Below are 110,770 nucleotides of genomic sequence, written 5' to 3'. Positions count from 1 at the left end.
AGCCGGGCCTGCCCGGGCCAGAGGTACGCCCCGATGGTCAGCGCCATCGCCGCGCAGCTCGCCGTCTTGCCGACCACGAATCCCCAGCCGGCCAGGAAGCCGGCGAACGGGTTCAGCCGCTCCCGCCCGTAGACGTACGTGCCGCCCGACTCGGGATAGCGCGCGGCCAGCCGGGCCGAGCTGGTCGCGTTGCAGAAGGCGATGAAGCCGGCCAGCGCCAGCGCGACCAGCAGCCCGGCGCCGCCGGCCGCGGCGGCGGCCGGGGCGAAGACCACGAAGACGCCCGCGCCGAGCATCGACCCCAGCCCGATCACCACCGCGTCGGGTACGCCCAGCCGGCGCCTCAGTCGCTCCACCGGCAGCAGACTAGGTGATCGAGGTGAACGGACGGTCCCAGGCGCGCAACCGGCCGGGAAGGGGCAGGTCGTCCCAGGGCACCCGGTGCAGCAGCCGGTCCAGCAGCAGCCCGAGCAGCAGCCCGGCCACCGAGTCGGTCAGCCAGTGCCAGCCCAGGTAGGTGGTGGTGGTCAGCACCACCAGCGGCGGCACCACCCGGACGACGGTGACCAGCCAGGTCGGCAGCCGCCGGCCGAAGGTGCGCAGCAGCGGCGCGATCAGCAGCGCCAGCACGCCGTACCAGACGATCGCGTTGGCGACGTGGCCCGACGGGTAGGACTGCGCGTAGGTCACCGGCAGGTCGTGCTGGAACAGCGGCAGGGTTCGGTCGGGCGGCAGGAAGGGCTCCTTGGCGCTCGCGCTGGGGGCGGGGCGGGCGGTCCACACCTTCAGTGGCCCGATTGTCAGGGTGGTCAGCGCGAAGGCGGCCACCGGGGGCAGCACCGGGCGGACCGAACGCAGCCGGACCGCCAGCAGCACGCCCAGCCCGGCGGCGAGGAGCGTCAACGGGGTGCCCTGGCCGAGGAAGTTGAACACCCGGGCCACCCAGTACGCCGCCGCCGGCCGGTGCTCCCCGGCCCAGTCGGCCACCGCCCGGTCGATGCCGAAGAAATGGTCGGTGGCGAGCGCCACGGTCAGCCCGACCAGCCCGGCCAGCAACAGGGCGTCCCACCACCAGCCGGCGGGGCGTACCCGCGGTGGTCGGGACGCGCCGCGTACCGTCGTGGTCTCCCGCACGCGATCACGCTACCGGCCGCGGGCGGCGACCGGCCGGCGCGGGCCGTGGCGGCTGTGTGCCGAGCCACGAAGGGAAGCGTTGGGCGGGGCGACCCTTCACACTTGTCCCCGTGCGGATCACCTCGGCCCTCGTCGACCCGGCGCTGCTCGATCTTCCCTGGTCGACGCCGCTGGAGCAGTGGCCTGCCCAGCACCTGGTGGCGCTGCCCCAGGGCATCTCCCGGCACATCGTCCGGTTCGTCCGGCTCGGTGACTACGTGTACGCGTTCAAGGAGACCCGCGAGCGGATCGCCGAACGGGAGTACGACCTGCTCCGTGCCCTGGAGCGGATCGACTTCCCGTCGGTCGAGGCGGTGGCGATCGTCGCCGACCGGCAGACCGAGGACGGGGAACCTCTGGAGTCGGTGCTGATCACCCGGCACCTGCAGTTCTCGCTGCCCTACCGGGCGCTCTTCTCGCACACCCTGCGACCGGAGACGATGGGCCGGCTGCTCGACGCGCTCGCCGCGCTGCTGGTCCGGATGCACCTGACCGGCTTCTTCTGGGGCGACTGCTCGCTGTCGAACACCCTGTTCCGCCGGGACGCCGGCGCGTTCGCCGCCTACCTGGTCGACGCCGAGACCGGTGCCCTGCACAGCTCGCTCTCCAACGGCCAGCGCGGCGAGGACCTGGAGATCGCCCGGGTCAACATCTTCGGCGAGGCGCTCGACCTCCAGGCCGCCGGGCTGCTGCACGAGTCCATCGACCCGGAGGTGGTCTGCGAGGAGGTCGTGCAGCGCTACGAGCGGCTCTGGCACGAGATCACCTACGAGCAGCAGGTCGAGCGGGAGGCCCGGCACGACATCGAGGGGCGGATCCGCCGCCTCAACGAGCTGGGCTTCGACGTGGCCGAGGTGGCCCTGTCGACGGTCGACAACGGCCGGTACCTGGTCCGCCCGAAGGTGGTCGACGCCGGCTACCACACCCGGCGGCTGCTCCGGCTGACCGGCCTGGACGCCGAGGAGAACCAGGCCCGCCGGCTGCTCAACGACCTGGACGCGTACCGGGTGGAGAGCGACCTGACCGACGAGCAGCAGGCGGCCCACCGCTGGCTGACCGAGGTCTTCGAGCCGGTGGTCCGGGCGGTGCCGGCGCACCTGCGCCGCAAGCTGGAGCCGCAGGAGCTCTTCGCGCAGATCATCGAGCACAAGTGGCTGCTCTCCGAGCAGGCCGGCCGGGACGTCGGCATGGGCCCGGCGGTGCAGTCGTACCTGGCCGACGTGCTGGTGCACCGCCCGGACGAGCAGGCGGTGCTGGGCGTCGAGGTCCCCACCGCGGGCTGACGCCACGGCCCCTGCCCGCCCGGTTCGATTCGCGCCCGAGGCTGTTCCGTGGCTGCTCCGTGCCTGCTCCGTGGCGTCGGCTCGGACCGGGCGGCGCGTGTGGTGCCGCGTCCTTTGGAGCTGATGTCGTAAACGATTCGCGCCGGCTGCCCGGCCGCGTCTGTCCACTGCGTCTCGCCGGTGTGGCGGTGTCCGGGGCCGGGGGATGGCGCCACCTTGGCGAAACGGAGTGAATCACCGAGGGATGACCGGTGATTCGTCTACGACATCAGCTCCAAAGGGAGTCGACGGGGCATGCCGCCCCCACGGAGGGGCTCACTCCAGCCAGGAGCCGCCGCGCATCACCCGAACCACGTTCAGCTCGTCGTCGAGCACGACGAGGTCGGCGCGGAGTCCGACCTGGAGCGCGCCGAGCCGGTCGCCGAGGCCGATCGCGCGGGCCGGCGTGGTGGCCACCATCCGGACGGCGTCGGCGATCGGGATGCCGGCGTCCACGGCGTGCCGCAGCGCGGCGTCCATGGTCAGGGTGCTGCCGGCGATCGCGCCGTCGCGGGCGAGCCGGGCCACCCCGTCGGCCACGGTGACCGCCTGGCCGCCCAGCTCGTACTCGCCGTCGGGCATCCCGGCCGCAGCCATCGCGTCGGTGATCAGCGCGACCCGCTCCGGGCCGGCGGTCGCGGTGGTGAAGGTGAGGATCCCGTCGTGCAGGTGCACGCCGTCGGCGACCAGCTCGCAGACCACGTTCGGGGCGTCGAGCAGGGCGACGATCGGGCCGGGCTCGCGGTGGTGCAGCGGCCGCATGCCGTTGAACAGGTGGGTGGCGACGCTCGCGCCCGCCGCCACGGCGGCCCGGGTCTCGTCGTACGTGGCGTCGGTGTGCCCCACCGCGGCGACCACGGCGTGCGAGGTGAGCAGCTTGATGGCCTCCAGCGCGCCGGCCCGCTCCGGGGCCAGCGTCACCATCCGCACCGCGCCCGCGCCCAGCTCGATCAGCTCGGCCAACTCGTCGGTGGAGGGGTCGCGCAGGTAATCCGGGTTCTGCGCGCCGCACCGCGTCGCCGACAGGTACGGCCCCTCGAAGTGGACGCCGGCCAGCACCCCCTCGCTGACCAGCGGGGCGAACGCGGCGGTCGCGTCCCGCATCAGCGCGAACGGGGAGCTGACCAGGCTGGCCAGCAGGGTGGTGGTGCCGTGCCGCAGGTGGAAGGCGGCCGCCGCGCGGGCGGCGTCGGCGTCGCCGGTGGTGAAGGTGTGCCCGCCGCCGCCGTGGGTGTGCATGTCCACGAACCCGGGCACGATCCAGTGCCCGTCGCGCTTCGCCGGGTACTCGGCGACCGCGGTGATCCGGTCGCCGCTGATCTCCACACACCCCTGCCGGATCACACCGGTCGGGGTCACCACCTTGCCGTTCACCCGCAGGGCCATCACTACTCCAGTCTGTCGAGGGCGAGCAGGGCGGCGCCGAGGCAGCCGGCCTCGTCGCCGAGGGCCGCCGCGACCAGGCGCGGCTCCCGGTGGAAGGTCATCCGTTCCCGCAGCGCCGCCCGCAGCGGGTCGAACAGCAGCGCGCCGGCCCGGGCCAACCCGCCGCCGATCACCATGGTCTCCACGTCGTAGAGCGCCTGGGCGGTGGCGAGCCCGTCGGCGAGCGCCTCGACGGCCTCCCGCCAGACCTGCCCGGCCAGCTCGTCACCGGCCGCCGCCCGGTCGGCCACCTCGGCGGCGGTCAGCGGGGTGCCGGCCAGCTCGGTGTACCGGCGGCCGACGGCCGAGGCCGAGGCGACCGCCTCCAGGCAGCCGGGCCGCCCGCAGCCGCAGCGCGGGCCGTCGGGGCGTACCTGGATGTGGCCCAGCTCGCCGGCGGCGCCGTGCGCCCCGGCGGCGGCCGAACCGCCGACCACGTGGGCGGTCGCGATGCCGGTGCCGACGGCGACGAAGAGGACGTGGCCGACGCCCCGGCCGGCGCCGAGCCGGCTCTCGGCGAGGCCACCGACGCGCACGTCGTGGCCGAGCGCCGTGGGCAGTCCGAGCCGCGTGGCGGCCAGCTCCCGCAGGGGTACGTCCCGGAAGCCGATGTTGGACGACCAGACCGCCACCCCGGCGGCCTCGTCCACCAGCCCCGGCACCCCGATGCCGCAGGCGACCGGGGTCAGGCCCTCGGCGCGGGCCTTGCCGGCCAGCCCTTCCGCCACGTCCAGGATGGTGTCGACCACGGCGGCGGGGCCGCGCTCGGCGCCGGTGGGGTGCCGTTCGGCGTGCACCACGGCGCCGTCCGGGCGGACCAGCGCGCACTTCATCCCGGTGCCGCCGACGTCCAGTGCGACGACGACGGGGGCACCGTCGGGGGCGTCGGTCACGCGAGGACCACGGAGCGGCTCAGGTGCCGGGGCGCGTCCGGGTCGAGGCCGCGACTGGTGGCCAGGGCGACCGCGAAGCGCTGGGCCAGGATCAGGTCGGCCATCGGGTCGACCGGGGTACGCCCCGCCGCCCAGCTGCCCAGCACGGTACGGCAGCCGTGGTGGCGGCTGTGCACGAACGCCGCGCCCGTGGCCGCCACGTCCTCGGGCAGCCCCTCGGGCAGCTCGCCGAACGCCCAGACCAGCCGGCCCGGTGCGGCGATCGAGATCGGGCCGTGCCGGTAGTCCATCGCCGGGTACGCCTCGGCCCAGAAGGTGGCCGCCTCCCGGCACTTCAGCGCGGCCTCCTGGGCCAGCCCGACCGTCCAGCCCCGGCCGAGGAAGGTGGCCTGCTCGATGCGGGCCGGGTCGATCGGCAGCGGGGCCCGGACGGTGACCTCGGCGTCGGCGGCGAGTGCCTCGACGTTGTCGCCGAGGTGGGCGCGGAGCAGCGCCAGGGCGGTGGTCGCGAAGCGGGTCTGCACCACCGACCGCTCGTCGGCGAAGGGCATGGTCACCGCCGCGTCGGCCAGCCCGGTGGCGGGCGAGGCGGGGTCGCCGACGAGGACCGTGGTGGGGGTCTGCCCGCGGAGCGCGGCGAGCAGGTCGAGCACCTCGGTGGTGGTGCCGGAGCGGGTGATCGCGATCAGCCGGTCGTAGCGGCGGCCGGTGGGAAACTCGCTGGCCTGGAAGGCGTCGGTCTCGCCGTGGCCGGCGCGCTCGCGCAGCCCGGCGTACGCCGACGCCATGAACCAGGAGGTGCCGCACCCGACGACGGCGACCCGCTCGCCGGGGCGCGGCAGGTCGGCGGCGACGGTGCCGGCGAGCTGTGCCGCCTCCCGCCAGCAGTCGGGCTGGCTCGCGATCTCCGCGTCGACGTACGCCATGAGAACTCCTCGCACAGGGGCGGCGGTGCGCAATACGGCTCATTACAGCCGCCTTTCGCGCGTCATTCTGCGCGAACCCGGGCGGCCGTGGCAACCAGCTCCCAGATCGCGCAGGTGGTGGTTTTGCGCCCTCGTAGTTTCGCGCACTACTGTGCACGCAATCAATCACCGTTCGTGCAGAGTCAACGGAGGCCCCCGCGGTGGACCGGTACGCCAGATGGAACGCTCTGCTCGAGATGCTGACCGACAGTGGTCGGGTCAGCGTCGAGGCGGCGGCCGAGCGGCTGGACGTCTCGCAGGCCACGATCCGCCGTGACTTCGACCAGCTCGCCCAGCAGCAGATGATCACCCGGACCCGGGGCGGCGCGGTCGCCAACGGCGTCTCGTACGACCTGCCGCTGCGCTACAAGACCGCGAAGCACTCCGCCGAGAAGCAGCGGATCGGCGCGGCCGCCGCCGCCCTGGTCACCCCGGGCACCGTGGTCGGGCTCAACGGCGGCACCACCAGCACCGAGGTCGCCCGCGCCCTGGCCGTCCGCCCCGACCTGAACACCAGCGCCGAGGGCGCCCAGTTGACCGTGGTGACGAACGCCCTGAACATCGCCAACGAACTGCTGGTCCGCTCCCGGATGAAGGTCGTGGTCGCCGGCGGGGTGGTGCGCCCGAAGTCGTTCGAGCTCGTCGGCCCGCTGGGCGGGGCGCTGCTGCGCGAGGTCACCCTGGACGTCGCCCTGCTCGGCGTGGACGCCGTCGACCCGCAGCTCGGCGCCGCCGCCCACCACGAGGGCGAGGCGGCGATGAACAACCTGATGGTGGCCCGGGCCAAGCGCGTCGTGATCATCGCGGACTCGTCCAAGCTCGGCGGGCACGCCTTCGCCCGGATCTGCCCGGTGGACCGGGTGGAGACGCTGGTGACCGACTCCGGGGCGTCCACCGAGGTGGTGGAGGCGTTCCGCGCCGCCGGGGTCAACGTCATCTGCGCCTGAGTGTCTCGTTGATACACGGTCGGTAGCGACTCGACGCCCCGATGCATACCGGGTATTGCCCTGCGGAGCATACCGAGTATGGTGACCGCTGTCATAAGCCAACCATCGGGGGAGGCGCAGCTTGTCGGCTGTCCTGGAGATCGAAGGTCTACGTAAGACGTACAAGAGCCGCCGGCGGGGCACCCGCAACGCGCTGGACGGCTTCGACATGCGGGTCGAGGCGGGCCAGGTGCACGGCTTCCTCGGCCCCAACGGGTCGGGCAAGACCACCACCCTGCGTACCCTGCTCGGCCTCATCCGGCCCGACGGCGGCCGGATGACCATCCTCGGGCACGAGGTGCCCGCGGCGCTGCCGACCGTGGCCGGTCAGGTGGGCGCGATCGTCGAGAGCCCGCAGTTCTTCCCGCACTTCACCGCGCGCGACACCCTGTCGCTGCTCGCCGGCGCCGGCGAGGTGCCGATCAGCCGGGTCGACGAGGTGCTGGAGCTGGTCGGCCTGCGCGACCGGGCCGGTGAGCGGGTCAGGACCTACTCGCTCGGCATGAAGCAGCGGCTCGCGGTCGCCTCGGCCCTGCTCAAGAACCCGAGGTTGCTGATCCTCGACGAGCCGGCCAACGGCCTCGACCCCGGCGGCATCCGGGAGATGCGCACCCTGATGCGCACCCTCGCCGAATCCGGGATGACCGTGGTGCTCTCCAGCCACATCCTCGGCGAGATCCAGCTCATCTGCGACTCGGTCACCATCATCTCGCTGGGCCGGCGGGTCGCCTTCGGCCCGGTCGACCAGGTGCTCGCCGCGCACTCGCACGGCGGGGTCCGGGTCCGGCTGGAGGCGGCCGAGGACCTCGCCGCCGCCGCCGACCTGCTGGACCGTTCCGGCGTGTCGGTGACCCGGCACCCCGACCACCTGATGCTGGCCGGCGTGGACAAGCCCGCCTCGGTCAGCCGGCTCCTCGCCGAGCAGCACCTGTACGTCAGCGAACTGGCCCCGGTCGCGGTGGACCTGGAGAGCGTCTTCCTGGAGCTGACCGCGACCGCGCCGGTGCCCGGTCAGCACCGCCAGGTCGACCAGTCCACGAAGGTCGGTGGGTCGGAGCAGGCCGGCGCCGCCGGAGGAGGTTGGGGAGCATGAGTCTCTACCGTACGGAGCTGCGCCGGCTGACCAAGCGGCGCCTGACCCGCTGGTCGGCCCTGCTGGGACTGCTGGTCCTGACCGCCGTGGTGGTGGGGGTCTTCTTCACCAACCAGAAGATCGACGCGAGTACGCGGGCCACGGCCGAGCGTGCCGCCGAGCAGCAGTGGCAGCAGGACGTCCGCAGCAACGAGCAGTACCGCGCCGAGTGCGAGAAGGCGAAGACCAGCGGCACTGCCCAGGCCGGCCAGTTCCCCGATGACTGCTCGATGATCCAGCCGCCGCCTCGGGAGGCGATCCAGGCGGAGTGGTTCCTGCCCTCCACCTTCGACTTCCGCACCAACTTCGGCGACACCCTGCTGCCACTCGCGGCCATCCTGGCGATGGTCGGGTTCGTGGTGGGGGCCTCATTCGTCGGTGCGGAGTGGAGCACCGGCGGGATGATGAATCTGCTGCTGTGGCGGCCGAAGCGGTTGACCGTACTCCTGACCAAGCTGGCGGCGCTGCTCACCGGCCTGCTCGCGGTGGCGGTGCCCACGACGGTGCTCTGGTTCGGCAGCTTCTGGCTGGTGGCCAACCTGCGCGGGAGCACCGCGAAGATGACCTCCGGCGCCTGGCAGTCGTTCGCTCTCGGCGGGCTGCGCGGGGTGGTGCTGGCCCTGGTGACCGCGACCATCGGCTTCGCCCTCGCGTCCCTGGGACGGCACACCGCGATGGCCCTGGGCGGGGTGATCGCCCTGATGGTGGTCGGCCAGTTCGGCCTCGGGATCCTCTTGGAAATGGCGGGTGTGCGCTTCGCCGCGGCGTGGCTGCTGCCCACGTATGCGCTGGCCTGGATGCAGAAGAAGGTCACCCTGGAGGACTGGGACTCCTGCCAGGCCACCTACTTCGGGGAGTGCAAGCCGGACACCCTCACCATCACCTGGCAGCAGTCCTCGGTGCTGCTGGCGGTGGGGCTGACGGTGATCCTCGGCGCGGCCCTCTGGACGATGCGGCGGCGCGACATCTCCTGACCCGCCGGCCGGGCTCCGCGCCACCGCGCGGGGCCCGGCGCGCGTCGGGTGCGTCGGGCAGCGGCCCTGGTTACGCTGGGGGTCCCCCCGGTCGGCGCTCGGAGTTGCCGGCCGTCCGCGCTGTGTGAGGAGCGACCATGCCCGCCGACGCGTCCGCCGCCGCCAGCGACCGGCCGGAGCCGTCCGGGCAGGCCGTCACCGACCAGCGGCCCGGGGCCGTCGTCCCCCCGCCGCGCAGCGCACCGCCGGTCGAGGACACCCCGGAGCCCGTCGACGCCGCTGCCGTCCTCGCCGCCATGGCGGACGACGCGCCGGAGGTCGAGGGGTTGCCGGCTGAACCGGTGCCCGCGCAGCGCGGACCGGGCACGGCGGACACCCTGACCGAGCGGGAGCAGTGGATTCTCGCCTTCGAGCAGCAGTGGTGGAAGCACGCCGGGGCCAAGGAACAGGCCATCCGGGACACCTTCGGCCTCTCCGCCACCCGCTACTACCAACTGCTCAACGCCCTGCTGGACCGGCCCGCCGCGCTCGCCGCCGAGCCGGTGCTGGTCGGGCGGCTGCGCCGGCTGCGCTCCTCGCGGGCCCGTAACCGCCGGCGCTGATCACTTCTCGTAGGTGCGCAGGCCGTTGCCGATGGCGAAGAAGGTCGGCGCCCACTCCCCGATGAAGATGCCCCAGCGGTCCGCGCGGGCCACGCCCGCCCGCTCCAGATGCTTGGATAGGAACCAACTGGTGAAGGAGAGCCCGATGCTGGCGAACCCCGCCAGGTACGCGTGCTCGGCCTTCAGCCCCGCCTCGTGCAGCCGCTCCAACATGGCGATCCCCCTGTCGCGTCGGTCGGGTCGGTCGGGTCGCCCGGCACGGGCCGGGTTCACGCCGAGCCGGCCCCGGTGCCGACCGGGAGGCCGACCCTGCTGACGCTACCGTCGGTAACCGGCTCGTACCGCCGGGTTCAGCCGATCCCGGCGGTGCCGGGCATGGGCATGGGGTGGGCCGGGCCGGGTAGCCGGGCTCTCGGGACGACGGCGAGGGGAGCGGGCTGATGGTGGGACCGGAGGCGCGGCACCCGGCGGGGCACACGGTGCGGACCGTCGGCGAGGCGTACGCGATGCGGGTGCGGTCCGCCTCGGTGGCGGCGCCCGGCCGCCCGGAGAACGAGGACGCGGTGTTTCGGTTCGGTCCGCTGGTGGGCGTCCTCGACGGGGCGACCGTGCCGGAGGGCTTCGACACCGGGTGCGTGCACGGGCCCGCCTGGTTCGTCCGCCACCTGGCCGCCCGGATCGGGCTGGCCGTCGCCGCCCGGCCGGCGGCGACCCTGGTGAGCAGCCTCGCCGCAGCACTGCTGGCGGTCCGCGCCGACCACGGGGACGCCTGCGACCTGGACCATCCGGGGACCCCGTCGGCGACCGTCTGCCTGCTCCGGGAGGGCGGCGACGAGATCGACTACCTGGTGCTCTGCGACAGCCCGCTGGTCCTCGACGTCGGCGGCCGGGTCGAGGTGATCTCCGACGACCGGCTGGACGACGCGCTGGCCGACCTGCGCCGGATCGCGGCGGGACTGCCGGCCGGGGAGGTCGACGCGGAAACCCGGTTCCGGCAGGCGGTGCAGGTGCAGCGGGAGCGGATGAACCGCACCCACGGCTACTGGGTGGCCGCGACGGACCCGGACGCCGCGTACCACGCGGTCACCGGAACCCTGCCGCTGCGCGGGCCGAACGCGGTCCGCCGGGCGGTGCTGCTCTCCGACGGCGCGTCCAGTGCCGTGGAGCAGTTCGGCCTGTTCGACTGGGCCGGACTGCTCGACCTGGTGACCACGCAGGGGCCCGGGGCGCTCATCGACCGGGTACGCGCCGCGGAGCGCGACCATCCCGAACTGCTGCGCCGGCACAAGCGCGCCGACGACGCCTCGGCGGTGCTCTGCGAGTTCCCGTCCCGCACCTGAGCCGCGCGGCCCGGCCGGTGCCGGCGCTGGCCGCCGACAGCGGAGCGTGACGCGGAACACCCCGATGGGACGACCGGCCGGTACCTCCGACCGGAGGGTCATTCGCGGCCCAAAGGGCTGGACGACCGGCGGCGGTACCGGCAGACTGCGGCACTGTGACGGGTGCGGTACGACTGGAGCCACTGGACGAGCGGAACCTGGAGCCGTTGCTCTCCGTAGCGGTGGCCGAGGCGGAGGCGGGTGACGTGATGCCCCCGGTCGAGGCACCCGCCGGCTGGTCGCTGGCCCGTCGGGAGGCGTTCCGGGAGTTCCACCGGGCCAACTTCGCCGGGCTCGACGGTCCCACCCGCACCCGCATGTACGCGATCGTCGCCGGTGGCGAGGTGGTCGGCATGGTGCGGATGAGCCGCTGCGAGGAGCCCGGCGTGGTGGAGACCGGGATGTGGCTCGGGCGTTCGGCGCGCGGCCAGGGCCTCGGCGTCGGCGCCCTGCGCGAGTTGCTCAACGAGGCCGCCGCGGCCGGCATGCACGCCGTGGTAGCGGACACCACCCGGGACAACATCGGGGCCGTCCAGGTGCTGAAGAAATGCGGCGCGAAACTGCTCGAAAATGGCGAGAAAGTCCACGCCGAAATCTGCCTCGACGCCACTCCGCCGGCATTTTGACAATTCTTCGCGAGGTTTGATCCATCTCGCGTCCTTCCTGGTCGACCCGCTCTGACTGTCCGGTTTGCGGCCTTGATCGTCGACTGGACGACTCCTTCCCCTCCTTGTGGTAATGCGACCGGGAATTGCCGGGAAATGTTTTGTGCCGGGCCGGGCGGGTACTGCCGGCCGGGTCCGTAACAACGGGACGTCCCGACGCAGGACCGCCGTGCGCATTTCCCCGGTGCTGGTTTCCGGCCCTCGGTGGAGACGGGTCGTCCCGACCACCGGGGAGTGAAGGAGAACCGATGAAGAGCGGAATGCGGGTCGGCCTCGCGGTCGGCCTCGGATACGTCCTCGGCCGGCGGAAGAAGCTGCGTACCGCCCTCACCCTGGCCGCCGCCGTCGCCGCCGGGCGGGCCAGCCGTGATCCCCACCTGCTCAAGCGCGGTACAGACCTGTTGACCTCGGCCCCCCACCTGGCGGGCCTCGGCAAGCTGGGCAGCCCACTCGCCTCGGCCGGCAAGGCCGCCGCGACCGCCGCCGCCGGCAGCGGCATCGACGCCATCAGCGGCAAGCTGCGCGGCAGCGCGGACGCCCTGCGCCGCAGGTCCGGCGGGGGTGGGGGCGACGACGGGCAGCGGTCCGCGCCCGACGAGGAGCAGGAGCTGGGCGACCAGCCGCAGCCGGGTGAGGGCGGCACCGACCCGGCGACGTCGAAGCGGGGGCGATGACCATGGTGGCCAACGATCCCGGCGCCCTGGCCAACCGGGCGAAGGAGCAGCTCGGCGCCGACCTGCGGGACCTGGCGTCCGCGATCGGCGAGCGGGCCGTCTCGGTGGTCACCGAGCGGATCACCGGCGCCACCGGCCGGCTCAGCGAGTACGCGAAACAGGGCGGCGGCCCCGGCCTGATCGCGGCCGCCACCGGCGCGCAGCAGCTCGCCGAGGGCAAATCCCCCATGAAGGCCATGTTCCGGGCCGGCCTGGCCGGCGGTAAGGAGAAGGTGATGTCGGCGTTCGGTCGTGGCGGCGGCAAGGGTGGCAAGGGCGGCGGCAAGAAGCTCAAGGTCACCAACATCGTCGAGACGATCGAGGTCGGCGTGCCGGTCCGGGTCGCGTACAACCAGTGGACCCAGTTCGGCGACTTCCCGAGCTTCATGAAGAAGGTCGAACAGGCCGACTGCGAGTCCGACGAGAAGATGACCTGGAAGGCGCAGGTCTTCTGGTCGCACCGGAGCTGGGAGTCGACCATCGTCCGGCAGATCCCGGACCGGCTCATCCACTGGCGGTCCAAGGGTGAGAAGGGTTCGGTGGACGGCACCGTCAGCTTCCACGAGGTGACCCCCGACCTGACCCGCATCCTGGTGGTCCTGGAGTACCACCCGCAGGGGCTCTTCGAGCACACCGGCAATCTCTGGCGCGCCCAGGGCCGACGGGTCCGGCTGGAGCTGAAGCACTTCGTCCGGCACGTGATGACCAACACCGTGCTCGACCCGGACTCCGTCGAGGGCTGGCGGGGCGAGATCGAGGACTCCCAGGTGGTCAAGGACCACGAGACCGCGCTGCGCGAGGAGCAGGAGGCCCGCGAGGAGCAGGAGCAGCGGGGCCGGGCCGAGGAGGCCGAGGAGCAGCCGGAGGAGCCCGAGGAGGAGCGCCGGCCCGCCGAGCGCGGCCGCCGTCGACCGCCGGAGCGCCGCCGGCCACCGGCGGACGAGTACGACGCGTACGACGAGGGCGAGGACTACGACGAGGGGTACGACGAGGCGGAACCCGAGGAGGAGCCGCCGCCCCCGCCACGCCGGCGACCCGAACGGGCCCGCCGGCCCCAGCCTGCGCGCGAGGAGCCGGAGCGCCCCCGCCCGGCGGCCCGACGTGCCCCGGAGCCCCCGCGTCGCCCGGTGGTCCGCCGCCGGCGTGAGGAGCGTGGCGAGTGACGATCGCGACGACCGGCGGACAGGCCGGCGGCGCCCTGGAACGTGGCGGAGGCGGTGCCGGCGGGAGCAACCTCGCCGACGTGGTGGAGACGGTGCTGGACAAGGGCGTGGTGATCGACGCCCAGGTCTCGGTCGCCGTGGTCGGCATCCAGTTGTTGGAGATCAACGCCCGGATCGTGATCGCCAGCGTCGAGACGTACCTGCGGTTCGCCGAGGCGGTCGACCGGCTGAGCATCACCCCGAAAAACCAGAAGGGCCTGCCGGACCTGGTGGGGGACGCGGCCGGTGCGGCGACCAAAGGGAAGGCGATCTCCGGCCTCGGCAAGGCGGCCCAGGAGATCAGCGGCGCGGTGGCGGACTCGCTGAGCGACCGCGGCCGGGACCGGCAGCGGGAACGGCCACGCCGGCGCCGGGACGAGGAGCGGTGAGATGACCGAAGAGCAGACTCAGCCGGGCGGCGAACTCGGGCTGTTCATCTACGGCATCGTGCCGTCCGACGTGGAGCCGACCCCGGACGCGGAAGGGGTCGGCGACCCGCCGGGCGAGGTGGCCGCGATCCGGCACGGCGAGCTGGCCGCGCTGGTCAGCGAGGTCGGGTTGGCGGAGCCGCTGGGCCGCCCTGCCGACCTGACCGCGTACCAGACGCTGCTGGACGGGACGGCGGCCGTCGCGCCGGTGCTGCCGGTCCGGTTCGGCACGGTGGTGACCGGGCCGGACGCGGTCGAGGACCTGCTGGAGGCCCACCACGACCGGTTCGCCGCGGCCCTCGACGAGTTTGAGGACCGGGTGCAGTACACCGTGCACGGCCGCTTCGACGAGGAGGAGATGATCAGCGACTTCCTAACCGAGAACCCCTCCGCCGCCGCGCTCGCCGATCAGGTGCGCGGCCGGCCGGAGGCGGAGAGCCGGGAGGAGCGGATCCGGCTGGGCGAGATGATCAGCCAAGGGGTGGAACTGCGCCGGGAGGCGGAGAACCGGGCGCTGATCGACACGCTCACCCCGTACGCGGTGGCGCACGCACCGCGCCTGCCGAGCAGCGAGCTGGACGCGATGAACGTCGCCTTCCTGGTCGACGCCGACGGCGAGGAGGAGTTCGTCCGGGTGCTGGAGGAGTTCGCCGAGCAGCGTCGGGACCTGATCCGGATGCGGCTGCTCGGGCCGCTCGCCCCGTACGACTTCGTCAGCGCGCACCAGCTGGTGGAGTGACCGGTGGACATCCTCTGGACGCTGCTGACCCTGCCGTACGCCCCGGTGCGGGGGCTCACCTCGGTGGTCAAGGTGATCGCCCGGGAGGCGGAGTCGCGGCAGTACGACCCGGCCAACATCCGGCGCGAGCTGGAGGAGCTGGACCGGGCGGCGGACGCCGGCGACATCACCCCGGAAGAACGGGACCGGGGACAGCAGCGGGTCCTGGACCGGTTGACCAGTGCGGGCGACGCCGGGGCGGACACCGCCGCCACGCCGGCCCGCCCGCCCCGGCGGCGGCCCGCCCGCCGCCGGGCGGCGGGTCAGGCACGGCGAGTGGACCGGCGGGACGACCCCGAACGACGGCGAGGGAGGTGAGCGGGATGGCCCCAGGACGTGCCCGGGGAGACGGCGACCGCGAGCGCCGGCAGGAGCCGGTGCGGCAGGACGACCGGTACGACGACGAGGACTACGAGCCGGTCTCGGCCGCCGAGGCGGCCCGCGAGGGGCTGCGCCAGCTCGTCGGCCTGACCGGCAAGGACCCGCTCGGCGTCACCTCGATCCAGCCCACCGACGACGGCTGGCTGGTCGGGGTGGAGGTGGTGGAGGACCACCGCATCCCGGCCTCCACCGACCTGCTCGGCCTCTACGAGGTCGAACTCGACATGGCGGGTGGCCTGCTGGGCTACCGGCGGACGCGCCGCTACCAGCGGGGCAAGGGCGACGGGGGTTGAGATGACCAGTCCGCGGCCAGCGGTGGTGCAGAACACCGGCCAGGTGATGGGCGCCGGGCACGAGCCGGCCAACCTCGGCGACATCCTCGAACGGGTGCTCGACCGGGGCATCGTGATCGCCGGCGACATCCGGGTCAGCCTGCTCGACATCGAGCTGCTGACGTTGAAGCTGCGGCTGGTCATCGCCTCGGTGGACACCGCGCGGCAGATTGGCATCGACTGGTGGGAGCACGATCCGTGGCTCAGCTCGAAGGCCCGCCCGCCGGTCGAGCCGGGTCCGCGCGACCCGGAGCAGGTGGAGGCGGAACGCCGGCCCCGGGTGGCCCGGCGGGCGGCCGCACGGGAGGGGTGGAATGAGTACGGCACTTGATCCGGCGGTCACCGTCGGCGCCTGGCTGCACGGTGTGGTCCGCGACCCGGACCCGGCCGCGCTGGCCGCGGTCCCCGGCATGGACGGTGGGCCGGTGCGGGCCGTCCGGGCCGCCGGCCTGGCGGCGGTGGTCAGCGGCGCGCCGCTGACCGAGTACGGCGAGGAGGCGCTGCGCCGCAACCTGGAGGACCTGGCCTGGCTGGAGCGCGCGGCGCGGGCGCACCACGCGGTGGTGGACGCGCTCAGCCGGGCCGGCGCGGTGGTGCCGGCCCGGCTGGCCACCGTGCACCACGACGACACCCGGGTCGCCGCCATGCTCGCCGAGCGGCAGGCCGAGCTGGCCGCGACGCTGCACCGGCTGACCGGCCGCGGCGAGTGGGGCGTCAAGGGGTACGTGGTGCCGGGCGCCCTGCCCCGCACCGAGGCGGCCGACGGCGGGGGCGGGGCGGGCGCGGCGTACCTGCGGCGGCGCCGAGCCGAGCTGACCGCCCGCGACGAGGGGCAGCGGATCGCCGGGGAGGCCGCCGCGGCGGTGCACGCCGCCCTCGCCGGGTACGCCGCCGTCGCGCGCCGGCACGCTCCCCAGGACCGGCGGCTCTCCGGCGCCCCGACCGCCATGGTGCTCAACGGCGCGTACCTGGTGGAGACCGCCGGGGTGGCGGGCTTCGCCGCGCTGGTCCGGGAACTCGCCGACCGGTATCCGGAGATCCGGCTGGAGCTGACCGGCCCGTGGCCGCCGTACTCCTTCGTGGCGGACGGTCCGGAGGAGCCGGCGCACACCGTGCGGGAGCCGGCGTGGTGACCACCTCGCTCGCCCCGAGCAGTGCCGACGACCCGTTGGCCTACCGCCCGGTGGCGTTGGTCGACCTGCTCGACCGAGTGCTCGCCACCGGTGTGGTGATCTCCGGCGACATCACCCTGGCCATCGCTGACATCGACCTGGTCCGCATCTCGCTGCGCGCGCTGGTCGCGTCGGTCGGCGCGCTCACCCCGCCCGAGCTGCCCGACCCGCTCGGGGAGGCGCCGCCCGGTGCGGTCGGGTCGCCCGGTGTCGTGGTGCTGCCGGGGGAGGTCGGGTGACCGGGCCGGGGCCGCGCCGGGACGAGGCCGCCGACCTGGCCGCGGCGCTCGGCGAGACGGCCGCCTGGCAGGCCCCCCGGGTGACGCCGCTGGACCGGCGGCTCGCCGTCGACCGGGACTCCGTCGAGCGGGGGCTGGCCAGCCTCGTGCTCACCGTGATCGAGCTGCTGCGTCAGCTGATGGAACGGCAGGCGCTGCGCCGGGTCGACCTCGGCGACCTCACCGAGGAGCAGATCGAACGCGTGGGCGCCACGCTGATGGCGCTGGAGGAGCAGATGACCGAGCTGCGCCAGTACTTCGGCCTCGCCCCCGAGGACCTCAACCTCGACCTCGGCCCGCTGGGCCCGCTGCTGCCCACCGACTGAAGCCCCCGGCGGCCACCGCCACCCGCCAGGGCAGCGTCCGGCGGCGGACACCACCGTGAGCGTGATACCTCAGAGTCATCCTGATACCTCTGAGGTATCCCGCTCGTGAGGGGTGCGGTCCGCAGCGGAGCCGCGCGTCAGCGTGCCGCCTGCTTCTCCGCGTACGCGGCCAGCCAGGCCACCTGCGCCGGGTCGAGTGAGGGGCGCACCCGCCGCCGCGCGGTGGCCACGTGCGCGGCGGTGACCGTGGACGCGGCCAGCGACTCGCGCATCGCGGCCAGCGCGGCCTCCCGGACCAGCGCGGCGCAGTCCGCCGCCGAGAAGCCGTCCAGTTCCCCGCCGAGCGCGGCGAGGTCCACGTCCGGGGCGAGCGGCACGGTCCGGGACGCGGCGCGCAGGATCTCCGCCCGGGCGGGACCGTCCGGCGGCGGCACGTAGACCAGCCGTTCCAGCCGGCCGGGGCGCAACAGTGCGGGGTCGACCAGGTCCGGCCGGTTGGTCGCGGCGACCACCACCACGTTGCGCAGCGCCTCCACCCCGTCCAGCTCGGTGAGGAGCGCGGCGACCACCCGGTCGGTCGTACCCCCGTCGCTGGCCTGGCCGCGCACCGGGGCCAGCGCGTCCACCTCGTCGAGGAAGACCAGCGTGGGCGCGGCCTCGCGGGCCCGGCGGAACAGCTCCCGGACGGCGCGTTCGCTCTCGCCGACCCACTTGGAGAGCAGTTCCGCTCCCTTCACCGACAGCACGTTCGCCCGGCCCGACCCGGCCAGCGCGGTCACCAGGTAGGTCTTGCCGCACCCGGGCGGCCCGTAGAGCAGCACCCCTCGGGGCGGCTGCACGCCCAGCCGGGCGAAGGTGTCCGGATAGGTCAACGGCCACAGCACCGACTCGGTGAGGGTCTGCTTCACCTCGACCAGGTCGCCGACGTCGTCCAGGGTGACCGAGGCCAACTCCAGGGTGGACGCGGCCATGGTGGTCGGCCGGACCACCTCCAGCGCCGCCGTGAAATCGGCCATCGCCACCGTCGGCCGCTCGACGGCCTTCTGCCGCAGGGCCGCGCGGACCCCGGCCTCGCGCACCAGCGCGGCCAGGTCGGCGGCGACGAACCCGGGGGTACGACCGGCGACCTCGTCCAGCCGGACGTCCTCGGCCAGTGGCACCTGCCGGGTCAGCACGGTGAGCTGCTCGCGGCGCAGCGCCGGATCGGGCAGCGGGACGGTGATCCGCAGGGAGAGCAGGTCCGGGGCGCGCAGCGCCGGGTCGACCGCCTCGGGGCGGGAGGTGGTGCAGACCACCGCCGCCCCGGCGCGGACGGTCTCGACGATCGCCTGGCGGAACACGGTGGCCAGTGGACCGGGCTCCTCGGCCGGGGCCAGCGCCTCCACGTCGGTGACCAGGAGCACGGCCGGCCCGCCGGCGCGTACCTCGGTGGCGGCCTCGCGGAGCCGGCGGGCCGCCGCGTCGTTGCTCAGCGCGGCCAGCTCGGGCGCCCAGAGCGGGCGCACCCGTGCGCCGACGGCGGCGGCGACCGCCCGGACCAGCGCCGACTTGCCCGAGCCGGCCGGCCCGCTGAGCAGCACGCCGAGCGAGACGGTGGTGCCGAGCCGGCCCAGCACCTCGCGGTGGTGGAAGCCGAGGTCGAGCAGCTCGGTCAACTCCTCGGCCTGGGTACGCAGCCCGGGCAGCTCGTCCACGTGCGGCGCCTCGTCCGCCGCGACCGTCCCGCTCGGGGCCTGGGCCGTGCCCTTCCGGCCGGTCCCGGTGGTGGGGTGGGCGCCCGATCCCGAGCCGGGCGCGAGGCGGGCGGTGGTGGGGCGGGCCGGTCCCGGCGAGCCATGGGTGGCCGGGCCGTGCTCCCAGCCGACCACGGTGTCCATCGTGACCAGCGCGCCCGCATCCGGCTCGGCGTCCACGACGGTGAGCAGGGTGCTGGTCCAGGCGTAGCCGACGGTGTTGGCGAGGCTGCGCCGCGCGGCCTCGACCAGGCTGCGCACCGAGGCGTCCGGGAGCACGTCCTGCGGCAGCAGGGAGACGTCGTCGCCGGGGGTGACCATCTTGCCCAGCAGGGCGAGCCGCAGCATCTCCGGCGACACCGCGGCCACCACCGCCACCGGGCCGCTCAGCGTCACCCGGCGGGCGGGGACCACCGCCGCCGGCCCGATCGTCACCCGGCCACCGTCGCGCAGCCCGAGGTTGCCCAGTACCAGATCGTCGGCGTACAGCAGGGTGGCGCTCGCGGTCGGCTCGGCGGGCGCCACGATGCCGGCGGTCACCCGCCGGCCGGCCAGCCGCACCGGGTCGCCGGGGCGCAGCGCCAGCGCGGTCAGCACCTCCGGGTGCAGCCGTACGATGCCCCGTCGGGCGTCCAGCGCGGCAGGCCGCAGGCTCGCGGTGAGGGTCAGGTCCGGTTCGGCCACCGCCCGACAGTAGCGGCCCCCGACACGGCCCGCCCGGCCGTCACGGTCACCGGTCGTCGGCGAGCAGCGACGGGTCCCGGCGGACCATCTCGGCCAGCCGGGCCGCCTGGTCGGCGCCCGTCCCGTCCCGGCCCGCCGACCACACCGGCCCGGTGTTGACCGGCCTCGGCCAGGGCGGCGGGGGCGTGGCCGTGTTCTCCGCGGCGACCGTCACCGCCGTGTCCGCCCAGTCGACGCGCAGCGGGTACGTCCGGCCCTCGTGCTCCACCCGCACGACGACCGACAACCCGGGGTGCTCGGCCACCACCCGGCGGACCGCCTCGGCGACCTCCTCCACCGGGTCGCGCCCGTCGACGGCCGACCGTCCCACCCCGGTCCGCGCCACCTCCGGCCGGCCGGCCCCGTCCCACCCCGGGCCGTCCGACCGCCCGGGGTGGCCGGTCGCCTCGAAGGCGACGGTCGACGCCCCGGTCTCCTCGCCCGGCTCGCCCGCCCGGCGCCGCAGCGCCTCCTCCCGGCGGGCCAGCCGGGCCAGCGTCTCGTCCAGACCACCTCTCATCACGTCCCCCTTCTCCTGATGAACGGGTCATACCGGCGAGCGGTTCACGTTCCCCTCTCCCGGGTGGCCCGGTCCAGCGCGCTGTCCAGGACGACCAGCAGCGCGTCCCGCACCGAGAGCCGCTCCCGGGCGTCGAACCGCACCAGCGGCACGTGGTCGCCGATCGCCAGCGCCCACCGGATCGCCCCCAGGTCGTGCGTCAGCCGTCCGTCGAAGGCGTTCACCCCGACGACGAACGGCAGCCCGGCCCGCTCGAAGAAGTCGATGGCCGGGTAGCAGTCGTCCAGCCGCGCGCTGTCCACCACCACCAGCGCGCCGAGCGCGCCCCGGGCCAGGTCCTCCCACATGAACCCGAACCGGGCCTGCCCTGGCGTGCCGAACAGATAGAGCTTGAGGCTGCGGTCGATGGTGACGCAGCCGAAGTCCATCGCCACCGTGGTGGTGGTCTTCGCGCTCCGTACGCCCGGATCGTCCACGCCGATGCCCGCGCTGGTCATCGACGCCTCGGTGGTCAGCGGGGCGATCTCGGAGATCGCGCCGACCGTGGTGGTCTTGCCGACGCCGAAGCCCCCGGCGATCAGGATCTTCACCGGGATCGGCGGCCGGCCATTCGGCGCGGTCCGGGCCGCCCCGCCCGCGGCGGTCGGCGGCCGGTACGGCGGCGGCGGGGCCGCGGGCGGTACGGCCTGCTCACCGCCCGCCGGACTGCCGTAGCGGGTGGAGGCGCTGTTCGAGGAGACCCCGCCCAGCGGGGCGACCGGCCATTCAGGAGATCGCACGGAGTCCATCAATCACTCGCAGGATGATGTCGGGGTCGAGGGCGTCGTCGACGTCCCCGACGTGCACGTCGAGGTGGCCGGCGGCCCGCAGGTCGCCGACCAGGACGCAGGCCACGCCGAAGTGCATCCGCATCCGGGCGGAGATCTCGGCGACCGAGATCGGTTCACCGCAGAGCGCGATGATCGCCTGCAACTCCGGGGCGAGCCGGGCCGCCGGGGTGGTCGTCCACGGGCCGCCGTCCGGTCGCGCGGTCACCTGGGTCTCCAGACCGATCGCCGGGTCGGTGCCGGTGACCCGCCCGGCGGTGAGTACGAACGGTCGCGGGCCGGCCGGTTGCTCAGGCTGCGGATCGGGCCCGGGCGCCGGCCTCGTCGCCGGTACGCCCCCGCCGGTCGGTGCCGGCGTCCGCAGGTAGGGACGGATCCGGACCATCGGGTCCGGGTCCGGTTCCTCGCCGGCGGCCTGCGGGGTCATTGCTGAACGGCGTTCTTCAGCTCGGCGATGAGGGTCGGGCTGAGGGCGCCGCCGGCCCGCCCGGCGAAGAGGGTCATCTCGTACGCCACGGTGCCCAGGTTGGCCGACCGGTCGGCGACGACGCCGAGCACCGAGCCGCTGCTGATCGCGCTGATCAGCAGGTAGCCGTCGGCCATGTCCACGATCACCCGGTTCAGGCCGCCGAGGGCGTACCAGCTCGCCGCGCCGCCGGCCAGACTCGTCATGCCGGAGACGACGGCGGCGAGTCGCTCGGCGTTGGACCGGTCCTTGATGGCCGACATGGCCATCAGCAGCCCGTCCGAGGAGACGGCGATCGCCTCCAGGACACCAGCCGTGCTCGACGTGAACGAGTCCAGCAGCCAGTTGAAGGTGCGCGCCTCCGGGCTGAGGTCGGGCCCGGTGTGGGTCGGGTGGTCGACGTTGTCGTGCAGGAAGGGGCTGGTCACCGTGATGATTCCTCTTCGTCGTGGCGGTGGTCGGTGTTGACTTCACGCAGAGCACGGTCGACGCCCGCCTCGAACTGGCTGATCAGCTCCCGGACCTCGGTCGGGTCCTGCGGCGGCTGGCTCACCTGGGCCTGCTGCGGCGGGGTGACCGCCAGGTTGGCCCCGGGCACCCGTCGGCTCAGCCGTGGCCGGCCCGGGGTGGCGCCGAGGTCGGCCCAGCCGGACTGCTCGGCCCGGCGTACCCCAGACTGGACCTGCTCGACCAGTGCCCGGGCGGCGTCCGGGTCCGCGCCGGTGGCGTCCACCGGGCCGACCGCCGGCTCGGCCGGTGGCAGGGTCGCCCCCGGCACCCGCTGCCGGACGGTCGGCGTCCCGGCCCCGCCGGGCGGTGGCCAGGACGGCGGGGCGGCCGGCGCGAACAGCGACGGCGCGGGCGCCGCCGGGACGGGCGGCGCCTCCGCCCACGGTGGGTCGGCCGCCGGCGCGAAGAGCGACGGCGCGAGCGACATCTCCACCGACTGCGGCGCGGGGGCCGGCGGCCGGCCGGCGACCGGCACGTCCGCACCGGTCGGCGCGGGCCGGCCGGCGACCTGGTCGGGCCGGCGCCGTCGCGGCAACCCGCCGGGGGTGGCCGGGTCCTCCGCGGCGTCCGGGTCGGGCTGCCGGATCTTCAGGAACGCGGTGCCCCCGGTCGGGGCCGCCCCGGCGCCGAACGCGTCCCAGGATCCGCCGGCCGCCATCGTGCGGGTGGCCCGGCTCAGCAGCGCGGGATCGAAGGTGGCGGCCGGGCTGTCGGCCGGCGCCGTGGTGAGCGCGCGCCCCGACCGGGCCGGGTCGATCGCGGCGGCCGGCGACCGCCGGTCCCGAGCCGGTACGGCGGCCCGCGCCACGGTCGCGCCGGCCGGATCGGCCGGCCGTACCACCAGCAGCGCGTGCGGCACGTCCAGCCGGGCGGTGACCCCGCCGCCGGCGGTCGGGGCGAGGCGCACCGTCCAGCCGTGCCGGCGGGCCAGCCGGCCCACCACGAAGAGGCCGAGCACCTCGGTGGGGGCCAGGTCCAGCCGCTCCCGGCGGGTCAGCCGGGCGTTCTCCTCGGCCAGCCGGTCCTCGGTCATGCCGATGCCCCGGTCCACCAGGCAGATCCGGGCGCCGATCTCGGTCAGCTCGCCGGAGACCACCACCCGGGTGTGCGGCGGCGAGAAGACGGTGGCGTTCTCCATCAGCTCGGCCAGCGCCAGCACCAGGTCGCCGGCGATGGCGGGCGCGGCGGAAATCTCGGCCGCCACCCGCACGTCGACCCGGGTGTAGTCCTCGATCTCGCCCAGCGCCAGCCGTACCACGTCGGCCAGCGGCACCGGGGCGACGTGCCCGTCGCTGCCGGTCGCGCCGGAGAGCACCACCAGGCTGCCCGCGTTGCGGCGCAGCCGGCTGGAGATGTGGTCCAGCCGGTACAGGTGCGCCAGCCGGCCCGGGTCGGTCTCCTGCCGCTCCAGCCGGTCGATCAGCGCGATCTGCCGGCCAACCAGGTTCTGGGTACGCCGTCCGACGTGGCCGAACATCTGCGCCACGTTGCGCCGGCCGGCCACCTGGCGCTCGACCAGCCGGGCGGCGGTGCTCTGCACCCGCTCGAAGGCGCGGGCCAGGTCGCCGATCTCGTCCCGGGCCCGGACGTCGACCGGGTCGAGGCGTACCGGGGGGCCGCTGTCGGACTCGTCGTCGGCGACCCGCACCAGCTCGGCCTCGGCGACCCGGGCCACCCGGTCGGCGGAGCGGGTGAGTCGGGTCAGCGGCCGGGCGACCGTACGGGCCACCGCGACGCTGAGCAGCATCACGGTCAGCAGGACCAGGCCGGCCGCCCCGGCCACCAGCCAGGCCGCGGTGAGCGCCCAGCGCTTGTCGGCGGTGGTCTGGGCGATGACGTCGGCGACGATCTTCTTCTCCACGAACTGGCCGAGGGTGATCATCGAGCGGACCGACGGGAAGAGCGCGTCCAGCGGGACGTCCCGGATCGCCGCGATCGGGTCCTGGACACTGTCGACGAGGAAGGTCGGGCTGGTCCGGGCGGCCACCGCCGCGTCGTCCAGCAGCGCGAGCTGGTACTGCTCCGGGGTGATCAGGCTGCGGAACCGCAGGTTGTCCACCTGGAGCGCGGCCATGCAGGCGATGTAGGAGGCGGACACCCGCGGGTTGCTGGTCGCCTTGACCAGCACGATCAGGGTGGCGCAGGCGCCCAGCCCCTCGTCGGCCCGCAGCAGCGCGTCGAGCGCCAGCACCTGCCGCCCGGCGGGGACGGTGGTGTCCACCTTCGACGGCAGCTGCAACGAATCGATCAGGGCCATGTCGATCGGCCCGTACGCCTCCATCACCTGGCTCGGGGTGGCGGCGCGGGCGAGCACCAGGGTGCGCAGCTCGGCGAGTTCGTGCACCCCGTCCAGGGCGGCGGTGGTCTCGGCGGAGAGCCGGCCGGCGTAGTCGGCGCGCAGGTCGGCGACCCGGTCGTCCACCGTGGTCGCCTTCTGGATCAGCTCGCTGCGCTGCACCCGGCCGAGCAACAGCCCCACCGACATGACGCGTTCCTGCTGGAGGTCCTGGACCAGGCTGCCGATCCGGCTGGCGAGCCGCACGGTGTCGGCGGTCTCGCCGGCCCGCTGGGCGGCGGCGACCCGGTCGAGCACCACCGGTACGGCCAGCCCGACCGTGCTGAGCAGCGGGATGAAGACCAGCAGGACGAGCTTTCCCCGGATCCGGAGCCTACCGAGCAGCATCGAAGGGCCCCCAGCGTTCGGATCCGCCGTCGCGGCCCGAGCCGGCCGGCTGGAGCAGCCGGTGGTCCTCCGGGCGGATGCTCCGCTCCGCCGCCGGCGGCGCCCGGCGCTGCGGCTCGGGCACCGTGCCGGTGCCGCCGTCGCCCGCGCGCCGGGCCTCGGCGGCGTGCCGCCGCGCCCGCCGGTACGCGGCGATCAGCACGCCGGCGAGGACCAGCACGAGCAGCACCGCCGTGGCGGCGGCCCCGGCGGCCAGCCGGCGGTCCCGGTCGTACGACTCGATCCGTTCCTTCAACAGCGCGTCGAGCTGGTCGAGGATAACCGGCTGGAGCTGCCGGGCGGCGGACTGCGCGTTGAGCCGGGCGGCGGCGACCTGGCCGGGGTCGGCGAGCCCGGTCTTCGATCCGGCGCTCGGCACGGAGAAGGCGGCGAGCGCCTCGACGGCACGCTGGTAGGTGTCCAGCGGGGTGAGCACGTTGGGACCGAGGTCGGTGCTCTCCGAGCTGTCCACCGCCTCGCGCAGGTCGGCGACCAGGTCGGTGGCGGAGGCGAGCGCGCCGACCCGCAGCTCGGCCAGTTCGCCCTGGGTGCGGGCGCGTTCGGCGGCCGGCCGGGTGGCGCCGAGCGCGCTCAGGTCGGCGAGCCGGCCGGCGGCGACCATCGCGGTCGGCAGGTCCAGGCCGATGCTGTCCTGGAGGAAGAAGGAGTCCTGCCGGGGGTCGCGGACCAGACCGGAGCTCTCCCGCACCTTGCGGTGCAGGGCCAGCAGCAGGTCGGTGATCTCCCCGTACGCGACGAAGGCGGCCTCCGGGTCGGTGAGCGGCCGCTCCGGCAGCGCCTCCAGCTTGGCGCGCAGGCCGGCCCACCGCTCGTGGCTGCGCAGCTCGTCGCCGATGCGCACATCGACGCCGGCGGCGTCCCGGACGGCCCGGTCCAGCGCGTCGCGGCCGGCGGGGCGGCCGGCCACCGCGGCGGACTGGGCGTCCACCAGCGCCTCGGTCACCGGGCCGAGCGCGCGCAGGTACTCGACGCCGAGTCGTTCCCGGACCGCCAGGTTCCGGTCGTCGCCGGTGAGCCGGTGGTGCTGCGCGAAGAGGAAGGCCACCGGCGCCAGCATCGCCACGACGAGCAGCAGCGGCAGCACGCGGCCGGAGGGCCGTCGACGGACCCGCTGCGCGGGGACGGTCATGGGTCTGTCTCCTCCGGCGACGGCGGGGGATCTCCTCCGGGTGTCGGGGGTCGCCGAGGGAGTCCCGTACACCGGACCGGAAAACTAACCGACCCGGCCCTGGCTCATGCCGTGGTTGTTCAGTCAGTTTCGCGTCACTACGAGCGATGTCACATACCGTTCATCGATCGCCACGGAAAGTGTCGCCGGGGTGGCGTCATGGTCTGATCCGAGTCGATTTCGGAGCTAAGATCGGAATTCACGTGATCCGAAGTCGTCCCCCCGCTAATGGTCTGGACGGCGCGCGCTCGATCGACCCCGCTCGTCGATCGGACGAACCGGACGGACGTACGGAGGATCCCAGCCAACGCTCAGGAACCGGGCCGTACCGTGAGCCACATGAGATCACCGCTGTCGGCCGCGTGGCTGCGGCGCGTCCTGGCCAGCCGTCGCCGGGTCGCGGTCGCGTCGGTGGTCGTCGTGCTGCTGGTCGCCGCCGCCGTCTGGGCGGCCCGACCGGACCGGCCCGGCTTCCGCACCGAGTCCGCCCTGGTCACCGTCCGATCCGGACCGGCCGGCGACCAGCCGGTCGAACTGGACACCACGCTCTGGCTGCCCGACGACGCCTCGGCCGACCGCAGGGTGCCGGCGGTGCTGCTGGCGCACGGCTTCGGCGGTACGAAGGACTCGGTCCGGTCCGACGCGGAGGACCTGGTCACCCGCGGCTACGCCGTGCTGACCTGGACCGCGCGTGGCTTCGGTCGCAGCGGCGGCGAGATCCACCTGGACCACCCCGACTACGAGATCCGGGACGCCCAGCGGCTGCTGGACCGGCTCGCGGAGCGGCCGGAGATCCGCACCGACGCCGCCGGCGACCCCCGGGTGGGCGTGGTCGGCGGCTCGTACGGCGGCGGCCTGGCCCTGCTGCTGGCCGCCCAGGACCAGCGGGTCGACGCGATCGTCCCGATGATCACCTGGAACGACCTCTCCCGGGCCTTCCTCCCGGAGAGCACCGGCCGACCGGCGACCGACGGGGTGTTCAAGAGGGGCTGGGCCGGGATCTTCTTCGGCGGCGGCGGCAACGCGGGCTCCGGGCCGGCCGGGCTCTCCGGCACCTCGGCCGCCCAGCCGGAGGGCGCTCCCGCTTCCGCCGGACCGGCCAGCCCGGCGCCGGGCGCGGGGCCGGGCACCGGTCCGGGGCCCGGTCCCGCGCCGGCCGCCGACCCGTCCTGCGGCCGGTTCGCCGCCGACGTCTGCGCCGCGTACCTGCGGATCGCCACCACCGGGCGGGCCGACCAGGCGGCGGTGGACCTGCTGCGCCGCTCCTCCCCGGCCGGCGTCCTCGACCGGATCAAGGCGCCGACCCTGCTGGTGCAGGGCGAGGCGGACAGCCTCTTCCCGCTGACCGAGGCGGACGCCAACGCGCGCGGCATCGCCGCCGCCGGCACCCCGGTGCGGGTGGCCTGGTTCACCGGCGGCCACGACGGCGGCACCGGGCCGACCAGCGACTCCGACCGGGTGAAGTTCCTGACCGCGCAGTGGCTCGACCACTACGTCAGGGGCGAGGGGGCGGCTCCCGGCGACGGCTTCACCTTCTCCCGGATCGCCGGCTTCGACGCCCTCGACCGGGGGCTGGTGGCCACCGGCTACCGCACCGCCGACTACCCGGGCGTCGCCGGGGACGCGCGGCGCGAGGTCGCCGTCACCGGCCCGGCCCAGCCGATCGCCAACCCGCCGAACGGCAACCCGGCGGCGATCTCCTCGGTGCCCTTCGCCGGCGCGCTCGGCTCGCTGCTCGGCGGGGTGGCCGGCGACGTTCCCGGCCAGCACGCCCGGTTCGAGTCGGCGCCGCTGGCCGACGCGGTGGACGTCGCCGGGTCACCCACCTTCGCGCTCCGGGCGGCCTCGCCGACCGGTGAGGCGGTGCTCTTCGTCAAGCTCTACGACGTCGACCCGAACGGCGCCGCGACGCTCCCCGACGGCCTGGTCGCCCCGGTGCGGCTGACCGGCCTGCCGAAGAGCCTCGACGGCGCGCGGCCGGTCACCGTCACGCTGCCGGCGATCGTCCGCCGGATCGAGGCCGGGCACCGGCTGCGGGTCGTGGTCGCCACCTCCGACCAGGCGTACACCACGCCCGCCGAGCCGACCGTCTACACGGTGGGCACCGGCGACGCCCCGGTGAGCCTGCCGACGGTCGACGCCGAGCCGATCCCCACCACCGCCACCGTCTGGCGCTGGGTGCTGGTCGGGCTGCTCGCCGCCATCGCGGTCGGGCTCGCCGTGGTCGTCGCCGTCGCCCGCCGCCGGCACCGCCGCCAGGACAGCTCGGTCCACCCGGAGTACGCGGGCGTCCCGCTCGCCGTCCGCCAGCTCCGCAAGGAGTACGCCGACGGCTTCGTCGCCGTCACATGCGTGGACTTCGAGGTGCACCCCGGGCAGGTGGTCGGCCTGCTCGGGCCGAACGGCGCGGGCAAGACCACCACCCTGCGGGTGCTGATGGGGCTGACCCAGCCCACCGCCGGGGAGATCTACGTCTTCGGGCACCGGCTGGTGCCGGGCTCGCCGGTGCTGTCCCGGATCGGCGCGCTGGTCGAGGGGCCCGGCTTCCTGCCGCACCTGTCCGGGCTGGAGAACCTGAGGGCGTACTGGCGGGCCACCGGGCGGCCGGCTGCCGACGCGCACTTCGACGAGGCGCTGGAGATCGCCGGACTGGGCGACTCGGTGCACCGGCGGATCAAGAACTACAGCCACGGCATGAAGCAGCGGCTGGCCATCGCGCAGGCCATGCTCGGCCTGCCGGAGCTGCTGGTGCTGGACGAGCCGACCGACGGGCTCGACCCGCCGCAGATCGCCGAGATGCGCCGGGTGCTCCAGCGGTACGCCACCGACGGCCGGGCGGTGCTGGTCTCCAGCCACCTGCTCGCCGAGGTGGAGCAGACCTGCACCCACGCGGTGGTGGTCAACAAGGGCCGGATCGTCGCCTCCGGTCCGGTCGAGGAGATCGTCGGCGATTCGCCGAGCGTGCTCTTCGACGTGACCGACCCGGCCGCCGCGCGGGTCGTGCTGGACCGCCTGAAGGGGGTCCGGGTGCTGCCCGACGGTGACGGCGGCCTGGTGGTCGACACCAACGGCACCGCACGCAGCGAGGTGGTGGCGGAGCTGGTCCGGGCCGGGATCGGGGTGGACCGGGTGGTGCCGCGGCGCCGCCTGGAGGACGCGTTCCTCGCCCTGGTGGGCGAGAACTCTCGGGGAAGCGGGGACCGGTGATGGCGGGCTCATCCATCGACACGGCGGGTCCGGCCGACGCCGGCCGGGTCGGACCGGGCGGGGCGGCCGCCGGCTACCGGCCGTCGGCGACCCTGCCGTTCGCGGCCGAGTTCCGCCGGCAGGCGTCGCGGCGGCGTACCCAGCTCGCGCTGGCGTTCATGGTGCTGCTGCCGCTGATCATCCTGATCGCCTTCCAGTTCGACTCCGGCGACGACGACGACAACGGGCGCAACGAGTTCGGCAGCCTGGTCGAGCTGGCCACCTCGGGCGGGCTCAACTTCACCCTCTTCTCGATCTTCGTCTCGGCGTCGTTCCTGCTGGTCGTGGTGGTGGCCCTGTTCTGCGGGGACACCGTGGCCAGCGAGGCGAGCTGGGGCAGCCTGCGCTACCTGCTGGCGGTGCCGGTGCCCCGGTCCCGGCTGCTCGCGGTGAAGCTGCTGGTCGCGCTCGCGTACTCGGCGCTGGCCCTGCTGCTGCTGGCCGGCACCGCCCTGCTCGCCGGCACCCTGCGGTACGGCTGGGAGCCGCTGCGCAGCCAGGTCGCGGCGGAACTGGCGCCGACCGACGGGCTGCTGCGGCTGCTGGCGGTGCTCGGCTACCTGGCGGTCGTCCTGCTGGTGGTGGCCGGGTTGGCCTTCCTGCTGTCGGTGACCACGGACGCCGCGCTCGGCGCGGTCGGTGGCGCGGTGCTGCTCTGGATCCTCTCCAGCATCCTGGACCAGATCACCGCCCTCGGCGGGCTGCGCAACTTCCTGCCGACGCACTACAGCACCGCCTGGCTCGGCCTGCTCTCCACTCCGGTGCAGACCGACGACGTGGTGCGGGGTGCGATCTCGGCGGTGAGCTACGCGACGCTCTTCTGGGGGCTGGCCTTCTGGCGGTTCACCCGAAAGGATGTCACGAGCTGACGGCGGGGGCGATCTGAGCGTTACCTCCCACGGACGACGCGTTCGTTAACAGAAAATTCATAAGGTCGGATATTTCCTGGCTGATCCTGGGTGCACCGTTCCACTCACCCGGAGGTAGCGAGATGAATCTCGACCGGTTCAACGGACCCGCCCTGTCCCTCTTCCGCATGGTCATCGGCCTGCTGTTCCTCTGCCACGGCCTGTCGTCGCTCTTCGGCGTGCTCGGTGGCGCCCGCGGCACAGGCGAGTCGCTGCCCGTGGGGCAGTGGCCGGGTTGGTGGGCGGCGTTGATCCAGGCGGTGTGCGGTGCGCTGGTGCTGGTCGGGCTCCTCACCCGGCCCGCCGCGCTGCTCGCCTCCGGCTCGATGGCGTACGCCTACTTCGTGGTGCATCAGCCGGACGGGCTGTTGCCGATACACAACAACGGCGAGCTAGCCGCCCTGTTCTGCTGGGCGTTCGCCCTGGTGGTCGTGCTCGGGCCGGGCAGTTGGGCGCTCGACCGCCTGATCGGTCGACGCCGCGCCGGCGTGGCCACCCCCGCGCCGGCGGGCCGGAACTCCGTACCCGCCTGACCCGCCGGCCGCCCGCCGCCGGAGCCGTTCCGCGCGGCTCCGGCCGCAGGCGGTCAGGGCGAGTACGGCGCGTCGGTGTGGCCCACCTCGGCCAACGTCGTGCCCGAGAGCTGGTACGTCGACGTGCGCCTGATGTCCAGCTCGGCCATGCTCCTGCCGTCGCTGCGGGTCCGCCAGACGACGGTGGCCTGCTGCCCGGCCACCTTGACCGACAGGACCGGGGTGCGGTCGCCGAGATCGGCCAGCGCCCGGAAGGCCGGCTTGCCACCGCTGTTGCGCCAGACGAGCACGGTGAAGAAGGTGCCGCTGCCCCCGCCGTTCAACGCGACCACGCCGACCGCGTCGGCCGCCCCGTCCCCGTCGAGGTCGCCGATCCCGCACGGCTTCTGCAACAGCACGGTCGCGCCGTCCTCGCCGGACCACCGGCCCTCGGTCAGCGGCAGGTGGTCCGGGTAGCCGTTGTAGGGCACCTTGGCGCTGCCGACGTGCGCACCGGCGAGCTGCTTGCAGGTCAGCGCCGGGGCGGCGGGCGGCTTCGGCTTCGCCGTCAGGGTCTCCGCCGGAGCGGGCGCGGCCGGCGCCGCCGTGGTCGGCGTGGCGCTGGGGGCGATGGCGGCCGGAGCCGCGGCGGTGGACGCGTCCACCGACGGGGTGACGGTGGTGGACCCCCCGCCACCCACGGCCTCAGCTCACAGCGTGGGAACCGGGGTCGGGTTCGGGCCGCGGAACTCCTAGACTCGGTGGCACAACTGCATACCTCATCCAGAGGGGCTGAGGGATACGGCCCGACGACGCCCCGGCAACCACCCGCACGCTCGATGACGAGCAGGCGCGGGCAGGTGCCAATTCCGTCCCCGCCGCAGGGTGCGATGCGGGGAAAGATGAGAGGACTCTCGACATGACGTCGACGCTTCCCGCCGCCCCCGGCATCGACACCACCGCCAGCCCGGCCCGCGCCCTGGTCTGCCGCGCCTGTTCCGCGCGCTACCCGCTCGCCGCCCAGCACGCCTGCTACGAGTGTTTCGGGCCGCTGGAGGTCGACTACGACACCGCCGCCCTGGCCGCCGTCACCCGGGAGCGGATCGAGGCCGGCCCGCAGAACATCTGGCGGTACGCCGCACTGCTCCCCGCCGGCCAGGACCCGGCCACCCGGGTGACGCTCGACCCGGGGCTGACCCCGCTGGTCGCCGCCCCGCACCTGGCCGCCGAGCTGGGCATCACCGCGCCGCTCTGGGTCAAGGACGACAGCGCCAACCCGACCCACTCGTTCAAGGACCGGGTGGTCTCGGTGGCGCTGACCGCCGCCCGGGCGCTCGGCTTCACCCGGTTCGCCTGCGCCTCCACCGGCAACCTGGCCAACTCGGTGGCCGCCCACGCGGCCCGGGCCGGCGTGCCCTCGGTGGTCTTCATCCCCGGTGACCTGGAGCAGGGCAAGGTGGTCACCACCGCCGTCTACGGCGGCGAGCTGGTCGCCATCGACGGGTCGTACGACGACGTGAACCGGCTCTGCGGCGAGCTGGTGGAGACCGACGAGTTCGAGGACACCGCGTTCGTCAACGTCAACGTCCGCCCGTACTACGCGGAGGGTTCCAAGACCCTCGGCTACGAGGTGGCCGAGCAGCTCGGCTGGCGGATCCCCGCCCAGGTGGTCATCCCGATGGCCAGCGGCGAGCTGCTCACCAAGATCGACAAGGCGTTCTCCGAGCTGGTCGAGATCGGCCTGGTCGAGGCGCCGGCCGGTGGCTGGAAGGTCTTCGGCGCCCAGTCCGCCGGCTGCAACCCGATCGCGGTCGCGCTGCACGGCGACAGCGACACCATCGTCCCGGTCAAGCCGACCGGCATCGCCAAGTCGCTCAACATCGGCGACCCGGCCGCCGGCCTCTACGCCCTGGAGGCCGTGCGCCGCACCGGCGGCTGGATGGAGTACGTGGACGACGAGGAGATCCGGGCCGGCATCCGGCTGCTCGCCCGGACCACCGGGGTGTTCGCCGAGACGGCCGGCGGGGTGACGGTGGCGGTGCTGCGCAAGCTGGTCGAGTCCGGCCGGCTCGACCCGACCGCGGAGACCGTCGTGTTCAACACCGGCGAGGGCCTGAAGACCATCGACGCGGTCGCCGGCCAGGTCGGCCCGACCCACCGGATCAAGCCCTCGCTGCGCGCCGCCCGCGACGCCGGCCTCCTCGCCTGACGCCCGCTTGATCGACCCCCGTCTGCGGCGTGTCGCGCCCTCCTGCCGCCGGGACACCGCGACCCGCCGCAAACGGGGGCAATGGTGGGCACCGGCGTAGCCGGAGCGGGGCGGGGGCCGGCCGGGCGGGGGATGGGCGGATCGCCCGGACGGGGGATCGGGTCGATCCGCCGGGTAACTGGCTTTTCGCTGTGAGTGTGGAAAACCCGCCGACAAGGACTTGACGACAGGAACCGGACGGCGCAAGATGCTCCGTGCGGGAGGGCGATCCGCCGGAGACTTTGAGTTCTTACGACCCAACGCCGGAGGCGTTGTGTGGACGTCCCTCCCGACCAACGTCCGAACGGGCCAGCGAGAAAATCGCTGGCCCGTTCGCTTTGCGGTGCCGCAGGCTCACCGGCATGGGCATCTCCATCACGCCGCTGGAGCCGAACGACCAGACCGCCGTCGACGCGGCGTACCGGATCGGGGCGGCGGTCACCGACGCGGACGCGCCGGACCTCCCGCCCTACTGCCGGCGGCGCTTCGAGGCGCTGGTCCGGTACCCGATGCCGGGCCTCGTCGTGCACTGGGCGCTGGCCCGGCTCGACGGGGTCCCGGCCGGCTGGCTCCGCCTCGAGCTTCCGCAACTGGACAACACCGACAACGCCGTCGCCGAGCTGATGGTGCATCCGGCGTACCGGCGGCACGGCGTCGGCCGGGCCCTGCACGAGCACGGGGTGCGGCTGCTGCGCGACGCGGGGCGCAAGCGGGTGGCGGGGGCGGTCGCCTCGGCTCTGCCCGGCGGCCCGGCGCGCGACCCCGCCGGAGCGGCCTTCGCCGCCGTGGTCGGCGCCCGTCCCGCGCTGGCGGCGGTACGCCGCCGGCTGGACACCACCGCGCTCGACCGGGCCGCCTTGGACACCCTGCTGGCCGGTGCCCGGAGCGCGGCCGCCGGGTACCGCGCGGTCCGCTGGCACCAGTCCACCCCCGAGGAGTACGTCGACGACGTCGCCTACCTGGAGGGCCGGCTGATGACCGACGCGCCCCTGGGCGACCTGGAGTGGGAGCAGGAGCGGGTCGACGCGGACCGGATCCGGGGCGTCGAGCGGGCGCTCGACCTCCGGGGCAGCCGCCGCTACCACGTCGCGGCGGTCGACGAGCGCTCCGGCCGGCTGGTCGCCTGGAGCATGCTCAGCCTCGGCGCCAGCGCGGACTGGCACGCCTGGCAGCAGATCACCATCGTCGACCCGGCCCACCGCGGCCACCGGCTCGGTCTGCTCACCAAGATCGAGAACCTCGGGCACGCCCTGGCGTACGAGCCGGCGCTGCGCGCGATCGACACCTTCAACGCGGCGGAGAACGAGCACATGATCCGGATCAACGAGCAGCTCGGCTTCCGGCCGGTCGACGCCTCGACGGAGTGGCAGCTGGCGCTCTGACGGGTGACGATCCCACTTGTGACACTGCTCTACTGATCTGGGGCCTACCTGTTGCATGATGGCGGGCATGACGGAGACCCCGCACCCCCTGTACGACAGGCACGCCGACACCCTGAACCGTGCGCTGACCGCCATCACGGAGCGGGGATACTGGTCCGCCTATCCCGAGTCACCCAGCCCCCGGGTGTACGGCGAGACCGCCGCCGCCGACGGCAAGGCCGCCTTCGAGGCGTACCTGAACGGCGACTTCCCCCTCGACCAGCCCGGCTCGGGCGACCGGGTCGCCACCGAGACCAGCCCCTTCGGGCTGGAGCTGAACGTGCGCTACCCGCACGCCGGCGCCGACGAGCTGGTCGCCGCCGCCTCGGCCGCCCTGCCGGCCTGGCGCGACGCCGGCCCGCAGACCCGGGTGGGCGTCTGCCTGGAGATCCTCGACCGGCTGCACAAGCACATCTTCGAGCTCGCCAACGCGGTGCAGTTCACCAGCGGCCAGGCGTTCGTGATGGCCTTCCAGGCCGGCGGCGCGCATGCGCTGGACCGCGCGCTGGAGGCGCTCGCCTACGCGTACGCCGAGATGACCCGGCACCCGGGGACGGCCGGCTGGGAGAAGGCGGCCGGCAAGGGCGACCCGCTGCGGATGACCAAGACGTTCCACGTGGTGCCCCGGGGCGTGGCGCTGGTGATCGGCTGCAACACCTTCCCCACCTGGAACTCGTACCCGGGTCTCTTCGCCTCGCTGGTCACCGGCAACCCGGTGGTCGTCAAGCCGCACCCGCGCGCGGTGCTGCCGCTGGCCATCACCGTCCGGTACGCCCGCGAGGTGCTGGCCGAGGCCGGGTTCGACCCCAACCTGGTGCTGCTCGCCCCCGAGGGGCCGGGCGAGAAGCTCGCCTCCACCCTGGCGCTGCACCCCGCCGTGAAGATCGTCGACTTCACCGGCTCCACCGAGTACGGCGACTGGCTGGAGGCGAACGCCCGGCAGGCGGCCGTCTACACCGAGAAGGCCGGCCTGAACACGGTGGTGGTCGACTCCACCGACGACTTCGCCGGGTTGTGCCGCAACCTCGGCTTCACGCTGACCCTGTACAGCGGCCAGATGTGCACCACCTCGCAGAACATCCTCATCCCGGCCGGCGGCATCGAGACCGACCAGGGGCACAAGAGCTTCGACGAGGTGGCCGCCGGCATCGCCGGCGCGGTCGGCAAGCTCACCGCCGACCCGGCGCGCGGGGTCGAGCTGACCGGCGCCATCGTCAACGACGGGGTGCTGGAGCGGCTCGACGAGGTGACCAAGGTCGGCGAGCCGGTGCTGGAGTCGCGTACCGTCGAGCACCCGGCGCTGCCCGGCGCGGTGGTGCGGACGCCGGCCATCGTGAAGCTGGCCGCCGACGACACCGCGACCTACGGCCGGGAGTGGTTCGGGCCGATCTCCTTCGTCATCGCCACCGATTCCACCGCGCACAGCCTGGAGATCATGCGCGCGACGGTGGGGGAGAAGGGCGCGCTGACCGCCGCCGTCTACTCCACCGACGAGGCCGTGCTGGACGCGACCGAGGCCGCCGCGGTCGACGTCGGTGTGCACCTGTCCTGCAACCTGACTGGCGGGGTCTTCGTGAACCAGTCGGCCGCGTTCTCGGACTTCCACGGCAGCGGCGCCAACCCGGCCGCGAACGCCGCGCTGACCGACGGCGCGTACGTGGCGAACCGGTTCCGGATCGTGCAGAGCCGGCGGCACGTGTAGGCCTTCGCCTCGGGGCTAAGCCTTCGCCCCGGGTCCAGGTCGGGGTTTCCGGGGGAGCCCGCCCGCTCCAGGCGGTCAGGCTTGATCCTTCCGCGGGCGGGCTCCCCCGGAAACCCGTGCGGCGTGCGCTTCGGGCGTCGCTGCCGGGACCGGGGGTGTGGATCATCGGGGTGCTGCCCTGCTTTGTGTCCTTTGTCCCTGGGGCGGGCCGGGCACTGCCTCCAGCGGGTGTGGCTCGTTGGGGTGCTGCCCTGCGTGAGGGCCCTGTTTTCGGGGTCAGGCGGGGCGGCGCATCTGGAGTTCGCGCATGGCGGGGACGGTGGGGTGCGGCACGCGTACGCCGGTGTCGGTGAAGCCCAGCCGCTGGTAGGCGCGGTAGGCGCGGTCGTTGCCGACCACCACCTCCAGCAGGAGTTCCGGGCGGCCGGCGGCGCGGGACCAGGCGGCCACCCCGTCGATCAGGTCGGCGAGCAGGCCGCTGCCCCGCCAGGTGGGGGTCACGTAGACGGCGTAGACGACGGTCAGGCCCGGCTCGTCGGGGGAGGCGGTGCCGCCGGCGTGGCCGACCAGCCGGCCGCCGGGGTCGGCGACGAACTGCGCGGTGTGGTCGCCCCGGGAGACGTACGCGATCCGGGCCGCGTAGTCGGCGTGCGGGCGGGCGGCAGCCTGGGCGACGGTCTCCAGGAACGCCAGCGGCGCGTCCGCGAGCATCTCCAGCCGCAGCGCCCGCATCCGGGCGGCGTCCTCGGGGCGTACCCGGCGGACGGTGGCTCTCCGGGCTTCCGGCGGGGCCGGGGCAGGTGTCATGTCCGCATGCATACCGCAGCGACCACCGCCGATGGGCGGACGGTCGGCGGAGCCCTGGAATATGCCCGATTCGTGGTCGTGCGCGGCCGTCACGCCTCGTGTAGCGTGCGATTTCGGTCACCGATTCAGCGGCCCTCACCGATCGCCGAAGCGGTGGTCCTCCGGTGCCGGTCCGCCGGCCCCGGGGTCGTGGAACGCCGCGCAGAGTGAGGAAGTGCACCGTGGCACAGGGCACCGTGAAGTGGTTCAACGCCGAGAAGGGCTACGGCTTCATCGCCGTCGACGGCGGCCAGGACGTCTTCGTCCACTTCTCCGCCATCGAGATGGACGGCTACAAGGCGCTGGACGACGGGCAGCGGGTGGAGTTCGACATCGCCCAGGGCCAGAAGGGCCCGCAGGCCGAGCGGGTGCGCGTCATCGCCTGAGTCGCGTCCGGTTCCGCTCGTCGGCCGGCCCCCCACGGGGCAGCGGCGCGGGCGGGCACCAGGGAAGATCGTGGGCCGATCCAGCCGTCGCTGAGGAGTGCTCATGTCGGACCAGTCCCCGTCGGGTCCGCCCGGACCCGATCCCGTGGACCCGCCCGCGCCGGGCGGCCCGGTCGGGCCCGCCGGCCCGTACCAGGGTTGGGTCTTCCCGCCCACCGGCGGCTACCCGCCCGGCGCCGACCCGTACGCCGGCTTCCCGCCGGGCTACCCGCCGTACGCCGGCCACCTCCCGTACGGCTGGCCGGCCGCCGGCGGCTGGGACCCGGCCGACCCGCTGGTGAACCCGCCGTACGCCGGCGTCGACGGCTGGTTCACCCGGTGTGCCGGCGCGCTGCGCCGGGGTTGGCGCACGCTGCTGCCGCTCATGCTGCTCACCCAGGCGCTTCCCGCCGCGGTGGTCTCGATCATCACCCTCGGGTTGGAGCCGTCCTCGCGGTTGCCGGCCGACGGTTCGCTGCCCCCGGGTTACCTGGGTGACTTCCTGACCTTCGGGGGCGCCACGCTGGTCGCCGCCCTGCTGCTCTACCTGCTGCAGAGCGTGGGCTGGGCGGCCGGCACCTGGGTGGTCACCCGGCAGGCGGCCGGCGAGCCGGCCGACCTCGGCGGCGCGCTGCGCTACGGCCTGCGCCGGGCACCCGGGCTGTACGGCTGGACCCTGCTGGTCGGCGTGATCGTCACGGCCGGTATCTGCTTCTGCGTGCTGCCCGGCGTCTACCTCGCGTTCGCCCTCGCCCTGGCCGGGCCGGTCTACCTCTTCGAGCGGCAGAACCCGATCGGCCGCTCGTTCCGCTTCTTCCACGACCGGCTCGGCATGGTGCTGGGCCGGGTCGGGCTGGTGGCGGTGGCGGTCGTCCTCGGCGGCGTGCTGGGCGCGGTGCTGGAGGCCGTCGGCACGGCGCCGCTGGGCACCGACCCGTTCGCGGCGCCGGCCACCGCGGTGGGCGCCGTCGCGGTGGTCGCGCTGGTCGCGGTGCTGGTCGTCCCGGTCTACCTGGTCCAGCTGGTCGGGCTGGTCGTGGCGTACGCCGAGCAGCGGGCCCACGAGGGGCCGGTGAATGCCGCGCGACTGGCGGCGGAACTCGGCTGACCGGCCCGATCGTGCTTGCACTCGGCAGGGGAGAGTGCTAAACAAGTCATTGGCACTCGCATACCGTGAGTGCCAATGGTCGGGACGGTGGGGCCAAGGTTCCAGCGGCGTTGGAGACGCCGATGGGGCACACGGCCGGTCGTCGCGGGCTATCCGGCCCGGCCGAAGGACGTCGTCGTCGCCAGGTGGCGACGTCCCAAGGTGCGTACACCAGGCGGCCCATCCGGGGCACAAATACTCGGGTGGCCCGTGAGTGTCCAGGAGGACAACGCCGTATGGCCAAGATGATCGCGTTCGACGAAGAGGCGCGCCGCGGCCTCGAGCGGGGCATGAACCAGCTCGCCGACGCCGTGAAGGTGACGCTCGGCCCCAAGGGCCGCAACGTCGTGCTCGAGAAGAAGTGGGGTGCCCCCACCATCACCAACGATGGTGTGAGCATCGCCAAGGAGATCGAGCTCGAGGACCCGTACGAGAAGATCGGCGCCGAGCTGGTCAAGGAGGTCGCCAAGAAGACCGACGACGTCGCCGGTGACGGCACGACGACGGCGACCGTCCTGGCCCAGGCCCTGGTCCGCGAGGGCCTGCGCAACGTGGCCGCCGGCGCCAACCCGATCGCCCTGAAGCGGGGCATCGAGGCCGCCGTGGCCAGCGTCTCGGAGGAGCTGCTCAAGCTCGCCAAGGACGTCGAGACCAAGGAGCAGATCGCCTCCACCGCCTCCATCTCCGCCGGTGACAACACCGTCGGCGAGATCATCGCCGAGGCGATGGACAAGGTCGGCAAGGAAGGCGTCATCACCGTCGAGGAGAGCAACACCTTCGGCCTGGAGCTCGAGCTCACCGAGGGCATGCGCTTCGACAAGGGGTACATCTCCGCGTACTTCATGACCGACCCGGAGCGTATGGAGGCCGTCTTCGACGACCCCTACCTCCTGATCGTCAACAGCAAGATCTCGTCGGTCAAGGACCTGCTCCCGATCCTGGAGAAGGTCATGCAGTCGGGCAAGCCGCTGCTGATCATCTCCGAGGACATCGAGGGCGAGGCCCTGGCGACCCTGGTCGTCAACAAGGTCCGGGGCACCTTCAAGTCGGTCGCCGTCAAGGCGCCGGGCTTCGGTGACCGCCGCAAGGCCATGCTGGCCGACATCGCCATCCTCACCGGTGGCCAGGTCATCAGCGAGGAGGTCGGCCTCAAGCTGGACGCCGTCGGCCTCGACATGCTGGGCCGCGCCCGCAAGGTCGTGGTGACCAAGGACGAGACCACCATCGTCGACGGTGCCGGCGACGCCGAGCAGATCCAGGGCCGGGTCAACCAGATCCGGGCCGAGATCGACCGGAGCGACTCCGACTACGACCGGGAGAAGCTGCAGGAGCGCCTGGCCAAGCTGGCCGGCGGTGTTGCGGTGATCAAGGTCGGCGCGGCCACCGAGGTCGAGCTCAAGGAGCGCAAGCACCGCATCGAGGACGCCGTCCGCAACGCGAAGGCCGCTGTCGAGGAGGGCATCGTCCCGGGTGGTGGCGTCGCGCTGGTGCAGGCCGGCAAGACCGCCTTCGACAAGCTGGACCTGGCCGGCGACGAGGCGACCGGCGCGCAGATCGTCAAGATCGCGCTCGACGCCCCGCTGCGGCAGATCGCCGTCAACGCCGGCCTCGAGGGTGGCGTGGTCGTCGAGCACGTCCGCAACCTCGAGCCGGGTCACGGCCTCAACGCCGCCAACGGTGAGTACGTCGACCTGCTGGCCGCGGGCATCATCGACCCGGCCAAGGTGACCCGCTCGGCGCTGCAGAACGCCGCGTCGATCGCGGCGCTCTTCCTCACCACCGAGGCCGTCGTGGCGGACAAGCCGGAGAAGACCCCGGCCGCCCCGGCTGGTCCGGGTGGCGGGGACATGGACTTCTGAGTCCAGCTCCACCAACGCCGAAAGGGGCGGGCCGCGCGAGCGGTCCGCCCCTTTCCGTCTCCTCAGGGCAGGCTGCGCTGGTTACGCCGCTTCTGCGCCCGGTCGTAGGGCGGGCGGATGGCGACCGGCTCGTCCACCACGGTCACCAGCTCCTCGGCCTCCGGCTCGTCGACGCCGGTCATCTCGGCGAGCTGCTCCGCGTCGCCGTAGTCCCGCCGGTCGAACGGCACCGCGATGGGCGGGTCGCCGACCGGAGCCCAGGTGCGGGGCACCGGATCGTCGGTCTGTTCGTCGTCCGTGGTCATGGGTCGCCTCCTCTACCGAAACGGTAGGGGGCGGCCATCGCACATGCGGGCGAATGGCATTATCAGGGTCTATATCCCATTCGCCCGTTTATCGATATCTCGCGGTCTTTCCCGGGGCCGCGCGCCGCGTCCGTCCGGGCGTCCGGGCGGTCAGAGCGGGCGGCGGTACAGGAAGAAGACCCGCTCGATCCGGGCGCCCGCGCTGCCGGAGTAGAACGGCACCGGGCCCACCCAGCCGATCTGCGCCGCGCCGATCCCGGCCTCGTGCTGGTCGCGCAGGCAGCGGCGCAGCAGCACCCCGCCGATGCCCGAGCCCGCCGCCGCCGGCGCGGTGCCCATCGGCCCGAACCAGCTCGGCCGCGACGAGCCCCAGGCCGCGAAGCCGAGGATCTCGCCGTCCCGCTCCGCGAGGTGGCAGCCTGCGTCGGCACGGCCGACCGAGCCGGCCAGCTCGCCGTCCCAGGCGCCGCCGAAGGTGGAGCGGGCGAACGCGGCCAGCGCCGGCAGGTCCGCGGGCTCCGCCCGGCGTACCGACACGCCCTGGCCGGCCAGCCGCGCCTCCGCCGGCTCCGTCGTGCGCAGCGCCGGCGACCCGTCGTACGACAGGTCGGCGGTCATGTTCCAGGCCGTACGGTCCTGCCGGTAGCCGAGCGCCAGCGCCAGGCAGACCGCCGGGGTGTACCGCACGTCAATGCCCGGCCAGGCGTAGTACGGCGGGTTCCCGGCCAGCAGCAGCTCGGCCGCGCCGAGGTCGGCGAGCCGCCGTTCCGCCTCGGCCACCAGCGCCCGGCCGACCCCCCGGCGCCGCCGCTGCGGCGCGACGGCCAGCAGGTCCACGTGCCCGAGGCGCTCCTCGGCCGCCGAGACCGATCCGATCAGCACCCCGATGAGTTCGTCCCCCGCGTACGCCCCGACCGCCAGCACCGTCCGGTCGGCCGCGGCCCGGGGCCAGAGGGCGGTGACCACGGACTCCGCCTCGGCGGCGTCCTCGGGCAGGTCGAGCGCGCGTCCGCAGAGCGCGACGACGGCGGGGACCCGGTCGGCGGGCAGGTCGGCGAGGGTGAACTCCATGGTGGCCGACCCTAGATCAACCACCACGGGTGGGCGCAAGGCCCGATCAGCCGGCCCGGGCCGCCCGCACCGCCGCGTACGCGTCGACGAGGCCCGCGCCGGTGATGTTCGCGTCCCCGCCGCAGGCGTCCTGCGGCGCGCGGGAGCGGTAGCTCGGCTGCGCGGGCTTCGCCGTCTCCCGCAGGATCCGGCGGGTGCGCTCCAGGTCGCCGACGAGCGCCGGGTTCGCCGACCACATCAGCGCCACCACGCCCGCCACCTGCGGGGTCGCCATCGAGGTGCCGTCCAGGGTGGCGTAGCCGCCGCCCGGCATCGCGGAGAGCACGCCCGCGCCCGGGGCGAGCACGTCCGGCTTGGCAGCGCCGCCCGGGGCCGGTCCGCGACTGGAGAAGAGGGTCACCCGACGGTTCCGGTCCACCGCGCCCACGGTCAACACGTCCGGGTACGGCGCGGGCGGGTCGGCGATCGAGCCGCAGTACGGGCCGGTGTTGCCGGCCGCCGCGACCACCAGGATGCCGGCGGCGGCCAGCGCGTCGGCGGCGGGCCGGAGCGCCCGCGGGTCGCAGCCCTCGATCGGCGGGCAGCCCCAGGAGTTGGTCAGCACGTCGGGGGCGCGCGCCGGACGGCCGTCGGTGAACGGGTCCCCGCCGGACGGGAAGGGGGCCAGCATGAACTGGAGGCAGTCCAGGTAGTGCGCGGGGCTGCCGAGGTTGCGGTCGAGGTTGACGCAGCCCACCCAGCGCGCGCCCGGGGCCACCCCGATGCCGTCCCGACCCACCGCGCTGCCCACCGTGTGGGTGCCGTGCCCGCCCGCGTCGTTCGGGGAGCGGGTGCGGTCCCACGGGTCGTACCAGGAGTCGTCGCCGCCCCGGAAGCCGTCGGCCAGCGCCGGGTGGCGGCCGTCCACGCCCGAGTCGGAGCTACCGACCACCACGCCCGAACCGGTCACCCCCAGCTCCGACCAGACCCGGTCGGCGCCGAGCAGCCGGATGTTCCAGGCGGGGCCGGCCGGCGCCGGCGCGTCGCCGGAGCTGGTCGGGGCGGGGGCGGGCAGCGGCCGTACCCGCTGGCTGAGCAGCACGCGGGAGACCTCGGGACGGCCCGACAGCCAGGCCCGCACCGCCGGACCGCCGTCGATCTCGATCGCGTTGACCAGGTAGTACGGCCTCGGGCTCAGGCGCAGCCGGGACAGCTCCCGGCGCAGGTCGCCCTGGGTCCGCTCGGCGGTGGCGACCAGCCGGCGGTACACCTCGGCGGCGCGCGCGTCCCGACCGGCCCGGCCCGGCGTACCGGCCGGGATGCCGGTCAGGTCGGCCTGCTCGCGCAGCACCACCAGCAGCCGCTCGCCGTGCAGCCCGGGCTGCCCGGGGACCACGGCGACCACCCCGACCGCCACCAGCAGCACGCCGGCGGCCAGCACGGCCACCCGCCGGCTGGGCGTGACCGCCCGGGGGCGGGCCAGCAGGACGCCGTACCCGACGGCGAGCAGGACCGCGACGGCGAGCCCGGCGACCGCGGCGGCGGCCACCCAGAACGGCACGTCGCGGGTGGTGGCCAGGAGGACCGAGACCTCCTCCGGGTCGGCCAGGGCGAGCGGGCCGAACAGCGCCAGGCCGACCAGCCAGCGGACCGGTGCCACGGCCCGGATGCCGGCCCGGCGGGTGGCCGCGTACAGGGCGGCCAGCGTGAAGGCGACCGGCGGCACGGCGAGCAGGGCGGGCAGTTGGGCCCCGGACTGCCCGGTGCCGGCGGCCAGCAGCAGCAGGGTGACCCCGCCGACCAGCCCGCCGAGGAACACCAGCCGGGCGGGCCGGGGTGGCTCGCCGCCCCCGAGCCGGCACCAGAACCGCCCGTCGAGCAGCACCCCGGCCAGCGCGCCGAGCGCCGCCGCGGCCAGTGCGGCGAGCACGGTCTCCAGCAGTCCGCCCAGCGCGCCGAGCCAGACCCAGGGGAGCAGCAGGGCGAGCCCGGCGGCCACCGCGAGCAGGGTGACCGGATCGGGCCGTCGGCCGCCTGCCCCGCCGGTGGCGCTCGCTCGCCGCCCGGTGTGACCCGCGCCGTCCGGTGCATCGGGAGTGGTCGCCGGCCCGGGCTCGCCGTCCGGTGCATCGGGGGTGGTCGCCGGCTCCGGCTCGCCCGCTGGCGCAGCGGGGCTGGTCGGCCCGGCCTCGCCCGCCGATCCGTCGGGCAGGGCGCGGCGTCGGGCCGGCAGCCGGCCGGCGACCAGGGCCAGCCCGGCGGCGGTGGCGGCCAGCGCCGCCAGGTAGACCTCGTGGTGCACCGGCGGGAGGGCACGCAGCGCCCCGAGCGCGCCGAGCGCCAGCGCTCCGGCCAGCCAGGCCCGGCCGGTGCCCCGCAGCGCCGGGGACCGGGGGAGCAGCGCCAGCAGCAGGGCCGGCAGGCCGACCAGCAGGACGCCGGCCAGGGAGACCACCGGCCAGAGCCACGGCCACCGGTCCAGCCCGCTGGCGAGGCGTACCTGGTCGACGGACCAGCCGGCGACCTGGAGCAGCACGGTGGTCGCCACCGTCCAGCCGCCCGCCAGCACGGCCGCCACCACCGCCCAGGGGTTGGCGGACCCGGCGGTCCCGTCGCTTCCGGTGGGAGGTGGCTCGGGCCGCATCCGGAAACAGTACGACGCCCGACCCGCCCCCGGACGTCCGTGCCGTCCCGGCGTGCCCGGATCGCGCGATCCCCGTCGCGCGGTGGTGATCAATGCCTCTCCCTGCCCCTGGCGGGGGACAGGGCCTGCTGCCCGGGGCCCCGGGCGGTTACGGTGGACTCGTGCGCGACCCCAACGTGACCCGATCCGCCGCCGGCCAGCTCTCCCCGGAGCGCCGCGCCGCGGACCTGCGCCGCCTCCGGTCCGAACGGTTCGACGTGCTGGTCATCGGTGGTGGGGTGACCGGGGCGGGCGCCGCGCTGGACGCCGCCTCCCGGGGGCTCAAGGTGGCCCTGGTGGAGGCCCGCGACTACGCCGCCGGCACCTCCAGCCGGTCCAGCAAGTTGATCCACGGCGGCCTGCGCTATCTGGAGCAGTTGGAGTTCCACCTGGTCCACGAGGCGCTCACCGAGCGCGGCCTGCTCGCCACCCGGCTCGCCCCGCACCTGGTCCGGCCGGTGCCGTTCCTGGTGCCGCTGCCCGCCGGCCGTGGCCTGCGGGACCTGCCGGCCCGGGCGTTCCGCCGCTCCTACTACGGCGCCGGAGTGGCCGCGTACGACGCCTTCGCCGGGGTCTTCGGCGGTGGGCGGGGGATGCCGCTGCACCGGCACCTGACCCGCGAGGGCGCCCGCCGGATCTTCCCCAGCCTGCGGGCCGACTCGCTGGCCGGCGCCATCCGCTACTACGACGGCCAGGTCGACGACGCCCGGCTGGTGGTGACCCTGGCCCGCACCGCGGCCAGCCTCGGCGCGACCGTGGTGAGCAGCGCCCGCGCGGTCGGGCTGATCCGGCAGGCACGCGAGGTGACCGGGGTCCGGGTCCGCGACCTGGAGGCGCCCGCCGGTTCGCCGGACGCCGAGTTCGAGGTACGCGCGCGCACCGTCATCGGGGCCACCGGCGTGTGGAGCGACGACATGTCGCGGATGCTCAACGACGTCGGACTGCGCCCCGGCATCCGGGTGCGGGCCTCCAAGGGCGTGCACCTGGTCGTCCCCCGTTCGGCGATCACCGGCGAGACCGGGCTGATCCTGCGGACGGCCACCAGCGTGCTCTTCGTCATCCCGTGGGGCGGGCACTGGATCATCGGCACCACGGACACCGACTGGCGGCTGGACCGGTCCCACCCGTCCGCCTCCGCCCGCGACATCCAGTACCTGCTCGACCAGGTCAACGCCGTGCTCGACCGGCCGCTGTCCACGGCGGACATCGAGGGCGTCTACGCCGGGCTGCGCCCGCTGCTCGCCGGTGAGGCGGACTCCACCTCCAAGCTCTCCCGCGAGCACGCCGTCTTCGAGCCGATGCTGGGGCTGCTCCTGGTCGCGGGCGGCAAGTACACGACGTACCGGGTGATGGCCTCCGACGTGGTGGACCGGGCGGTCCGCCGGCTCGGCGGCGGCCGCCCCTCGCGCACCGCCGACCTGCCACTGCTCGGCGCGGACGGCTATCAGGCCATGTGGCGGGACCGGGCCGACCTGGCCCGCCGGCACGGGGTGCCGGTCGGCGTCGTCGAGCACCTGCTGGAGCGGTACGGCACGCTGACCCGGGAGCTGCTGGCCCTGGTCGACGCCGACCCGCTGCTCGCCTCGCCGCTGGCCGGCGCACCGGAGTACCTGGCCGCCGAGGTGACGTACGCGGCCCGCGCCGAGGGGGCGCTGCACCTGGAGGACGTGCTGACCCGGCGTACCCGGATCTCCTTCGAGACCACCCACCGCGGCCTGGAGTCGGCCGGGCACACCGCGGAGCTGATGGGCGCGGTGCTCGGCTGGGACGCGGCCACCCGCGAGCGCGAGATCACCCACTACCGGGCCCGGGTCGAGGCGGAGCGGGAGTCCCAGCTGATGCCGGACGACGCCACCGCCGACGCGGCCCGGCTCGGTGCGCCGGACGTGCGGGGATTCGCCGCCGACCGGGGCGTCGACGGGGACAGCGCCGGGCTGCCCACCTCGTCCCGCTGACCGACCGTTACACCCATCGATGCCCGTCCGGTCGGCGGGTACCGGTCGCTACCTACGGTGGGGTAAGTTGCGGCGCGTGATTCCCAACCAGTGGTCACGCGCGCTCATGGTCTGCGCCGGTGCCGTCCTGACGATCGCCCTCACCGCCTGCTCGGTGTTCGACCGGGGCGCGGAATCCACACCGGACAAGGCCGCGGCGGCGACGGCCTCCCCCGGCGCTGGCGCGGCCAACCGGGTCAGCCTGGTGCAGAAGCTCGGTCAGGACGGTCCGCTCCGGTCGCTCAACGTCGAGCCGGACGGCCACTGGGAGTGCGACGACTGCGCCGGCGACGGGGTGACCTCGACGGGCAGCCTCGACCCCGAGCAGGCGAAGCGGCTGCACGACCTGCTCGCCGACCCGCGCCTGCGTCAGGAGACCGACGAGGCCCGCCGCTACCGGGTCAGCTGCATCGACGCGCTGACCTCCAGCCTGCTCACCTCGGCCGGCCTGATCACCTCGCAGGACTGCCCGGGCGAGGATCGGCCGCCGGTGGCCAACGAGATCCTGCTGCTGCTCACCCAGGCCACCCCCGCCGAGCCCACCGCCTGACGCGCCCGGGCGGTGGCCGGGCGGCGCCTCAGAGCACCTTGCCCGGGTTGAGCAGCCCGGCCGGGTCGAGCGCCGCCTTGATCGCGTGGTGCACCCGCACCCCGACCGGACCGATCTCCCGGGCCAGCCAGTCCCGCTTGAGCAGCCCGACGCCGTGCTCGCCGGTGCAGGTGCCGCCGAGGTCCAGGCCCAGCCGCATGATCTCGTCGAAGGCGCGCCGACCCCGCTCCAGGCTGGCCGGGTCCGCCCGGTCCACCACGATGTTCGGGTGCATGTTGCCGTCCCCGGCGTGCCCGACGACGCCGATCGGCACGTCGCACTCCTCGGCGATCCGCGCCACCCCGTCCAGCAACGCCGCGAGCGAGCCGCGCGGCACCGCCACGTCGTCGATCACCAGACCGCCGTTGCCGCCGGGGAAGGCGTCCGCGGCGAACTTCTCCATCGCCGGGTGGGCCAGCCGGCGGGCCTGGAGCAGCGCCGCCGCCTCGACCGCGTCGGTGGCCGCGTACACCTCCTCGGCGCCGGCGGCCTCGCAGACCTCGGCCAGCCGGGCCAGGTCGTCCGCCGCCCGCGCGCCGGTGTCCGCGGCGGCCAGCAGCAGCGCCTGCGCGTCGGTCCGCAACCCCATCGGCCGGTACGCCTCGATCGCCGCCAGGTGGGTCCGGTCGAGCAGTTCCAGCAGGCTGGGGGTGAGCCCCCGGGCGGCGATCTGGGCCACCGCCGTGCCCGCCTCGGCGGTCGAGCCGAAGACCGCCACCATGGTCAGCGACTCCTCCGGCGCCGGGCGCAGCGACACGGTGATCTCGGTGAGCACCCCGAGGGTGCCCTCGGAGCCGACGAAGAGCCGGGTCAGGTCGTAGCCGGCGACGCCCTTGGCGGTGCGCCGGCCGGTGCGCAGCACCTCGCCGGAGGCGAGCACCACCTCCAGGCCGAGCACGTACTCGGTGGTGACGCCGTACTTGACGCAGCACATGCCGCCGGCGTTGGTGGAGACGTTGCCGCCGATGGTGGAGGACTCCCAGGAGCCCGGGTCCGGCGGGTAGTAGAGGCCGTGCTCGGCCACCGCCGCCGCCAGCCGCGCGTTGACCACGCCGGGCTGCACCACGGCGATCCGGCTCACCGGGTCGATCTCCAGGATGGCGTCCATCGCCACCGTGCTGAGCACCACCGCGCCGTCGATCGCGTTCGCGGCGCCGGCCAGGCCGGTCCGGGCGCCCTGCGGCACCACCGGTACGCCGTGCCGGGCGGCGGCCCGGACCACCGCGGCCACCTGCCCGGTGTCGCGCGGGCGGGTCACCACCAGCGGCGTACCGGCCGGGCACAGGTCCGCCTCGTCGCGCTGGTGCATCCGGAGCAGATCGGGGTCGGTGAGGACGGCGTCGTCGCCGAGCGCCGCACGCAGGTCGTCGAGGAGGGGGGATCCGGCCATGCGGGAGAGGCTAACCGGCGGCTAGATTGGCCGCCATGCTGTACCTGGACCGGCCCGCCTGGCCGTCGCGGGGACGGCTCTGGTCCCATTTGATCAGCGACGTCTCCCTCGCGGAGCTGCACGCCTTCGCCGAGGCGCTGGGCGCACCCCGGCGCGGCTTCGACCGCGACCACTACGACATCCCCGCCGAGCGCTTCGCCATGGCCGTCTGGCTCGGGGCCCGGGTGGTCCCGAGCCGGGAGCTGGTCCGCCTGCTCCGCGACGCGGGCCTGCGCCGCCCCAAACACCTGACCCGGCCCGCCCGCTGACCCCCGTCGCCCCGGCCCGGCGCCGTCACGCTTTGCGGCCGGTCGCGGTGTCCGGCCGCGCGGAGGCCGCGTCACGGCGCAAACGGGTAGCGGATCATGCGGCCGGGTGGCCCAGCCTCACAGTCAGGTGAGGGTGGCGAGTTCGCGGGTGAGGTTGGCGCGGGCCGGGTCGGTCCAGCGGGCCGCGAGCGGGGGGAGCCGGTAGAGGGCGGGGAGCGCGAGCAGGGCGGTCAGCACGCGGGCCCGGCCGGCCCGGAAGTCGGGCTCCGGCACGTGCGCGTACTCCGCGCGGATCGCGGCGGCGTACGTGTCGTACTCCTGCCGGGGCGCGGCGAGGATCGCCAGGTCGGCGTCGCAGAGCAGGGCGCCGTCCCGGTCGCCGGCGGTGGTGGCGTGCCCGGCGGTGAGCAGCACCAGCCGGCGCACCTCGGCCACCGCGGCGGCCGGCAGCCCCAGCGCGGTCAGCAGCGTGCCGGCGAGCGCGGCGCTGTCCCGCTCGTTGGCCTCGCCGGCCGCGTGGGGGTCGTAGACCGCGTCGTGGCACCAGGCGGCCAGCCGGACCAGGTCCGGCCGGTCGGCCAGCTCCGCGTACCCGTCGACCACGTCGAGCACGGCGGTCAGGTGCCGCACGGTGTGGTAGCGCCGCTGCGGTTCCTGCCACCGGGCCAGCAACTCCTCCCCGGCCCGGACCAGCGCCGGCCCGTCCGGGGCGCCGGCGTCCCGCGCGGCCGTCCGCCAGCGGTCGATCAGCTCCGTCACCCCGCCGAGTCTGCCCGAGCGGGCGGGGATGAACCGCGCCGGTACGGGTAGTACCGGCCATGGCCGTGGCCCGGGACCGACGACTACCGCTGTGGCGTCGGCTCGGCCGGCGCGACGGTGAGTCCGACGTCGACTCGGTGCGCATCGCCGACGCGGTGGAGGAGCTGCGGCACCGCAGCCGCGCCACCCTGCACGACCGGTTGCACCGGGTCCGGATGGCCCTGGGCCTCGCTCTCCAGGCCGGGGTCGCCGCGGCGCTGGCCTGGGTCGTCGCCCACGAGTTCCTGAACAATCCGCAGCCGGTCTTCGCGCCGATCTCGGCGGTCGGCACCCTGGCCGCCTCGGTCGGTCAGCGGCTGCGCCGCACGGTGGAGCTGATCATCGGGGTCGCGGTCGGGGTCTTCCTCGGCGACGTCCTGATCTACTTCCTCGGTACCGGGGGATGGCAGCTCGGCCTGGTGGTGACCTCGGCGATCCTGCTGACCATCTTCTTCGGCGCCAGCGTCGCCATCGTCATCCAGGCCGCGGCGACCGCGGTGCTGATCGTCACGCTCAGCCCCTCCACCCAGGACCTGGAGATACCCCGCTTCGTCGACGCGTTCATCGGCGGCGGCATCGCGCTGCTGGTGACGGCGATCCTGCTGCCGCTGAACCCGCTACGCGTGATCAACCGGGCCGCCCGGCCGGCGCTGGACCTGCTCGCCGCCCAGCTCGACATCACCGCCGAGGCGCTGCGCAACCGGGACCGCGCCAGCGCCCAGCGGGCCCTGGAACGGCTCCGCGAGAACAAGGAGGAGTTGGCCAATTTCACCGAGGCGATCGAGGGCGCGAAGGAGACCAGCGCCCTCTCACCGGCCCGGTGGCACCGGCGCAGCGAGCTGACCCACTACGCGGAGGCCGCCGACCCGATCGACCGGGCCATGCGCAACAGCGGCACCCTGATCCGGCGCGCCGTCACGATGATCGAGGACGAGGAGCCGGTGCCGGATCCGCTGCCGGACGCGATGGCCCACCTCGCCGAGGCGGTGCGCCTGCTCCGGCACGAGTTCGCCGTCGGTGCGGAACCGGAGAAGGCCCGGGAGCGCTCGTTGCGCGCGGTCAGCGAGGCCGGCCGGGCCTACGCGGAGGGCGTCGGCTTCTCCGGCAGCGTGGTGGTCGCCCAGGTGCGTACCACCGCCAGCGACCTCCTGGTCGCCTCCGGCATCGACCAGGAGGAGGCGAACCGGCTGGTCCGGAGGTCCTTCGGCGACCAGGAGAAGCCGGCCGGCGAGCCGGCGGAGCGGCAGGGCACCCCGAGGCCCCCCACCGCCCCGCCGATCGGCTGAACCCCGCCCGCACCGGTCCCGCCTGAGCGCCGGCGGGTCAGCTCCCGCGCGCTTGGGCTCAGTGCAGGGCGGCCAGCGCGGCCAGCAGCCGGTCCACGTCCGCCACGGTGCTGCCCAGCCCGAGGCTGGCCCGCAGCGCGGTCGGCGGCAGGTCGTCCCGCCCGGCGCGCGCCGCCGCCTCGGCGAGCAGCCGCCGGGCCAGCGGGTGCGCGCAGAACAGGCCGTCGCGCACCCCGATGTCGTGCTCCCGGGCCAGGTACCCGGCCACCTCGGCGGAGTCCCGGCCGGCCAGCACGAACGAGACGATGCCCACCCGGGGTGCGTCGGGGGAGAAGGTGCGCAGCTCGACGGCGGCCGGCAGCGCGGCGAGCCCGTCGCGCAGGCGGTCCACCAGCCGCTGCTCGTGGGCGTGCAGCGCCGCCCGGTCCGCCCCGGCCAGCGCCGCGCAGACGGCGGCCAGGGCGACCGCGCCGAGCAGGTTGGGCGTACCGCCCTCGTGTCGGGCCGGGCCGGTCGTCCAGCGCACCTCGTGGGTGGCCGCGCCGACGTGGCTGGTCGCGCCGCCCCCGGCCAGGTACGGCGGGGCGGCGTCCAGCCAGTCCGCCCGGCCGAGCAGGATCCCCGCGCCGAACGGGGCGTACAGCTTGTGCCCGGAGACGGCCAGGTAGTCCACGGCCAGCGCGGCGACGTCCACCGGCGCGTGCGGGGCGAGCTGGGCGGCGTCCACCACGATCCGGGCGGCGTGCCGGCGGGCCACCCGGGCCAGCTCGGCCACCGGCCACCGTTCGCCGGTCACGTTGCTCGCCCCGGTCACCGCGACCAGCACCGGCAGCCCGGACGTGGCGCCCCGGCGCAGCTCGGCCAGCGCGGCGTCCAGCGCCCGGACCGCCCCGGCGGGACTCTCCGGCACCGGCAGGCGGACCGAGCCGCGCGGCCAGGGCAGCAGGTTGGCGTGGTGCTCCCCGGCGAAGGTGACCACCGTGGTGCCCGGGGGCAGCGCCCTGGCCAGCAGGTTGAGCGCGTCGGTGGTGTTGCGGGTGAACACCACGTGGTCGTCGGGGCGGGCGCCGAAGAAGTCGCCGACCGTCTGCCGGGCCCGCTCGTAGGCCAGGGTGCAGCGCCGCGACAGCGCCCCGGCGCCGCGGTGCACGCTGGCGTACCAGGGCAAAAGCTCGGCCACCGCGTCGGCCGCGGCCCGCGCGCAGGGTGCGCTGGCGGCGTGGTCCAGGTTCACCTGCCCGGGTACGCCGAGCACGCCGAGCGGATCCGGCCCGGTCGACGCCGGCGTGACGGTGGCCGGGGCGGCGGGCGGTACGAGGGTGAGGGTCATGGTGGGCCTCCAGGGTCCAGGGACCCCGGGTGTGGGCACACCGGGACGGGGTCCGCGCTTGCCCAGCACACGGATCGGGCCGGGCCCGGTCATCACCCGGGGCACCCCACCGCGAACCTCGACGAGGGTTGCCGGCCAGCAAGCCGGGGCTTGACGCTGGCGCTCGTGACCTGACCGCAGCATAACCACCACCGATGCGCCCGGACCAGTGGACCGGAGATGACTACGCTGACCGCATGGCCGACACCCCGCCCGGCTCGCCCGCGCCGCCGCCGCTCGCGCCCGCCCTCCCGCCGCCGTCGGGTGGAGCCCTGCCCCGGATGCCGCTGCGCCGGCTCGGCTGGCGACGGGTCCTGGCGCTGGCCGGGGTGGTGCTGCTGATCGCGGCCTGCGCGGTCTACATGCTCTTCGTGCTCGGCTCCAACCTCGGGCTGGAGGCACTGCTCATCGGCCTGGTGGCGGCGATCCTGCCGGTGCCGGTGCTGGTCGCCTGCTTTCTCTGGCTCGACCGGTACGAGCCGGAGCCGCTGAAGTACTTGATTTTCTGCTTCGCCTGGGGCGCGTTCGTCTCCACCGCCGCCTCGCTGACGGTCAACGAGACCGCGGCCGGGCTGTTCAAGGACTGGGGGTTGCCGCAGGCGCTCACCGGCGTGCTGGTGGCGCCGTTCGTCGAGGAGCTGACCAAGGCGCTCGGCCCGATCCTGCTGCTGGTCTTCCGGCGGCGGGAGTGGTCCGGCATCACCGACGGCCTGGTCTACTGCGGGCTCTCGGCGGTCGGCTTCGCCATGGTGGAGAACATCCTCTACCTGGGTGGCTACGGGTACGCCACGGGCGCCGACCAGTGGGGTCCGGCCACCGGCTTCCGGCAGGTGTTCGCCATCTTCATCACCCGGATCCTGCTCTTCGGCTTCGCCCACCCGCTGTTCACCTCGATGACCGGGGTCGGGCTGGGCATCGCCGCCCGGACGGCGGACCGCCGGGTGCGGTTCCTCGCGCCGGCCGCCGGCCTGCTGCTGGCGATGATGCTGCACGGCACCTGGAACCTGATCCCGACGCTGGTGCAGGCCACCGGCGAGCTGGTGATCTTCATGTACGGCATGGTCGCGCTGATGGTGCCGATCTTCTTCGGCATGGTCGGCTTCGCGGTCTGGCTGCGGGCCTGGGAGGGGCGGCTCACCGAGCGGACGCTGCCGGACTACGTCCGGGCCGGCTGGCTCAGCCCGCCCGAGGTGGCGGCCCTGGGCAGCCTCGGCCGGCGGCACGCCGCCCGGGTCTGGGCCCGCCGGGTCGGCGGCGACGCCGGACTGCGGGCGATGCGTGGCTACCAGTTCGCGGCCACCCGGCTGGCGCTGCTGCGCGACGGGATGCGCCGGGGGCTGGACCGCAAGGCGGCCGACCGGGAGCGCACCGTGCGGGAGGAGCGGGAACTGCTGGAGGCGATCGCGGCGTACCGGGCGTTCTTCGTCGGGCGTGACCCGCAGGCGCCGGTCGGGGTCTGGGACGGGCAGCGCTACCACCTGCGCTTCCCGGACGGGTCGCAGCGGGCGGTGGACGCCCCGGACTCCCCGGTGGTGCCGATCCCGGTGGTGCTGGCCCCGCCGCCGCTCCCGGCCGGCCACCCCCCACCCGGCTGGTACGGCCCGCCCTCGGCCGTGCCCTGGGGGCCGGGCCGGGCGTGACCCGGCGCCGGCCGGCGTCCGGTGTCCGGGGTCGGCGCGGTCAGGTCAGGTCATCAGGCTGGTGAGGAAGTCGCCGAGCCCCTGGGCGATCGCCATCAGCGCCGCCCCGATCCCCTTGAACATTTCCGCGGCGCCGTCCGGCCGGAACGCCATGAAGTAGATCAGGAAGGCGACGAAGCCCCAGAGCAGCAGCTTCTTCACGAATACCGGCATCGTCCCTCCCCAGGGCGCTGGACGTGCCTGGCTTCCCGCCGGGAAGCGCCACAAACGGCGGCACTCCCGCGCGCGGGCGCGGCCGGTGCGCGGCGGTCGGGACGCGGCCCGCTAGAGGTAGAGCCCGGTCTTGCCGGTGGACTCGATCTCCACCCGCTCGGCGGCGACGGCGTGCACGTCGCGCTCGCGCAGCAGGACGTACCCCCGGCCGTGCAGCTCGACCTCGGAGCGGTCGTCGGGGTCGAAGAGCACCCGGTCGCCGGAGACGATCGCGCGGACGTTGGGCCCCACCCCCACCGCGGTCGCCCAGGCCAGCCGCTTGCCCACGGCGGCGGTGGCCGGGATCACGATGCCGGCGGTGGAGCGGCGCTCACCCTCGCTGCCCTCCACCCGCACCAACACGCGGTCGTGCAGCAGACGGATCGGCAGGCCGGAGTCGAGGTTCTGATCGGCGGTCACGCGAAGACGCTACCGCGTGCCCGGGGGCGGTCGTCGCCGCGGTTGAGCGGTGCGGGGCGGGGGCAATGTGTGGCGGAACTGCCCTACGGTGTCGCTGTCGGACGTACCCTGTCCGGACCGTCGTCCTGGGCGGCCCGGTTTCATCCTGAGGAGGTGCGCTTGAGCCGCTTCGAGCGGGTACGCGGTCGACTCCGCCGCGCGTACGAGTCCGGGCGGGAGTCGGTGCGCTCCGGTCGTTCCACCCCCGCAGACGTACCCGAGGAGGCCCGGGTCGCCTCGCCGGCGTCCCCGGGGCCGGCCGCGCCGAGGTCGGCGACGGTGGTCGGCGCGGAGCCGCCCGCCGCGATGCACACCTCGACCAGCAGCCGCGACGACGCGGACGTGCCGCACGCGCTGCGGATCGCCGCCGCCTGGTCGTGGCGGCTGATCGTGATCGGCGTGGTCACCTGGGCGGTGCTGAAGATCGTCGGCACGATCAGCATCGTGATCATCCCGCTGGCGGTGGCGCTGCTGCTCTCGGCACTGCTCGCGCCGGCCGTCGGCTGGCTGCTCAGGGCGCGCTTCCCCCGGTCGCTGGCGACGGCCGTGGTGCTGGTCGGCGGCCTGGCGGCGGTGGTCGGCACGCTGACCCTGGTGGTGAACGAGTTCATCCAGGGCGTGCCGCAGCTGAGCGACAAGTCGTCGCAGGGCGTACGGCAGATCCAGAACTGGCTCAAGACCGGCCCGCTGCACCTCTCCGACGGTCAGTTGGAGCGCTACATCGACGAGGCGCAGGCCTGGGTGAACGGCAACACGGAGAAGTTCACCAGCGGCGCCCTCGCCACCGCGAGCACCCTGGCCGAGGTGCTGACCGGCACCGTCCTGGTGCTCTTCGCCACCTTCTTCTTCCTGCGTGACGGCAACAACATCTGGCGGTTCCTGGTCCGGCTGCTGCCGGTGGCCGCGCGCTGGAAGGTCGACGACGCCGGCCGGGCCTCCTGGGCCACGCTCGGCGCGTACGTGCGGGCCACGGTGCTGGTCGCCTTCATCGACGCGGTCGGCATCGGCATCTTCCTGGTCATCTTCGACGTGCCGTTCGCGTTCCCGCTGGCCGCGCTGGTCTTCCTGGGCGCGTTCATCCCGATCGTCGGCGCCGCGCTCTCCGGTGTCGTGGCGGTGCTGGTGGCGCTGGTCGACAGCGGCCCGGTGACCGCGTTGATCATTCTGGGCGCGGTGATCGGGGTGCAGCAGGTCGAGGGGCACATCCTCCAGCCGCTGATCATGGGCCGGGCGGTGGCCATCCACCCGCTCGCGGTGATCATCGGGATCGCGGCCGGCGTGGTGCTGGCCGGCATCACCGGCGCGCTGGTGGCGGTGCCGCTGATCGCGGTGCTCAACACCGCCGTCCGCCGGCTCGCCGCGCGTACCGTCCCGGACACCCCGCCGGACGCGGTGGTGGTCGCCTCCCACGCGCCCTGACCGCGCAGACCCGCAAAACGGACCCGTCCCTTCCCGGGGGCGGGCCCGTCGCCCGAGCCGAGCGGGCGCGCCGGACGGCGCGGCCAGCGGGAGGTCAGGCCTTGGCGAGGCGTTCGAGGGCGCCGCGGGCGACGTCGGGGCGGGTGGTGTACCAGAACGGGGGGAGCGAGCGGCGCAGGAACGGCCCGTAGCCGCGCGCCGTCTCCAGCCGCGAGTCCAGCACCGCGACCACACCCCGGTCGCCGGTGGCCCGGATCAGCCGGCCCACCCCCTGGGCCAGCCGGACGGCCGCGATCGGCACGCTGACCGCCGCGAAACCCGAGCCGCCACCGGCGTCCACCGCCGCCGCCCGGGCGGCGGCCAGCGGCTCGTCCGGGCGCGGGAAGGGCAGCCGGTCGATCACCACGAGCTGGCACGCGTCGCCGGGGACGTCCACCCCCTGCCAGAGCGACATCACCCCGAACAGGCAGCTCGACCGCTCCTCCCGGAACCTGCGGACCAGCAGCGGCAGCGCCTCCTCGCCCTGGAGCAGCACCGGCAGGTCCGTCCGCGCGCGCAGCAGCTCCGCGGCCTGCTGCGCCGCCCGCCGGGAGGAGAAGAGCCCGAGGGTACGGCCACCGAGCGCGCCGACCAGCCCCAGCAGCTCCTCGCCCGCCGCCTCGGGCAGCCCCGACACGCTCGGGCGGGGCAGGTGCGCGGCGACGTAGAGGATGCCCTGCCGGGCGTAGTCGAAGGGGGAGCCGACGTCCAGCGACCGCCAGCCCGGGCCCTCGGTGGCGGGCACGGTGCCGGTCGCGGCCCGGCTGCCCGCGGCGACCGCCACCCCGCCGGCCTCCGATCCGGCGCCCGGCGTGACGCCCGGCCGGCCGGCGGCGGCGGTCACGGCCATCGCGGCGGCGGCCGGCGACGGCGGGGCGGGCGGGGGAGCGTCCAGCCCCAACGCCCGGGCCACCGTGTCGAAGCGCCCGCCCAGCGCCAGCGTGGCCGAGGTGGCGACCACGGTGCGCTCGTCGTACAGGTGGGTGGCGAGGGTGCCGGCGACCGACAGCGGCGCGACCACCAGCGCCCGGCGGCTGCCGTTCTCCGGCTTCTCCACCCAGGCCACGTCGTGGTCGGCCTCCTCCAGCAGCCGCTGGGCGGTGGTGGAGAGCTCGTCCAGCACCGCCTTGGCCTGCTGCTTGCGCACCGGGTCCGGGTCGTCGGCCTTGATGTCGCCGATCGCGTCCAGCGCGGCCCGGGTCGCCGCGTCGAGCAGCGTGCAGGCCTCGCGCAGCGGGGCCGGCAGCCCGGCGGTGATCCGCCCGGCCGGCGCCTCCGCCAGCCCGACGGCGAGCGCGTCGCCGGCCTCGGTCAGCCGCTCGGCGACGTCCGGTCGCAGCAGCGGCCGGGCCCGTCGGGCGGACCGGTCGACCAGCTCCGGGACCAGCTCGGCCTGGGCGGCCGAGGAGACCCGGTCGGCCAGCTCGTGCGCCTCGTCGACGATGAGCAGCTTGTGCGGCGGCACGATGTGCCGGCCGGCGATCATGTCGACGGCGAGCAGGCTGTGGTTGGTGACCACGATGTCGGCCTCCCGCGCCCGGGCCCGGGACGCCTCGGCGAAGCACTCCTGGCCGAACGGGCAGCGGGACGCGCCGACGCACTCCCGCGCCGGCATGGAGACCAGCCGCCAGGCCTGGTCGTCGACGCCCGGGTCCAGCTCGTCCCGGTCACCGGTGGCCGTCTCGTCGGCCCAGTCGCGCAGCCGCTGGACCTGCTTGCCCAGCCGCCCGGCCTCGCCGAGCCACTTGGTGCCGCCCCCGGGCCGCGCCGCCGGGGCGTCGAAGAGGGTGTCCTCCGGCTCCTCCTCCGTGGAGTTGTCCAGCCGGGCCAGGCAGAGGTAGTGGTGCCGGCCCTTGAGCACCGCGAAGGTGGGCCGCCGGCCGAGCAGCGGCTCCACCGCGTCGGCCAGCCGGGGCAGGTCGTGGTCGACCAGCTGGGACTGCAACGCCAGGGTGGCCGTGGAGACCACCACCGGACCGTCGACGGTCAGCGCGGGGGCGAGGTAGGCCAGGGACTTGCCGGTGCCGGTGCCCGCCTGCACCAGCAGGTGCTCGCCGGAGCCGATGCTGCGCTCGATCGCCTCGGTCATCTGCTGCTGGCCGGGGCGGGCCGCGCCACCGGGCACCGCGCCGACCGCGGCGGCCAGCAGCTCGCCGCCGCTGGGCCGGGCGCCCCGACGCCGGCCGCGGGCCGACGGGGTGGCGGAACCGGTGGCGGTGCGCGGCGGAGTCACCGTGCGACGGTACCCGCCGACGCCGACACCGGGCGCGCCACCCGGCCGCGTGGGATACCCGATCGTGACCGGTTACTTCCCCCCAGCGACCGTTGGGCGGAATCGGTTAGGGTGCGACTCATGCCGAGCGACGTGGTCCGTGTGATCTACCGCAAGTACGACGGCAGCGCCCACCGCGACTACCCGGCCCGCCGGCTCACCGAGGACGACCTGGGGGTCTGGCTGGGTGTGCCGGCCGGCACCGAGTCGGTCTACCACGGCCGGCCCTCGGTGGAGCAGATCCCCTTCGTGCTCCTGGTGCCGCACCACGCCTGGTGGACGGGCATGTTCAACCCGCCGCCGCGGACCAGCGAGGTCTACTGCGACATCACCACCCCGGCCCGCTGGGACGGCGACGACACCGTGCACCTGTTCGACCTGGACCTGGACGTGGTGCGCCGGCGTGCCACCGGGGCGGTCGAGCTGCGCGACGAGGACGAGTTCGCCGAGCACCGGGAGCGGTTCGGCTACCCCGACGACCTGGTGGCCGAGGCGGAGGCGGCGTCGCGCTGGCTGCTCGGCGCGCTGGGCGACGGCACCGAGCCGTTCGCCACGTCGTACCGGAAGTGGCTGGCGCTGGTGCTCTGAGCCGGGCTCACCAACGCTGCGGCCAGTCGTCCCCGGCGCCGATCTCCGCCACCCGGGTCAGCTTGTCCGGGTTGAGCTGGTTGAAGATGCCGGTGATCCGCCCGCCGTCCACGGCGAACGCGCTGACCAGCCGCTGCGTCCGCCCGTCGGGCCGGGTGGTCTCGATCTGCAACCCGAGCGCCCCGTCCACCAGCACGGGCCGGGCGTGCACCCGGTGGCCGAAGCGGTCGGCCTGGCTGAAGAGGCCGAGGGTGAACCGGGCGACCTTGTCGGCCCCGGCGATCGGGTTGCGGGCGGCCGGGGCGTGCCCGCCGCCGTCGCCGATCAGCACCACGTCCGGCGCCAGCACCCGCATCAGCCCCGCCAGGTCGCCGGACTCGGTGGCGGCCACGAAGGCGGACACCACCCGCCGCTGCTCGGCCGGGTCGGCGGTGTGCCGGGGCGCGTCCGGGGCGTTCACCGCGCGGCGGGCCCGGGAGGCGAGCTGCCGGGCCGCCTCCGGGCTGGTACCGAGCGCCTCGGCGACCTGACCGAACGGCACCGCGAAGACGTCGTGCAGCACGAAGGCCACCCGCTGCTCGGGGGTGAGCCGTTCCAGCACCACCAGCAGGGCGGTGCCGAGCTGGTCGCGGCGGACGGCCCGCTCGGCCGGGTCGGGGGCGAAGCCGTCCGGCTCCGAGGCCGCATTCAGCGGGGTCACCAGCGGCTCGGGCAGCCACTGCCCCGGGTACGTCTCCCGGCGTACCCGGGCGGAGCGGAGCAGGTCGAGGCAGATCCGGGCGCAGGTGGTGGTGAGCCAGCCGCCCAGGTGCCGCACCTCGGCGCGGGCGGCCGGGTCGCCGAGGGCAGTGGCGTAGCGCAGCCAGGTCTCCTGCACGGCGTCCTCGGCCTCGCTCCGGCTGCCCAGCATCCGGTACGCCACCGCCATCAGCCGCCCGCGCTCGGCCTCGAACTCGCTCACCGCGTCCACCGTCACAGTCGCCTCCCCACCCGACGGCATTCTCCCCGCCCACCGGACGCCCCACCGCCCCAAAGCGTGACACCCACTCCCGCCAGCTCCGTCCGACAACGTGCACTTTCCGCGAAAGCGGGGCCTCGGATCGCCGCGAGGCCACCCCTTCTCCGAACGTGCGCGGATCTTGAGCGGGGGTGGGGGAGGGGAGGGGCGGGTGGTGCTCGGGAGGCGGCGGGGGCTTGGTGGGCGATGATCGCGGGATGAGCGCAGTCGATGGATCGGACATCGTGGCACCCGAGGGCGGAACGATGCGGGACCTGCTCCGGGTCTCACCGGGGGCGGTCGACCCGCGTACGGTCGATCCCCGCTCGATCCCGGGGCTGCCGGCGGCGGCCGGCGGTGGCCGGTCCCGCAAGGCCTGGGCCCGGGATCAGGTCGAACTGCTCGGCGCGGAGCTGGGCGAACAGCAGGAGATGCTCTTCGCCACCGCGAAGGCCGCCGCCGAGCCGGACGCGCCCGCGTCGGCGCCCACCATGGGCGGCGCGGAGCTGGCCCCGGACCGGCCGGGTCGGGTGCTGCTGGTGCTCCAGGCGATGGACTGCGGCGGCAAGGACGGCACGGTCAAGCGGGTCGCGGGCGCGATGAACCCGCTGGGCCTGCACATCCGCTCCTTCGGCCCGCCCACCGAGGAGGAGCTGCGGCACGACTTCCTCTGGCGGATCCGGCGGGCGCTGCCCCCGCCCGGGTACGTGGGGGTGTTCAACCGCTCACACTACGAGGACGTGCTGGTGGCCCGGGTGGCGGAGCTGGTCCCGGAGGCCACCTGGCGGGCCCGGTACGACCAGATCAACGCCTTCGAGCACCAGCTGGTCGACGCCGGGGTGACCCTGGTCAAGGTGATGCTGCACTTGGGCATCCTCTTCTGCCGCGATCCGCGCGCTCTCCCGCGAGGAGCAGGGCGAGCGGCTGCTGGGGCGGCTGACCGACCCGCGCAAGCACTGGAAGTACAACCCGTCGGACCTCGAATCCCGGGCCCGCTGGGACGACTACCAGGCCGCGTACGCCGAGGCGCTCCGGCGGTGCGGCACGGAGGCCGCGCCCTGGTTCGTGGTGCCGGCGGACCGCAAGTGGTACCGGGACTGGGCGGTGGCCCACCTGCTGCGGGAGACGTTCGCCGGTCTGCATCTGGGGTATCCGGCTGCCGGTTTCGACGTCGAGCGCGAGCGCGACCGGTTGCGGGCCGACGATGAAGGGGTGAAGGTGAACGGCGGGTGAACGAGCGGTGAATCGGGCCTGACCAGGGGTGGGCCGGGGAATGCCCGGTTTTCCTGTGTCCTTAGCATGCCCAGAGCAGACGCCCCGGCGGCGTCGGCCACCCTTCCACCGACACGACGAGGTCCGTGCTGTGAAGTTTTCCTTCCGTCCCACCGAGGGCGCCTTCTACGAGCTCTTCACCAGGGCCGCGCAGAATCTGGTGAAGGGCACCGAACTGCTGAACGAGCTGGCCCTGCCCGGCGTCGACGTCCAGTCCGTGAGTGAGCGGCTGACCGAGGTCGAGCACGACAGCGACCAGATCACCCACGAGCTGTACAAGAAGATCAACTCGACCTTCATCACCCCGTTCGACCGGGAGGACATCTACCGTCTGGGCTCGCTGCTCGACGACGTGATGGACCACCTGGAGGCGGTCGGCAACCTGCTCTACCTGTACGGCCTGACCAAGCTCCCGGCCCTGCCGCGCGAGCTGCACGAGCTGGTGACCGTGCTCGACCAGCAGGCCAAGCTGACCGCCGACGCGATGCCCCGGCTGAAGTCGATGAAGGATCTCGAGGACTACTGGATCGAGTGCAACCGGCTCGAGAACAACGGCGACCAGATGTACCGGATGCTGCTGGTCCGGCTCTTCTCCGGTGAGTACGACGCGCTGACCGTGCTGAAGATGAAGGAGGTGGCCGACGAGCTGGAGGCCGCCTGCGACGCCTTCGAGCACGTGGCCAACACCGTCGAGACCATCGCGGTCAAGGAGTCCTGATCCTGTGAGTCCCGAACTCATCGCCGTGCTGGCGGTGATCGTGGCGGCCCTGGTGTTCGACTACACCAACGGCTTCCACGACGCCGCCAACGCGATCGCGACCAGCGTCTCCACCCGGGCGCTGACACCCCGGATCGCCCTGCTGCTGGCCGCGGTCGGCAACTTCGTCGGCGCGCACTTCGGCGCCGGGGTGGCCAAGACCGTCGGCGACGGCCTGGTCACCCTGCCCACGGGCGTGGCCAGCCTGGGGGTGGTCTTCGCCGGGGTGCTCGGCGCCATCGCGTGGAACCTGATCACCTGGTACTTCGGCCTGCCGTCGTCCTCCTCGCACGCCCTCTTCGGCGGCCTGGTCGGGGCGACCCTGCTCGCCACCGGCGGCGTGGTGCAGTGGGCGAACATCGGTCAGAAGGTCATCGTCCCGATGATCCTGTCGCCGATCGTCGGTCTCACCCTCGGCTACCTGCTGATGCTGGCCATCCTCTGGCTGTTCCGGAAGGGGCAGCCGGGCAAGCTCAACCGGGGCTTCCGCTGGGCGCAGACCGTCTCGGCGGCGGCCATGTCGGTCGGCCACGGCATGCAGGACGCCGCGAAGACCATGGGCATCGTGGTGCTGGCCCTCTACACCGGTGGTTTCCAGGACGACAAGACGCACATCCCCGGCTGGGTGTTCTGGACCTCGGCGACCATGCTGGCGCTGGGCACCTACGCGGGCGGCTGGCGGATCATCCGCACCCTCGGCCGCAAGATCATCGACCTGGGCCCGCCGGAGGGCTTCGCCGCCGAGACGGTGGCCAGCATGGTGCTCTACTTCAACGCCCTGGTGCTGAAGGCCCCGATCTCCACCACCCACACGATCACCTCGGCGATCATGGGTGTGGGTGCCACCAAGCGGCTCTCCGCGGTGCGCTGGAACGTCGCCGGCAACATCGTGCTCGCCTGGATCATCACGTTCCCGGCGGCCGCGTTGATCGCCTGCCTGACCTACCTGGTGGTCCGGCCGCTGTTCTGATCCCGGCCGTACCGCCCGTCGAGGGGCTCCCCGCCACCGGCAGGGGGCCCCTCACGCGTAGTGCACGCCGATCCGCTCCCGGATGCCGTCCAGCAGCCCCATCACCTCGAGGGTGGCGGAGTGCGGCACCAGCGGGCTCTCGGTCAGCCCCGCCGCCAGGCAGCGCTGCACCTCGGCGGCCTCGTGCTGGTAGCCGCCACCGGTGAGGTCGGCGGGGATGATCTCCGGCTCGGCGCCGGCCCGGTGCAGCACCGCCGACCCCGGCCGGTAGAACGGCTCGGGCAGGTCGATCCGGCCGGTGGTGCCGGTGATCGAGGCGGTGATCGCGGTCGCGCCGACCATGCCGCAACCGAGCGTGGCCACCGCGCCCGAGTCGTACCCGAGGACGATGCCGGTGTTCTCGTCCACGCCCTCCGGGCCGAGCTTCGCCCAGGCGTGCACGTGCTGCGGCACGCCGAGCAGCAGGTGGGCCAGGCTCACCGGGTAGACGCCGAGGTCGAGCAGGGCGCCGCCGCCGAGGGTGCGGGCCCGCATCCGGTGCTCGGGCGGGAACGGCCCGGCCGCGCCGAAGTCGGCCCGGACGCTGGTCACCTCGCCGATCGCCCCGTCGGCGATCAGCTCGACCACCCGCCGGACGAGCGGGTTCGTCCGCATCCACATGGCCTCCATCAGGAAGACCCCACGGGCGCGGGCGAACTCGACCAGCTCGGTGCTGCTCGGCAGGTCGAGGGTGAACGGCTTCTCCACCAGCACCGCCCGGCCGGCGTCCAGGCAGACCCGGGTCGCCTCGTGGTGGGCGGCGTGCGGGGTGGCCACGTAGATCACGTCGAGGTCCGGGTCGGCGGCCAGTTCGGCCCACGAGGCGTACGCCCGGGGGATGCCGTGCCGGGCGGCGAACCGCTCGGCGCTCTCGGCGGTCCGCGAGCCGACCGCGACCAGTTCGGCCCCCGGCACCAGGCGCAGGTCCTCGGCGAAGCGGCCGGCGATGTACCCGGTGGCCAGGATTCCCCAACGTGTCATGCCGGCAGGTTAACGAAGATCGACGACCGGCCGGTCGGGCGATCCACAGCTCAGGCCCTAAGCTCGCGGGATGACGATCGACAGTGACGGCTTCGCCGCCCCGGCCGCCCTGGTCGAGCACGCCCGCCGGTTCCGCGCCGAGGGTGGCACCCCGGCGGTGCCGCGGGTCGCGGCCACCGTGCTGCTGCTGCGCCCGGCCGGCGACGACTTCGAGGTGTACGTCATCCGCCGGGTCGCCGCGATGGCCTTCGGCGGGATGTACGCCTTCCCCGGCGGCGGGGTGGACCGCTCCGACTCCCAGGCGCACCTGGACTGGGCCGGCCCGGAGCCGGCGGAGTGGGCCGGCCGGCTGGGGGTGGCCCCGGCGGCCGCCCAGGCGGTGGTCTGTGCCGCCGCGCGGGAGGTCTTCGAGGAGGCCGGCGTGCTGCTGGCCGGCCCGGACGCCTCGACCGTGGTCGGCGACGTCAGCGGCGACGAGTGGGAGGCCGCCCGGCAGGACCTGGAGGCCCGCCGGGTGGGCTTCGCCGACCTGCTCGCCGGGCGGCGGCTGACCCTCCGGTCGGACCTGCTGCTGCCGTGGAGCCGGTGGATCACCCCGGAGTTCGAGCCGCGCCGCTTCGACACGTACTTCTTCGTGGCGCTGCTGCCCGAGGGGCAGCGGACCCGGGACGTCTCCGGCGAGGCCGACCACACCATGTGGATCCGCCCGGCGGACGCCCTGGCCCGGGCCGAGGCCGGCGAGCTGACCATGCTGCCGCCGACGCTGGTCACCCTGGCCCAGGTGGTCGCCGCCGGCGACCTGGCCGGCGTGGCGCGGGCGGCGGCCGACCGGGACGCCGCCACCCCGGTCACCCCCCGCCTGGACCTCCCCGACGACGGCGAGCCCCGCTTCGTCCTCTCCTGAAGAGAGGCGCGCCGGTCCCCGGAGACGCCGAGGGGCGCCGGTCAGTGCGACCGACGCCCCTCGCGGACCGGGATCCAGCGGCTCAGCCGAAGCGGCCGGTGATGTAGTCCTCGGTCTTCTTCACGCTCGGGTTGCTGAAGATCTTCTGCGTGTTGTCGTACTCGATCAGCCGGCCCGGGTCGCCGGTCTTCTCGATGGAGAAGAAGGCGGTCCGGTCCGACACCCGGGCGGCCTGCTGCATGTTGTGCGTGACGATGATGATGGTGAACTTGTCCTTGAGCTGGAACATCAGGTCCTCGATGGCCAGCGTGGAGATCGGGTCCAGCGCCGAGCAGGGCTCGTCCATCAGCACCACCTGCGGCTCGACCGCGATCGTGCGGGCGATGCAGAGCCGCTGCTGCTGACCGCCGGAGAGGCCCGCGCCCGGCTTGCCCAGCCGGTCCTTCACCTCGTCCCAGAGGTTGGCCGAGCGCAGCGCCTTCTCGGCGACCTCGTCCAGGATCGACTTCTTCCGGACGCCGTTGAGGCGCAGCCCGGCCACCACGTTCTCGAAGATGCTCATGGTCGGGAACGGGTTGGGCCGCTGGAAGACCATGCCGATCATGCGGCGCACCGCGGTGACGTCCACGTCCCGGTCGTAGATGTCCTGACCGTCGATGGTCAGGCTGCCCTCGACCCGGGCGCCGGGGAGCACCTCGTGCATCCGGTTGATTGAGCGCAGGAAGGTGGACTTGCCGCAGCCGGACGGGCCGATCAGGGCGGTCACCGTCTTGGGCTCGACGGTCAGGTTGATGTTCTCGATCGCCTTGAAGCCGCCGTAGTAGGCGGTGACGTTGGTGGCGTCGATGCGCTTGGCCATGGTGGTGGTACCTCCGGGGTTCATCGGCCGAGCCGGTTGCGACGGGCCAGCAACTTCGCCGCGATGGTCAGGACGAGTACGAGGGCGACCAGGGTCAGCGCCGCGGTCCAGGTTCGTGCCGGCGCGTACCTCGACGCGTCACCGGCCTGCTGGTAGACGAAGAGGGCCAGCGACGACTGGTTGTTCTCGAACGGGTTGAAGTTGATCGCCGCGCCGCCACCGGCGACGAGCAGCACCGGGGCGGTCTCGCCGGCGGCCCGCGCGATGGCGAGCATGACGCCGGTGACGATGCCCGGCAGCGCCGTCGGCAGCACGACCCGCAGGATGGTCTTCCACTTCGGCACGCCGAGGGCGTACGCGCCCTCGCGCAGCGGCGCCGGGACGAGGCGCAGCATCTCCTCGGTGGAGCGGACCACGGTCGGGAGCATCAGCACGCTGAGCGCCAGGGCGGCGGCGAAGCCGGAGAAGCCGGGCCGGCCGTCGTTGAACATCGGCGAGACGACCAGCACCCAGAACGCCAGCACGAAGAGCCCGGAGACGATCGACGGGATGCCGGTCATCACGTCCACGAAGAACCGGATCGCGAAGGCGAACCGGCCCCGGCCGTACTCGACGACGTAGATGGCGCAGAGGATGCCGAGCGGGACGGTGATCAGGGCGGCGATGCCGACCTGCTCCAGCGTGCCCACGATGGCGTGGTACGCCCCGCCGTTGGGGTCCCGGGCCCCGATGTTGTTCATCGAGGTGCCGAAGAAGTTCCCGTCGAGGCGTTCGGTGCCCTTGCTGACCAGCGTCCAGACCACCGAGGCCAGCGGCAGCACCGCCAGCACCAGGGCGGAGTGGATCAGGGCGCTCCAGGTGCGGTTGCGGGCCGACCGACGCCCCTCGACGGCGTTCACCGCGGCGAAGAGGCCGGCCAGGTAGAGCAGCGCGCCGAGCACCACGACGAGGACGGGGCCACCGATGCCCGCGCCGTAGACGATGCCGGCGGCGACGAGCAGGGCGACCAGGGCGATGGCCGGGGTGGCGTACCGGGGCAGCCGCCTCGCCTTGAGGGTGGGCGGCTGGGCCGGTGGCCGGGTGCGGTGAGAGGTGATCGTCGTGGTCATGCGGCCGACTCCGTGAACTCCCGGCGCCGGTAGATGATCGCCCGGGCGGTGATGTTGACGATCAGCGTGATGGTGAAGAGCACCAGACCGGAGGCGATCAACGCGCCTCGACCGGTGTCGTTCGCCTCGCCGAACGCGTTGGCGATGTTGGCGGCGATGGTGTTGCCGCCGTTCTCGATCAGGTTGAACGAGATGTTGAAGGTGATGCCGAGGGTCAGCGCCAGGGCGATGGTCTCGCCGAGCGCCCGGCCCAGGCCGAGCATCACCGCGGCGATGATGCCGGGGCGCCCGTAGGGCAGCACCGCGGTGCGCAGCATCTCCCAGCGGGTGGCGCCCAGCGCGAGCGCGGCCTCCTCGTTGGCGGTGGGGGTCTGCAGGAACACCTCGCGGGAGAGTGAGGTGATGATCGGCAGCACCATGATCGCCAGTACCAGGGAGCCGAGCAGGACCGACGCCCCGAACGGGCCGTCCCCACCGAAGATCGGAATCCACCTGAAGTACGTGTTCAGCCAGGCGGAGAAGTCGGCGACCGGGCCGGAGAAGTAGTCCCGGCCCCAGAGCCCGAAGACCACGCTCGGCACGGCGGCGAGCAGGTCGATCAGGAAGCCGAGGGCGGTGCCCAACCGGCGCGGCGCGTAGTGCGACAGGTAGAGCGCGATGCCCAGCGCCACCGGCACCGCCAGCAGCAGCGCGATCACGGAGCTGAGCACGGTGCCGAACGCGAGCGCGCCGATGCCGAACTTCGGTTCCGGGTCGTTCGGGAACCAGCCCTCGAAGGTCCAGAAGTTCACCGTGTTGGCGCGCAGGGCCGGGACGGCCTTGGCGATCAGGAAGACCGCGATGGCCGCGATGATGACCAGGACGGCGGTGCCGGCGGCCAGGGTGAGGCCGTGGAAGGCCCGTTCGGCGCCGAACGCCCGGGCCCGCGGCAGCGCGCCGCCGCCGCCCAGCCCGGCTCCGCCCGGGGTACGGGTGCTGACTGGTGCCTCGGCCACACGCGCCGAGGCACCGGCGGGCCCGTCGTGACTCGGGGTCACGCGGGTCCGGCCGGTGCCGGCGTCGGCCGAGCGCGGAGGGGTTTCACCCATCTGCTCGCTCGCTTCGAGTTGAGGTGGTGGTGTCGGTCGGGGTCGGGTCAGGAGATGTTCTTGACCGCGGCCTCGACCTTGGTGCGGACCGTCTCCGGCAGCGGGGCGTAGCCCAGTTCGGTCAGCGCGGCCTGACCCTCGCTGCTGGCGGTGTAGCCGAGGAAGCTCTTGAGGAGCGGGAGCTTGTCGGCGGCGAAGCCCTTGGAGCAGGCGATCTCGTAGGTCACCAGGACGATCGGGTAGGCCCCGGCCTCCTTGGTGTTGTAGTCGATCTTCATCTTGAGGTCGTCGCCCTGGCCGGTGATCTCGGCGCCGGCGATGGTCTTGCCCGCGGACTGGGCGGTCAATTCGGCGAACTCGCCCGCGCCGTTACCGATCTTGGCGACGCCCAGGCCGGCGTTCTCGGCGAACGACCACTCCATGTAGCCGATGGTGCCCGGGGCGCCCTTGACGCGGCTGGCCACGCCGTCCGAGCCCTTGGCGCCGGTGCCGCCCGGGGCCTTCCACTCCTTGGCCTTGCCGAAGGTCCAGTCGGCCTCGGAGGTCTTGGCGAGGAAGTCGGTGAAGTTGTCGGTGGTGCCGGAGGAGTCCGAGCGGTGCACCGTCTGGATCGTGGTGGCCGGCAGGGTGGCACCCGGGTTGTCGGCCTTGATCGCCGCGTCGTCCCACTTGGTGATCTTGCCAGCGAAGATCTTCGCCAGGGTGGTCGGCTTGAGCTGAAGGTTGTCCACGCCGGTCAGGTTGTAGGCGACGGCGACCGGGCCGATGACCATCGGCAGGTTGATCGCCTTGCCGCCGACGCACTTGGCGTCGGCCTGCGGCTGCTCCTCCTCCTTCAGGGCGGAGTCCGAGCCGGCGAAGTCGGCGGTGCCGGCGATGAAGGCCTGGATACCGGCGCCCGAGCCGGACGGCTCGTAGTTGATCGTCGTACCGGCGCACTTCTGCTGGTACGCCTTGATCCACTCGGCCATGGCGTTCTTCTGCGCGGAGGAGCCCTGCGCGTTCAGCGTGCCCTTGGCGCAGTCCGCCGCACTGGCGGAACCCGAGGCGGACGTGCCGGTCGGCTCGTTGTTGTCCGAGCCGCATGCACTGAGACCGAGCACCGCGGTAAGAGCGAGGCAGGCGATGGTGCCGTGCCGCTGGAGCTTCACCTGAGGGGTTTCCCTTCACGTCTTTGGTCAGGTCGCCCGGAAGAGGCCCGGGCGCCGGCGCTGACCGGCTGACACGAAAGCTAGGAGTGCCAGGTAGACGGTTCGCCGGTCAGAAGTGAACGGCAGATGAACAAGCGCGGCCGACGGGGTGGCCACGGCCTGAGGACCGGTTGTCGGATAGGTGAACTGCCGCCCTGCTATCGCCATTTATCCGACTTGCCGGGACGGCCGTTATCCCGTCGATGCGCTGCCGTTACCGCGCGGTGACCGCCCGGGCGGCCTCCGGTCGCGGACGACCTCCGAGGTGATCAGCCCAGCCGGTAGTTGACGTGCCCGCACCAGCGGGCGAAACCGAGCCGCTCGTAGAGCGCCACCGCGCTGCTGTTCGACTCGTCGACGTAGAGCATCACCCGGTCCAGCCCGCGGGCGTCCCGAAGGTGGGCCAGGCCGGCGGTGGTCAACGCCCGGCCGAGCCCACCGCCGTGCGCCGACGGGTCCACCCCGAGCACGTAGACCTCGCCGATCCGGGCCGAGCCGGGACGTTCGTGCACCTTGGTCCAGTGGAAGCCGAGCAGGCGGCCGCCATCCTCCTCGACGGCGAGCAGGAAACCGGCCGGATCGAACCACGGTTCGGCCAGCCGGGCGCGCAGGTCGGCCGGGGTCCACCGGCCCTGCTCCAGGTGCGCGGCGAAGGCGCGGGTGTTCAGCGCGAGCCAGGCTTCGTCGTCCGCGCCGGGGCGGAAGGCGCGCAGCACGACGCCGTCCGGCAGCCGGGGCGCGGGCAGCGCGGCGGCCAGCGAGCGGCGCAGCTGCCAGAGCACCCGGGCGCGGGTGAAGCCGAGGTCGACGGCGAGCGCCGCGGCGGAGGGGTGGTCCCCGTGGGCCCAGGCCCGCACCGGCCCGGAGGCCGCCGCCAGTACGCCCCGGGCCAGCGCCCGGCCGGTGCCCCGCCGCCGGTACGCCGGATGGACCGCCAGCTCCGCGCCGACGCCGGCCGCCGGGTCGGAGGTGTCCACGTGGGCGTACCCGGTCAGGGTGCCGTCGGTGGCGCGGGCGGTCAGGTGCACGGCCGGCGCCTCCGGGTCCCGCAGCCGCAGCAGCGTGTGCTCGTCGAACGGGTCCGCGCCGTCGGCGTCGCCGGCGAGGCGGGCCAGCGCCAGGGCCTCGGCCACCTCGGCCGGGGCGAGTCGGTCGGCTCGGGCCACCCGGTCGGTCGTCGGTTCCGCGCTGCTCACCCCGTCACCGTAGCCCCATCGGCGCGAGGGCTCAGGTGGTGCCGTCGACCGGCAGTGCCTCCAGGCGGAAGCGGCTGGTCAGGTCGGGCAGGATGTGACGCAGCGCGTCGACCGTCCCCTGCCGGTCCCCGCCGGCGTCGTGCAACAGCACGATCGAACCGGGCCCGACGCCCCGGGTGACCTGGGTGGCGATCCGGGCGGCGCCGGGCACCTCCCAGTCCGACGGGTCCACGTTCCAGTGCAGCGAGGTCATCCCCAGCTCCTGGGCGACCGACACCACCGGGTACGTCCAGGCGCCGCCGGGCTGCCGATACCAGGCGATGGGGGCGTCGGGCACGGCGTCGTGGATCGCCTGGTTGGTCCGCAGCAGGTCGGCCCGGATCGTGGCGGGGGAGCGTTGGCCCAGCTGCACGTCGTGCTGCCAGGTGTGGTTGCACAGGGTGTGCCCGTCGGCCACGATCGCCTGGATCAGGTCCGGGTGGGCCTGCGCGTTCTCGCCGACCACGCAGAAGGTGGCCCGGACGTGGAACTGACGGAGAATCTCCAGCACCTGCGGGGTGTACTGCGGGTTTGGCCCGTCGTCGAAGGTGAGCGCCACCTCGGGGGAGCCGGTGGTCATCCGAGTGCGGAACGGGCCGTCGTCCGGGTTCTCGGTCGCGCGAGGGGCGTCGGGCTCCTGGCCGGCCTCGGCGCGGCCCGACGGCGCGTCCGCGGGGATGCCGGACCCGGGCGACTGGTCGGCGTACTCGGTGTCGTGGACGCTGGCCGTGACGCCGGCCCGGGACCGGGGCTGGTCGGGGAGCAGGCTCCGACCGAGCGCGTACGCGGAGCCGAGCAGGGCGGCCAGCACGAGGACGACGACGCCCACGGCGCGGCCGGTGCTCCGGGGGCCCATCAGTGCCACCGCCGGTGTGGACCGTGGGCCGGTCCCCTCGTCGCCCCCGTGGTCAGTGCCCGCACCGTCGCCCCTCTCGCCGCCAACTCGCCCTGAGAATAGGGCCGACAAGAGGGGCAAAAAGGGCGGATCGGAAACAGTGCTCCGGACGGGTGGAACCGCGACGGTCGCGGCTCAAACCGGCGATGCGGTCCGATCGTGCAGACCGGTGCTCAGGCGTGCTCCGCCCGGACCGGCCGCGGGGTGTGCTCCGCCTCCGGCAGCGACCGCGACGGCGGGACGACGAACTTGTAGCCCACCTGGCGGACCGTGCCGATCATCGACTCGTACTCCGAGCCGAGCTTGGCCCGCAGCCGCCGGACGTGCACGTCCACAGTCCGGGTGCCGCCGAAGTAGTCGTACCCCCAGACCTCGCGGAGCAGCTGGTCCCGGGTGAAGACCCGGCCCGGGTGCTGGGCCAGGAACTTCAGCAGCTCGAACTCCTTGTAGGTGAGGTCGAGCGGCCGGCCCTTGAGCTTGGCCGCGTAGGTGTCCGGGTCGATGGTCAGCTCGCCGGCCCGGATCGAGCCGCCGGCGCCGGCGGTGGCGTTGCTGAGCCGGCCGACCGCGAGGCGCAACCGGGCCTCCACCTCGGCCGGGCCGGCGCTGGCCAGGATGACGTCGTCCACGCCCCAGTCGGCGTTCAACGCGATCAGCCCCGCCTCGGTCACCACCGCCACCAGCGGCACGCCGAGGCCGGTGGCGTGCAGCATCCGGCAGGTCGCCCGCGCCTCGCTCAGCTCGGACCGCGCGTCCACCAGCACCGCGTCCGGGCTCGGACCGGCGACCAGGGTGCGCACGTCACGGGGTGCGGTGCGGACCGAGTGCGGCAGCAGGTCGAGCGCCGGCAGCACTGCCGATGGTTCACCTGCGCGCGCGGTCACCAGCAACAGGATCTCCACACGATCACCTCCGTCCGGCGGCGGCGAAGCCGCGCGCGACCAGCGGTAGCCCGGAGGGCGTGGCGCTGCGAACTAGCGTGGGTCCCGGCGTCGCTGACGGGCGGGTAACGGCTTGAGCGTAACCGATGGCCCAGGTGGGCCCCGCTCGTCCTTTCCTGTTTGTCGGATGTGCCCTTGATCGCGCCGCAGGTTTTAACGTTGCCGAAACCGTGACCTCCGCCGGAGCCACCTGGTCTGGCACGATCGGGGCGTGTTTCCCTCCAGCTCGCCCGAGACCGGCCGTGACCCGTGGCCCGACGACGCCCGTTCGGGGCCGGCCGGCCCCGGCCGTGGCCTCCCGCCCGGCCCGCGTACCGGGCCGACCGACGACGGTGAGCCGCGGCGCGAGCGCGGGCCGCGCCGGGCCCGCAAGGGCGGCGCGCCCCGCCGGCCCGATGACGAGGCGGCGGAGCCGGAGGCGGAGGTCGTCGAGCCGGTCGACGTGCGCAAGCCGCTCTCGCTGACCGTCGCGGGTTTCGCCGCGCTGCTCGGAGTGGGCCTGGTGCTCGGCGCCCAGACCGCCGGGCCGGGGCACCGGCTGCCCTTCGCCTTCATCGTCTTCGGCGTGCAGCTGCTCTTCGTCCTGGCCTGGACGATGGCCATGCGCCCGCCCGCCCTGCTGCTGGTCGCGGTGGTCAGCGCCGCCGTCGCCGGCGCGGCGGACGTCGCCGCGGTGCAGTCGGACATCGCCGCCCTGGCGCCGCTCGGATACGTCGCGGCGGGCGGATTCCTGCTCGGCGTGCTGGGTCAGCTCGTCCGCCGGGTGGACCGGATCCGGGTCACCGACTCGCTCGGCACCACCCTGCTCATCGTGGTCGGGGTGGTCGCGTTCGCCACCCTGATCACGCTCAGCCGGATCCCGGCCGGCACCCAGGCGATCACCGTCTGCCTGGCCGCCACCGGGGTCGCGCTCACCGTCGCCCGGCTCACCGACGCCGTGCTGCCCTGGCCCCGGCTCGCCCCGCAGGTGCCGCGGGGCGCGGCCGGCGTGGTGGTCGGGGCGATGATCGGCACCCTGACCAGCGCGGTGCTCGGCAGCTACCTGGTCGGCTTCACCCCGACCAGCGCCGCGCTGATCGGCCTGGTCACCGCCGCCACCGCCGTGCTGGCCGACCTCGCCGTCGGGTACGCCGAGGCGGGCCGCCTGATGGCCGGCGAGCCGCCGACGCTGTGGATCGCCCGGCACATGCAGGGCCCGCTCGGCGGGTTCGCGCTCGCCGCGCCGGCCGCGTACGCCATGTGCGTGCTGTTCCTCTGACCTACGGTTGAGCGTCACGGCGCTCGGGTACCAACGGTGCGCCCGCGCCGGTGGCGCGGTGGACACGGACGTCGCGGGACAGCGACGGCGACGGACGAGGAGGCGGCGTGGCAGAGGCGTACCCCGCGTACGAGGAGCGTCCCCGGCGGCGGGGGCGCAAGGTGCTGGTCACGCTGGTCGTCCTCCTGCTGCTCCTGGTGGGGCTGCTGGTCGTGGCCGACCGGGTGGCGGCCGGGGTGGCCGAGCGCGCCATCGCCGACCAGGTGAAGCAGGAGGTCGCCAAGCAGGACGCCCAGTCCGCCCCGCCCAAGGTCGACGTCGGCGGCTTCCCGTTCCTGACCCAGGTGCTCGACGGCCGCTACGAGCGGATCTCCATCGTGCTGACCGACGTGCGGGGTTCGGTCGAGGGCAACGCGGTGAGCGTGCCCCGGTTGGACGTGGACGCCCGGAACGTGCGGGCCTCGCTGGACACCCTCCGCTCCGGCAGCGGCGACGTGGTCGCCGAGAAGGTCGACGGCACCGGCACCGTCACCTACGACAGTCTGGCCGCCCTGCTGGACCGCCCCGGTCTGAAGCTCGGCGAGCAGAACGGCAAGCTCGCCGTGACCGCCCCGGTGGACATCCTCGGGCAGAAGCTCACCGTCACCGGCACCGCCGACGTGACCGTGGCCGAGGGCAACAAGGTCGCGCTGCGCTTCAACGACCTGACCGCCGAGGGGCTGCCGGCGGTGCCGCTGGCCCGGACGCTGCTGAGCAACTACGCCAAGGGCATCTCGATCGACGTGCCCCTGCCCGAGCTGCCGTTCCAGCTCAACGTCCGCAAGGTCGAGCCCAGGCCGGAGGGCCTGATGGTGACCGCCGACGCGGCGAACGTACCGATCAACTCGGCCCGCTGACCGGGCAACCGGGACGACGGCCCGGCCGGGCCGTCGTCGTGTCCCGCGTCGTGTCCCGCATGCTGGTCGGACCGGTGGCGCTCTCCGGGACGGCTGCTAGGCTCCCTGCTCATGGGGACGCACCTCACCAAACGGCGCGCGGTCGACCTGTGCCGCGTGGCCACCTGCCTGTGTCGCTCCGTCATCTGACGGCGGGGCTGTCTCCGGCCGCCTAGCGGCCAACCGGCTTCAGGGTCTCTCCACCCTCCGGTGCTCTTCCCACCGCACGCCCGGCAGCGGCGCCGTCGCACGAACCCGTGATCCGTTCCTCTATGGGTCCCGCGCGTGGTGCGGCAATCACCGATTTCGATCCCGCGCAGGCTCACCATCCATCCTCACTCAGGGAGTGATTCGATGAGTCGCGACACCGCACTCGTCTCGGCCGAGTGGGCCGAGAAGAACATCGACGCCCCGGGCGTCGTCTTCGTCGAGGTCGACGAGGACACCTCGGCGTACGACACCGGCCACATCGCCGGCGCGATCAAGCTGGACTGGCGGACCGACCTGCAGGACCCGGTCCGTCGGGACTTCGTCAACAAGACCCAGTTCGAGGCGCTGCTCTCCGAGCGGGGCATCGCCAACGACGACGCCGTGATCCTCTACGGCGGCAACAACAACTGGTTCGCCGCGTACGCCTACTGGTACTTCAAGCTCTACGGCCACCGCGACGTCAAGCTGCTCGACGGCGGCCGCAAGAAGTGGGAGCTGGACGCCCGCCCGCTGGTCGCCGACCCGGTGACCCGCCCCCGGACCCAGTACGTCGCGCAGGAGCCGGACGCCTCGATCCGCGCCTTCCGCGACGAGGTGGTCGACGCCATCGGCACCAAGAACCTGGTCGACGTGCGCAGCCCCGACGAGTACGCCGGCCGGCTGTTGGCCCCCGCCCACCTGCCGCAGGAGCAGGCGCAGCGGGCCGGCCACGTGCCCACCGCGATCAGCGTGCCGTGGTCGAAGGCGGCCAACGAGGACGGCACCTTCAAGTCCGACGACGAACTGCGCCGGATCTACGCCGACGCCGGGCTGGACGACGGCAAGGAGACCATCGCCTACTGCCGGATCGGTGAGCGCTCCTCGCACACCTGGTTCGTGCTCCAGGAGCTGCTCGGCCACCGCAACGTGAAGAACTACGACGGATCCTGGACCGAGTACGGCTCGCTGGTCGGCGTGCCGGTGGCGCTCGGCGACGAGCCTGGGGAGGCCTGAGATGACTGCACCCACCGCCGCGGGTTGCGCCGCTCCCGACCAGGCCGCGCCGCTGCCGGCCAGCCTGGACCTGGAGAAGGAAACCGTCATCACCGGTGTGGTCCGCTCCGACGCGGGCGAGACCGTGCCGGGCGCGTACGTCCGGCTGCTCGACTCGACCGGTGAGTTCACCGCCGAGGTGGTCACCTCCCCGGCCGGGCAGTTCCGGTTCTTCGCCGCGCCGGGCAGTTGGACGCTGCGGGCGCTGTCCCGGCACGGCAACGGCGACACCGCCGTGACCGCCGGACGGGGCATCAACGAGGTCTCGGTGACCGTCGCCTGACCCACGCTCTGATCGGCCCCGGTCGTCCGCCCGGCTGCCCGCCGCAGGGGGCGGCCGGCCCGACGGCAGGCGCGTGACACGATGGGCGGGTGAGCGGTGCTGTCCAGGCGGGGTGGGCCCCGCCGAGTGGTCCTGGCGAGCCGGCGCCCACCCGAGGGTGGCCGCGCTGGCTGCTGGCGGTGACCGTGCTCTGGGCGGTGCTGCTGGGCGCGCTGACCTGGTGGTCCGTGCGGCACGACCCGCCGACGGTGCGCGAGCAGCGCACCCTCGCCGAGGCCGTACCGGTGGTCGACCGGGCGGCCGGCCGCCTCGTCACCGCCACCGGCGACGGGGCCTGGCAGTTGGCCGCGCCGCGGTTCGACCGGGGCTGTCGGGTCACCCCGATGGACGACGGCGCGTCGCTGGCCCGGGACCTGGACGTGGTGGTGGCCGAGGGCGGGGAACGGGCGCTGCTGGAGGCGGTCGCCAAACGGCTCCCCGCGGACTGGCGCGCCGGCGTCCACCTCGGCTCCGACGGTCCCCGGCTGCGGGCCGACGCCGGTGAGTTCGTCGCGGTGCACGGCCGGGTGGTCACCCCCGGCCGGGTCCGGCTGACGGTGGACACCGGTTGCCGACTGGACGACGTGACATACGCGACACTCCTTCCCGGCTACGCCGGCGAGCCGGCCCTGGACGAGGCGCTGCGCGCGCTCGGCCGTCCGGCGGCCACCCCGGAACAGGTCGTCGCGCCCTGCCCCGGCGGCGGGCTCGCCCGGACCGCCTGGGTCGCCGCCGGGTCCGCGCCGGCGCCGCTGGCCGGGCTGAAGCCGCTGGCCGCCGGCGGCGCGGTGGTGGACACCCCCGAGGTGTACGCCTACCGGCGCGGCACGGCCGTCGTCCTGGCCGACGCGACCGGCGAGCAGGTCCGGGTCTCCGCCTCCACCGGCTGCTGATCCCGCTCGGCCCCGGCGCGGTCAGCGCTGCTGTTGCAGGTCGGCGTCGGCGCGGTCAGCGGTCGTGCCGGCTGTCGTGCGGGGTGCGGCTGCGGCCGAGGGCGTCCACGAGGCCCCACCGGCCGGGGATGTCCAGCAGTTCCACCCGGCCCATGCCCTCCGGCACCGCCGGGTCGATGATCAGGTGCTCGCCCTGCGGTTCCAGCCCGAGCATCACCCGCAGCAGCAGCAGGGGCGTCCCGGCCGACCAGGCCTGCGGACTGCACGCCGTGGGGTACTGCACCGGGTACTCGGTGAGGTGGCGGTCGTAGCCGGCGAACGCCTCCGGGAGCCGTCCGTGGAAGTACCGGGAGGCGCTGAGCATGCTCTCGCAGATGCGTCCGGCCTCCTCGCGGAAGCCGTACCGGGCCAGGCCCCAGGCGATGAAGGCGTTGTCGAACGGCCAGACCGTCCCGACGTGGTAGCCGACCGGGTTGTACCGCCCCTGGTCGGCGGCGAGCGTGCGTACCCCCCAGCCGGAGAAGAGCAGGGGGTCGAGCAGGAGGCGGGCGATCCGCTCGGCCCGGGACTCGTCCACGATGCCGCTCCACAGCAGGTGGCCGATGTTGGAGGAGAGCGCGTCCACGTGCCGCCCCTCCGGGTCGAGGGCGAGCGCGAAGTACTCGCGCTCGGGGATCCAGAAGTCCCGGTTGAAGCGCTCCTTGAGGGCGGCGGCCTCGCGTTCCAGCCGCTCGGCGTAGGCGGGGTCGTTCCAGAACTGCCGGGCCATCCGGGCGCCGCGCAGCTTCGCGTCGTACGCGTACCCCTGGAGTTCGCAGGTGGCCCGGGGGAAGTCCGGCAGCCGGCCGTCGGAGTAGGAGATCGAGTCCCACGAGTCCTTCCAGCACTGGTTCTGCAGGCCGGTGTCCGGGTTGCGGGTGCGGTACCAGAGGTAGCCGGTGCCGAGCAGGTCGCCGTAGCTGTCGATCCAGTCCAGCGCCGCCCGGGCCGAGAACTCCAGCTTGCGCACCAGGTCGGCGTCGCCGGTCCACCGTTCGTACTCGTCCAGCAGGATCACGAAAAGCGGCGTGGAGTCGGCGGAACCGTAGTAGGGCGAGTGGGGCTGCTCCTCGAAGCCGGCCGTCTCGCCGTAGCGCAGCTCGTGCAGGATCTTGCCCGGCTCCTCGTCGCGGAAGTCGTCCAGGCGGTGACCCTGCAACCCGGCCAGCATCGTGATGGTCGGCGGGACCAGCTCGGGCAGGAACGGCAGCACCTGGAGCGAGGTGAGGATGCTGTCCCGGCCGAAGAGGGTCATGAACCAGGGCAGGCCCGCCGCGAGCAGCCGTAACCGGAGGGTGATCGACTCATAGCGCAGCGCGGCCAGGTCGTCAAGACTCTGCCGGTACGCCGTGGCCAGCGGCTCGCAGTCGCAGCCCAGTTTGGGCGCGCGGTCGACCAGCTCCTGCTGCTCCGCCAGGATGGCGGCGGGGCTGCGGCTGCCGCTCAGCGGGGTGGTCGCGCGGAAGTCCTCCCCCCGGGCGCCGTAGATCAACGCCGACACGTGCAGCCGGGTGGTCCACTCGGCGTGCGGGCCGACGAGGATCGTCCAGGTCATCCCGCCCTGGTCCACCTCGGCGGGGGCGGTGCTGGTGATCACGGTCTCCCGGTGGAACGCCTCCCGCCGGTAGGTGAGCTTCAGTTCGTTCTCGCCGACCGTGGCGGTGGTCCGGCCCGCCTTGGTCCGCTTGTGTTTGATCTCGAAGAGGTCGGCGAAGTCGGAACCCATCTCCAGTCGGAGGTTGAACCGCATCTCCCGCTCGGAGTGGTTGAGCACGGTGAGTTCCTCGCCCAGGCTGCCGCCGATGGCCCGGCGGCGGATCACCGACACCTTGGCGTCGAGGTAGTGCGTCGGCTCGCCGGGGACGAGGAAGTACCGGGTCCGGTAGGACTGCGAGTCGTCGATCGAGAGGGCGTGCAGCCGCTCCCCGTCGAGGGTCAGCAGCCAGGTGGAGAGGAAGCGGGTGTCGAACGAGAAGAGCCCGGTGGGGAAGTCGAACGACGGCTCGATGTCACCGCGGTAGTCGCAGACGACGAAGGTGTTGCCGTCGAGGATGCTGACCAACTGCCTCATCCTGACCGTCCGACCTGCTCGCGGGCGGTCTCCCGAGGATCCCGGGCGCCCGGCGGGTCGGGGAGGAACCGGCGGAAGGCGAGAAAGAGCGCGGAGTTGCCCCCGAAGGTGCACTCATTGCGCAGGACCGCGGATACGGCCTCGGCCCGGCCGGTGACCAGCCGCTCGAAGAGGTCCGCGCTGCTGTTCCAGATGGCGTCCGCGGGGCCGCGGGCCCGGTTGACGATGACTTCGCCGGGGCTTATCTGGACCAGCCAGTGGTCGGTGCGGTTGTCGGTGGTGAGGTCGATCTGGATCGTCCCGGCGAACGGGGTGCGCAGCACCGCCGGGGCGCGCGCCGGCAGCGATGCGAAGAACTCCTCTATCGCCTCGTTCACATCCGAATGGTAGGCAGCGAACGGACATGTCGGGACGGTATTGGTACTCCACGCAGATCGGACATGACGTCCGGGTTGGTCAATAGACCAGCGCCTGGGCCCCCTCGGCCATCGCCTCCTCGACGAAGACGGCCGCACCCGCGATGCGTACCCCGGGCAGCACGTCGCCGGGGCCGATGTCCCGGCGGGCGGCGCACTGGGTGCAGGCGGTGACCCGACCGGTGGTGAGGATGACGTGCAGCAGCTCCGGCAGCGGCGCGGAGTGCGGCAGCTCGAACTGCTCCGCCCGACCGGGGAGGGCGAACCAGGTCGACTCGCCGGTCAGCCAGAGCGACACCTCCACTCCGGCTGCGGCGGCGGTGGCGGCGACCGTGAAGGCCTGGGCGCACCGCTCCGGCGCGTCCGCCCCGGCGGTGGCCTTGACGACGAGAATGCGGGCCATGACGCCCAGCATAGGATGACCATGATGGTTACCGAGATCGGGTTCGTCAGCCTGCTGGTCGCGGGCCTCGGCGCGCTCGCCGGTGGCCTGGTCTACCTTGCCGTACGCATATCGAGAGGTAACTGGTGAGCGCGAGGAGTGAGCCGGGTTTGCGAGCCCCGCAGTCGCGAACGGAGATGGCTCTGTGAGCGCGAACAAGCCGGACGAGAACCCGCTGCAGCCGCCGTGGCTGAACGCGCCGCCGGTCGAGGAGTACCCGTTCGAGGAGAGCCACGACCTGCGGGTCGGCCCGAAACTGCACCCGGCGCTCGACGGCCTGCTGCCGTACGTCGGGGTGTGGCGGGGGCGCGGCCGGGGTGGCTTCCCCACCATCGAGGACTTCGACTTCGCCCAGGAGATCCGGATCAGCCACGACGGCCGGCCGTTCCTGCTCTACGAGTCGCGGGCGTGGATCCTCGACGAGCAGAGCCGGCCGGTGCGGCCCGCCGGGCGTGAGGTCGGCTGGTGGCGTCCGGTGCTCAGCGGCGACCGGGCCACCGACGAGCTGGAGGCGCTGATGATGAGCCCCACCGGGATCATGGAGCTCTACATCGGCAAGCGCAGCGGCACCCAGATCGAGTTCGCCACCGACGCGGTGGTGCGAACCTCCACCGCCAAGGAGGTCACCGCCGGCGCCCGGCTCTTCGGCATCGTCGAGGGCGCGCTGCTCTACGCCCAGGAGATGGCCGGCATGGGCCAACCCCTCTCGCCGCACCTCTCCGCCCGCCTCATCCGCGTGGCCGGCTGAACCACCCTCCGGCACGCCCACCCCGGACCCGCGGTGATCGATAACCTGCGTCCCCGGACCCGGACGGGGTCAGGGAACGGGGTGGGCCAGGAGGGCCTGGAGGGCCGGGGTGTGCGGGGAACGGCGGAGGCGCGTGGCGTCGAGGCTGCGGAACTCCGCCAGGCCGCGCACCGACGAGGTGAACCAGACGCCGTCGACCTCGACCAGCCGCCGCGGCGTGGTCATCCGCTCGGCGGCGGCGAAGCCCAGCTCCCCGGCACGGGCGAGCAGCCAGGCGCAGGTGGCGCCGGGGAGGATGCCCGTCGCGGCAGCCGGGACGGAGCACAGCGTCCCGCCCTCCAGCCACACCACGTTCGCGCTCGGCCCCTCCAGCACGTACCCGTCCGTGGAGGTCCAGAGCACGTCGTCCACGCCGTTGCGGGCGGCCCAGCGCCGGGCGGCGCTGCTCACTCCGTACGAGGTGGACTTGACGCCGGTGGGGAGCCAGCCCAGCTCCGGCCGGGCCGTCGCGGCCACCCCGAGGGGCAGGGTGGCCACGCCGACACCGTCGAGCCGGGCCCGTCGGGCGGACGGCGGCACCTCGCCGAGGGTGGCGTAGACGGTCGGCGGGCCGCCGCCCTCCGGGCCCCGGGTGCAGACCAGCCGGAGCGCGCCCTCCACCTCCGCCGGCCAGCCGGCGGCCACGCTCTCCAGCAACTCGACCAGGGCGTCCTCGGCGGGCAGCGCCAGCTCCACGGCGGCGGCGCCGGCCCGCAGCCGGGCCAGGTGCGCCGCGCGCAGCCAGGGCCGCCCGCCCCGCAGGTGCATCGTCTCGAAGAGGCCGTCGCCGTGCAGCACGCCGAGGTCATCGCCGCGCAGCACCGGCTCCCCACCGGGTACGACGCCCCGGCCGAGCACGGCGACCCTGGTTGCCTCCATGACCGTCGAGCCTAGACAGTGGCCGGGGCGCCCGGTCGCGCCCGCCTGCCCCGGTCAACCCCGCGCGGCGGCCAGTTCGGCGTTGGCCCGCTCGGTGACCAGGGTCAGCACGCGGGCGGTGACGGCCAGGTCGGCGGCGGGGATGTCCGCGTACACCCGGCCGGCGATGCCGGCGCTGATCTCGGCGATCCGGCGCTGCCGGGCCCGGCCGGCCTCGGTCAGGTCCACCCGGGGTTCGTCGGCCGGCAGCACCCGCACCAGGCCGGCCTCGGCCAACTCGGCGATCGTGGCCAGCACCGCCGCCGCGTCGATCTTCAAGGTGCCGGTCATCCGGTCCACCAGCCGGGAGCGGTCGAGCGTCCCGCCGGCGTTGGCGACGGCGTTGAGGGCCAGGGCCTGCGGGAAGGACGTGCCGGTCGGGGCCAGCTCGCCTTCGAGGACCGCGCGGGTGGCGTAGTGGGCCAGGCCGACGACCTGGCCGTTCAGGGTGGGAGTGGTCGACATCGGTTGCTCCTTCGTTCGCTCCATGCTTTCGACACTCAGAGCATATTGAGACGCAGTCTCATTTGGCAACAGGTTTCTAAGGGTGTCAGGTCTCTTCCCGGTCGGGATGCGGCTAGATTGCCGCCATGACCGCCGACTCCTCGACGTCCGACCGGGCCCTGCCGCTGCGGGAGCGCAAGAAGCTGCGGACCCGGCGCGCGCTCGCCGACGCCGCGCTGCGCATGTTCACCGAGCGGGGCTTCGAGGCCACCACGGTGGAGGAACTGGTCGACGCGGTGGAGGTGTCCCGCAGCAGCTTCTTCCGGATCTTTCCGGCCAAGGAGGCCGCCGCCATCGAGGCGGAGGCGGAGCTCTGGTCGGCCTACCTGGCCGCCCTGGACCGGCGCGCCCTGTCCGGCCTCGTGCTCACCGAGCTCAGTGACCTGCTGGGCGAGGTGGTCACCGGGCTCGGGGCCGACTGGGCGGACCGCTACGTCGCCACCCGGCGGCTCGTGCTGACCTCACCCGCCCTGCTGGCCTACGCCGCCCACTACCGCGCCGAGGTCGAGCAGCGGATCACCGACCGGCTGGCCGGCAAGCTCGCGCTGCCCCCCGGAGACCTCCGGCCCCAGATCCTCGCCGAGGTCACCACCACCGCCTGGCGCCTGGCCGCCCGGGCCTGGGTGCACGGCGGCGGTCAGGGCGGGCTGCCGACCCTCGTCGAGCGGGTCGCGCGCGCCTTCCGGGCCATTCCCGCGAGCCTGGAGCTTTCCGCGCCGGAACGACCCGCCGGCGCCGAACTATGATCGGACGGTGTCCGAATCCTCGCTCGCGGAAATGCTCCGCTCCCGTGGGCTGCGGCTGACGGCGCAGCGGCAGCTGGTGCTCCAGGCCGTGCTGGACCTCGGGCACGCCACGCCGGAGCAAGTGCACACGGCGGTCCGGGAGGTCGCCGCGGGCGTCAACATCACCACCATCTACCGGACCCTGGAGCTGCTGGAGCGGCTCGGGCTGGTGACCCACACCCACCTGTCGCACGGGTCGCCGACCTACCACGCGGCGGGTGAGCACCAGCACGTCCACCTGGTCTGCCGCGAGTGCGGGGCGATCGACGAGATGGATCCCGAGCTGCTCCGTCCCCTCGCCGACCAGCTCGTGGCCGAGCGCGGGTTCCGGGTCGACATCGGGCACGTGGCGCTCTTCGGCGTCTGCGGCCACTGCGAGGACGGGGAACCGAAATGATCGACATCGCGGGAGCGGTGGCCGTCGAGGCGATCGACGAGGCCAGTCGCGACCAGCCGGAGCCGGCGCACCGCGCCGCCGGGGTCCGGGGCGTCGCCGCGCACTACGGGGACCCGATGCGCGAGCAGCGCACCCTGGCCACCGGGGTCGGCCTGGTCGACCGGTCGCACCGCGGCGTGGTCGCGGTGCCCGGCGAGGAGCGGATCGGCTGGCTGCACACGCTGACCAGCCAGCACCTCAACGCGCTGAAGCCCTGGCAGGGCACCGAGCTGCTGGTGCTCAGCCCGCACGGGCACGTGGAGCAGCACGCGATGGTCGCCGAGGACGGCGAGACCACCTGGCTCGACACCGAGCCGGGCGCCACCGAGGGGCTGCTGTCGTACCTGGAGAGGATGCGGTTCTTCAGCCGGGTCGAGCCGCGCGACGCCACTGCCGACCACGCGCTGCTCTCGCTGGTCGGTCCGGAGGCGGTCGCGGCCGTCGCGGCCCTCGGCGTCACCGGGCTGGCCGACCCCGACGTGGTCGCGGTGCCGGGTCCGAAGTTCCGCTCCGACGAGCTGCCGTCCCGGCCCACCGTCGTGTACGACGTGCGGCCGCTGCCCGTCGGCGGTTGGGCCCGCCGGGGCCCGCTCGGCGTGGACCTGCTGGTGCCCCGGCCCGCCATGGACCAGGTCGTGGCCGAGCTGCGCGGCAACGGGGTGCCGGTGGCCGGGCTGTGGGCGTACGAGGCGGTGCGGGCGGCTGCCCGGCTGCCCCGGGTCGGGGTGGACACCGACCACCGGACCATCCCCGCCGAGGTGGGTCTGATCGCCCCGGCGGTGCACCTGAACAAGGGCTGCTACCGGGGGCAGGAGACGGTGGCCCGGGTGCACAACCTGGGCAGGCCGCCGCGCCGGCTCGTCCTGCTGCACCTGGACGGGGTGACCACCGACCAGCCGCCGGCCGCCGGCACGCCGGTGATCCTGGACGGCCGGGCGGTCGGCTTCGTCGGCACCGCCGTGCACCACTACGAGCTGGGGCAGGTCGCCCTCGCCGTGGTCAAGCGCAACGTCGGCGACGACGCCCACCTGCTGGTGGGGGAGACCGCCGCGGCGATCGACCGGGAGTAAGGGTGCCGGGCCCGCGCCCATGTTGCAGGAAGTCTTCCTTCCCACTGGGCGCGGTCCCGCCATTCTTCCGTCTTTCCCGGCTCCGGCCGTCGACCGGAGCCGGCCGGGGCGGCTAGGATCCCGGCATGAGCACAGGGACGTTGATCACGGTTGCCCCCACCGGCGCGGAGTCCGCCAAGGCGGAGGTGCCGGCGCTGCCGGTGACCCTCGACGAGCTGCTGCTGACCGCCAAGGAGTGCGAGGCGCTCGGCGCCGCCGTGATCCACGTCCACATCCGCGACGACGAGGCGCGGCCGACCCTGGACCAGGGCCGGCTGCGGGACACCGTGGCGGCGCTGCGGGAGAGCACCGACCTGATCGTGCAGCTTTCCTCCGGCGGCGCGGTGACGGACCCGGAGTCCGCCCGGCTCGCCGTGCTCGACGCCGGACCGGACATGGCCTCCTGCACCATGGGCACGCTCAACTTCGGCGACGACGTCTTCCTCAACCGGTGGGAGTTCATCGTCGACCTGCACACCCGGATGCAGGAGCGCGGCATCGTCCCCGAGTACGAGATCTTCGACCTGGGCCACCTGACCGCCCTGCAGCGGCTGCTCGGCAAGTACGGGCTGCCGCACGGCGGCCACGTGCACGTCGACTTCGTGATGGGCGTGCCGGGCGGCATGCCGGGCACCACCCAGGCGCTGGTCGCCGCCCACCAGGCGCTGCGTGACCTGCCGGCGGGCACCACCTTCTCGGCCACCGGCATCGGGCGCAGCACGATCCCGGTGCTGCTGGCCTCGCTCTCGGCCGGCGGCCACCTGCGGGTCGGCATGGAGGACACGGTCACCTACGCCAAGGGCCAGCCGGTCGAGTCCAACATGCAGCTGGTCGCCCGGGCGGTCGGGTTCGCCCAGCTCGCCCAGCGTCCGCCGCTGACCACCGCCGAGGCCCGCACGCTGCTCGGCCTGTAAGGCCGGCCCCGCCGCCCACCCCTGTACGGCCACCGCCGACGTCCCTGGTCACCCGGCTGCCGCGCCCTGCGGAGGCGTCGGTACCGTCCACTTCGTGGGAAAGACGTACGAGGGCGGCGTGCCGCTCGTCGAGGTGGTCCGGTCCGGTTTCGTGGAGGGCGTGCACCGCGGCTCGGTGGTGGTGCTCGACGCCGATGGCGCACCGGTGGCCGGGGCGGGGGACGTCACCTCGCCGATCTTCCCGCGCTCGGCGAGCAAGCCGATGCAGGCGATCGGGATGCTGCGCGCCGGCCTACCGCTGACCGACCCGGCCGACGTGGCGCTGGTCTCCGCCAGCCACGCCGGCGAGGAGTTCCACCTGGCCCGGGTGGCGGCGCTGCTGGCCCGGGCCGGGCTGGACGGCTCCGCCCTGCACTGCCCGCCCGACCTGCCCGTCGGTGAGGCGGCCCGGGAGGCGGTGCTGCGCGCCGGCGGCGGGCCGACCCGGGTGCAGATGAACTGCTCCGGCAAGCACAGCGGAATGCTGCTGACCTGCGTGGCGGCCGGCTGGCCGCTGGACGGCTACTGGCGGCCGGAGCACCCCCTGCAGCAGCGGCTGACCGCCACCATCGAGGAGTTCACCGGCGAGGAGGTGGCGGCCGTCGGGGTGGACGGCTGTGGCGCGCCGGTGCTCGCCGTCTCGCTGACCGGGCTGGCCGGGGCGTACCTGCGGTTGGTCTCCGCCGAGCCGGGGTCGGTGGAGCGGACCGTGTCCGACGCGATGCGGGCGTACCCGGAGCTGGTCGGCGGGACCGGGGCCGAGGACACCCGGCTGATGCGGGGCGTACCTGGGGCGTTGGCCAAGGTGGGCGCGGAGGGCGTGATCGCCGCGGCCGTGCCCGGCGTGGGCGCGGTCGCCCTCAAGATTGACGACGGCGCCGGTCGGGCCCGGATGCCGGTGCTGGTCTCCGCGCTGCGCCGGCTCGGCGTCGACGCCCCGGTGCTGACCGAGTACGCCGAGCTGCCGCTGCTCGGTGGCGGCCTGCCGGTCGGGGTCGTGCGGGCCGCCTGGTGACGCCCGGTCCGCGCCCCGCCGCCTGAAGCCGGCGCGTCGCAGCCGGTGGCGCCGTGCGCGGGCGGCTGGCGGCACCGCGACGCCTCGTGGTGCGGGCGGCTGCGGTCCACTACAGAGCGTGAGTCCCGTCCGGCAGCAGACTTCCGTGAGCGTGATGCCTGTGAGGCATAAATATGCCTGACAGGCATCACGCTCATGGGCACACATCCTGCCGAGCGCGACACGCCCGGCGCGGTGTGGGTGCGTTTCCTGTCGTCGGGGTGCCAAGAAACGCACCCGAGTGGGCCGGACGGTAGGACGCGCCGCATCACCGGCCCGCCGAAGGGCCGGCACCGCGACGCCTGTGCGGGGGGCCGGCCCGGCGCGGTCAGCGCAGGAAGTCGCGCAGGGCGGCGTCGACCGCCTCCGGGCGCTCCAGCGGCAGCAGGTGGGCGGCGTCCGGCACGTCGGGCAGGCGCACCGCGCCGGGTACCTCGGCCGCGATCCGGTCGGCGAGCCGGGAGATGTCCGGGACGTCGGCCGCGCCGGCGGTGACCAGCACCGGCAGCCGCAGCTCACCGAGGCGCTCGATCGCCGGCGGGTCGAGGTCGTCGACCTCCACCGCGCTGAGCGCCTGCTCGGCGGCGAGCGCCCGCTGGTCCATCTCCTCGGCGAAGGCGACCAGGCCCGGGTCGACGTCCTCCGGGCGGCGGCCGGGGCCGACCACCCAGAACCGCACCTCGCCGGCCGCGCTCGCCGCGAAGTCCTCCGGGTCCACCTCGCCGACCAGCGTCTCCCAGAGCTGCTCGGCCTCCTCGGACCACTGGTTGCCGGCGACGGCGGAGCCGAAGAGCGCGAGGGCGGAGACCCGTTTCGGGTGCGCCAGCGCGGTGTCGACCGCCACCGCCCCGCCGAACGAGCAGCCGACCAGGGCGGCCCGGTCGATGCCCAGCGCGTCCAGCACCGCGACCACGTCGTCGTGGTGGGCGAAGGACGCCGGCGGCAGCTCGGAGTCGCCGTAGCCGCGCAGGTCCAGCGCGATCACCCGGTGCCGTTCGGCGAGAGCGGGCGCCAGGTGCCGCCACATCCGCCGGTCCGCGATACCGGCGTGCAGCAGGAGCACGGGGCTGCCGCTGCCCAGGTCGTCATAGGCGAGCCGGGCACCGTTGATGTCGATCATCGTCACGCGTGCAAGCTACGCAGGTAGAACCGGGTCCGCAACCGCCTGTTGTTACGTTGCTAACTTTGGCTAGCGCTTTGCTTGCTGTAGTTAGCACCGCGGACTACCGTTGGGCCCATGGCCGCACCCAAGGATCTACCCGACGTCGGCGGATTCATCCGTGACCTGCGCCGGAACGCCAAGATCTCGCTGCGCCAGCTCGCCGAGCAGGCCGGGGTGAGCAACCCGTACCTCAGTCAGATCGAGCGCGGGCTGCGCAAGCCGAGCGCCGAGGTGCTCCAGCAGCTCGCCAGCGCGCTGCGGGTCTCCACCCCGGCGATGTACCTGCGCGCCGGGCTGCTCGACGACAAGGAGGGTCAGGGGGTGCTCGCGGCGATCGCCGTCGACCCCGACCTGACGATGGCGCAGAAGCAGTCGCTCACCCAGATCTACGAGACCTTCCGCCGGGAGAACGTCCGGCTCGCCGAGGCGACCGCCGCGGCCGGCCCGGAGACCACTCCGGCGGCGGAACCCAGCGCACCGGCCGAGCCGACCGGGGCGGCGGCCACCGTCACGCCGGCCGCGACCGGCCCCACCACCGGAGACGGCACCCCGACCGAGGCCGTCCTCGAATCGGTCGCCGTCACCGAGGCGGGCCCCGCGCCCGCCCCCGTCACCCCCGACAGCAAGGCCGCGGGAGCGGCCGAGGAGGAGAAGTCATGACCCAGCCGAAGACCAACCGCATCCCGGCCCCGCTCTACGCCGCCGCCGGCGCCGGCGAGCTGGCGTACCAGCAGCTCCGCAAGCTCCCGACCGTGGTGGGCGAGCTGGGCACCAAGGTCGTCGCCGACGGCACCAAGGTGGTCACCGAGATCGGCGGCAAGGCTGTCGTCACCGGCTTCGAGCTGCGCCAGAAGGCCACCGAGACCTTCAAGACCGCCAACCTGACCGCGACCGGCCTGCGCGAGAAGGCCGTCCCGGCCGACCTCGACCTGGACAAGCTGCGCGAGGCCGCCACCCGCAACGCCGCCGCGCTGCTGGTCGGTGCGCAGGCCGCCCAGGAGCGCGCGCTGGCCGCGTACGGCGCGCTGATCGCCCGCGGCGAGCGCGTCGTCGGCGCCGGCGTGCTGGAGGCCGCCGACACCGTCAACGCCGACATCGAGGCGACCGACGCCACCCTCCCGGCCGAGGTGAAGAACGAGGTCCCGACGGCCGCCACCGCCGCACCGGCCGAGGCGGAGATCCCCACCCCGGCCGAGGTGGCCGAGGTCGTCGAGGCCAAGCCGGCCACCGCGAAGACCACCCGGGCGCGGGCCACCCGGGCCGCCAAGCCGGCCGCCACCCCGTCGGCGAAGCTGCCGAAGGCCACCAAGCGGACCCGCCCGGCCGCCGAGTAACCGCCGCAAACCAGTACGACCCCGGAAGCGTCCTGTGGGACGTTTCCGGGGTCGTCGGCATATGCTGGCCGGCATGGCCATCGCCGCGCCGATCTTCGTGTTCGAAGTCCGCTATGTGATCGAGCTGATCCTGCTCGTCTTCGCCCTGGCCGTCCAGGGCATCGCCCTGGTGCACGCGATCACCCAGCGCGCCGACGCGTTCCCGGCGATCGGCACCCTGCCCAAGGGCGGCTGGATCGCCATCCTGGCGGTCTGTCTGGTGCTCACCCTGCTCGGCTTCGGCGCGCTCAGCATCTTCGGGCTGATCGGCATCGCGGCGGGCCTGATCTACCTGCTCGACGTCCGGGTCGGGCTGCGTGACCTGCACGACGGCAAAGGCTTCTGGTGAGAGGTTTCCGCTGGCCCCCGCCGCCCGACGGCGGACCCCGCACCTGGGGGCCCGGCCCGGGCGCGCCGCGTACCGGGCGACCGGCCCTGCCCGAGCCGGAGACCGAGCTGGTCACCACGCCGCACGGCGTACGGCTGGAGCGGCTGGTCACCGGCGCCGGTGACCCGGCCACCGTCTTCGCGCACGGGCTCGGCAACGGCATCGCCACCACCCGCCCGTTCGGCAGCGCGGTCACCGGCCGCAAGATCTTCTTCCAGTTCCGCGGGCACGGGCGTTCGGACGCGCCGGCCGGCCCGTGGAGCTACCTGGACCTCGCCCGTGACCTGCGGGCCGTCGCCGACCTCGGTGGGGCCACCCGCGCCTTCGGGGCCAGCCTCGGGGCCGGGGCGCTCTGCCGGCTGCTGCTGGAAAGCCCCGACCGCTTCGAGAAGCTGGTCTTCTTCCTGCCCGCGGTGCTCGACAAGCCGCGCGGCCCGGTGGCCCGGCAACGGCTGACCGACCTGCTGGACGCGGTGGCCGACGGTGACGCCTCGGCCGTCGCCGACGTGGTCTCGCTGGAGGTGCCGGCGGCGGTGCGCAACACCCCGGCGGGCTGGGCGTACCTGCGGCAGCGGCTCGACCAGCTGCTCCGCGACGGGCTCGCCCCCGGGCTGGCCGACCTGCCGGAGCAGGCCCCGCTGCGGGACGTCTCCGCCCTCGCCGCGGTGACCGCCCCGGCGCTGGTGATCGGCTGTGCCGGCGACGACCTGCACCCCGCGCACGTCGCCGAGGAGTTGGCCACCGCGCTGCCGCACGCCACCCTGCATGTCTACGACCGCCCGGGTTTCGCCTGGACCGAACGCGCCGACCTGCGGGAGCGGATCTCGACGTTCCTCAACGGGTAGCGTCTGCTGTCATGGGCGTCACACACCACGGCCGTACCCACCGTCTCGACCTCGCCGACCCCACCCTGCGGGAGTGGAAGTGCACGGTGCTCGCCGCCGACGAGCAGGGCATCGTGCTGGACCGGTCGGCGTTCTACCCGGGCGGCGGCGGCCAGCCGCCGGACCACGGCGTGCTGCTCTGGCAGGGCGTGCAGACCCGGATCGTCGGCACCCGCAAGGGCGACGACCTCTACCTGATCCCCGCCGAGGGCGACCCGGTGCCGCCGCTCGGCACCACGGTCACCGGCGCGGTGGCGGACGAGCGGCGGACCCGCCTGATGCGCACCCACTCCGGCCTGCACGTGCTCTGCGGCGTCGTGTTCCGCGACTTCGGCGCGCTGGTCACCGGCGGCAACATGGAGCCGGGGGAGGCCAGGATGGACTTCAACCTGCCCGAGGTGCCGCCGGACTTCAAGACCCGGATCGAGGAGCTGGTCAACGCCGAGGTGGCCGCCGACCGGTCGGTCGCCGTGCGGGTGCTGCCCCGGGCCGAGGCGCTGGCCCTGCCGGACATCATCCGTACCCAGTCCAACCTGATCCCGCCGGACGAGCAGGAGGTCCGGATCGTCGACATCGTCGGGCTGGACGTGCAGGCCGACGGCGGCACCCACGTCGCCTCGACCGCCCAGATCGGCAAGGTGCAGGTGGTCAAGGTGGAGAGCAAGGGCCGCGCCAACCGCCGGGTCCGGGTCAGGTTGGTCGACTGAGGTCACCGCCACCGGGGTGTCCCCGGCACCGGTGGACCGGTGCCGGGGACGACGGGTCAGACGAGGTCGATCCGTTCCCGCTCGATCGGGTAGCCCGCTCGGGCGAAGATGGCGGCCATCGGATGGTTGGTCTGATCCGTGGCGGCCACGATTTCCGTCGCGCCGCCCTCGACCAGCAGGTGCGTCCCCTCGACCAGCAGGTCGTACGCGTAGCCGTGGCCGCGCTGCTCGGGGACCACGCCGACGAAGCCGATGATCGGATCGGTGTGGTTGCGGGCCGGCACGATGATGCCGACCAGCTCGCCGCTCGCGGTCCAGGCCAGTCGCCACCAGTCACGCGGGCTCGGCAGCCAGCGCAGCAGGTCCAGTTCCTCCCGGGCCGCCGCGTCCGGCCCGGAGGTGGCGGTGGTGTGGCGGTTGTGGGCGTCCAGGCTGCCCTCGCCGACGCGGCGGAGGACGTCGAGGATCACGGCGTCGTCCGGTTCGGGGCGGAACGTGAGCCGACCCGGCCGGTCGGGCAGTGCACTCCCGGTGGTCCAGCGGTACCGGTACCGCTCGACCAGCACCGACATGCCGGCGGCCGTGGCGGCGTCGATCCGCGCCTGCGCCTGCGCCCGGACGGCAGGATCGTCGCGCCAGCCGGGTGGCAGCGAGAGCGAGTACTCCGCCCGCAGCGGTGCGGTCCGGAGCAGCTCCACCGCCGCGTCGGGGTCGGTGAAGTCGAACCAGTCGAAGACCAGCGGCTGGTCGTCGTCCGGCCCACCCCACCAGGCGGCGCGGGCCACGACGACGTCGTCGCGCAGGGCGACCCAGGTCCATTCGGGGCGGTACCGGCCGGCTTCGGCCATGTCGAGGTAGCGCTCGCCGAACGCGGCGCGGCCGACGAGAGCGGGGTCGGGCAGGGAGTCGAAGAGTTTTTCCTCGCCCGCGGTGATCGGGCGGATGACCAGGTCGGTCATGGGATCCTTCCGGGTGGTGACGTGCTCCCGGTTCAGGACCTCGGCGTCCTCGCCGTCGGGTGGGAGCACATGACAGTCGTGGTGGACATCGCGCTCACCTCCCTTTCGTTGATCGAGGACGCGGGCGGCAGCTTAGCACCGGGGCCGGCGCCCGGCCGAGCGGTTTTCGCTCAGCCGGCCGGCGGCAGGTGGGCGGCGCGCACGTCGAGCAGCCAATCCTCCACCGTCGCCTCGTCCGGCCGCTCCGGCAGCGGCGTACGGCTGGTGTCGAAGTCCCGCTGCGCCGCGGCGACCAGCGCCTCCGCCTCGTCCAACGCGCCGCCGGCCACCCGCTCGCCGAAGGCCCGGAACCACTCCGGGTCGGCCAGCCGGATCTCCAGCACGCCGGTCGCGTAGAGCAGCCGGCCCTGGTGCAGCAGCCGGGCCAGGTGCCGGGCGTGCTTGGCCGAGCGCCGCCGCCCGCTTACTGACGAGTCGCGGGTGGTGAGCTTGCGGAACTGCTGCGTGGCGTACCCGAGGTAGGCGTCGCGGACCCGGGGCGCGCTGAGGAACGCCGACCGGATCGCGATCAGCCGCTCGCCGAACTCCGTCCGGGTCTCGTAGCAGTCGTCCGGCAGCCACATCAGCTCGGTGGCGGTCGGGTTGCCGCTCAGCGCGAGCTTCGCGTACTTGCCGGCCTCGTGCAGGGTGACGTCCGGGTCGGTGGTGACCACGGACTCCTTCGGCGGGTGCAGGCCGTGGAACGCGACGGTGGGCGCGGCGAACACGCCGATCCGGTCGACGTCCGAGCCCGGCCCGGCCAGCCCGTACGCGACCGACCCGACGATCCCGGAGAGCAGCAGGTGCATGCCGGCGAGCATGACGCACGACACCCGATCGCGAAACCGGACTTCGGGTGTCAGGTTTTCCTGTCAGGGTCGGACGCATGACGACGAAACCGCTGACAGGGAAAATCGCGCTGGTCGCCGGGGCGACCCGGGGCGCCGGCCGGCAGATCGCCATCCAGCTCGGCGCGGCCGGGGCGACCGTCTACGCCACCGGCCGCAGCAGTCGGGCCGGCCGCTCGGAGATGGACCGGCCGGAGACCATCGAGGAGACCGCCGAGCTGGTCACCGCCGCCGGCGGCACCGGCATCGCGGTCCGGGTCGACCACCTGGTACCCGAGCAGGTCCGCGACCTGGTGGCCCGGATCGACGCCGAGCAGGGCCGGCTCGACGTGCTGGTCAACGACATCTGGGGCGGCGACCCACTGATCACGTGGGAGAAGCCGGTCTGGGAGCAGCCGCTGGAGGCGGGCTTCCGCACGCTGCGGCTGGCGGTGGACACCCACATCATCACCAGCCACTACGCGCTGCCGCTGCTGATCCGCAACCCGGGCGGGCTGGTGGTGGAGATCGGCGACGGCACCAAGGAGTACAACGACGCCAACTACCGGCTCTCGGTCTTCTACGACCTGGCCAAGGCGTCGGTCAACCGGCTCGCCTTCAGCCAGGCGCACGAGCTCAAGCCGCACGGCTGCACCGCCGTCGCGCTCACCCCCGGTTGGATCCGGTCCGAGTCGATGCTGGAGCACTTCGGGGTGACCGAGGAGAACTGGCGCGACGGTGCCGCCAAGGACCCGCACTTCCTCATCTCGGAGACCCCGGCCTTCGTCGGGCGCGCGGTCGCCGCCCTGGCCGCCGACGAGCAGAAGGCCCGCTGGAACGGCGCATCCGTCTCCAGCGGCCAGCTGTCCCAGGTGTACGGCTTCACCGACGTCGACGGCAGCCGGCCGGACGCGTTCCGCTACATCACCGAGGTGGTCGACGCCGGCAAGCCCGCCGACGTCACGGGCTACCGCTGACCGGTGGGGAGGTAGCGGGCGGCGGTCCGCCTCGCGGCGTCCGCCAGCCGTTCCCTCAGCTCCGGCGGGTCCAGTACCTCCACCTCCGGGCCCAGCCCCAGCATCTGGGAGTACGCCACCTCGACGGACTCGACGGGCAGCCGGGTCACCACCCACCCCTGCCCGTCGGGTTCGCCGGCGGCGGCGAGCGCCTCGGCGTACACGAAGGGGGCGTCGGCGAGGTGCCGGAGCCGGCGCAGGCCGGCGGGGCTCAGGCGGATCGTCACCTCGGCCCGGAGCATGCTCCGCAGGAACGCCTCGGTCTGCTCCCGCCAGTACGCGGGCAGGTCGAAGTTGTCGTCCCGGTCGAAGCTCTCCCCACCCACCTCGACGCCCGTCACCCGGTCCACCCGGTACGTCCGGTACCGGTCGCCGACGCGGCCGACCAGGTACCAGATCCCGCTCTTGAGGACCAGCCCGTAGGGGCACAGCTCCCGCGTGACCTCCCGGTCGCCGCGCCGGTAGCGCACCTCGACCACCCGGTCCCGCCAGACCGCCCGGGCCAGGTCGGCCAGCCACGGTGGCGGCGCGGACTCCCGGAACCAGCCCGGCACGTCCAGGTGGAACCGCTGCCCGGCCCGGGCGGGGGCGTCCCGCAGGCTCGGCGGCAGCGCGGCGAGCACCTTCAGCTCGGCGGCCGCGACCGCGTCCGCCAGCCCCATCTCACCGGCCGGCCCGGGCAGGCCGGAGAGGAAGAGCGCCTCCGCCTCGTCCCGGGTCAGGCCGGTCAGCCGGGTCCGGTAGCCGCCGAGGAGGCGGTACCCGCCGGCCCGGCCCCGATCGGCGTAGACCGGTACTCCGGCGGCAGAGAGTGCCAGCACGTCCCGGTAGACGGTGCGCTCGGACACCTCCAGCTCCCGGGCCAGTTCGGCGGCGGTCATCGTCTCGCGGGACTGCAACAGCAGCACCAGGGAGATCAACCGGGACGCGCGCACTCGCCCATCCTGCCCGTGCTCGTACGCGCGTCCCGGTGGTACCCGGCCGTTACTTGGTGGTGGCGGCCTTGTCGATGAGGTCGGAGACGACGTCGGGGTGCGAGACGGCGACGGAGTGCGACGCGGTGTCGACCTCGACGGTGTGGCGGGAGCCGGCCCGCTCGGCCATCAACCGCTGGCCGGCGATCGGGATGTTCTTGTCGGCTCCGGCGAGCACGAACCAGGACGGGATCGTCTTCCAGGCGGGGGCGCCGGAGCCCTCGGCGAGAGCGGCGTCGCGGACCGGGCGCTGGGTGACCGCGGAGAGGGCGGCCTTGGCGGGCGACACGTCGGCGGCGAACTGGCCGTGGTAGGCGTCCTGCCGGATGTAGAGGTCGTGGCTGCCGTCACCGAGCGGTACCGGGGGTGCCAGCGACTCAGGGAGCGTGCTGCCGGGGACCTGGCTGGACAGGCCGAGCACGCTCTCCCCGGCGTCGGGGGCGAATGCTGCCACGTACACCAGGTCGGTGACGTTGGGGTTGCCGACGGCAGCGTTGGTGATCACCGATCCGCCGTAGGAGTGGCCGACGAGGACGACCGGGCCCGACACCGTGGCCAGCAGCTGCTTCAGGTAGTCGGCGTCGGAGCTCAGGCCGCGCAGCGGGTTCGCCGGGGCGACCACCGGGTAGCCGTTCTTCTGCAACCGCGACACCACTCCGTGCCAGCTCGACGAGTCGGCGAACGCCCCGTGAACGAGCACCACGGTGGGCTTGGGGCCGTTGCGGCGGGCCTCCGCGTCGGGCGTGGCGGCGCTCGAGGCGGTGCCGAGGCTGGCGAGGGTCACGACGCTGGCGAGAGCGGACAGGCCCAGCAGCTTCCGGATACGCATGGGAACTCCTAGCAGGATGGGAGAACGATCGGTCTTTCTACGCAGATACTAGTGGGTGTCCCGGGCTTCGCCGCAACGTGGCGTGGAGCACGCCGGCGTCCGACGGCGCGGTCGGCAGAACGAACGGTCTCTTCTTATGCTGGGGGGATGAGGTCGATTGCGGAGCAGAAGCTTCACCCGAGAGACCGGCTGCTGCGTACCGCCTCGCGCCTGTTCTATGCCTACGGGCTGCATACGGTCGGCGTGGACCGCCTGGTGAGCGAGGCCGGGGTGACGAGGGCGACCTTCTACCGCCACTTCCCGAGCAAGGAGGACCTGATCGTCGCCTACCTGCGGAGCAGGAGCGAGGAGATCCGTAACGGAGTCGCACAGGTCGTCGCGGACAGCCGGGGCCACGAGGCTCTGCTGCGCATCGTGAACGTCCTCGGGGAGGACGTGTGCAGCGCCGGCTTCCGGGGCTGCCCGTTCCTCAACGCCGCGGCGGAATACCCGGATCCGGCGCATCCCGTACGCATGGCCGTCTCCGACTACCACGCCTGGTTCTTCCAGGTGCTGCGCGACCGGGCGGTGGAGGCCGGGCACGCCGACCCGGACCACACGGCGCGGGTACTGGTGCTGCTGCGCGACGGTGCTCTGCAGGGCGGCGCGCTGGGCGATCCACAGCAGGCGCGCGCCACGCTGCGCCGGGCGGCGGAGGAACTGCTCACCGCGGCCGAGCGGTCATCCCGCTCGGAATAGGTCAGCCGGAACGCGTACGGCTGTGCCCGACGCACCTCCGGAGGTACCACTAGGCTCCCGCTCGTGAACGCACCCCGGATCTTCACGCCCGTGACTGGTGCAGCCGGTCGGTTCCTCGCCGGCGTCGGCCTGCTCCTGCGCGGCCTCGGCCTCTACGTCCGCAGCCCGGGGCTGATGCTGCTCGGCATCGTGCCGGCGCTGATCTCCGGTGCGGTCTTCCTGTCCGCCTTCGCCGCCCTGGTGTACTTCGTGGACGACCTGGCCGCGCTGGTCACCCCGTTCGCCGACGACTGGTCGACCACCGCGCGCAGCCTGGTCCGGGTGATCGCCGGGTTGGCCTTCCTCGGGCTGGGCGGGCTGCTGGCGGTGGTCAGCTTCACCGCGGTCACCCTGGTCATCGGTGACCCGTTCTACGAGAAGATCTCCGAGCGGGTGGAGGAGCGCCTCGGTGGCACCCCGGGCGGGGTGGAGGTGCCGTTCTGGGCCTCGCTGCGGCGCAGCGCCGTCGACTCGCTGCGACTGGTCGGGCTGTCGGTGCTGTTCGGCATCCCGCTCTTCGCCGCCGGGTTCATCCCGCTGGTCGGTCAGACGGTGGTGCCGGTGATCGGGGCGGCGGTGGGTGGCTGGCTGCTCGCCGTCGAGCTGGTGGGGGCGCCGTTCTCCCGGCGCGGGCTGCGGCTGCCCGACCGCCGGTCGATCCTGAAGGCGGACCGGCCCACCACGCTCGGCTTCGGCGTGGCGGTCTTCCTCTGCTTCCTGATCCCGCTCGGCGCGGTGCTGGTCATGCCGGCCGCCGTCGCCGGGGCCACCCTGCTCACCCGCCGGTCGCTCGGCCAGTCCGTTGTGGAGAGCTGACATGGAGATCACCCTCGTACCCACCAGACCGCGCAACGGATCCTCGCCGAGGGTTGACCGGTTCAGGTCAGCTCGCGCAGGCAGGACCACTGGGACGCCACCGGCCGGTAGCCGAGCCGCGCGTTGATCGCGAGCATCGGCGCGTTCGCCTCGTCGTTCAAGGTGTACGCGACGCGTACCCCGCCGCCTGCGGCCCGGTGCAGGGCGGCCTGCTTGGCCAGTCGGGCCAGCCCACGGCCCCGGTACGCCGGCAGGGTGGCGGTGTAGTCCGACCACATCCGGTCCCCGTCCCGCTTGACCATGCTGAACGCGGCCAGCTCGCCGTCGATCTCGGCCGCCGTACTGGCCTCCCGGTCCAGGCCCACGTTCTGCCACACCTCGTAGTGCCAGGTGGCGTAGCTGATCGCGTCGGACGGCACGTCGCCGGGCTCGTCGGCGGCGGCGACGTTGGCCCGGCAGATCCGGCGCGGGTCCAGCCCGGCGAATGGGACCAGCCGTACGCCCTCCGGCGCGACGGGCGCCGGCGGTGCCGGGCGCAGCTCCAGTGCCGAGTAGCGCAGCTCCCGGCCCGGCGTGAAGCCGTGCCGGCGGGCGAACGGCAGCGACTCGGGCAGGGCCCGGGTGAGGACCCGGCGCGCCCCGATGGACCGGAGGTGGTCCAGGGCGGCGGTGAGCAGCCCGGTGCCCACGCCCCGGCCCCGATGCTCCGGGTGCACGTGCAGGGTGGAGATCTCCCCGAAGTCGGGCACCGAGGTCTGGCTGTTGCGGTACGCGGACGCCCACCCGACCACCCGGCCGTCCTGCTCGGCCACGAAGGGAAGCCAGTCCTCGCCCGGCGGCGGTTCGGCGATCATCTGCCGGGTCGACTCCACCCCCCGGACCAGGTACGGGTGGACGACCGCCCGCAGCGCCACGATCTCCGGGGCGTCGTCGGGGCGGGCGGTGCGGATCAGGTGGCTACGGGTCATCGGGCGGACGCTACGGGCCGGCCCGGTCATGATCGACCGGCTATCCCGGCCGAGGTGGCGGCGCTCAGGCGGACTCGCGCGCCACCAGCTCGGTCGGCAGGATCACCGACTCCTCGATCGCCTCGCCCGCCGCGAGCCGCAGCAACTGCCGGGTCATCTCCCGGCCCAGCTCCACGATCTCCCAGCGCACCGTGGTCAGCGGCGGCTCGGTGTAGGCCGCCGTCTCGATGTCGTCGAAACCGATCACCGCGACGTCGTCCGGCACCCGCCGCCCCGCCCCGCGCAGGGTCCGCAGGGCGGCGTGCGCCATCAGGTCGCTGGCGGCGAAGACCGCGTCCAGGTCGGGGTGCGCGGTGAGCAGCTGGTGCATGGCCGCCGCCCCGGACTCCCGGGTGAAGTCGCCGTACGCGACCAGCTCCGCCAGCCCGGCGGCGGCGACCGTCTCCCGGTAGCCGGTGAGCCGCTCGATGCCGGCGATCATGTCCTGCGGGCCGGCGATGCTGGCGATCCGGCGGCGACCGTTCTCGATCAGGTGCCGCACCGCCCGGGCCACCCCGCCGACGTTGTCGACGTCGACGTAGGGCACCCGCGCGCCGTCGAGCGGGCGGCCGGCGCAGACCACCGGGATGCCGAGTCGGGCCAGGGTGCCGGGCAGCGGGTCGGCCCCGTGCAGCGAGGCGAAGAGCACTCCGTCGACGTGCCGGCCGGTGGTGTACCGCTCGACCCGTTCGTGACCGGCCGCCGACCCGGCGAGCATCAGCACCAGCTGCTTGTCGGCCGCTTCCAGCTCCTGGGCCGCCCCCCGGATGATCCCCGGGAACACCTGGTCGTCCGAGAAGACCCGGGTGGCCTCCTCGGGCATGACCAGGGCGACCGAGTCGGTCCGCTGGGTGACCAGGCTGCGGGCGGCCAGGTTCGGCACGTACCCCAGCTCGGCCACGGCCCGGCGGACCGCCTCCTGGATCGGCTCGGCCACCGTGGTGGAGCCGTTCACCACCCGGGACACGGTCGCCCGGGACACCCCGGCCCGGCGGGCGACCGCCTCCAGGGTCGGTCGCTGCGCGGTCGTCATCCCCGTCACCACCACCTCGTCACAGCCCGTTCCGGGAGATCACCTCCTGGTACCACCGGGCGCTGGACTTCGGTGTGCGCCGCTGGGTCAGGTAGTCGACGTGGACGATCCCGAACCGCTTCCGATAGCCCTCGGCCCACTCGAAGTTGTCCAGCAACGACCATACGAGATAGCCGCGCAGGTCCACTCCCCGGGCGATGGCCTGGTGCGCCGCCCGCAGGTGCCCGTCGAGGTAGGCGATCCGGTCGGTGTCCATGACCTGGCCGAGACCGTCCGGGCCGTCGGCGCCGGGCTTGTCCGGGAAGGCGCCGCCGTTCTCGGTGATCAGCATCGGCAGCCCCGGGTAGTCCCGGGCGATCCGCTCCAGCAGCCGGGTCAGCCCGGTCGCCTCGATCATCCAGCCCATCTCGGTCAGCGGGCCGGTGGGCGGCAGGAACTCCACCACGCCCTCGGTGCCCGGGTACGCCCCGCCGCCGCCGACGGCGTCCGGACGGCCGGCGACGTAGGTAGGGGCGTAGTAGTTCACCCCGAGCAGGTCGATCGGCGCGGCGATGAGCTTCTCGTCGCCGTCCCGGATGAACGTCGGCTCCACCAGCCGGCCGAGGTGCGCCAGCACGTCGTCCGGGTAGCCGGCGCCGGTCAGCGGGTCGAGGAAGATCCGGTTGTGCAGGCCGTCGACCAGCCGGGCGGCGGTGACGTCGGCGGCGTTGGCCGGGTCGGCGGGCTGCACGTCGGCCGGGTTGAGGGTGATCCCGAGGGTCGGCGCGCCGGCCGCGCGCAGCGCGCGGGCCGCCAGGCCGTGCCCCAGCAGGAGATGGTGTACGGCGGCGAAGGCCGCCCCCGCGTCCCGCTCGCCCGGCGCGTGCACCCCGTTGCCGTACCCCAGGTACGCCGAGCACCAGGGCTCGTTGAGCGTGGTCCAGGTGCGGACCCGGTCACCGAGCCGGCTGTGCACGGCGACGGCGTAGTCGGCGAGGTGCTCGGCGGTGTCCCGGTTGGTCCAGCCGCCCCGGTCCTGGAGGGCCTGCGGCAGGTCCCAGTGGTAGAGCGTGACGATCGGGTCGACGCCCCGGTCGAGGAGCGCGTCGGTGAGCCGGTCGTAGAAGTCCAGCCCACGGGGGTTGACCGGGCCGGTGCCGTCCGGCTGGATCCGGGGCCAGGCCACCGAGAAGCGGTACGCCCCCAACCCCAGCTCGGCCATCAACGCCACGTCGTCGGCGTACCGGTGGTAGTGGTCGCAGGCGACGTCGCCGGTGTGCCCCTGGAAGACCTTCCCCGGCGTACGGCTGAAGGTGTCCCAGATCGACGGGCCGCGACCGTCGTCGTGGACCGCGCCCTCGATCTGGTACGCCGCGGTGGCGGCGCCCCAGACGAAGCCCTCGGGGAAACGCAGCTCACTCGTCGCGCTCACGCCTTGACCGCACCTTCCATGATGCCGCCGATGATCTGGCGGCCGAACACGATGAACACCAGCAGCAGGGGCAGGGTCGCGATGGCTGTACCGGTGAACACCTGCGACATGTCCTGGTAGTACCCGTCCGACAGGGCCCGCAGCGAGAGCTGCACGGTCGGGTTCTCCGGGTCGTTGAGCACCGCGTACGGCCAGAGGAAGTCGTTCCAGGTGGTCATGAAGGTGAGCAGGCCGAGGACGGCGGCGGCGGGGCGCAGCGCGGGCAGCACCACGTTCCAGTAGATCCGCGCGGTGCTGCACCCGTCGATCCGGGCCGCCTCGATCAGCTCGGTGCTGACGGCCTGGCCGGCGTACTGGCGCATCATGAAGACCCCGAAGCCGGTCACCAGCGCCGGCACGATCACGGCCGGCAGCCGGTCGTTCCAGTTCAGCTTCGTCATCAGCATGTACAGCGGGATGACGCCGAGCTGGGTGGGCACCATCATCGTCGCGATGATCACCATCAGCAGCGCGTTGCGACCACGGAACCGCAGCTTGGCGAAGGCGAAGCCGGCCAGGGTGGAGAAGAAGACCACCGAGACGGTGACCGACACCGCCACGATCGTGGAGTTCACCAGGCCGGTCAGGAAGTACGCGTCGGTGTTGGCGAAGAGCCGGGCGATGTTCGCGCCCAGGTTGCCGCCGGGGGTGACCGGGGGCGGCACCTCGCCCATCGCGTCGCTGGTGCGGCTGGCGACCACGAACATCCAGTAGATCGGGAAGATCGACAGGAGGGCGGTGAGGGTCAGTGCCGCGTAGGTGAGCCGGCCGGCCGACCAGAGTCGGGTCATCGGGATCCCTCCTTGCGCCCGCCGCCGCCGAGCCGGCGCAGGACCAGCACGTTGATGGCCGCGACCACCGCGATCAGCGCGAAGAGCAGCCAGGCGATGGCGGAGCCGTAGCCGAAGTTGTAGTGCGGCGCGAAGGCGTTCTCGAACATGTACATGGTCACCGTCTGCGACTCGCGCAGCGGCCCGCCCCGGATCGCGTTGGTGCCGGAGTTGAAGAGCCGGGGCTCGGTGAAGAGTTGGAGCCCGCCGATGGTGGAGATGATGACCGCGAAGATGATCGTCGGCTTGAGCAGCGGCACGGTGATCGACCAGAACTGCCGGGCCCGGCCGGCACCGTCGATCGAGGCGGACTCGTAGAGGTCGCGCGGGATGGCCTGCATCGCGGCCAGGAAGATCAGCGCGTTGTAGCCCGTCCACCGCCAGTCGACCATGGTCGAGATGGCCACCCAGGACGCGAACCGGTTCGACTTCCAGTCGATGGCGTCGATCCCGACGAGGTCGAGCAGCCAGTTGATCATGCCGAACTCGCGGCCGAAGAGCACGCCGAAGACGATCGCCACCGCGGCGGTGGAGGTGACGTTGGGGATCAGCACCGCCATCCGCCAGCCCGTCCGCGCCCGCAGGTGCCGGTTCAGCAGGTTGGCCAGCCACAGCGCGAGGAGCAGCTGCGGGACGGTCGAGATGACGAAGATGCCGAGGGTGTTGACCACCGAGTGCCAGAAGTCGGGGTCGGCCATCAGCTGGGTGTAGTTCTGCGCCCCGATGAACGTGGGGTCGACCCCGAGCAGGTCCCAGTCGTGCAGCGAGACCCAGAAGGTGTAGACCAGCGGGTAGATCCCGAAGACCGCGAAGAGCAGGAAGAACGGGGCGATGTAGAGGTAGGGCGAGTACCGGGTGTCGAACCGGGCGAGCCGGTTGCCCCGGTTCGAGCGGGCGTGGCGCGGCGCCGGTACGACCGGGGGGCGCGCGTCGAGCTGGACGGCCATGCCGTGGACTCCTTCTCCGCCGGGCGGGCGGGGACCGGCGACGCCGAACCCCGCCCGCCCGCCTGGCTCGGGCTACTTGGCGGCGGCCTTCTTCGCGTTGTTGACGGCGTCGTTCCAGCCCTGCTCGGGGGTGCGCTGGCCCAGCTCGACGGTGCGCACCGCGTTCTCCACCTCGGTGCGGACGGCCTGGTTCTTCGGGCCCATGTAGACCGGCTTCAGGCTCTTGGCGCCGGTGCCGAAGATCTTGCCGACCGGGGCGGCGGAGAAGTACGCGTTGGTCGAGTCGACAATCGCCGGGTCGTCGAGCGCCTGCGGCGACGACGGCAGCGGGCCCTTGGCCTTGAACGCGCCGATCTGGCCCTTGGCGCTGGTCAGGAACTTGGCCAGCTCGATCGCCTCGGCCTGGTGCTTGCTCTGCTTCGGCACGGCGAGGAACGAGCCACCCCAGTTGCCGCCGTTGCCGGGGACCTGGGCGATGTCCCACTTGCCCTTGGCGGCCGGGCCGGCGTTGCCCTCGATGACGCCGGTCATCCAGGCGGGGCAGGCGATGGTGGCGAACTTCGACTGCTTGAAGGCGGAGACCCACTCCTCCGACCAGGAGCCGTACTTGCCGGAGAGGCCGGAGTCGATGATGTCGACGGTGGTGTCGAAGGCCTGCTTCACGGCCGGGTTGCTGTCGACCACCAGGTTGTCGCTGGTGTCGTAGTAGCTGTAGCCGGAGCTGTTGCCGGCGGTCTGGAGCAGGATCGTGTTGAACGTGTTGGTCGCCGCGTCGAGGAAGGACGCCCCGGTGTTGGCGGCCTTGAACTTCTCGCCGGTGGCGATGTAGTCCTGCCAGGTCGGCCAGAGCTTGGAGACCTGGTCCCGCTCGGTCGGCAGGCCGGCCTTGGCGAAGAGGTCCTTGCGGTAGCACATCGCGATGCCACCGACGTCGGTGCCGAGGCCGATCAGCTGCTTGCCGTCGGCGGTGAGCCCCTGGTTCCACTTCCAGTCCAGGAAGTTGCCCTTGAGGTCGGCGGCGCCGTGGTCGAGCAGGTTGACGAAGTTCTGCGGGTTGGCCTTGTACTCGACCAGCAGCCCCTCCTCGATGGCCACCACGTCGCCCGCGCCCTTGCCGGCGGCGAGCCACTGGGTGAGCTTCGGCGAGTACTCGTCGAGGTTGCTGCCGGTGCCCCGCTCGACGATCTTCACGTCGGGGTGGCTGGCCATGTACTCCTTGTAGAGCTCCTCGTAGCCGAACTGGCCGAAGACGTCGACGGTCAGCGTGATCGGCCCGTCCTTGGCGGAGTCGTCCTCGCCGGCGCAGGCGGCGGTGCCGAGCAGGGCGGTGGTGGCCGCCAGGGCCACCGCCGCCAGACGGCGGCGCGAAAAGGTACCCATCTTCCTCGGATTCCTCTCAGGTCAATCGGTGGTGGAGCGGGTGGACCTGCTGGTGAGCGAGTCGCAGCCCGGGTCCTGACGCGATCGTGAGGGGCTGAGAGAGCGCTCTCACGACAGCGTTGCGGCTCACCCGGCCGGTGTCAAGAGAGCGCTCTCTCGGCGCGTCCGAGTCGTGACCTGACGGCCGCCGGATACGCGAAGAGTGGCCATTCGTGGGGAATGGCCACTCTTTGCGGAAGGCGCGGATGCGGGACCGGGAGGTCCGGTGCGGTCAGCCGGTGCGCAGGCCGTCCAGGAGGCTGCGGTCGCCGGTGACGCCCAGGGCGTCGTACCCGATCCGACCCCAGAGGGCGAGCAGCAGGTCGCTGGCGGTGCCGGTGACCTGGACCCGGGCGTGGTGGTCCTCGTGGCCGAAGACCGTGGCGGTGTCGAGCAGGGCCATCCCCTCGCCGCGCAGCCGCAGGTACCAGTCCTGCGCGGCGTCGGTCGCGGTCAGCTGCACCACCCCGTGCCACTGGCCCGGCACCGCCCGGCGCCCGGCCGGCAGCCAGGTGTCCAGCACCTCGCTGATCCCGTCCGCCGCGAGCTTGGCCTCGATCGGCTCACCGGCGGCGATGGCGAGCTGGGCGTCCCAGCGGTGCACCGCGGTCTCGTGCGCCATCCGGCGCGGCCAGAAGCCGGCCTTCTTCGGCTGCGGCGCCCAGTTCCACGCCGGCGCCTCCGGGTCGAGGGTGTCGAATTGGGTCATCAGCTGGTCGTACCCGCGTTGCCACAGCTGGAGCGGGGTCACCCCGCTGGGCAGCTCCGCGCGGTCCCGGCGGGCCGGCTGGGCGGTCTCGCCGGAGCCGACGAACGAGTGCACCCACTGGTAGATGCCGGCGAGGTGCAGGGTGAGGTCGGCGACCGTCCAGCCCGGACAGGACAGCACCGGTGTCTCGGGCGGCGCCTCGGCCACCGCGGCGGCGAACGCCGGGCCGTCCACCCGGAGCGCCCCGATCCAGAAGTCCTTCGTGCCGTGCAACCTGCTCATCGCAATCCTCCCGGGGGTGACCGGGCCACCAGTGGGTGCCGCGGCTACCCCTCAGCCTAGGGTGAGAGGCGTGTCAGACGTCTACGCCCAGCCGACAACCGGAGCCGACCCCGCCGACCCGGCCACCCTGGCGAGATACACCACGCTGCGCCTCGGCGGCCCCGCCGGCCGGCTGGAGACCGCCACCAGCGCCGAGGAGATCGTACGAACCGTGCGCCAGGCGCGGGAGCGGGACGAGCCCGTCCTCATCCTCGCGGGCGGCAGCAACGTCGTCGTGGGCGACGAGGGCTTCCCCGGCACGGTCGTGCTGGTCCGGTCGCGAGGGCTGCGGGTGGTCGCCGAGGACGCCGACACCGTCACCGTACGGGTCGAGGCCGGCGAGCCCTGGGACGACCTGGTCGCCGCCACCGTGGACAACGGCTGGTCGGGGTTGGAGTGCCTCTCCGGCATCCCCGGCTCGGCCGGCGCCACCCCGATCCAGAACGTCGGCGCGTACGGCCAGGAGGTCGCCGAGAGCATCACCGGCGTCCAGGTGTACGACCGCGCCGACGACAGCCTCGGCCGGGTCGAGGCGGCGGACTGCGGCTTCGCCTACCGGTCCAGCATCTTCAAGTACAGCGACCGCTGGGTGGTCCTCTCGGTCGACTTTCGGCTGCGCCGCTCGACGCGCTCCGGCCCGGTGCGCTACGCCGAGCTGGGCCGGGCGCTCGGCGTCGAGGTGGGCGACCGGGTGCCGCTGGCCGACGCCCGCGCGACGGTGCTGAAGCTGCGCGCCGGCAAGGGCATGGTGCTCGACGCCACCGACCCGGACACCTGGTCGGTGGGCTCGTTCTTCACCAACCCGGTGCTCGACCGGGAGGCGTACGAGCTGCTGCGCGAACGCGCCACCGACCTTGGCGAGCCGCCCTCCTGGCCCTGCCCGGGCGACATGGTGAAGGTCAGCGCCGCCTGGCTGATCGACAAGGCCGGCTTCACCAAGGGCCACCCCGGCCCCGAGGGCACCGCGATCTCCAGCAAGCACACCCTGGCCCTGACCAACCACACCGGCACGGCCAGCACGGCGGCCCTGGTCGCCCTCGCCCGCGACATCCGCGACACGGTCCACACCCGCTTCGCCGTCACCCTCCACCCCGAACCCGTCCTGATCAACTGCACCATCTGACCCCACCCGCCCAGGCCCCGGCCAGACCGCGTTGATCAAGAAGTTTGCGTCACCCCAGGCCGGATTCCTGACCAAAACTTCTTGATCAACCCAGGTGCGGAGCGGGGTGGTCGGGCGGGCCGGCGGGTCAGGTGGGGGCGACGGCGGACCAGGGGAGGGTCAGTTCGCCGTGGCGCCAGCGGGGTGGGCGGTCGAGGACCGGCCAGCCGGCCTGCTTGAGGGTGCCGACCGCGCGGAGCCAGCGCTGGCGGGGGCCGAACGGGGCGTAGCCGGCGGCGGCCTGCCAGGCGTCGTCGAGAGCGCGGATCAGGTCGTGTACCCGCTCGCCGGGGACGTTGCGGTGGATCAGCGCCTTGGGCAGGCGTTCGGCCAGCTGGGCCGGGGTCTCCAGGGTCGCCAGGCGGGCCGCCAGGGTCAGCGTGCGCGGGCCGGCCGCGTCGACCAGCGCCCAGCTGCCCAGCCGGCCCAGCTCGTCGCAGGTCCCCTCGACCAGCGCCCCGCCCGGGGCGAGCCGGTCGGTGACCGTCCGCCAGGCGGCGGCGACCTCGCTCTCGTCGTACTGGCGCAGGACGTTGAACGCGCGTACCAGGACCGGACGCAGGCCGGCCAGCTCGAAACCGCCTCGGGCGAAGGTCAACCCGGGCGGGTCGGCGGCGGGCGCGGCGGCGGCCACGCGTACCGGATCGATCTCCAGCCCGACCACCCGCACGTCGGCGCGGACCCCGGTGGCCAGCCGGGCGCGCAGCTCCACGGCGGTGACCGGGGTGGCGCCGTAGCCGAGGTCCACCACCAGCGGGTCGGCGGCGGCGCGGAGCCGGTCGCCGCAGGTGGCCACGATCCAGTTGTCCACCCGCCGCAGCCGGTTGGGGTTCGTCGTCCCCCGGGTCACCACGCCCTGGGGCCGCACCGGCCCGGCCCTCACCCGCGACCGGGCCGGTTCACTGCCCGACCCGGTGCACCTTGTGCTGGGCGGCCTGGGCCAGCGGGCGGACCACCAGCCGGTCCACGTTGACGTGGTGCGGCCGGGTGGCGCACCAGGCGATGCAGTCCGCCACGTCCTCGGCGACCAGCGGTTCGGGCACCCCCGCGTACGTGGCGGCGGCCTTGTGGGCGTCCCCGCCGAAGCGGACCAGTCCGAACTCGTCGGTCCGCACCATGCCCGGGTCGATCTCGATCACCCGGACCGGTCGCCCGCACAGCTCCAGCCGCAGCGTCCCAGCGATCGCGGTCTGCGCGTGCTTGGCCGCGCTGTAGCCGCCGCCGCCCTCGTACACGGTGAAGCCGGCGGTGGAGGAGACGATCACGATGGTGCCGGCGCCGGACGCCTCCAGCGCGGGCAGCAGCGCCTGGGTGGCCCGGAGCGTGCCGAGCACGTTGACGTCGTACATCCACTGCCAGTCGCCGATCGCGCCGGACTCCACCGGGTCCAGCCCGCGCGCGCCGCCGGCGTTGTTCACCAGCAGGGTGACCGGCCCGGGCGCCGCCTGCGCCGCGGCGGCCAACTCGGCCACCGACTCGTCGGAGGTGACGTCGCAGGCCACCGCCGTGGCCGTGCCGCCGGCCGCCTCGATCTCCTTGACCAGCCCGGCCAGCCGGTCGGTACGCCGGGCGGCGGCCAGCACGTGGAAGCCCTCGGCGGCCAGCCGGCGGGCGGTCGCCGCGCCGATCCCGCTGGACGCCCCGGTGACGATCGCGACAGAGGTCATCCGGACATTGTCCCCTCCGCCGCGGGCCGGCCGGGGCGGGGGCCGTCGATGAACTGGGTCACGCCGGGGGAGAGCGCGGGCGCATTTCCGTGACCCGATGGGGAAGATGACACCCGGCGCGTGAGTTGACCGAGAAGCGCCGGTCGTGCGGGACGGCATAAACCGTGACAGAAGGAGCGGACGTGGCGGAAATGCACACCGGCGTCGGTCGTCAGCGAGGTGCCCGACCGTGGCCGCGCCCCCGGCGGATCGCCACCCTGTCGGTGCACACCTCCCCGCTGCACCAGCCCGGCACCGGTGACGCCGGCGGGATGAACGTCTACATCCTGGAGGTCGCCCGGCGGCTCGCCGAGGCCGACGTCGAGGTCGAGATCTTCACCCGGGCCACCTCCGGTGACCTGCCCCCGGTGGTCGAGATGGCGCCCGGCGTGCACGTCCGGCACATCACCTCCGGGCCGTTGGAGGGGCTGACCAAGGAGGAGCTGCCCGGGCAGCTCTGTGCCTTCACCGCCGGTGTGCTGCGCGCCGAGGCGGCCCGCCCGCCCGGCCACTACGACCTGATCCACTCGCACTACTGGCTCTCGGGCCAGGTCGGCTGGCTGGCCAAGGAGCGCTGGGGAGTGCCGCTGGTGCACACCGCGCACACCCTGGCCAAGGTCAAGAACGCCCAGCTCGCCGCCGGTGACCGCCCCGAGCCCAAGGCCCGGGTGATCGGCGAGGAGCAGGTGGTCGCCGAGGCCGACCGGCTGGTGGCCAACACCCGGGTCGAGGCCGCCGACCTGATCGGCCGCTACGACGCCGAACCGGCCCGGGTCGCCGTGGTCGAGCCCGGCGTCGACCTCGACCGCTTCCGTCCCGCTCCCGGCGACCGGGTCGCGGCCACCCGCGCCGCCCGCCGTCGGCTGGGCCTGCCCGCCGACGGGTACGTGGTGGCCTTCGTCGGCCGGATCCAGCCGCTCAAGGCGCCCGACGTGCTGGTCCGCGCGGTCGCCGCGCTGCGCGAGTGCGCCCCGGCCCTCGCCGAGGAGCTGACCGTGGTCATCTGCGGCGGCCCGAGCGGCAGCGGGCTCGACCGGCCCACCTCCCTGATGGAACTGGCCGGATCGCTCGGTGTCGCCGACCGGGTGCGCTTCCTGCCCCCGCAGACCGGCGACGACCTGCCCGCTCTCTACCGGGCCGCCGACCTGGTCGCGGTGCCCTCGTACAACGAGTCGTTCGGCCTGGTCGCCCTGGAGGCGCAGGCCTGCGGTACGCCCGTCGTCGCGGCCGCCGTCGGTGGCCTGGTCACCGCCGTGCGGGACGGGGTCAGCGGGGTGCTCGTCGACGGCCACGACCCGGCCGACTGGGCCGCTGCGCTCGCCCGCCTGCTGCCCGACCCGGCGCTGCGGGCCGACCTGGCGGCGGGCGCGGCCCGGCACGCCCGCAACTTCTCCTGGCAGCGCACCGTCTCCGGCCTGCTCGCCGTCTACGGGGAGGCGATCGCCGAGCACCGGGGCCGGCTGGCCGCCCAGCTCGCCGGGGACCCGGCGCTGTCCTGTTCCTGGTGACCCGGGCCACTCCCGCGCGTCCGGTGCGTCCCGGCGGGCGCCCGTAGAGTGGGTGCGATGAGCGCGAAGAGCGATCTGGCCGCCCTGATCGAGTCCGTCTGCACCGACCGTGAGCTGGACTGGGAGTCGACCGGCGAGGGTTCCTACGCGGTCACCCTGCCCGGCACGCACAAGCTCAAGACGGTCTGCAACCTGATCGTCGGTGAGCACGCGCTGCGGGTCGAGGCGTTCGTGATGCGCCAGCCCGACGAGCGGCGCGAGGAGCTGTGGGCCTGGCTGCTGCAGCGCAACGCCCGGATGTACGGCGTCTCGTTCTCCATCGACGCGGTAGGCGACGTCTACCTCACCGGGCGGGTCAACCCGACCGGGATCGACGCCGACGAGCTGGACCGGCTGCTCGGCGCGGTGCTCACCTACGCGGACGAGTCGTTCGACACGATGCTGGAGATCGGCTTCGGCAGCTCGATCCGCCGCGAGTGGGAGTGGCGGGTCAAGCGGGGCGAGTCCACCGCCAACCTCGCCGCCTTCGCCCACCTTTTCGAGCCGTCCGCCGGAGGTTCGGACCGGTCCTGACGGGTATGCCGCACCGCTGCGGTGCGGCGAAACGGGACCCGCCGCAGGCCGAGACGGACTGTCGAGGAGCGTGCGATGGCTCAGCGGAACAGCTCAGGTCGCGGCGGAACTGCGACCAGGACCAAACAGCAGGCGGGCAACCAGACGCCGAACACCCCGGGGATCTCGGAGTCGGAGATCTCGCGGATGCGGGTCGACGACATCCGGGGGCAGTTGCGGCGTCGTGGTGTCTCCGGCATCTCCGCTCTGCGCAAGCCCGAGTTGGTCAAGACGCTCGCGCGGACCCTGCGGTCCGAGGGCCGCCCCGGCGCCGCGGCCCGGCGCACCACCGGCCCGGCGGGCCGGGCGCCCGCGAAGAAGGCCGGCGCGACGAAGGCCGCCGCGAAGAAGACGACGGGCGCTCGGAAGACCACGACCGCCCGGGCGAAGGCCGCGCCGGCCCCCGCCCGCAAGGCGGCGCCGGCCCGCAAGGCCGCCCCGGCGGCCCGCAAGGCGACGACCGCCCGGGCGAAGGCGACACCGGCCAAGGCGGCCCGGGCCAAGGCCGCGCCCGCGAAGGCGGGCGCTCGCGCGAAGGCCGCGCCGGCGAAGAAGACCGCGCCCGCGAGGGCCGGCGCCCGCGCCAAGACGGCCCCGGCGAAGGCCGGCGCTCGCGCCAAGACGGCCCCGGCGAAGAAGACCACGCCGGCGAAGGCGGGCGCCCGGGCGAAGGCCGCGCCGGCCAAGGCGGGCGCTCGCGCGAAGGCCGCGCCCGCGAGAAAGACCGCACCGGCGAAGAAGGCCGCGCCGGCGAAGGCCGGGGCTCGGGCGAAGGCCACGCCGGCGAAGGCCGGGGCCACGCCCGCCCAGCGGGTCATCGCCCCGCCGGCCGCAGTCGGCGCGGCCGCCGCGGCCCGGACCACCGGCGTACGGACCGGCCGGTCCAGTTCCCGGTCGGTACGGTCGTCGCAGGTGATCTCCTCCCCGGCGGACCGCCCCGAGCGCCCCGGCCGCAGCCTGGTCACCAGCAACCACGAGGTGATCCAGAACTGGGCGCGGGCCCGTGGCGCCCAACCGGCGACCATCGCCGGCACCGAGCGTGAGGGCCGGCCGGGGGTGCTGACCTTCGAGATCCCGGGCTACCGGGAGAGCAGCCGGGTCCAGGTGATCAGCTGGGACGACTGGTTCCGGACCTTCGACACCCGGCGGCTGAACCTCATCTACCAGGAGCAGCTGCGCGACGGTCGGCAGAGCAACTTCTTCCGGACGGAGTCACCCGATCGTGAGGAGGCCTGAGGTGTTTACGGGAATGGTCGCCGGGTACGCCGTGTTGACCGTTGCGAGGCCCGGAGCAGGGGTGTCGGACGCCACGTCGACGCTGTGACCGGCGAGACAGCGATCCG

At 73.9% G+C, this 110,770-nt stretch carries 110 protein-coding genes, 7 pseudogenes and 2 riboswitches (1 of these 119 running past the window's edge); of the genes and pseudogenes, 63 read left to right on the top strand and 54 right to left on the bottom strand.

Going from position 1 to position 110,770, the window contains the following annotated elements:
* Window positions 1-356: the 5' portion of an APC family permease gene (locus KBX37_RS01105; protein ID WP_210773726.1), read on the bottom strand. The gene continues 883 nt to the left of window position 1, outside the view; the window shows 356 of its 1,239 coding nt (coding positions 1-356); the start codon lies at window positions 354-356; its stop codon lies off the left edge, out of view.
* 10 nt (window positions 357-366) lie between these two features.
* Window positions 367-1,134 (bottom strand): phosphatase PAP2 family protein, encoded by a 768-nt coding sequence (locus KBX37_RS01100; protein WP_210773725.1) that lies wholly within the window; start codon window positions 1,132-1,134, stop codon window positions 367-369.
* 110 nt (window positions 1,135-1,244) lie between these two features.
* On the opposite strand from KBX37_RS01100, the gene KBX37_RS01095 reads away from it, so the two are divergent.
* Window positions 1,245-2,456, top strand: a complete 1,212-nt coding sequence (locus KBX37_RS01095; protein ID WP_210773724.1) for a DUF4032 domain-containing protein — start codon at window positions 1,245-1,247, stop codon at window positions 2,454-2,456.
* A gap of 315 nt (window positions 2,457-2,771) precedes the next feature.
* On the opposite strand, the gene nagA is transcribed toward KBX37_RS01095, so the two are convergent.
* The 3 genes from nagA to KBX37_RS01080 are packed head-to-tail and all read right to left on the bottom strand — an operon-like array spanning window position 2,772 to window position 5,739.
* On the bottom strand, window positions 2,772-3,881 hold the full coding sequence (gene nagA / locus KBX37_RS01090; RefSeq protein ID WP_210773723.1) for an N-acetylglucosamine-6-phosphate deacetylase: 1,110 nt from the start codon (window positions 3,879-3,881) through the stop codon (window positions 2,772-2,774).
* Window positions 3,882-3,883: 2 nt separating this feature from the next.
* The gene (locus KBX37_RS01085) at window positions 3,884-4,813 is read right to left on the bottom strand and encodes an ROK family protein (RefSeq protein WP_210773722.1); all 930 of its coding nucleotides are present in this window, start codon (window positions 4,811-4,813) and stop codon (window positions 3,884-3,886) included.
* Window positions 4,810-5,739 (bottom strand): SIS domain-containing protein, encoded by a 930-nt coding sequence (locus tag KBX37_RS01080; RefSeq protein ID WP_154941487.1) that lies wholly within the window; start codon window positions 5,737-5,739, stop codon window positions 4,810-4,812. Before KBX37_RS01080 ends, KBX37_RS01085 begins: the two co-directional genes overlap by 4 nt.
* A gap of 200 nt (window positions 5,740-5,939) precedes the next feature.
* Here KBX37_RS01080 and KBX37_RS01075 point away from each other — a divergent pair, with 200 nt between their 5' ends.
* From KBX37_RS01075 to KBX37_RS01060, 4 genes are all read left to right on the top strand, one after another.
* On the top strand, window positions 5,940-6,725 hold the full coding sequence (locus KBX37_RS01075; protein ID WP_210773721.1) for a DeoR/GlpR family DNA-binding transcription regulator: 786 nt from the start codon (window positions 5,940-5,942) through the stop codon (window positions 6,723-6,725).
* Window positions 6,726-6,846: 121 nt separating this feature from the next.
* Window positions 6,847-7,857, top strand: coding sequence for an ATP-binding cassette domain-containing protein (locus KBX37_RS01070; protein WP_256440162.1), 1,011 nt, complete (start codon window positions 6,847-6,849; stop codon window positions 7,855-7,857).
* A complete protein-coding gene (locus KBX37_RS01065; protein ID WP_210773720.1) occupies window positions 7,854-8,870 on the top strand; it encodes an ABC transporter permease subunit in 1,017 nt (338 codons plus the stop codon). Before KBX37_RS01070 ends, KBX37_RS01065 begins: the two co-directional genes overlap by 4 nt.
* 137 nt (window positions 8,871-9,007) lie before the next feature.
* Window positions 9,008-9,472, top strand: coding sequence for a DUF3263 domain-containing protein (locus tag KBX37_RS01060; protein ID WP_210773719.1), 465 nt, complete (start codon window positions 9,008-9,010; stop codon window positions 9,470-9,472).
* Here KBX37_RS01060 and KBX37_RS01055 read toward each other — a convergent pair whose 3' ends face one another.
* Window positions 9,473-9,685, bottom strand: coding sequence for a hypothetical protein (locus tag KBX37_RS01055; protein WP_210773718.1), 213 nt, complete (start codon window positions 9,683-9,685; stop codon window positions 9,473-9,475).
* Window positions 9,686-9,912: 227 nt separating this feature from the next.
* On the opposite strand from KBX37_RS01055, the gene KBX37_RS01050 reads away from it, so the two are divergent.
* The 12 genes and pseudogenes from KBX37_RS01050 to KBX37_RS00995 all read left to right on the top strand — a co-directional run bounded on the left by KBX37_RS01050 (window position 9,913) and on the right by KBX37_RS00995 (window position 17,126).
* A complete protein-coding gene (locus tag KBX37_RS01050; RefSeq protein ID WP_247656777.1) occupies window positions 9,913-10,812 on the top strand; it encodes a hypothetical protein in 900 nt (299 codons plus the stop codon).
* Between the two features lie 155 nt (window positions 10,813-10,967).
* Window positions 10,968-11,477, top strand: coding sequence for a GNAT family N-acetyltransferase (locus KBX37_RS01045; RefSeq protein ID WP_210773717.1), 510 nt, complete (start codon window positions 10,968-10,970; stop codon window positions 11,475-11,477).
* Between the two features lie 287 nt (window positions 11,478-11,764).
* On the top strand, window positions 11,765-12,190 hold the full coding sequence (locus KBX37_RS01040) for a hypothetical protein (protein WP_210773716.1): 426 nt from the start codon (window positions 11,765-11,767) through the stop codon (window positions 12,188-12,190).
* The gene (locus KBX37_RS01035; RefSeq protein ID WP_247656776.1) at window positions 12,187-13,392 is read left to right on the top strand and encodes an SRPBCC family protein; all 1,206 of its coding nucleotides are present in this window, start codon (window positions 12,187-12,189) and stop codon (window positions 13,390-13,392) included. Before KBX37_RS01040 ends, KBX37_RS01035 begins: the two co-directional genes overlap by 4 nt.
* A gap of 35 nt (window positions 13,393-13,427) precedes the next feature.
* Window positions 13,428-13,613: pseudogene (gene gvpJ, locus KBX37_RS35835) on the top strand (gas vesicle protein GvpJ); the annotation flags it as partial.
* A 208-nt stretch (window positions 13,614-13,821) separates the two neighbouring features.
* Window positions 13,822-14,598 (top strand): GvpL/GvpF family gas vesicle protein, encoded by a 777-nt coding sequence (locus KBX37_RS01025; protein ID WP_210773715.1) that lies wholly within the window; start codon window positions 13,822-13,824, stop codon window positions 14,596-14,598.
* 3 nt (window positions 14,599-14,601) lie between these two features.
* On the top strand, window positions 14,602-14,955 hold the full coding sequence (locus tag KBX37_RS01020) for a gas vesicle protein GvpG (protein ID WP_210773714.1): 354 nt from the start codon (window positions 14,602-14,604) through the stop codon (window positions 14,953-14,955).
* 5 nt (window positions 14,956-14,960) lie between these two features.
* Window positions 14,961-15,311 carry a gas vesicle protein gene (locus KBX37_RS01015; protein WP_210773713.1) on the top strand — a complete coding sequence of 117 codons (351 nt, stop codon included), beginning with the start codon at window positions 14,961-14,963 and terminating at the stop codon, window positions 15,309-15,311.
* A gap of 46 nt (window positions 15,312-15,357) precedes the next feature.
* Window positions 15,358-15,510 (top strand): annotated as a pseudogene (gene gvpJ / locus KBX37_RS35830) (gas vesicle protein GvpJ); the annotation flags it as partial.
* 154 nt (window positions 15,511-15,664) lie between these two features.
* Entirely contained in the window at window positions 15,665-16,483 is an 819-nt protein-coding gene (locus tag KBX37_RS01005) for a GvpL/GvpF family gas vesicle protein (protein ID WP_210773712.1), read from the top strand.
* Complete coding sequence (locus tag KBX37_RS01000) at window positions 16,477-16,761, top strand: gas vesicle protein (RefSeq protein ID WP_210773711.1); 285 nt, start codon at window positions 16,477-16,479, stop codon at window positions 16,759-16,761. Before KBX37_RS01005 ends, KBX37_RS01000 begins: the two co-directional genes overlap by 7 nt.
* Complete coding sequence (locus KBX37_RS00995; RefSeq protein WP_307848903.1) at window positions 16,758-17,126, top strand: gas vesicle protein K; 369 nt, start codon at window positions 16,758-16,760, stop codon at window positions 17,124-17,126. Before KBX37_RS01000 ends, KBX37_RS00995 begins: the two co-directional genes overlap by 4 nt.
* A 137-nt stretch (window positions 17,127-17,263) precedes the next feature.
* Here KBX37_RS00995 and KBX37_RS00990 read toward each other — a convergent pair.
* The 8 genes and pseudogenes from KBX37_RS00990 to KBX37_RS00960 all read right to left on the bottom strand — a co-directional run.
* Window positions 17,264-18,829, bottom strand: a pseudogene (locus KBX37_RS00990) (AAA family ATPase); the annotation flags it as partial.
* Window positions 18,830-18,916: 87 nt separating this feature from the next.
* Window positions 18,917-19,543, bottom strand: a pseudogene (locus KBX37_RS35825) (ATPase); the annotation flags it as partial.
* 46 nt (window positions 19,544-19,589) lie between these two features.
* Window positions 19,590-20,102: a hypothetical protein gene (locus KBX37_RS00985; protein ID WP_210773709.1), complete on the bottom strand. Its 513-nt coding sequence runs from the start codon at window positions 20,100-20,102 to the stop codon at window positions 19,590-19,592.
* Between the two features lie 44 nt (window positions 20,103-20,146).
* The gene (locus KBX37_RS00980) at window positions 20,147-20,890 is read right to left on the bottom strand and encodes an ATP/GTP-binding protein (RefSeq protein ID WP_210773708.1); all 744 of its coding nucleotides are present in this window, start codon (window positions 20,888-20,890) and stop codon (window positions 20,147-20,149) included.
* Window positions 20,868-21,356, bottom strand: coding sequence for a DUF742 domain-containing protein (locus tag KBX37_RS00975; protein ID WP_210773707.1), 489 nt, complete (start codon window positions 21,354-21,356; stop codon window positions 20,868-20,870). Before KBX37_RS00975 ends, KBX37_RS00980 begins: the two co-directional genes overlap by 23 nt.
* A complete protein-coding gene (locus KBX37_RS00970) occupies window positions 21,353-21,823 on the bottom strand; it encodes a roadblock/LC7 domain-containing protein (protein ID WP_210773706.1) in 471 nt (156 codons plus the stop codon). The genes KBX37_RS00975 and KBX37_RS00970 overlap by 4 nt, the downstream gene beginning before the upstream one ends.
* Window positions 21,820-24,588 (bottom strand): nitrate- and nitrite sensing domain-containing protein, encoded by a 2,769-nt coding sequence (locus tag KBX37_RS00965; RefSeq protein ID WP_210773705.1) that lies wholly within the window; start codon window positions 24,586-24,588, stop codon window positions 21,820-21,822. Before KBX37_RS00965 ends, KBX37_RS00970 begins: the two co-directional genes overlap by 4 nt.
* Window positions 24,575-25,777 (bottom strand): hypothetical protein, encoded by a 1,203-nt coding sequence (locus KBX37_RS00960; RefSeq protein WP_210773704.1) that lies wholly within the window; start codon window positions 25,775-25,777, stop codon window positions 24,575-24,577. Before KBX37_RS00960 ends, KBX37_RS00965 begins: the two co-directional genes overlap by 14 nt.
* A 378-nt stretch (window positions 25,778-26,155) precedes the next feature.
* Here KBX37_RS00960 and KBX37_RS00955 point away from each other — a divergent pair, with 378 nt between their 5' ends.
* The 3 genes from KBX37_RS00955 (at window position 26,156) to KBX37_RS00945 (ending at window position 30,503) form a co-directional block, all read left to right on the top strand.
* Window positions 26,156-29,023 (top strand): alpha/beta fold hydrolase, encoded by a 2,868-nt coding sequence (locus KBX37_RS00955; RefSeq protein WP_210773703.1) that lies wholly within the window; start codon window positions 26,156-26,158, stop codon window positions 29,021-29,023.
* The gene (locus tag KBX37_RS00950; RefSeq protein ID WP_210773702.1) at window positions 29,023-29,931 is read left to right on the top strand and encodes an ABC transporter permease; all 909 of its coding nucleotides are present in this window, start codon (window positions 29,023-29,025) and stop codon (window positions 29,929-29,931) included. Before KBX37_RS00955 ends, KBX37_RS00950 begins: the two co-directional genes overlap by 1 nt.
* A 122-nt stretch (window positions 29,932-30,053) precedes the next feature.
* On the top strand, window positions 30,054-30,503 hold the full coding sequence (locus tag KBX37_RS00945) for a DoxX family protein (protein WP_210773701.1): 450 nt from the start codon (window positions 30,054-30,056) through the stop codon (window positions 30,501-30,503).
* A gap of 53 nt (window positions 30,504-30,556) precedes the next feature.
* Here KBX37_RS00945 and KBX37_RS00940 read toward each other — a convergent pair whose 3' ends face one another.
* The gene (locus KBX37_RS00940; protein WP_210773700.1) at window positions 30,557-31,183 is read right to left on the bottom strand and encodes a hypothetical protein; all 627 of its coding nucleotides are present in this window, start codon (window positions 31,181-31,183) and stop codon (window positions 30,557-30,559) included.
* 75 nt (window positions 31,184-31,258) lie between these two features.
* Window positions 31,259-31,391, top strand: a riboswitch (SAM riboswitch).
* 10 nt (window positions 31,392-31,401) lie between these two features.
* Between KBX37_RS00940 and thrC the strand changes: the two genes are divergently transcribed.
* The 3 genes from thrC to paaN all read left to right on the top strand — a co-directional run bounded on the left by thrC (window position 31,402) and on the right by paaN (window position 35,853).
* Window positions 31,402-32,691 (top strand): threonine synthase, encoded by a 1,290-nt coding sequence (gene thrC, locus KBX37_RS00935; RefSeq protein ID WP_210773699.1) that lies wholly within the window; start codon window positions 31,402-31,404, stop codon window positions 32,689-32,691.
* Between the two features lie 401 nt (window positions 32,692-33,092).
* Complete coding sequence (locus tag KBX37_RS00930) at window positions 33,093-34,112, top strand: GNAT family N-acetyltransferase (protein WP_210773698.1); 1,020 nt, start codon at window positions 33,093-33,095, stop codon at window positions 34,110-34,112.
* A gap of 67 nt (window positions 34,113-34,179) precedes the next feature.
* Window positions 34,180-35,853 carry a phenylacetic acid degradation protein PaaN gene (gene paaN / locus KBX37_RS00925; protein WP_210773697.1) on the top strand — a complete coding sequence of 558 codons (1,674 nt, stop codon included), beginning with the start codon at window positions 34,180-34,182 and terminating at the stop codon, window positions 35,851-35,853.
* A gap of 276 nt (window positions 35,854-36,129) precedes the next feature.
* Here the strand turns inward: paaN and KBX37_RS00920 are convergent, their stop codons facing one another.
* A complete protein-coding gene (locus tag KBX37_RS00920; protein WP_210773696.1) occupies window positions 36,130-36,660 on the bottom strand; it encodes a GNAT family N-acetyltransferase in 531 nt (176 codons plus the stop codon).
* A gap of 221 nt (window positions 36,661-36,881) precedes the next feature.
* On the opposite strand from KBX37_RS00920, the gene KBX37_RS00915 reads away from it, so the two are divergent.
* The 3 genes from KBX37_RS00915 to groL all read left to right on the top strand — a co-directional run bounded on the left by KBX37_RS00915 (window position 36,882) and on the right by groL (window position 40,130).
* Entirely contained in the window at window positions 36,882-37,085 is a 204-nt protein-coding gene (locus KBX37_RS00915) for a cold-shock protein (RefSeq protein WP_088960044.1), read from the top strand.
* 103 nt (window positions 37,086-37,188) lie between these two features.
* Window positions 37,189-38,232 (top strand): hypothetical protein, encoded by a 1,044-nt coding sequence (locus KBX37_RS00910; protein WP_210773695.1) that lies wholly within the window; start codon window positions 37,189-37,191, stop codon window positions 38,230-38,232.
* 275 nt (window positions 38,233-38,507) lie between these two features.
* Window positions 38,508-40,130, top strand: coding sequence for a chaperonin GroEL (groL, locus tag KBX37_RS00905; protein WP_210773694.1), 1,623 nt, complete (start codon window positions 38,508-38,510; stop codon window positions 40,128-40,130).
* A gap of 62 nt (window positions 40,131-40,192) precedes the next feature.
* Here the strand turns inward: groL and KBX37_RS00900 are convergent, their stop codons facing one another.
* The 3 genes from KBX37_RS00900 to KBX37_RS00890 all read right to left on the bottom strand — a co-directional run bounded on the left by KBX37_RS00900 (window position 40,193) and on the right by KBX37_RS00890 (window position 44,129).
* Window positions 40,193-40,435 (bottom strand): hypothetical protein, encoded by a 243-nt coding sequence (locus KBX37_RS00900; RefSeq protein WP_210773766.1) that lies wholly within the window; start codon window positions 40,433-40,435, stop codon window positions 40,193-40,195.
* Window positions 40,436-40,585: 150 nt separating this feature from the next.
* On the bottom strand, window positions 40,586-41,506 hold the full coding sequence (locus tag KBX37_RS00895; RefSeq protein WP_210773693.1) for a GNAT family N-acetyltransferase: 921 nt from the start codon (window positions 41,504-41,506) through the stop codon (window positions 40,586-40,588).
* A 46-nt stretch (window positions 41,507-41,552) separates the two neighbouring features.
* Window positions 41,553-44,129, bottom strand: coding sequence for a S8 family serine peptidase (locus KBX37_RS00890; protein ID WP_210773692.1), 2,577 nt, complete (start codon window positions 44,127-44,129; stop codon window positions 41,553-41,555).
* 161 nt (window positions 44,130-44,290) lie between these two features.
* Here KBX37_RS00890 and KBX37_RS00885 point away from each other — a divergent pair, with 161 nt between their 5' ends.
* On the top strand, window positions 44,291-46,123 hold the full coding sequence (locus KBX37_RS00885; RefSeq protein ID WP_374103617.1) for a glycerol-3-phosphate dehydrogenase/oxidase: 1,833 nt from the start codon (window positions 44,291-44,293) through the stop codon (window positions 46,121-46,123).
* Between the two features lie 76 nt (window positions 46,124-46,199).
* Window positions 46,200-46,712: a hypothetical protein gene (locus KBX37_RS00880; protein ID WP_307848900.1), complete on the top strand. Its 513-nt coding sequence runs from the start codon at window positions 46,200-46,202 to the stop codon at window positions 46,710-46,712.
* Window positions 46,713-46,740: 28 nt separating this feature from the next.
* Here the strand turns inward: KBX37_RS00880 and KBX37_RS00875 are convergent, their stop codons facing one another.
* Window positions 46,741-48,141, bottom strand: coding sequence for an FAD-binding oxidoreductase (locus tag KBX37_RS00875; protein WP_210773691.1), 1,401 nt, complete (start codon window positions 48,139-48,141; stop codon window positions 46,741-46,743).
* A 35-nt stretch (window positions 48,142-48,176) separates the two neighbouring features.
* On the opposite strand from KBX37_RS00875, the gene KBX37_RS00870 reads away from it, so the two are divergent.
* A complete protein-coding gene (locus KBX37_RS00870; RefSeq protein WP_154941551.1) occupies window positions 48,177-48,449 on the top strand; it encodes a DUF4031 domain-containing protein in 273 nt (90 codons plus the stop codon).
* Between the two features lie 123 nt (window positions 48,450-48,572).
* Here KBX37_RS00870 and KBX37_RS00865 read toward each other — a convergent pair whose 3' ends face one another.
* On the bottom strand, window positions 48,573-49,208 hold the full coding sequence (locus KBX37_RS00865; RefSeq protein WP_210773690.1) for a metal-dependent phosphohydrolase: 636 nt from the start codon (window positions 49,206-49,208) through the stop codon (window positions 48,573-48,575).
* Window positions 49,209-49,273: 65 nt separating this feature from the next.
* Here KBX37_RS00865 and KBX37_RS00860 point away from each other — a divergent pair, with 65 nt between their 5' ends.
* Window positions 49,274-50,533: an FUSC family protein gene (locus KBX37_RS00860; protein ID WP_307848906.1), complete on the top strand. Its 1,260-nt coding sequence runs from the start codon at window positions 49,274-49,276 to the stop codon at window positions 50,531-50,533.
* A gap of 58 nt (window positions 50,534-50,591) precedes the next feature.
* On the opposite strand, the gene KBX37_RS00855 is transcribed toward KBX37_RS00860, so the two are convergent.
* The gene (locus KBX37_RS00855) at window positions 50,592-51,863 is read right to left on the bottom strand and encodes an aminotransferase class V-fold PLP-dependent enzyme (RefSeq protein WP_210773688.1); all 1,272 of its coding nucleotides are present in this window, start codon (window positions 51,861-51,863) and stop codon (window positions 50,592-50,594) included.
* A 49-nt stretch (window positions 51,864-51,912) separates the two neighbouring features.
* Window positions 51,913-52,034, bottom strand: a riboswitch (SAM riboswitch).
* A 23-nt stretch (window positions 52,035-52,057) separates the two neighbouring features.
* Here KBX37_RS00855 and KBX37_RS00850 point away from each other — a divergent pair.
* Window positions 52,058-53,542, top strand: a complete 1,485-nt coding sequence (locus KBX37_RS00850; protein WP_210773687.1) for a PrsW family intramembrane metalloprotease — start codon at window positions 52,058-52,060, stop codon at window positions 53,540-53,542.
* A 45-nt stretch (window positions 53,543-53,587) separates the two neighbouring features.
* On the opposite strand, the gene KBX37_RS00845 is transcribed toward KBX37_RS00850, so the two are convergent.
* Window positions 53,588-53,755 (bottom strand): hypothetical protein, encoded by a 168-nt coding sequence (locus KBX37_RS00845; RefSeq protein WP_210773686.1) that lies wholly within the window; start codon window positions 53,753-53,755, stop codon window positions 53,588-53,590.
* Between the two features lie 111 nt (window positions 53,756-53,866).
* A complete protein-coding gene (locus KBX37_RS00840) occupies window positions 53,867-54,214 on the bottom strand; it encodes a co-chaperone GroES (RefSeq protein WP_154941561.1) in 348 nt (115 codons plus the stop codon).
* 159 nt (window positions 54,215-54,373) lie between these two features.
* Between KBX37_RS00840 and KBX37_RS00835 the strand changes: the two genes are divergently transcribed.
* A complete protein-coding gene (locus KBX37_RS00835; RefSeq protein WP_210773685.1) occupies window positions 54,374-55,672 on the top strand; it encodes an AI-2E family transporter in 1,299 nt (432 codons plus the stop codon).
* 94 nt (window positions 55,673-55,766) lie between these two features.
* Here the strand turns inward: KBX37_RS00835 and KBX37_RS35820 are convergent.
* Window positions 55,767-56,453 (bottom strand): annotated as a pseudogene (locus tag KBX37_RS35820) (ATP-dependent DNA helicase); the annotation flags it as partial.
* Between the two features lie 132 nt (window positions 56,454-56,585).
* Window positions 56,586-57,944 (bottom strand): annotated as a pseudogene (locus KBX37_RS35815) (ATP-dependent DNA helicase); the annotation flags it as partial.
* 120 nt (window positions 57,945-58,064) lie between these two features.
* On the opposite strand from KBX37_RS35815, the gene KBX37_RS00825 reads away from it, so the two are divergent.
* Window positions 58,065-58,571, top strand: coding sequence for a DUF402 domain-containing protein (locus KBX37_RS00825; RefSeq protein ID WP_210773683.1), 507 nt, complete (start codon window positions 58,065-58,067; stop codon window positions 58,569-58,571).
* A 7-nt stretch (window positions 58,572-58,578) separates the two neighbouring features.
* Here KBX37_RS00825 and sigJ read toward each other — a convergent pair whose 3' ends face one another.
* Window positions 58,579-59,571, bottom strand: a complete 993-nt coding sequence (gene sigJ, locus KBX37_RS00820; protein ID WP_210773682.1) for an RNA polymerase sigma factor SigJ — start codon at window positions 59,569-59,571, stop codon at window positions 58,579-58,581.
* Window positions 59,572-59,786: 215 nt separating this feature from the next.
* Here sigJ and KBX37_RS35810 point away from each other — a divergent pair.
* From KBX37_RS35810 to KBX37_RS00805, 4 genes and pseudogenes are all read left to right on the top strand, one after another.
* A pseudogene (locus KBX37_RS35810) lies at window positions 59,787-60,377 on the top strand (hypothetical protein); the annotation flags it as partial.
* Between the two features lie 79 nt (window positions 60,378-60,456).
* Window positions 60,457-60,801, top strand: coding sequence for a hypothetical protein (locus KBX37_RS35805; protein ID WP_374103619.1), 345 nt, complete (start codon window positions 60,457-60,459; stop codon window positions 60,799-60,801).
* Between the two features lie 130 nt (window positions 60,802-60,931).
* Window positions 60,932-61,558, top strand: coding sequence for a DUF47 domain-containing protein (locus KBX37_RS00810; protein ID WP_210773681.1), 627 nt, complete (start codon window positions 60,932-60,934; stop codon window positions 61,556-61,558).
* A 4-nt stretch (window positions 61,559-61,562) separates the two neighbouring features.
* Complete coding sequence (locus KBX37_RS00805) at window positions 61,563-62,567, top strand: inorganic phosphate transporter (RefSeq protein ID WP_210773680.1); 1,005 nt, start codon at window positions 61,563-61,565, stop codon at window positions 62,565-62,567.
* A gap of 51 nt (window positions 62,568-62,618) precedes the next feature.
* Here KBX37_RS00805 and KBX37_RS00800 read toward each other — a convergent pair whose 3' ends face one another.
* Entirely contained in the window at window positions 62,619-63,587 is a 969-nt protein-coding gene (locus KBX37_RS00800) for a Gfo/Idh/MocA family protein (protein WP_210773679.1), read from the bottom strand.
* Between the two features lie 70 nt (window positions 63,588-63,657).
* Between KBX37_RS00800 and KBX37_RS00795 the strand changes: the two genes are divergently transcribed.
* Window positions 63,658-64,491, top strand: a complete 834-nt coding sequence (locus KBX37_RS00795; protein ID WP_210773678.1) for an NUDIX domain-containing protein — start codon at window positions 63,658-63,660, stop codon at window positions 64,489-64,491.
* An 82-nt stretch (window positions 64,492-64,573) separates the two neighbouring features.
* Here the strand turns inward: KBX37_RS00795 and pstB are convergent, their stop codons facing one another.
* The 7 genes from pstB to KBX37_RS00760 form a co-directional block, all read right to left on the bottom strand.
* A complete protein-coding gene (gene pstB, locus KBX37_RS00790) occupies window positions 64,574-65,350 on the bottom strand; it encodes a phosphate ABC transporter ATP-binding protein PstB (RefSeq protein ID WP_210773677.1) in 777 nt (258 codons plus the stop codon).
* A gap of 20 nt (window positions 65,351-65,370) precedes the next feature.
* Window positions 65,371-66,459 (bottom strand): phosphate ABC transporter permease PstA, encoded by a 1,089-nt coding sequence (gene pstA, locus KBX37_RS00785; protein ID WP_210773676.1) that lies wholly within the window; start codon window positions 66,457-66,459, stop codon window positions 65,371-65,373.
* A complete protein-coding gene (gene pstC, locus KBX37_RS00780; protein ID WP_210773675.1) occupies window positions 66,456-67,547 on the bottom strand; it encodes a phosphate ABC transporter permease subunit PstC in 1,092 nt (363 codons plus the stop codon). Before pstC ends, pstA begins: the two co-directional genes overlap by 4 nt.
* 47 nt (window positions 67,548-67,594) lie before the next feature.
* Window positions 67,595-68,698: a phosphate ABC transporter substrate-binding protein PstS gene (pstS, locus tag KBX37_RS00775; protein WP_210773674.1), complete on the bottom strand. Its 1,104-nt coding sequence runs from the start codon at window positions 68,696-68,698 to the stop codon at window positions 67,595-67,597.
* 308 nt (window positions 68,699-69,006) lie between these two features.
* The gene (gene mshD, locus KBX37_RS00770; RefSeq protein WP_210773673.1) at window positions 69,007-69,933 is read right to left on the bottom strand and encodes a mycothiol synthase; all 927 of its coding nucleotides are present in this window, start codon (window positions 69,931-69,933) and stop codon (window positions 69,007-69,009) included.
* 31 nt (window positions 69,934-69,964) lie between these two features.
* Window positions 69,965-70,828 (bottom strand): polysaccharide deacetylase family protein, encoded by an 864-nt coding sequence (locus KBX37_RS00765; RefSeq protein ID WP_210773672.1) that lies wholly within the window; start codon window positions 70,826-70,828, stop codon window positions 69,965-69,967.
* Between the two features lie 212 nt (window positions 70,829-71,040).
* Window positions 71,041-71,769 carry a response regulator transcription factor gene (locus KBX37_RS00760; protein WP_179802048.1) on the bottom strand — a complete coding sequence of 243 codons (729 nt, stop codon included), beginning with the start codon at window positions 71,767-71,769 and terminating at the stop codon, window positions 71,041-71,043.
* A 250-nt stretch (window positions 71,770-72,019) separates the two neighbouring features.
* On the opposite strand from KBX37_RS00760, the gene KBX37_RS00755 reads away from it, so the two are divergent.
* The 6 genes from KBX37_RS00755 (at window position 72,020) to KBX37_RS00735 (ending at window position 76,458) form a co-directional block, all read left to right on the top strand.
* Window positions 72,020-73,066, top strand: a complete 1,047-nt coding sequence (locus tag KBX37_RS00755; protein ID WP_210773671.1) for a hypothetical protein — start codon at window positions 72,020-72,022, stop codon at window positions 73,064-73,066.
* 107 nt (window positions 73,067-73,173) lie between these two features.
* Entirely contained in the window at window positions 73,174-73,962 is a 789-nt protein-coding gene (locus tag KBX37_RS00750; RefSeq protein WP_154941595.1) for a DUF2993 domain-containing protein, read from the top strand.
* A 111-nt stretch (window positions 73,963-74,073) separates the two neighbouring features.
* Window positions 74,074-74,151 (top strand): Ms5788A family Cys-rich leader peptide, encoded by a 78-nt coding sequence (locus KBX37_RS35800; protein WP_323135737.1) that lies wholly within the window; start codon window positions 74,074-74,076, stop codon window positions 74,149-74,151.
* A 204-nt stretch (window positions 74,152-74,355) separates the two neighbouring features.
* Window positions 74,356-75,204 carry a sulfurtransferase gene (locus KBX37_RS00745; protein ID WP_210773670.1) on the top strand — a complete coding sequence of 283 codons (849 nt, stop codon included), beginning with the start codon at window positions 74,356-74,358 and terminating at the stop codon, window positions 75,202-75,204.
* A 1-nt stretch (window position 75,205) separates the two neighbouring features.
* A complete protein-coding gene (locus KBX37_RS00740; RefSeq protein ID WP_154941598.1) occupies window positions 75,206-75,526 on the top strand; it encodes a DUF1416 domain-containing protein in 321 nt (106 codons plus the stop codon).
* Window positions 75,527-75,615: 89 nt separating this feature from the next.
* Window positions 75,616-76,458 carry a hypothetical protein gene (locus KBX37_RS00735; protein ID WP_210773669.1) on the top strand — a complete coding sequence of 281 codons (843 nt, stop codon included), beginning with the start codon at window positions 75,616-75,618 and terminating at the stop codon, window positions 76,456-76,458.
* A gap of 55 nt (window positions 76,459-76,513) precedes the next feature.
* On the opposite strand, the gene KBX37_RS00730 is transcribed toward KBX37_RS00735, so the two are convergent.
* The 3 genes from KBX37_RS00730 to KBX37_RS00720 form a co-directional block, all read right to left on the bottom strand.
* Window positions 76,514-78,568, bottom strand: coding sequence for a glycogen debranching N-terminal domain-containing protein (locus KBX37_RS00730; protein WP_210773668.1), 2,055 nt, complete (start codon window positions 78,566-78,568; stop codon window positions 76,514-76,516).
* On the bottom strand, window positions 78,565-78,945 hold the full coding sequence (locus KBX37_RS00725; protein ID WP_210773667.1) for an SCP2 sterol-binding domain-containing protein: 381 nt from the start codon (window positions 78,943-78,945) through the stop codon (window positions 78,565-78,567). The genes KBX37_RS00730 and KBX37_RS00725 overlap by 4 nt, the downstream gene beginning before the upstream one ends.
* Before the next feature lie 79 nt (window positions 78,946-79,024).
* The gene (locus tag KBX37_RS00720; protein ID WP_210773666.1) at window positions 79,025-79,399 is read right to left on the bottom strand and encodes a DsrE family protein; all 375 of its coding nucleotides are present in this window, start codon (window positions 79,397-79,399) and stop codon (window positions 79,025-79,027) included.
* Window positions 79,400-79,411: 12 nt separating this feature from the next.
* Here KBX37_RS00720 and mtfM point away from each other — a divergent pair, with 12 nt between their 5' ends.
* Complete coding sequence (gene mtfM / locus KBX37_RS35395) at window positions 79,412-79,516, top strand: small membrane protein MtfM (protein WP_266320062.1); 105 nt, start codon at window positions 79,412-79,414, stop codon at window positions 79,514-79,516.
* 55 nt (window positions 79,517-79,571) lie between these two features.
* Complete coding sequence (locus KBX37_RS00715) at window positions 79,572-80,174, top strand: FABP family protein (RefSeq protein ID WP_210773665.1); 603 nt, start codon at window positions 79,572-79,574, stop codon at window positions 80,172-80,174.
* A 69-nt stretch (window positions 80,175-80,243) separates the two neighbouring features.
* Here KBX37_RS00715 and KBX37_RS00710 read toward each other — a convergent pair whose 3' ends face one another.
* Window positions 80,244-81,092 (bottom strand): aminotransferase class IV, encoded by an 849-nt coding sequence (locus tag KBX37_RS00710; protein WP_210773664.1) that lies wholly within the window; start codon window positions 81,090-81,092, stop codon window positions 80,244-80,246.
* 54 nt (window positions 81,093-81,146) lie between these two features.
* Entirely contained in the window at window positions 81,147-81,596 is a 450-nt protein-coding gene (locus KBX37_RS00705; protein WP_210773663.1) for a winged helix DNA-binding protein, read from the bottom strand.
* Window positions 81,597-81,721: 125 nt separating this feature from the next.
* Between KBX37_RS00705 and KBX37_RS00700 the strand changes: the two genes are divergently transcribed.
* From KBX37_RS00700 to KBX37_RS00680, 5 genes are all read left to right on the top strand, one after another.
* Window positions 81,722-82,381 carry a TetR family transcriptional regulator gene (locus KBX37_RS00700; RefSeq protein ID WP_210773662.1) on the top strand — a complete coding sequence of 220 codons (660 nt, stop codon included), beginning with the start codon at window positions 81,722-81,724 and terminating at the stop codon, window positions 82,379-82,381.
* 31 nt (window positions 82,382-82,412) lie between these two features.
* A complete protein-coding gene (locus KBX37_RS00695) occupies window positions 82,413-82,817 on the top strand; it encodes a Fur family transcriptional regulator (RefSeq protein WP_088960086.1) in 405 nt (134 codons plus the stop codon).
* A complete protein-coding gene (locus KBX37_RS00690; RefSeq protein ID WP_210773661.1) occupies window positions 82,814-83,926 on the top strand; it encodes a folate-binding protein YgfZ in 1,113 nt (370 codons plus the stop codon). Before KBX37_RS00695 ends, KBX37_RS00690 begins: the two co-directional genes overlap by 4 nt.
* A gap of 125 nt (window positions 83,927-84,051) precedes the next feature.
* Window positions 84,052-84,879: a 3-keto-5-aminohexanoate cleavage protein gene (locus KBX37_RS00685; protein ID WP_210773660.1), complete on the top strand. Its 828-nt coding sequence runs from the start codon at window positions 84,052-84,054 to the stop codon at window positions 84,877-84,879.
* Between the two features lie 94 nt (window positions 84,880-84,973).
* Window positions 84,974-85,933: an asparaginase gene (locus KBX37_RS00680; protein WP_210773659.1), complete on the top strand. Its 960-nt coding sequence runs from the start codon at window positions 84,974-84,976 to the stop codon at window positions 85,931-85,933.
* 367 nt (window positions 85,934-86,300) lie between these two features.
* Here the strand turns inward: KBX37_RS00680 and KBX37_RS00675 are convergent, their stop codons facing one another.
* Window positions 86,301-87,092: an alpha/beta fold hydrolase gene (locus tag KBX37_RS00675; RefSeq protein ID WP_210773755.1), complete on the bottom strand. Its 792-nt coding sequence runs from the start codon at window positions 87,090-87,092 to the stop codon at window positions 86,301-86,303.
* A 117-nt stretch (window positions 87,093-87,209) separates the two neighbouring features.
* Here KBX37_RS00675 and KBX37_RS00670 point away from each other — a divergent pair, with 117 nt between their 5' ends.
* From KBX37_RS00670 to KBX37_RS00650, 5 genes are all read left to right on the top strand, one after another.
* The gene (locus tag KBX37_RS00670) at window positions 87,210-87,794 is read left to right on the top strand and encodes a helix-turn-helix domain-containing protein (protein ID WP_210773658.1); all 585 of its coding nucleotides are present in this window, start codon (window positions 87,210-87,212) and stop codon (window positions 87,792-87,794) included.
* Window positions 87,791-88,468, top strand: a complete 678-nt coding sequence (locus KBX37_RS00665) for a hypothetical protein (protein ID WP_210773657.1) — start codon at window positions 87,791-87,793, stop codon at window positions 88,466-88,468. The genes KBX37_RS00670 and KBX37_RS00665 overlap by 4 nt, the downstream gene beginning before the upstream one ends.
* Before the next feature lie 73 nt (window positions 88,469-88,541).
* Window positions 88,542-88,856 (top strand): DUF2516 family protein, encoded by a 315-nt coding sequence (locus KBX37_RS00660; protein ID WP_210773656.1) that lies wholly within the window; start codon window positions 88,542-88,544, stop codon window positions 88,854-88,856.
* Window positions 88,853-89,740, top strand: coding sequence for an alpha/beta fold hydrolase (locus tag KBX37_RS00655; protein ID WP_210773655.1), 888 nt, complete (start codon window positions 88,853-88,855; stop codon window positions 89,738-89,740). The genes KBX37_RS00660 and KBX37_RS00655 overlap by 4 nt, the downstream gene beginning before the upstream one ends.
* Before the next feature lie 11 nt (window positions 89,741-89,751).
* A complete protein-coding gene (locus KBX37_RS00650; RefSeq protein ID WP_210773654.1) occupies window positions 89,752-90,486 on the top strand; it encodes an alanyl-tRNA editing protein in 735 nt (244 codons plus the stop codon).
* Between the two features lie 56 nt (window positions 90,487-90,542).
* Here the strand turns inward: KBX37_RS00650 and KBX37_RS00645 are convergent, their stop codons facing one another.
* Window positions 90,543-91,514 carry a GNAT family N-acetyltransferase gene (locus KBX37_RS00645; protein WP_307848898.1) on the bottom strand — a complete coding sequence of 324 codons (972 nt, stop codon included), beginning with the start codon at window positions 91,512-91,514 and terminating at the stop codon, window positions 90,543-90,545.
* A gap of 101 nt (window positions 91,515-91,615) precedes the next feature.
* Window positions 91,616-92,293, bottom strand: a complete 678-nt coding sequence (locus KBX37_RS00640) for a DNA polymerase beta superfamily protein (protein WP_210773753.1) — start codon at window positions 92,291-92,293, stop codon at window positions 91,616-91,618.
* Window positions 92,294-92,370: 77 nt separating this feature from the next.
* Here KBX37_RS00640 and KBX37_RS00635 point away from each other — a divergent pair, with 77 nt between their 5' ends.
* Complete coding sequence (locus KBX37_RS00635; protein ID WP_210773653.1) at window positions 92,371-93,288, top strand: SDR family oxidoreductase; 918 nt, start codon at window positions 92,371-92,373, stop codon at window positions 93,286-93,288.
* On the opposite strand, the gene KBX37_RS00630 is transcribed toward KBX37_RS00635, so the two are convergent.
* Together KBX37_RS00630 and KBX37_RS00625 are read right to left on the bottom strand one after the other, a co-directional pair.
* Window positions 93,279-94,262 carry a YafY family protein gene (locus KBX37_RS00630; protein WP_210773652.1) on the bottom strand — a complete coding sequence of 328 codons (984 nt, stop codon included), beginning with the start codon at window positions 94,260-94,262 and terminating at the stop codon, window positions 93,279-93,281. The two genes, KBX37_RS00635 and KBX37_RS00630, sit on opposite strands and share 10 nt — an antisense overlap.
* Window positions 94,263-94,311: 49 nt before the next feature.
* On the bottom strand, window positions 94,312-95,130 hold the full coding sequence (locus tag KBX37_RS00625; RefSeq protein WP_210773651.1) for an alpha/beta fold hydrolase: 819 nt from the start codon (window positions 95,128-95,130) through the stop codon (window positions 94,312-94,314).
* Window positions 95,131-95,277: 147 nt separating this feature from the next.
* On the opposite strand from KBX37_RS00625, the gene KBX37_RS00620 reads away from it, so the two are divergent.
* The gene (locus KBX37_RS00620) at window positions 95,278-95,868 is read left to right on the top strand and encodes a TetR/AcrR family transcriptional regulator (RefSeq protein ID WP_210773650.1); all 591 of its coding nucleotides are present in this window, start codon (window positions 95,278-95,280) and stop codon (window positions 95,866-95,868) included.
* Between the two features lie 63 nt (window positions 95,869-95,931).
* Entirely contained in the window at window positions 95,932-96,723 is a 792-nt protein-coding gene (locus KBX37_RS00615; RefSeq protein WP_210773649.1) for an EI24 domain-containing protein, read from the top strand.
* A 62-nt stretch (window positions 96,724-96,785) separates the two neighbouring features.
* Here the strand turns inward: KBX37_RS00615 and KBX37_RS00610 are convergent, their stop codons facing one another.
* The 7 genes from KBX37_RS00610 to KBX37_RS00580 all read right to left on the bottom strand — a co-directional run bounded on the left by KBX37_RS00610 (window position 96,786) and on the right by KBX37_RS00580 (window position 104,400).
* Complete coding sequence (locus KBX37_RS00610; RefSeq protein WP_210773648.1) at window positions 96,786-97,691, bottom strand: GNAT family N-acetyltransferase; 906 nt, start codon at window positions 97,689-97,691, stop codon at window positions 96,786-96,788.
* Between the two features lie 64 nt (window positions 97,692-97,755).
* Window positions 97,756-98,763 carry a LacI family DNA-binding transcriptional regulator gene (locus tag KBX37_RS00605; RefSeq protein WP_210773647.1) on the bottom strand — a complete coding sequence of 336 codons (1,008 nt, stop codon included), beginning with the start codon at window positions 98,761-98,763 and terminating at the stop codon, window positions 97,756-97,758.
* A 19-nt stretch (window positions 98,764-98,782) separates the two neighbouring features.
* Window positions 98,783-100,174, bottom strand: coding sequence for a GH1 family beta-glucosidase (locus KBX37_RS00600; protein ID WP_210773646.1), 1,392 nt, complete (start codon window positions 100,172-100,174; stop codon window positions 98,783-98,785).
* Window positions 100,171-101,004 carry a carbohydrate ABC transporter permease gene (locus KBX37_RS00595; RefSeq protein ID WP_154941642.1) on the bottom strand — a complete coding sequence of 278 codons (834 nt, stop codon included), beginning with the start codon at window positions 101,002-101,004 and terminating at the stop codon, window positions 100,171-100,173. The genes KBX37_RS00600 and KBX37_RS00595 overlap by 4 nt, the downstream gene beginning before the upstream one ends.
* Window positions 101,001-101,990: a carbohydrate ABC transporter permease gene (locus KBX37_RS00590; RefSeq protein WP_210773645.1), complete on the bottom strand. Its 990-nt coding sequence runs from the start codon at window positions 101,988-101,990 to the stop codon at window positions 101,001-101,003. Before KBX37_RS00590 ends, KBX37_RS00595 begins: the two co-directional genes overlap by 4 nt.
* A 72-nt stretch (window positions 101,991-102,062) precedes the next feature.
* Window positions 102,063-103,370, bottom strand: coding sequence for an ABC transporter substrate-binding protein (locus KBX37_RS00585; protein ID WP_210773644.1), 1,308 nt, complete (start codon window positions 103,368-103,370; stop codon window positions 102,063-102,065).
* Window positions 103,371-103,641: 271 nt separating this feature from the next.
* The gene (locus tag KBX37_RS00580) at window positions 103,642-104,400 is read right to left on the bottom strand and encodes a maleylpyruvate isomerase family mycothiol-dependent enzyme (RefSeq protein WP_210773643.1); all 759 of its coding nucleotides are present in this window, start codon (window positions 104,398-104,400) and stop codon (window positions 103,642-103,644) included.
* Window positions 104,401-104,470: 70 nt separating this feature from the next.
* On the opposite strand from KBX37_RS00580, the gene KBX37_RS00575 reads away from it, so the two are divergent.
* Entirely contained in the window at window positions 104,471-105,562 is a 1,092-nt protein-coding gene (locus KBX37_RS00575; RefSeq protein ID WP_210773642.1) for a UDP-N-acetylmuramate dehydrogenase, read from the top strand.
* Window positions 105,563-105,689: 127 nt separating this feature from the next.
* On the opposite strand, the gene KBX37_RS00570 is transcribed toward KBX37_RS00575, so the two are convergent.
* Entirely contained in the window at window positions 105,690-106,469 is a 780-nt protein-coding gene (locus KBX37_RS00570) for a class I SAM-dependent methyltransferase (RefSeq protein WP_374103616.1), read from the bottom strand.
* Between the two features lie 31 nt (window positions 106,470-106,500).
* Complete coding sequence (locus tag KBX37_RS00565) at window positions 106,501-107,268, bottom strand: SDR family NAD(P)-dependent oxidoreductase (RefSeq protein ID WP_210773640.1); 768 nt, start codon at window positions 107,266-107,268, stop codon at window positions 106,501-106,503.
* Between the two features lie 182 nt (window positions 107,269-107,450).
* Here KBX37_RS00565 and mshA point away from each other — a divergent pair, with 182 nt between their 5' ends.
* From mshA to KBX37_RS35795, 3 genes are all read left to right on the top strand, one after another.
* A complete protein-coding gene (gene mshA / locus KBX37_RS00560) occupies window positions 107,451-108,815 on the top strand; it encodes a D-inositol-3-phosphate glycosyltransferase (protein WP_210773639.1) in 1,365 nt (454 codons plus the stop codon).
* 57 nt (window positions 108,816-108,872) lie between these two features.
* Entirely contained in the window at window positions 108,873-109,388 is a 516-nt protein-coding gene (locus KBX37_RS00555; RefSeq protein WP_210773638.1) for a YbjN domain-containing protein, read from the top strand.
* A gap of 75 nt (window positions 109,389-109,463) precedes the next feature.
* Window positions 109,464-110,663, top strand: a complete 1,200-nt coding sequence (locus tag KBX37_RS35795; protein ID WP_210773637.1) for a hypothetical protein — start codon at window positions 109,464-109,466, stop codon at window positions 110,661-110,663.
* Window positions 110,664-110,770: the final 107 nt, after the last annotated feature.

The organism is Micromonospora sp. U56, assembly GCF_018070095.1.
GTDB classification, from domain to species: domain Bacteria; phylum Actinomycetota; class Actinomycetes; order Mycobacteriales; family Micromonosporaceae; genus Micromonospora; species Micromonospora purpureochromogenes.
This window is presented reverse-complemented; position numbering and strand designations above follow the sequence as displayed.

Bases quoted from the DNA above. Each gene is read 5' to 3' on its own strand.
- KBX37_RS00595 (WP_154941642.1), bottom strand. From the start codon at position 101,004: ATGACCCGACTCTGGTCGGCCGGCCGGCTCACCTACGCGGCACTGACC.
- groL (WP_210773694.1), top strand. From the start codon at position 38,508: ATGGCCAAGATGATCGCGTTCGACGAAGAGGCGCGCCGCGGCCTCGAG.
- KBX37_RS00955 (WP_210773703.1), top strand. From the start codon at position 26,156: ATGAGATCACCGCTGTCGGCCGCGTGGCTGCGGCGCGTCCTGGCCAGC.
- KBX37_RS01035 (WP_247656776.1), top strand. From the start codon at position 12,187: ATGACCATGGTGGCCAACGATCCCGGCGCCCTGGCCAACCGGGCGAAG.
- KBX37_RS01025 (WP_210773715.1), top strand. From the start codon at position 13,822: ATGACCGAAGAGCAGACTCAGCCGGGCGGCGAACTCGGGCTGTTCATC.
- KBX37_RS00965 (WP_210773705.1), bottom strand. From the start codon at position 24,588: ATGCTGCTCGGTAGGCTCCGGATCCGGGGAAAGCTCGTCCTGCTGGTC.
- KBX37_RS00890 (WP_210773692.1), bottom strand. From the start codon at position 44,129: ATGCGGCCCGAGCCACCTCCCACCGGAAGCGACGGGACCGCCGGGTCC.
- KBX37_RS00930 (WP_210773698.1), top strand. From the start codon at position 33,093: ATGGGCATCTCCATCACGCCGCTGGAGCCGAACGACCAGACCGCCGTC.
- KBX37_RS00875 (WP_210773691.1), bottom strand. From the start codon at position 48,141: ATGGCCGGATCCCCCCTCCTCGACGACCTGCGTGCGGCGCTCGGCGAC.
- KBX37_RS00720 (WP_210773666.1), bottom strand. From the start codon at position 79,399: ATGCTGGGCGTCATGGCCCGCATTCTCGTCGTCAAGGCCACCGCCGGG.
- KBX37_RS00765 (WP_210773672.1), bottom strand. From the start codon at position 70,828: ATGGGCCCCCGGAGCACCGGCCGCGCCGTGGGCGTCGTCGTCCTCGTG.
- KBX37_RS00900 (WP_210773766.1), bottom strand. From the start codon at position 40,435: ATGACCACGGACGACGAACAGACCGACGATCCGGTGCCCCGCACCTGG.
- KBX37_RS00910 (WP_210773695.1), top strand. From the start codon at position 37,189: ATGTCGGACCAGTCCCCGTCGGGTCCGCCCGGACCCGATCCCGTGGAC.
- KBX37_RS01080 (WP_154941487.1), bottom strand. From the start codon at position 5,739: ATGGCGTACGTCGACGCGGAGATCGCGAGCCAGCCCGACTGCTGGCGG.
- KBX37_RS00795 (WP_210773678.1), top strand. From the start codon at position 63,658: ATGACGATCGACAGTGACGGCTTCGCCGCCCCGGCCGCCCTGGTCGAG.
- KBX37_RS00950 (WP_210773702.1), top strand. From the start codon at position 29,023: ATGGCGGGCTCATCCATCGACACGGCGGGTCCGGCCGACGCCGGCCGG.
- KBX37_RS00685 (WP_210773660.1), top strand. From the start codon at position 84,052: ATGAGCACAGGGACGTTGATCACGGTTGCCCCCACCGGCGCGGAGTCC.
- KBX37_RS35800 (WP_323135737.1), top strand. From the start codon at position 74,074: ATGGGGACGCACCTCACCAAACGGCGCGCGGTCGACCTGTGCCGCGTG.
- KBX37_RS00845 (WP_210773686.1), bottom strand. From the start codon at position 53,755: ATGCCGGTATTCGTGAAGAAGCTGCTGCTCTGGGGCTTCGTCGCCTTC.
- KBX37_RS01055 (WP_210773718.1), bottom strand. From the start codon at position 9,685: ATGTTGGAGCGGCTGCACGAGGCGGGGCTGAAGGCCGAGCACGCGTAC.
- KBX37_RS00690 (WP_210773661.1), top strand. From the start codon at position 82,814: ATGATCGACATCGCGGGAGCGGTGGCCGTCGAGGCGATCGACGAGGCC.
- KBX37_RS00650 (WP_210773654.1), top strand. From the start codon at position 89,752: ATGGGCGTCACACACCACGGCCGTACCCACCGTCTCGACCTCGCCGAC.
- pstA (WP_210773676.1), bottom strand. From the start codon at position 66,459: ATGACCACGACGATCACCTCTCACCGCACCCGGCCACCGGCCCAGCCG.
- KBX37_RS00590 (WP_210773645.1), bottom strand. From the start codon at position 101,990: ATGGCCGTCCAGCTCGACGCGCGCCCCCCGGTCGTACCGGCGCCGCGC.
- KBX37_RS01015 (WP_210773713.1), top strand. From the start codon at position 14,961: ATGGCCCCAGGACGTGCCCGGGGAGACGGCGACCGCGAGCGCCGGCAG.
- KBX37_RS00745 (WP_210773670.1), top strand. From the start codon at position 74,356: ATGAGTCGCGACACCGCACTCGTCTCGGCCGAGTGGGCCGAGAAGAAC.
- KBX37_RS00825 (WP_210773683.1), top strand. From the start codon at position 58,065: ATGCCGAGCGACGTGGTCCGTGTGATCTACCGCAAGTACGACGGCAGC.
- KBX37_RS35795 (WP_210773637.1), top strand. From the start codon at position 109,464: ATGGCTCAGCGGAACAGCTCAGGTCGCGGCGGAACTGCGACCAGGACC.
- KBX37_RS01005 (WP_210773712.1), top strand. From the start codon at position 15,665: ATGAGTACGGCACTTGATCCGGCGGTCACCGTCGGCGCCTGGCTGCAC.
- KBX37_RS00580 (WP_210773643.1), bottom strand. From the start codon at position 104,400: ATGAGCAGGTTGCACGGCACGAAGGACTTCTGGATCGGGGCGCTCCGG.
- KBX37_RS00740 (WP_154941598.1), top strand. From the start codon at position 75,206: ATGACTGCACCCACCGCCGCGGGTTGCGCCGCTCCCGACCAGGCCGCG.
- KBX37_RS00705 (WP_210773663.1), bottom strand. From the start codon at position 81,596: ATGTCGACCACTCCCACCCTGAACGGCCAGGTCGTCGGCCTGGCCCAC.
- KBX37_RS00670 (WP_210773658.1), top strand. From the start codon at position 87,210: ATGGCCGCACCCAAGGATCTACCCGACGTCGGCGGATTCATCCGTGAC.
- KBX37_RS00675 (WP_210773755.1), bottom strand. From the start codon at position 87,092: ATGATCGACATCAACGGTGCCCGGCTCGCCTATGACGACCTGGGCAGC.
- paaN (WP_210773697.1), top strand. From the start codon at position 34,180: ATGACGGAGACCCCGCACCCCCTGTACGACAGGCACGCCGACACCCTG.
- KBX37_RS01065 (WP_210773720.1), top strand. From the start codon at position 7,854: ATGAGTCTCTACCGTACGGAGCTGCGCCGGCTGACCAAGCGGCGCCTG.
- KBX37_RS00855 (WP_210773688.1), bottom strand. From the start codon at position 51,863: ATGACCCTCACCCTCGTACCGCCCGCCGCCCCGGCCACCGTCACGCCG.
- KBX37_RS00945 (WP_210773701.1), top strand. From the start codon at position 30,054: ATGAATCTCGACCGGTTCAACGGACCCGCCCTGTCCCTCTTCCGCATG.
- KBX37_RS00800 (WP_210773679.1), bottom strand. From the start codon at position 63,587: ATGACACGTTGGGGAATCCTGGCCACCGGGTACATCGCCGGCCGCTTC.
- KBX37_RS00960 (WP_210773704.1), bottom strand. From the start codon at position 25,777: ATGACCGTCCCCGCGCAGCGGGTCCGTCGACGGCCCTCCGGCCGCGTG.
- KBX37_RS00665 (WP_210773657.1), top strand. From the start codon at position 87,791: ATGACCCAGCCGAAGACCAACCGCATCCCGGCCCCGCTCTACGCCGCC.
- KBX37_RS00660 (WP_210773656.1), top strand. From the start codon at position 88,542: ATGGCCATCGCCGCGCCGATCTTCGTGTTCGAAGTCCGCTATGTGATC.
- KBX37_RS00625 (WP_210773651.1), bottom strand. From the start codon at position 95,130: ATGCGTATCCGGAAGCTGCTGGGCCTGTCCGCTCTCGCCAGCGTCGTG.
- KBX37_RS00620 (WP_210773650.1), top strand. From the start codon at position 95,278: ATGAGGTCGATTGCGGAGCAGAAGCTTCACCCGAGAGACCGGCTGCTG.
- pstC (WP_210773675.1), bottom strand. From the start codon at position 67,547: ATGGGTGAAACCCCTCCGCGCTCGGCCGACGCCGGCACCGGCCGGACC.
- nagA (WP_210773723.1), bottom strand. From the start codon at position 3,881: ATGGCCCTGCGGGTGAACGGCAAGGTGGTGACCCCGACCGGTGTGATC.
- KBX37_RS00700 (WP_210773662.1), top strand. From the start codon at position 81,722: ATGACCGCCGACTCCTCGACGTCCGACCGGGCCCTGCCGCTGCGGGAG.
- KBX37_RS01060 (WP_210773719.1), top strand. From the start codon at position 9,008: ATGCCCGCCGACGCGTCCGCCGCCGCCAGCGACCGGCCGGAGCCGTCC.
- KBX37_RS01040 (WP_210773716.1), top strand. From the start codon at position 11,765: ATGAAGAGCGGAATGCGGGTCGGCCTCGCGGTCGGCCTCGGATACGTC.
- KBX37_RS00920 (WP_210773696.1), bottom strand. From the start codon at position 36,660: ATGACACCTGCCCCGGCCCCGCCGGAAGCCCGGAGAGCCACCGTCCGC.
- KBX37_RS00975 (WP_210773707.1), bottom strand. From the start codon at position 21,356: ATGACCCCGCAGGCCGCCGGCGAGGAACCGGACCCGGACCCGATGGTC.
- sigJ (WP_210773682.1), bottom strand. From the start codon at position 59,571: ATGCCGTCGGGTGGGGAGGCGACTGTGACGGTGGACGCGGTGAGCGAG.
- KBX37_RS00610 (WP_210773648.1), bottom strand. From the start codon at position 97,691: ATGACCCGTAGCCACCTGATCCGCACCGCCCGCCCCGACGACGCCCCG.
- thrC (WP_210773699.1), top strand. From the start codon at position 31,402: ATGACGTCGACGCTTCCCGCCGCCCCCGGCATCGACACCACCGCCAGC.
- KBX37_RS00555 (WP_210773638.1), top strand. From the start codon at position 108,873: ATGAGCGCGAAGAGCGATCTGGCCGCCCTGATCGAGTCCGTCTGCACC.
- mtfM (WP_266320062.1), top strand. From the start codon at position 79,412: ATGGTTACCGAGATCGGGTTCGTCAGCCTGCTGGTCGCGGGCCTCGGC.
- KBX37_RS00605 (WP_210773647.1), bottom strand. From the start codon at position 98,763: ATGACGACCGCGCAGCGACCGACCCTGGAGGCGGTCGCCCGCCGGGCC.
- KBX37_RS00565 (WP_210773640.1), bottom strand. From the start codon at position 107,268: ATGACCTCTGTCGCGATCGTCACCGGGGCGTCCAGCGGGATCGGCGCG.
- KBX37_RS00895 (WP_210773693.1), bottom strand. From the start codon at position 41,506: ATGGAGTTCACCCTCGCCGACCTGCCCGCCGACCGGGTCCCCGCCGTC.
- KBX37_RS00850 (WP_210773687.1), top strand. From the start codon at position 52,058: ATGCGCCCGGACCAGTGGACCGGAGATGACTACGCTGACCGCATGGCC.
- KBX37_RS00640 (WP_210773753.1), bottom strand. From the start codon at position 92,293: ATGCACCTGCTGCTCTCCGGGATCGTCGGGTCGGTCGCGTACGGGCTG.
- KBX37_RS00635 (WP_210773653.1), top strand. From the start codon at position 92,371: ATGACGACGAAACCGCTGACAGGGAAAATCGCGCTGGTCGCCGGGGCG.
- pstB (WP_210773677.1), bottom strand. From the start codon at position 65,350: ATGGCCAAGCGCATCGACGCCACCAACGTCACCGCCTACTACGGCGGC.
- KBX37_RS00870 (WP_154941551.1), top strand. From the start codon at position 48,177: ATGCTGTACCTGGACCGGCCCGCCTGGCCGTCGCGGGGACGGCTCTGG.
- KBX37_RS00980 (WP_210773708.1), bottom strand. From the start codon at position 20,890: ATGGACTCCGTGCGATCTCCTGAATGGCCGGTCGCCCCGCTGGGCGGG.
- KBX37_RS00695 (WP_088960086.1), top strand. From the start codon at position 82,413: ATGCTCCGCTCCCGTGGGCTGCGGCTGACGGCGCAGCGGCAGCTGGTG.
- KBX37_RS01050 (WP_247656777.1), top strand. From the start codon at position 9,913: ATGGTGGGACCGGAGGCGCGGCACCCGGCGGGGCACACGGTGCGGACC.
- KBX37_RS00730 (WP_210773668.1), bottom strand. From the start codon at position 78,568: ATGAGGCAGTTGGTCAGCATCCTCGACGGCAACACCTTCGTCGTCTGC.
- KBX37_RS00985 (WP_210773709.1), bottom strand. From the start codon at position 20,102: ATGAGAGGTGGTCTGGACGAGACGCTGGCCCGGCTGGCCCGCCGGGAG.
- KBX37_RS00585 (WP_210773644.1), bottom strand. From the start codon at position 103,370: ATGGGTACCTTTTCGCGCCGCCGTCTGGCGGCGGTGGCCCTGGCGGCC.
- KBX37_RS00710 (WP_210773664.1), bottom strand. From the start codon at position 81,092: ATGGAGGCAACCAGGGTCGCCGTGCTCGGCCGGGGCGTCGTACCCGGT.